Origin of the sequence: Actinopolyspora alba (assembly GCF_900112765.1) — a bacterium.
GTDB classification, from domain to species: domain Bacteria; phylum Actinomycetota; class Actinomycetes; order Mycobacteriales; family Pseudonocardiaceae; genus Actinopolyspora; species Actinopolyspora alba.
Genome location: NZ_FOMZ01000013.1, coordinates 1 through 115343, shown reverse-complemented (window position 1 = coordinate 115343; position 115343 = coordinate 1). Strand labels below are relative to the sequence as shown.

At 67.6% G+C, this 115343-nt stretch carries 87 protein-coding genes, 2 pseudogenes and 1 riboswitch (1 of these 90 running past the window's edge); of the genes and pseudogenes, 37 read left to right on the top strand and 52 right to left on the bottom strand.

Annotated elements, in window-relative coordinates; translation table 11 throughout:
* Both BM150_RS18895 and BM150_RS18890 read left to right on the top strand, forming a co-directional pair.
* Nucleotides 1-810 carry the final stretch of a helix-turn-helix transcriptional regulator gene (locus BM150_RS18895; protein WP_175496906.1) on the top strand. Its footprint begins 2016 nt before the window's first position, so 810 of the gene's 2826 nt are visible here — the last part of the coding sequence; its start codon lies off the left edge, out of view; it ends in the stop codon at nt 808-810.
* Between the two features lie 110 nt (nt 811-920).
* Nucleotides 921-3344, top strand: coding sequence for a right-handed parallel beta-helix repeat-containing protein (locus BM150_RS18890; protein ID WP_092928652.1), 2424 nt, complete (start codon nt 921-923; stop codon nt 3342-3344).
* A gap of 71 nt (nt 3345-3415) precedes the next feature.
* Here the strand turns inward: BM150_RS18890 and BM150_RS18885 are convergent, their stop codons facing one another.
* A complete protein-coding gene (locus BM150_RS18885; RefSeq protein ID WP_092928651.1) occupies nt 3416-3850 on the bottom strand; it encodes an SRPBCC family protein in 435 nt (144 codons plus the stop codon).
* Between the two features lie 307 nt (nt 3851-4157).
* On the opposite strand from BM150_RS18885, the gene BM150_RS18880 reads away from it, so the two are divergent.
* Nucleotides 4158-4823: a hypothetical protein gene (locus BM150_RS18880; RefSeq protein WP_092928650.1), complete on the top strand. Its 666-nt coding sequence runs from the start codon at nt 4158-4160 to the stop codon at nt 4821-4823.
* Nucleotides 4824-4996: 173 nt separating this feature from the next.
* Here the strand turns inward: BM150_RS18880 and BM150_RS18875 are convergent, their stop codons facing one another.
* From BM150_RS18875 to BM150_RS18830, 10 genes are all read right to left on the bottom strand, one after another.
* Nucleotides 4997-5287, bottom strand: a complete 291-nt coding sequence (locus BM150_RS18875; protein ID WP_217641750.1) for a hypothetical protein — start codon at nt 5285-5287, stop codon at nt 4997-4999.
* Between the two features lie 432 nt (nt 5288-5719).
* Entirely contained in the window at nt 5720-7135 is a 1416-nt protein-coding gene (locus tag BM150_RS18870; protein ID WP_092928649.1) for an NADH-quinone oxidoreductase subunit N, read from the bottom strand.
* The gene (locus BM150_RS18865) at nt 7132-8637 is read right to left on the bottom strand and encodes a complex I subunit 4 family protein (protein ID WP_092928687.1); all 1506 of its coding nucleotides are present in this window, start codon (nt 8635-8637) and stop codon (nt 7132-7134) included. Before BM150_RS18865 ends, BM150_RS18870 begins: the two co-directional genes overlap by 4 nt.
* A 2-nt stretch (nt 8638-8639) precedes the next feature.
* Nucleotides 8640-10508, bottom strand: a complete 1869-nt coding sequence (locus BM150_RS18860) for an NADH-quinone oxidoreductase subunit 5 family protein (RefSeq protein WP_092928648.1) — start codon at nt 10506-10508, stop codon at nt 8640-8642.
* A 4-nt stretch (nt 10509-10512) separates the two neighbouring features.
* Nucleotides 10513-10815, bottom strand: coding sequence for an NADH-quinone oxidoreductase subunit NuoK (locus tag BM150_RS18855; protein WP_092928647.1), 303 nt, complete (start codon nt 10813-10815; stop codon nt 10513-10515).
* Nucleotides 10812-11372 (bottom strand): NADH-quinone oxidoreductase subunit J, encoded by a 561-nt coding sequence (locus tag BM150_RS18850; RefSeq protein ID WP_092928646.1) that lies wholly within the window; start codon nt 11370-11372, stop codon nt 10812-10814. Before BM150_RS18850 ends, BM150_RS18855 begins: the two co-directional genes overlap by 4 nt.
* Nucleotides 11373-11394: 22 nt before the next feature.
* Nucleotides 11395-12321 (bottom strand): complex I subunit 1 family protein, encoded by a 927-nt coding sequence (locus tag BM150_RS18845; RefSeq protein ID WP_092928686.1) that lies wholly within the window; start codon nt 12319-12321, stop codon nt 11395-11397.
* The gene (locus tag BM150_RS18840) at nt 12314-13252 is read right to left on the bottom strand and encodes a hypothetical protein (protein WP_092928645.1); all 939 of its coding nucleotides are present in this window, start codon (nt 13250-13252) and stop codon (nt 12314-12316) included. Before BM150_RS18840 ends, BM150_RS18845 begins: the two co-directional genes overlap by 8 nt.
* Nucleotides 13253-13368: 116 nt before the next feature.
* Entirely contained in the window at nt 13369-13716 is a 348-nt protein-coding gene (locus BM150_RS18835) for an NADH-quinone oxidoreductase subunit A (protein ID WP_092627934.1), read from the bottom strand.
* A gap of 360 nt (nt 13717-14076) precedes the next feature.
* Nucleotides 14077-14562 (bottom strand): nucleoside deaminase, encoded by a 486-nt coding sequence (locus BM150_RS18830; RefSeq protein ID WP_092928644.1) that lies wholly within the window; start codon nt 14560-14562, stop codon nt 14077-14079.
* A 282-nt stretch (nt 14563-14844) separates the two neighbouring features.
* Between BM150_RS18830 and BM150_RS18825 the strand changes: the two genes are divergently transcribed.
* Entirely contained in the window at nt 14845-15666 is an 822-nt protein-coding gene (locus BM150_RS18825; protein WP_092928643.1) for a bifunctional allantoicase/(S)-ureidoglycine aminohydrolase, read from the top strand.
* 285 nt (nt 15667-15951) lie between these two features.
* Here BM150_RS18825 and BM150_RS18820 read toward each other — a convergent pair whose 3' ends face one another.
* The 6 genes from BM150_RS18820 to BM150_RS18795 all read right to left on the bottom strand — a co-directional run bounded on the left by BM150_RS18820 (nt 15952) and on the right by BM150_RS18795 (nt 23716).
* Entirely contained in the window at nt 15952-16221 is a 270-nt protein-coding gene (locus BM150_RS18820) for a barstar family protein (RefSeq protein WP_245755602.1), read from the bottom strand.
* Nucleotides 16222-16410: 189 nt separating this feature from the next.
* On the bottom strand, nt 16411-17454 hold the full coding sequence (locus tag BM150_RS18815; RefSeq protein WP_092928642.1) for a family 2 encapsulin nanocompartment cargo protein polyprenyl transferase: 1044 nt from the start codon (nt 17452-17454) through the stop codon (nt 16411-16413).
* 13 nt (nt 17455-17467) lie between these two features.
* The gene (locus BM150_RS18810; RefSeq protein ID WP_092928641.1) at nt 17468-18880 is read right to left on the bottom strand and encodes a family 2B encapsulin nanocompartment shell protein; all 1413 of its coding nucleotides are present in this window, start codon (nt 18878-18880) and stop codon (nt 17468-17470) included.
* 50 nt (nt 18881-18930) lie between these two features.
* Nucleotides 18931-21276 carry a family 2 encapsulin nanocompartment cargo protein terpene cyclase gene (locus BM150_RS18805; protein ID WP_092928640.1) on the bottom strand — a complete coding sequence of 782 codons (2346 nt, stop codon included), beginning with the start codon at nt 21274-21276 and terminating at the stop codon, nt 18931-18933.
* 4 nt (nt 21277-21280) lie between these two features.
* Nucleotides 21281-22585, bottom strand: a complete 1305-nt coding sequence (locus tag BM150_RS18800) for a family 2B encapsulin nanocompartment shell protein (protein WP_425427432.1) — start codon at nt 22583-22585, stop codon at nt 21281-21283.
* Nucleotides 22586-23149: 564 nt separating this feature from the next.
* Nucleotides 23150-23716, bottom strand: coding sequence for a TetR/AcrR family transcriptional regulator (locus BM150_RS18795; protein ID WP_092928638.1), 567 nt, complete (start codon nt 23714-23716; stop codon nt 23150-23152).
* A gap of 91 nt (nt 23717-23807) precedes the next feature.
* On the opposite strand from BM150_RS18795, the gene BM150_RS18790 reads away from it, so the two are divergent.
* Nucleotides 23808-24269 (top strand): nuclear transport factor 2 family protein, encoded by a 462-nt coding sequence (locus BM150_RS18790; protein WP_092928637.1) that lies wholly within the window; start codon nt 23808-23810, stop codon nt 24267-24269.
* A 113-nt stretch (nt 24270-24382) separates the two neighbouring features.
* Here the strand turns inward: BM150_RS18790 and BM150_RS18785 are convergent, their stop codons facing one another.
* The 5 genes from BM150_RS18785 to BM150_RS18765 all read right to left on the bottom strand — a co-directional run bounded on the left by BM150_RS18785 (nt 24383) and on the right by BM150_RS18765 (nt 29439).
* Entirely contained in the window at nt 24383-24625 is a 243-nt protein-coding gene (locus BM150_RS18785) for a hypothetical protein (protein WP_092928636.1), read from the bottom strand.
* Nucleotides 24626-24999: 374 nt separating this feature from the next.
* A complete protein-coding gene (locus BM150_RS18780) occupies nt 25000-26790 on the bottom strand; it encodes an acyl-CoA dehydrogenase family protein (protein ID WP_092928635.1) in 1791 nt (596 codons plus the stop codon).
* Nucleotides 26787-27539, bottom strand: coding sequence for an AfsA-related hotdog domain-containing protein (locus BM150_RS18775; RefSeq protein ID WP_092928634.1), 753 nt, complete (start codon nt 27537-27539; stop codon nt 26787-26789). The genes BM150_RS18780 and BM150_RS18775 overlap by 4 nt, the downstream gene beginning before the upstream one ends.
* A gap of 32 nt (nt 27540-27571) precedes the next feature.
* A complete protein-coding gene (locus BM150_RS18770) occupies nt 27572-28384 on the bottom strand; it encodes an SDR family NAD(P)-dependent oxidoreductase (protein ID WP_245755600.1) in 813 nt (270 codons plus the stop codon).
* Entirely contained in the window at nt 28381-29439 is a 1059-nt protein-coding gene (locus tag BM150_RS18765) for a 3-oxoacyl-ACP synthase III family protein (RefSeq protein ID WP_092928633.1), read from the bottom strand. The genes BM150_RS18770 and BM150_RS18765 overlap by 4 nt, the downstream gene beginning before the upstream one ends.
* Before the next feature lie 1466 nt (nt 29440-30905).
* Between BM150_RS18765 and BM150_RS18760 the strand changes: the two genes are divergently transcribed.
* A complete protein-coding gene (locus tag BM150_RS18760) occupies nt 30906-31736 on the top strand; it encodes an SAM-dependent methyltransferase (protein WP_092928632.1) in 831 nt (276 codons plus the stop codon).
* Nucleotides 31737-31935: 199 nt separating this feature from the next.
* On the opposite strand, the gene BM150_RS18755 is transcribed toward BM150_RS18760, so the two are convergent.
* From BM150_RS18755 to BM150_RS18745, 3 genes are all read right to left on the bottom strand, one after another.
* A complete protein-coding gene (locus BM150_RS18755; protein WP_092928631.1) occupies nt 31936-32721 on the bottom strand; it encodes a sugar phosphate isomerase/epimerase family protein in 786 nt (261 codons plus the stop codon).
* A 119-nt stretch (nt 32722-32840) separates the two neighbouring features.
* Nucleotides 32841-34310 (bottom strand): RICIN domain-containing protein, encoded by a 1470-nt coding sequence (locus BM150_RS18750; protein WP_092928630.1) that lies wholly within the window; start codon nt 34308-34310, stop codon nt 32841-32843.
* Between the two features lie 173 nt (nt 34311-34483).
* Nucleotides 34484-35677, bottom strand: coding sequence for a glycoside hydrolase family 5 protein (locus BM150_RS18745; RefSeq protein ID WP_092928629.1), 1194 nt, complete (start codon nt 35675-35677; stop codon nt 34484-34486).
* Nucleotides 35678-36341: 664 nt separating this feature from the next.
* Here BM150_RS18745 and BM150_RS18740 point away from each other — a divergent pair.
* The gene (locus BM150_RS18740) at nt 36342-37778 is read left to right on the top strand and encodes a BNR repeat-containing protein (RefSeq protein WP_092928628.1); all 1437 of its coding nucleotides are present in this window, start codon (nt 36342-36344) and stop codon (nt 37776-37778) included.
* A gap of 76 nt (nt 37779-37854) precedes the next feature.
* Here the strand turns inward: BM150_RS18740 and BM150_RS18735 are convergent, their stop codons facing one another.
* From BM150_RS18735 to BM150_RS18710, 6 genes are all read right to left on the bottom strand, one after another.
* Nucleotides 37855-39903 (bottom strand): beta-galactosidase, encoded by a 2049-nt coding sequence (locus BM150_RS18735; RefSeq protein WP_092928627.1) that lies wholly within the window; start codon nt 39901-39903, stop codon nt 37855-37857.
* 63 nt (nt 39904-39966) lie between these two features.
* Complete coding sequence (locus BM150_RS18730) at nt 39967-41940, bottom strand: DUF2264 domain-containing protein (protein WP_092928626.1); 1974 nt, start codon at nt 41938-41940, stop codon at nt 39967-39969.
* Nucleotides 41937-42935 carry a hydroxyacid dehydrogenase gene (locus tag BM150_RS18725; RefSeq protein WP_092928625.1) on the bottom strand — a complete coding sequence of 333 codons (999 nt, stop codon included), beginning with the start codon at nt 42933-42935 and terminating at the stop codon, nt 41937-41939. The genes BM150_RS18730 and BM150_RS18725 overlap by 4 nt, the downstream gene beginning before the upstream one ends.
* A complete protein-coding gene (locus BM150_RS18720) occupies nt 42932-43732 on the bottom strand; it encodes an ABC transporter permease subunit (RefSeq protein ID WP_092928683.1) in 801 nt (266 codons plus the stop codon). The genes BM150_RS18725 and BM150_RS18720 overlap by 4 nt, the downstream gene beginning before the upstream one ends.
* Nucleotides 43733-43824: 92 nt before the next feature.
* Complete coding sequence (locus tag BM150_RS18715; RefSeq protein WP_092928624.1) at nt 43825-44757, bottom strand: carbohydrate ABC transporter permease; 933 nt, start codon at nt 44755-44757, stop codon at nt 43825-43827.
* Nucleotides 44754-46109, bottom strand: coding sequence for an ABC transporter substrate-binding protein (locus tag BM150_RS18710; RefSeq protein ID WP_092928623.1), 1356 nt, complete (start codon nt 46107-46109; stop codon nt 44754-44756). The genes BM150_RS18715 and BM150_RS18710 overlap by 4 nt, the downstream gene beginning before the upstream one ends.
* Before the next feature lie 238 nt (nt 46110-46347).
* On the opposite strand from BM150_RS18710, the gene BM150_RS18705 reads away from it, so the two are divergent.
* The 7 genes from BM150_RS18705 (at nt 46348) to BM150_RS18675 (ending at nt 56183) form a co-directional block, all read left to right on the top strand.
* On the top strand, nt 46348-47481 hold the full coding sequence (locus tag BM150_RS18705) for a substrate-binding domain-containing protein (protein WP_092928622.1): 1134 nt from the start codon (nt 46348-46350) through the stop codon (nt 47479-47481).
* Between the two features lie 9 nt (nt 47482-47490).
* Complete coding sequence (locus BM150_RS18700) at nt 47491-48084, top strand: DNA polymerase ligase N-terminal domain-containing protein (protein ID WP_092928621.1); 594 nt, start codon at nt 47491-47493, stop codon at nt 48082-48084.
* Nucleotides 48081-49079: a non-homologous end-joining DNA ligase gene (ligD, locus tag BM150_RS18695; RefSeq protein WP_092928620.1), complete on the top strand. Its 999-nt coding sequence runs from the start codon at nt 48081-48083 to the stop codon at nt 49077-49079. Before BM150_RS18700 ends, ligD (BM150_RS18695) begins: the two co-directional genes overlap by 4 nt.
* Nucleotides 49076-49987 (top strand): non-homologous end-joining DNA ligase, encoded by a 912-nt coding sequence (ligD, locus tag BM150_RS18690; RefSeq protein ID WP_092928619.1) that lies wholly within the window; start codon nt 49076-49078, stop codon nt 49985-49987. The genes ligD (BM150_RS18695) and ligD (BM150_RS18690) overlap by 4 nt, the downstream gene beginning before the upstream one ends.
* 326 nt (nt 49988-50313) lie before the next feature.
* Nucleotides 50314-52110, top strand: a complete 1797-nt coding sequence (locus BM150_RS18685; protein ID WP_092928618.1) for a thiamine pyrophosphate-requiring protein — start codon at nt 50314-50316, stop codon at nt 52108-52110.
* Nucleotides 52107-53216: an enolase C-terminal domain-like protein gene (locus BM150_RS18680; RefSeq protein ID WP_092928617.1), complete on the top strand. Its 1110-nt coding sequence runs from the start codon at nt 52107-52109 to the stop codon at nt 53214-53216. The genes BM150_RS18685 and BM150_RS18680 overlap by 4 nt, the downstream gene beginning before the upstream one ends.
* Before the next feature lie 36 nt (nt 53217-53252).
* Nucleotides 53253-56183 carry an FAD-binding and (Fe-S)-binding domain-containing protein gene (locus BM150_RS18675; RefSeq protein ID WP_092928616.1) on the top strand — a complete coding sequence of 977 codons (2931 nt, stop codon included), beginning with the start codon at nt 53253-53255 and terminating at the stop codon, nt 56181-56183.
* Nucleotides 56184-56407: 224 nt separating this feature from the next.
* On the opposite strand, the gene BM150_RS18670 is transcribed toward BM150_RS18675, so the two are convergent.
* From BM150_RS18670 to BM150_RS18655, 4 genes and pseudogenes are all read right to left on the bottom strand, one after another.
* On the bottom strand, nt 56408-57403 hold the full coding sequence (locus tag BM150_RS18670; protein WP_092928615.1) for a TIGR03557 family F420-dependent LLM class oxidoreductase: 996 nt from the start codon (nt 57401-57403) through the stop codon (nt 56408-56410).
* A gap of 217 nt (nt 57404-57620) precedes the next feature.
* Nucleotides 57621-58771, bottom strand: a pseudogene (locus BM150_RS18665) (dihydrofolate reductase family protein).
* Nucleotides 58772-58965: 194 nt separating this feature from the next.
* On the bottom strand, nt 58966-59802 hold the full coding sequence (locus BM150_RS18660) for an RNA polymerase sigma factor (RefSeq protein WP_092928614.1): 837 nt from the start codon (nt 59800-59802) through the stop codon (nt 58966-58968).
* A gap of 49 nt (nt 59803-59851) precedes the next feature.
* The gene (locus BM150_RS18655; protein ID WP_092928613.1) at nt 59852-60232 is read right to left on the bottom strand and encodes a YciI family protein; all 381 of its coding nucleotides are present in this window, start codon (nt 60230-60232) and stop codon (nt 59852-59854) included.
* Between the two features lie 409 nt (nt 60233-60641).
* Here BM150_RS18655 and BM150_RS18650 point away from each other — a divergent pair, with 409 nt between their 5' ends.
* The 4 genes from BM150_RS18650 to rhaI all read left to right on the top strand — a co-directional run bounded on the left by BM150_RS18650 (nt 60642) and on the right by rhaI (nt 65360).
* Nucleotides 60642-61835 carry a glycosyltransferase family 87 protein gene (locus BM150_RS18650; RefSeq protein ID WP_092928682.1) on the top strand — a complete coding sequence of 398 codons (1194 nt, stop codon included), beginning with the start codon at nt 60642-60644 and terminating at the stop codon, nt 61833-61835.
* A gap of 653 nt (nt 61836-62488) precedes the next feature.
* On the top strand, nt 62489-63790 hold the full coding sequence (locus BM150_RS18645) for an MFS transporter (protein WP_175496905.1): 1302 nt from the start codon (nt 62489-62491) through the stop codon (nt 63788-63790).
* Nucleotides 63787-64191, top strand: a complete 405-nt coding sequence (locus BM150_RS18640; RefSeq protein ID WP_092928612.1) for an L-rhamnose mutarotase — start codon at nt 63787-63789, stop codon at nt 64189-64191. The genes BM150_RS18645 and BM150_RS18640 overlap by 4 nt, the downstream gene beginning before the upstream one ends.
* A complete protein-coding gene (gene rhaI / locus BM150_RS18635; RefSeq protein WP_092928611.1) occupies nt 64188-65360 on the top strand; it encodes an L-rhamnose isomerase in 1173 nt (390 codons plus the stop codon). The genes BM150_RS18640 and rhaI overlap by 4 nt, the downstream gene beginning before the upstream one ends.
* Nucleotides 65361-65525: 165 nt before the next feature.
* Here the strand turns inward: rhaI and BM150_RS18630 are convergent, their stop codons facing one another.
* The 6 genes from BM150_RS18630 to htpG form a co-directional block, all read right to left on the bottom strand.
* Entirely contained in the window at nt 65526-66146 is a 621-nt protein-coding gene (locus BM150_RS18630) for an acetoacetate decarboxylase family protein (RefSeq protein ID WP_092928610.1), read from the bottom strand.
* A 137-nt stretch (nt 66147-66283) separates the two neighbouring features.
* A complete protein-coding gene (locus BM150_RS18625; protein WP_092928609.1) occupies nt 66284-67489 on the bottom strand; it encodes a metal-dependent hydrolase family protein in 1206 nt (401 codons plus the stop codon).
* Between the two features lie 11 nt (nt 67490-67500).
* Nucleotides 67501-68682, bottom strand: coding sequence for an MAB_1171c family putative transporter (locus tag BM150_RS18620; RefSeq protein WP_139219586.1), 1182 nt, complete (start codon nt 68680-68682; stop codon nt 67501-67503).
* Complete coding sequence (locus tag BM150_RS18615; RefSeq protein WP_092928607.1) at nt 68673-69212, bottom strand: hypothetical protein; 540 nt, start codon at nt 69210-69212, stop codon at nt 68673-68675. Before BM150_RS18615 ends, BM150_RS18620 begins: the two co-directional genes overlap by 10 nt.
* Nucleotides 69213-69281: 69 nt before the next feature.
* Nucleotides 69282-69659, bottom strand: a complete 378-nt coding sequence (locus BM150_RS18610) for a hypothetical protein (RefSeq protein ID WP_092928606.1) — start codon at nt 69657-69659, stop codon at nt 69282-69284.
* Nucleotides 69660-70257: 598 nt separating this feature from the next.
* The gene (gene htpG / locus BM150_RS18605; RefSeq protein ID WP_092928605.1) at nt 70258-72159 is read right to left on the bottom strand and encodes a molecular chaperone HtpG; all 1902 of its coding nucleotides are present in this window, start codon (nt 72157-72159) and stop codon (nt 70258-70260) included.
* A gap of 464 nt (nt 72160-72623) precedes the next feature.
* Here htpG and BM150_RS18600 point away from each other — a divergent pair, with 464 nt between their 5' ends.
* Together BM150_RS18600 and BM150_RS18595 are read left to right on the top strand one after the other, a co-directional pair.
* On the top strand, nt 72624-73484 hold the full coding sequence (locus BM150_RS18600) for a pectate lyase (protein ID WP_092928680.1): 861 nt from the start codon (nt 72624-72626) through the stop codon (nt 73482-73484).
* Nucleotides 73485-73694: 210 nt separating this feature from the next.
* Nucleotides 73695-74393 carry a CHAP domain-containing protein gene (locus BM150_RS18595; protein ID WP_245755598.1) on the top strand — a complete coding sequence of 233 codons (699 nt, stop codon included), beginning with the start codon at nt 73695-73697 and terminating at the stop codon, nt 74391-74393.
* A gap of 64 nt (nt 74394-74457) precedes the next feature.
* Here BM150_RS18595 and BM150_RS18590 read toward each other — a convergent pair whose 3' ends face one another.
* On the bottom strand, nt 74458-76341 hold the full coding sequence (locus tag BM150_RS18590; RefSeq protein ID WP_092928604.1) for a LamG-like jellyroll fold domain-containing protein: 1884 nt from the start codon (nt 76339-76341) through the stop codon (nt 74458-74460).
* Between the two features lie 551 nt (nt 76342-76892).
* Here BM150_RS18590 and BM150_RS18585 point away from each other — a divergent pair.
* From BM150_RS18585 to BM150_RS18565, 5 genes are all read left to right on the top strand, one after another.
* Entirely contained in the window at nt 76893-78866 is a 1974-nt protein-coding gene (locus BM150_RS18585) for a hypothetical protein (protein ID WP_092928603.1), read from the top strand.
* 139 nt (nt 78867-79005) lie between these two features.
* A riboswitch (cobalamin riboswitch) is annotated at nt 79006-79176 on the top strand.
* A 20-nt stretch (nt 79177-79196) separates the two neighbouring features.
* Nucleotides 79197-80234: an ABC transporter substrate-binding protein gene (locus BM150_RS18580; RefSeq protein ID WP_092928602.1), complete on the top strand. Its 1038-nt coding sequence runs from the start codon at nt 79197-79199 to the stop codon at nt 80232-80234.
* An 11-nt stretch (nt 80235-80245) separates the two neighbouring features.
* Complete coding sequence (locus BM150_RS18575; RefSeq protein WP_245755597.1) at nt 80246-81394, top strand: FecCD family ABC transporter permease; 1149 nt, start codon at nt 80246-80248, stop codon at nt 81392-81394.
* Nucleotides 81391-82176: an ABC transporter ATP-binding protein gene (locus BM150_RS18570; RefSeq protein ID WP_092928601.1), complete on the top strand. Its 786-nt coding sequence runs from the start codon at nt 81391-81393 to the stop codon at nt 82174-82176. Before BM150_RS18575 ends, BM150_RS18570 begins: the two co-directional genes overlap by 4 nt.
* A gap of 51 nt (nt 82177-82227) precedes the next feature.
* Entirely contained in the window at nt 82228-82974 is a 747-nt protein-coding gene (locus tag BM150_RS18565) for a (2Fe-2S)-binding protein (RefSeq protein WP_092928600.1), read from the top strand.
* A 313-nt stretch (nt 82975-83287) separates the two neighbouring features.
* Here the strand turns inward: BM150_RS18565 and BM150_RS18560 are convergent, their stop codons facing one another.
* From BM150_RS18560 to BM150_RS18550, 3 genes are all read right to left on the bottom strand, one after another.
* Nucleotides 83288-86248, bottom strand: coding sequence for a glycosyl hydrolase (locus tag BM150_RS18560; RefSeq protein ID WP_092928599.1), 2961 nt, complete (start codon nt 86246-86248; stop codon nt 83288-83290).
* A complete protein-coding gene (locus BM150_RS18555; protein WP_092928598.1) occupies nt 86245-89460 on the bottom strand; it encodes an alpha-L-rhamnosidase in 3216 nt (1071 codons plus the stop codon). The genes BM150_RS18560 and BM150_RS18555 overlap by 4 nt, the downstream gene beginning before the upstream one ends.
* A gap of 1244 nt (nt 89461-90704) precedes the next feature.
* Complete coding sequence (locus BM150_RS18550; protein WP_092928597.1) at nt 90705-91952, bottom strand: MFS transporter; 1248 nt, start codon at nt 91950-91952, stop codon at nt 90705-90707.
* A 226-nt stretch (nt 91953-92178) separates the two neighbouring features.
* On the opposite strand from BM150_RS18550, the gene BM150_RS18545 reads away from it, so the two are divergent.
* Entirely contained in the window at nt 92179-92562 is a 384-nt protein-coding gene (locus tag BM150_RS18545; protein WP_092928596.1) for a winged helix-turn-helix transcriptional regulator, read from the top strand.
* A 719-nt stretch (nt 92563-93281) separates the two neighbouring features.
* Here BM150_RS18545 and BM150_RS18540 read toward each other — a convergent pair.
* The 4 genes and pseudogenes from BM150_RS18540 to BM150_RS18525 all read right to left on the bottom strand — a co-directional run bounded on the left by BM150_RS18540 (nt 93282) and on the right by BM150_RS18525 (nt 95392).
* On the bottom strand, nt 93282-93446 hold the full coding sequence (locus BM150_RS18540; protein ID WP_245755596.1) for a helix-turn-helix domain-containing protein: 165 nt from the start codon (nt 93444-93446) through the stop codon (nt 93282-93284).
* Complete coding sequence (locus BM150_RS18535; RefSeq protein WP_092928595.1) at nt 93443-93997, bottom strand: IS607 family transposase; 555 nt, start codon at nt 93995-93997, stop codon at nt 93443-93445. The genes BM150_RS18540 and BM150_RS18535 overlap by 4 nt, the downstream gene beginning before the upstream one ends.
* A gap of 98 nt (nt 93998-94095) precedes the next feature.
* Entirely contained in the window at nt 94096-94362 is a 267-nt protein-coding gene (locus BM150_RS18530; protein WP_092928594.1) for an antitoxin, read from the bottom strand.
* 242 nt (nt 94363-94604) lie between these two features.
* Nucleotides 94605-95392, bottom strand: a pseudogene (locus BM150_RS18525) (IS5 family transposase).
* A 757-nt stretch (nt 95393-96149) separates the two neighbouring features.
* Between BM150_RS18525 and BM150_RS18520 the strand changes: the two are divergent.
* Genes BM150_RS18520 through BM150_RS18500 form a run of 5 tightly spaced genes read left to right on the top strand, consistent with a single transcriptional unit; the run spans nt 96150 to nt 99470 of the window.
* Nucleotides 96150-97538 carry a sensor histidine kinase gene (locus BM150_RS18520; protein ID WP_175496904.1) on the top strand — a complete coding sequence of 463 codons (1389 nt, stop codon included), beginning with the start codon at nt 96150-96152 and terminating at the stop codon, nt 97536-97538.
* 20 nt (nt 97539-97558) lie between these two features.
* The gene (locus BM150_RS18515; protein WP_092928592.1) at nt 97559-97975 is read left to right on the top strand and encodes a roadblock/LC7 domain-containing protein; all 417 of its coding nucleotides are present in this window, start codon (nt 97559-97561) and stop codon (nt 97973-97975) included.
* Nucleotides 97972-98328, top strand: a complete 357-nt coding sequence (locus BM150_RS18510) for a DUF742 domain-containing protein (protein WP_092928591.1) — start codon at nt 97972-97974, stop codon at nt 98326-98328. Before BM150_RS18515 ends, BM150_RS18510 begins: the two co-directional genes overlap by 4 nt.
* Entirely contained in the window at nt 98306-98893 is a 588-nt protein-coding gene (locus BM150_RS18505; RefSeq protein ID WP_092928590.1) for a GTP-binding protein, read from the top strand. The genes BM150_RS18510 and BM150_RS18505 overlap by 23 nt, the downstream gene beginning before the upstream one ends.
* Before the next feature lie 16 nt (nt 98894-98909).
* On the top strand, nt 98910-99470 hold the full coding sequence (locus BM150_RS18500) for a GAF domain-containing protein (RefSeq protein ID WP_092928589.1): 561 nt from the start codon (nt 98910-98912) through the stop codon (nt 99468-99470).
* A 147-nt stretch (nt 99471-99617) separates the two neighbouring features.
* On the opposite strand, the gene BM150_RS18495 is transcribed toward BM150_RS18500, so the two are convergent.
* Nucleotides 99618-100817, bottom strand: coding sequence for an acyl-CoA dehydrogenase family protein (locus BM150_RS18495; RefSeq protein WP_092928588.1), 1200 nt, complete (start codon nt 100815-100817; stop codon nt 99618-99620).
* Between the two features lie 463 nt (nt 100818-101280).
* Entirely contained in the window at nt 101281-101487 is a 207-nt protein-coding gene (locus tag BM150_RS24230) for a hypothetical protein (RefSeq protein ID WP_092928587.1), read from the bottom strand.
* A 317-nt stretch (nt 101488-101804) separates the two neighbouring features.
* On the opposite strand from BM150_RS24230, the gene BM150_RS18485 reads away from it, so the two are divergent.
* The 5 genes from BM150_RS18485 to BM150_RS18465 are packed head-to-tail and all read left to right on the top strand — an operon-like array spanning nt 101805 to nt 113015.
* The gene (locus BM150_RS18485; protein ID WP_139219585.1) at nt 101805-102536 is read left to right on the top strand and encodes an EF-hand domain-containing protein; all 732 of its coding nucleotides are present in this window, start codon (nt 101805-101807) and stop codon (nt 102534-102536) included.
* Between the two features lie 13 nt (nt 102537-102549).
* A complete protein-coding gene (locus tag BM150_RS18480) occupies nt 102550-104064 on the top strand; it encodes a PfaD family polyunsaturated fatty acid/polyketide biosynthesis protein (RefSeq protein ID WP_092928585.1) in 1515 nt (504 codons plus the stop codon).
* Nucleotides 104065-104081: 17 nt separating this feature from the next.
* Nucleotides 104082-108770, top strand: a complete 4689-nt coding sequence (locus BM150_RS18475; RefSeq protein WP_092928584.1) for a type I polyketide synthase — start codon at nt 104082-104084, stop codon at nt 108768-108770.
* Nucleotides 108763-112014, top strand: coding sequence for a polyketide synthase dehydratase domain-containing protein (locus BM150_RS18470; RefSeq protein WP_092928583.1), 3252 nt, complete (start codon nt 108763-108765; stop codon nt 112012-112014). The genes BM150_RS18475 and BM150_RS18470 overlap by 8 nt, the downstream gene beginning before the upstream one ends.
* Nucleotides 112011-113015, top strand: a complete 1005-nt coding sequence (locus BM150_RS18465) for an SDR family oxidoreductase (protein ID WP_092928582.1) — start codon at nt 112011-112013, stop codon at nt 113013-113015. The genes BM150_RS18470 and BM150_RS18465 overlap by 4 nt, the downstream gene beginning before the upstream one ends.
* Nucleotides 113016-113524: 509 nt before the next feature.
* Here the strand turns inward: BM150_RS18465 and BM150_RS18460 are convergent.
* Nucleotides 113525-114778 carry an MFS transporter gene (locus BM150_RS18460; RefSeq protein ID WP_092928581.1) on the bottom strand — a complete coding sequence of 418 codons (1254 nt, stop codon included), beginning with the start codon at nt 114776-114778 and terminating at the stop codon, nt 113525-113527.
* An 87-nt stretch (nt 114779-114865) separates the two neighbouring features.
* On the opposite strand from BM150_RS18460, the gene BM150_RS18455 reads away from it, so the two are divergent.
* Nucleotides 114866-115343: winged helix-turn-helix transcriptional regulator (locus BM150_RS18455; RefSeq protein WP_092928065.1), on the top strand; the 478-nt coding region annotated here is incomplete at its 3' end.

Genomic DNA, 115343 nt, shown 5'->3' with positions numbered 1-115343 from the left:
GCACTGCACCTGACGAGGGTGGTGGCGGCGGAGATCTGTGCGGCGCGAGGCCACTTCCGACGGGCCGAGAACTGGTTGGCCCGGGTACCGCGCCGGTTCGCCTGCGGCCACCTTCTCGCCTGGGTGCGCTGTGGTCTGCGACACCGCCGCGGTCACACCGCCGAGGCGGTCGCGGAGGGATGGCGGGAATACCTGCACCACCGCGACCGTGGCAGTACGGCAGGCCTGGAACGGCTGCTGGAGCGGTTGATCGACTACAGTGTTCGACTCGGTGACCAGGAGGGCGCCGAGCGGATGCTCGAACAGCTGGAAGCCTTCGAGACCCGCGATCGCACCGCCTCGGCCAGGGAGGCCGCGCTGCTCGCGCGGGGGATGGTGGAGGCGGACCCGACGCGCCTGCGCGACGGAATCGAGTCGGCCAAACGGCGCGGGGACAACCATCGGGTCACCCGTGGCTGCGCCGCGATGGGCAGGCTGCTCGACGAGCCGCGGTCGTGGTTGCACGAGGGCTACGAACTGGTCAAACAGTTCGGTTCCCCGTACGGACGGGGAGTATTCAGCGAGCTGATGCGCAGCCGCGGTATCGCGTTGACGCGCTCACGCGGCCCGCGGGAACCGCTGTCGAGCACCGAGAACCGGATCATCGATCTGGTCAGTGACGGCTACACCAACCGCCAGATCGCGATGGCGGTGCAGGCCAGTGAGAAGACCGTGGAAAGCCACCTGACCAAACTGTTCACCCGAACCGGCTGCCGCTCCCGTGTGGAGCTGGCCACCGCACGGCTGGAGGGCCGACTCATGCCGGCCTGATCGCGGTGCCACGGAAGGAGCCGCCCGGGACACGGGCCGTCGCGGCACGAGAAGGACACCCTCCACCAAAAACCGGTGCGAACACCGGGGCTCAGCCAGCAGGAGAGCTGATGATCATCGTCTCGCCGGGCGCCCCCGGCTGCCACTCGTCGATCGCCGAAGCGTTGGACTCGGCTCCCGGGGGAGCGGCGGTGCACGTCGCACCCGGGAAGTACGAGGAGAGCCTGACGCCGCGCAGACCGGTCACGATCGTCGCCGAGGACGGGCCGGACACCGTCGAGATCAGCTCCGCGCGGGGACCGGTGATCTCGGGCGACGTCGCGACGAAGCTCAGCGGACTGACCCTGCGTTGCACCGATCCGGAAACCCCCGTGGCCGTGGCCGGGTCGGACCGGTTGACCATCACCGAGTGCCGGTTGGAGGCGACCGCCTGGACGGCGGTCCACGGCCACGGTCGGGGCGGCCTGACGATGCGCGACTGCTCGGTGCGCAACTCCGAGGGCGCCGGTGTGGTGGTCACCTCGGCCGTCGGAAGTTCGGTCGAGCGGTGCACCTTCCCCGAACCGGGGACGTCGGGGATCGTGGCCGCCGAACAGGGGGTGCTCACGCTGCGCTCGTGCACGGTCGAGCAGGCGGCGGGCAACGGACTGTGCCTGAACGGCAGCGGGCACATCGACGGCGAGAACATCACGATCATCGGCGCGCGCAAGCCCTCACTGGCCGTGGAGGAGCGGGCATCGGCCACGCTGAGCGGACTGGCGGCGCGCGACAGTCGTGGTCTCGGCTGCTATCTGGCCACCAGCTCGACCGTGGAGCTCACCGATTGTTCCGTCGAGCGATCCGAGGCGGACGGACTGCTGATCGCCTCCACCGGCCACACCGCGCTGGAGCGGTGCACCGTCGAGCACACCAACCACCACGGCGTCCGGATCACCGGTGGCTCGGCCGGAATCCTCCGCGACTGCACGATCACGGGGGTGCGCGGGACCGGAGTCCTCGTCGAGGCGGAGTCCAGCACCGAGTTCGAGCGGCTCACCGTGACCGAGTGCCAGGGGACGGGACTGAGCGCCACGAGCGGCGCCACGCCCTCGGCGCGACGGCTGCGGATCACCGGCTCCACGGGAGCGGCCGTGGAGATCGCCGAGGGGGCGAAGGCCCGGCTGGACAACGTCGAGGTCGAACGGGCCGGTGACGTGGGCGTGCTCGTCGCGGACGACGGTGCGGCGACGGTCAACGGGTGCAGCGTGCTGGACACGAACGGTTCCGGGATCGCGGTGCTGCGTGCCGCGGACGCCACGTTCACCGACTGCGACGTCCATCGTGCCGGTGGCGACGGGGTGCACACCGGGGAACGGGGCGGGATCGTGCTGAACCGCTGCCGGGTCCGTTCCGGTCGGGCGTGCGGAGTGCGGGTGGAGCCCTCCGCCCGTGCCGAGGTGTCCGAATCGGAGCTCGCCGAGAACGAGGCCGACGGTATCAACGTGCGCTCGACGGAGACCGTGGTGCTGCGCGACTGCACGGCCACCGACAACCGGGGTGCGGGCCTGCGGCGCACGGTTCCCTCTGAGACGTTGACGGTGGAGGGCTTCACCAGCTCCGGAAACGGTTTCCCGGACGCGTACGGCCTCGGGAACTCCGACTCCCCCTCCGGCGGGAACCCCGCCGAGGTCGGCGGACCCGAGACCGGCACTGCCGAGGCGGGCACCGAGCAGAGCAGGCCGATGCGGGAGTTGACCTCGCTGGTGGGGCTGGAGGGAGTCAAGCACGACGTCACCACGCTGGTGAACCTGAACAAGATGGCCAAGCGGCGCCAGGAGGCCGGGCTGTCGGCGCCCCCGATGAGCAGGCACCTGGTCTTCGCGGGAGCGCCGGGTACCGGCAAGACCACAGTGGCCCGACTCTACGGCGCGGTGCTGGCCGAGCTGGGGGTGCTCGCCTCCGGGCACCTGGTCGAGGTCTCACGCGCCGATCTGGTCGCCGACATCGTCGGTGGCACCGCGATCAAGGCGACCGAGGAGTTCAACAAGGCGCTGGGCGGAGTGCTCTTCGTCGACGAGGCGTACACCCTGAGCTCCTCCTCCGGTGGCTCCGGCCCGGACTTCGGCAAGGAGGCCGTGGACACCCTGGTCAAGCTGATGGAGGACCATCGGGACGAGGTGGTGGTGATCGCGGCGGGCTACTCCGCGGAGATGCGCGAGTTCATGTCCACCAACCCCGGGCTGGAGTCCCGCTTCAGCCGGACCATCGAGTTCACCAACTACACCGCCGAGGAACTGGTCACGATCGTGCGCCAGCAGTGCGCCGAGCACGACTACCAGCTCGACGAGAGCGCCGCCGAAGCACTGGAGTACTACTTCGAGGCGATGCCCAAGGACGGTACCTTCGGCAACGGCCGGACGGCGCGCAAGACCTTCGAGCGAATGGTCGACCACCAGGCCTCGCGACTGTCGGTCTCGCCGGACACCTCCACCGCCGATCTGACCCGGCTGCTGGCCGAGGACGTCGAGGCCCTCCGGGCAGGTGTGCCGGGGTGAGTCGGGCAAACCGGCCGGGCCACCGAGGTCGCGAGAGCTCGAAGGCCACACCGCCTCGGCCCGGGATCGACTCAGCCCGGGAACAGCTCACCGAGGCGGTGCAACGACTTCTCGATGGCCGCTCTGTTCCGCCGTGGGAACGGGCTCAGCGAGATCAGCAGCGGAATCCGCGCGGTCGACCAGTCGAAGGTTTCGGTCACCTCGGTTCGTCCCTCCACCGGGCGGAGCCGCCAACGCCAGCGGTGGCCGTTGAAGTGCCGCCACGCGATCAGGCGGTCCTGCTCGAACTCCACCACCGTGTTCAGGATCTTGTACGAGGCGCCCATCTTCATGTCCATGCCGAACTTCGAGCCGAGTTCGAGCCGCTCTGGGCCACCCTGCCGCGCCTGTAGCAGCGTGCCCGAACCGTCGAGCAACGAGTGCTGGGTCGGATCGGTGAGCAGCTCGAAGATCCTGTCCGGTGTGGTCGCGACCGTCCTGGTCGCCGACACCTGGCGTCCTACCATTCGGTAACCCTAATTCCCGAGCGACGATCCGGGAATGGCGGGCTTGTCATTTCACTCGGGCTCTTACCCGTGCGTCCTCCTGCGAGCGGAGGAAGACACCCCCTGGGGGCTTGTCGGCCATGTCCGGATCGGGGATTCGCGGGAGGACAAAGAACATAGCAGCCGGACCGTGCGGCTCTCGCGGGCTCGGGAGCCTACACATCTGCGAGAAAACCGGATTCGATAACTGTGGCCGACCGGCTGTTGACTCCGTTCGTTTCACTCGACAAAATCACGTCTTCACCCGTTCGGAGTAACCAGGAGAAACATGCGCACTCGAGTAGCGGCTGCCCAGGTAATAGCCGCACTGGCCAGTATCGGAGCGGCCGCGGTACACGCCACTGTCGCCGTCGATCACTGGAGCTCGTGGTGGGGTTACGGTCTGCAGTTCGTCCTCGCCGCGATCGCGCAGCTCGGGTGGGGAATCACCGCTCTGCTTCGTGACAACCGCGCTCTACTCGGAATAGGCGTGGCAATGCAGGCCGTTCTCATCGGCGCGTGGGTTGTGACGCGTACGCTCGGCCAACCGATAGGTCCCGCGGCGGGCGTGGCGGAGCCGGTAGGTTTGTCCGGCACTCTGACAGTGCTGCTCGAGGTGATCGCCGTCGTGGGCGCTCTCGGCGCGTTGACGGTTAAGCGCGGCACTCCGGGAACTCGTGGTCGCTACATCGGCGGTGTGGGCGCCGGAGGCCTCGTCGTACTCGCGGCTACCTCGGTGGCGGTGCTGACGGCGATGGGCGGTGGCCATCACGGTTCCGGCGGGCACCACGGTTCGGAAACCGGGCACCACCAGGATCCCAAGAACGAAACATCCCATCACGAGACGAGCGAGCATCACGAGCCCGCACCACCCGCTCCCGACACAGGGTCGGCCTCCACCTCCCCCGCACCTTCCACGGCACACGAAGACGACCACTCCCACCAGCACGGTTGACGCCCCGAGGAGCGGTTCCCGCGAACCGGGAACCGGACACAACGGCGAAAGGGTGGCCAGTTTGGCTGCCCGACTCGCCGTGGGGCACAGCCTCGGTGACCAATCACCAGTCGCGGAGAACCACGTACGGCGGGCCGGGCCCAGGATGTTTTCAGGCATCCCGGCCCCCAGTCTCATGCCGGGCGACGTTCCGGGCCGCAGCCGGTCACTGCCGATACGGCATCCCCTGTAAGAAGCATCACCCGAGCTCGTCGCGGCGGCGACGATACTCCTCGTCTATGTCCCCGCGCACGAACCTCATCGAGAATCCTGCGGGCCGAGGGGCGCTCGGACGAGTCCTCGCCACTCCACCTCACCGGCCCACGTCCGATGAACAGCATCGCGAGATAGGCGAACACCAGCAACGCGATCACGAGCAGAACCGGCCAGACCCAGATCCACCCCATCATGCCCCCGTAACCCATCACCGCCCCCTCAAGACCAGGTCGGAACAAACCCCGTCAGCGCTCCACGGCACTTCCATCATGCGCCGAGCGGGACGGGGTCGCACCCCTGTGGGCAAGGATGCCCTCCAGCCGGATCACGAGTAACTGTATGAGGTCTGGCCGACTTTTTAAGGCCCTCGACAGACAGCGGAACGTTACGGTGTGACACCGGACGGGTCCTTCCGGTTCGCCGGACGAGCGACTTGGCGGTTCTCATCCTGGCACCGCAAGCCCCTCCCCTCCGGCCACACCCCAGGGGCAACAACCTCCCGAGCCGGGACATCACCACAGGACGATGACGACAGTGGCGGCTGCGTCGAGCAGTGGCTGCTCGATCACGACGAGGAAACTGTGTCCCCGTTGGTACACGACCAGCGATCCCCGCAGTTCAGCAGGGTTGACCAGTACGGGTCACGGGAGCACCGTTCCGGTCAGCCCGGGCAGAACGAGCCCTCCCCCGAGTCCCAGCCCGAGCGATCCGCACGCGGCCGTGTAGGCGCATGCAGCCGTCCAACGTCCGGCGCGGACCAGAGGAACGTGCTCACCTCCCGGTACCGCGAGGAGGGCGGGAACCATCCACCGCAGATAATAGAAGAGACTGATTACGGTGTTGACTACCGCGAGAACCGCCAACCAAGTGTATCCCCCGTCGACGGCAGCACTGAACACCTCGAGCTTGCCCAGGAAAACGGCCGTCGGAGGAGTACCCACCAACCCCAGCAGGCTCAGCACCAGCACTCCTGCCAATGCGGGATGACTCCTGGCCATACCCCGGTAGTCGGCGATGCGCGTCGCCCCTGGGAATTCGGAGATCACGGCGAACGCGGCGATGTTGGTCACCACGTAACCGCCCGTGTAGAACAGCAACGCAGGCAGCGCCAACTCGCTGCGGGTCGCGACCGTGACGGCCAACATGATGTAGCCGACCTGACTGATAGTCGAATACGCGAGCAACCGCCGGACGGATTCCTGGAAGAACGCCGCCAGATTGCCGAGCGTCATGGACGCGCTCGCCAGAACCGCGATGAGCGAGGGCCAGTTCACAGTGGGAGGAACCACTTCCGACACCAGTCGGTAGACAGCTACCAGGCCGCCGACCTTGGGCACGGTCGTCACGAACGCGGCCACCGGCGCAGCAGCACCTTCGGTGACGTCCGGGACCCAGAAATGCGTGGGTACGGCGCCTATCTTGAACAGCAGACCGGCCAGCAGCAGCACCGTACCGGCAGCGACGATCGAGTGTGGAGCCTCGGACAACGTCCGAACCAGCACCACGTAGCGGGTGGTCCTGCCCACGCCGTACAGCAGGGTCACGCCGGTGAGCATGGTGACCCCCAGCAACGCGCCCAAGAGATAGTACTTCAGGCTCGCCTCCGTCCCCGGCGCGTCCTTGCTGAACCCGGCCAACGCGTACAGCGGGATCGAGGCGAGCAGATAACCGGCGGCGAGCAACAACAGATCGGTCGCACCTGCCAGTACGATCGTTCCCAGCGCGGCGAGCAGCGACAGAACGTAGAACTCAGCTTTCCGGGGGTGGTTTCCCAGCGACTCCCCGGCCAACCAGATGACCAGCACGGTGCCCGACAACACGAGAAGGCGGCTCGTGTGTGTGGTGACATCCAGCGCGTAGCTTCCCCCGAAGACCGTTTCCGGTACGCCTCCCCACGAGGACGCGGTCGCGACGAGTCCCACGACGCAGGCCAACGCAGTGAGCACTCCTACCGACCACTGCTTGGCTCGAGGCAACCAGCTTCCCGCGAGCAGCCCGAGAACGGCGCCCGCGGCGAGTGCGAGTTCCGGGACGAGCGCTGTGAGCTTCGCGTTCATCGACCGATCACTCCGATCACACTGGTCACGGAGGGTTCGACGACGTCGAGCAGGAATCGTGGCAGCAAACCGATCACGACGGCGAGCACGAGCAACGGCAGCACGGAGAAGAGCTCCCGCGATCGCAGGTCCTCGAAGCGCCGGGTACTTCCAGGTGTGTCCGGCAGTCGTTCGGCACCCAGGAACATGCGGTGGAAGGCCCGCAACAGCAGTCCGGCTGTGATCAGAATTCCGAGCAACGCCAGTGCGGTGGGCACCGAGGCCGAAGCGAGACTTCCGGTGAAGATCTGAAACTCCGCGACGAATCCGGACAGCCCGGGCAGTCCCAACGAACCGAAGGCGGCCAGAGCGGTCGCGCCAGCGAGTACCGGGGCGCGTCCGGCCAGCCCGGAGTAGGACCCCATGTCGTAGCTGGCGCGACGATCGAACAGCACGCCGGCGATCAAGAACAGCGCTCCGGTCAACAGACCATGACTGACCATCTGCGTGACCGCCCCGGTCACCGCAAGCGAGCGAGCCTGTTCATCACCCTCGGCGATCAGCCCCGCCGCGCCGACCGCAAGCACGACATAGCCCATGTGATTGACGGAGGTGTAGGCGATCATGCGTTTGAAGTCCTCCTGGGCGAGGGCCACCAACGCTCCGTAGAGGACGGATACCACCCCGACGATCACTACGATCCAGGCGTACTCACGCCAGGACTGCGGCAGCAACGGCATAGCGATGCGGACGAAGCCGTAGGTCCCCATCTTCAGCAGGACACCGGCGAGGATCACCGAGCCCGTGGCCGGGGCATCGGTGTGAGCGGGTGGCAACCAGGTGTGAAACGGCACGGTCGGAGTCTTGATCGCGAATCCGAGCCCGATGGCCAGCAACACGACAGCGCCATAGGTCTCGCGACCGGCCAGCGGATTCGCTCGTGCGAGTTCGACGATGTCGAACGTGTGCGGTTCGGCCGCCAAGTACAGCCCGATGAATCCCAGCAGCAGCACCAAGGAGCCCACGAAGGTGTACAGGAAGAACTTCAGTGCCGACTTTCTCGCGTTTCCGTGCCCCCAGGCCGCGATGACGAAGTACATGCCCACGATCGACAGGTCGAAGTAGACGAAAAACAGGATCAGGTCCAGCGCCGTGAACAGTCCCAGACTCACCGTTTGCAGGCACAGGAAGAGCAGTACGAACGGTTTGGCACTCCGGAGGCGCCGCTGTGAATAGATCGCGCACGCGAGGAACAGAACGGCCGTGACCGCCACCAGTGGCAGGGCAAGGCCATCGATGCCGACGTGGTAGTCGATGCCGACGCTGGGCATCCAACGCAATCGTTGTTCGTAGGAGATCCCGCCGTCGGCGTCGAACCCGATCCACATCGCCACCACCAGGACGAGATCCGCCGCGGCCGCGGCCCCCCAGCTCCAGGTGAACACCCGGTCACCGAGACGAGCGGGCACAAAGGCGAGTGCGGCAGCAGCCACCAACGGCAGGAACACGATCAGAGAGAGCACGTTCACCCCAGGACGACGAGGACAGCCAGCAGTGCGAGCGCAACAGCGGCTTGGACGTAGTACTGGTGCAGCTGACCGGTTTGGGGGCGCCGAGCGAGGGAGCCCAGCAGGCCCACTCCACCGGTCAACGCACCGATCGATCCGTCCAACCACGACTCAACGCGCCGGCCGACCAGCCGAGCGAGCCACAGGGCCGCTACGGGAACGGCCGACACGAGCCGATCGAGCACCCGGTCGTCGAACGCGGCCAGGGTACGTGCCGCCACCAGCACCGGCCGGACCAGCAGTATCCTCACCGCCCCCTCGACACACAACCACTCCTGCCACCCCCGGTATCCGAGGAGCGGCGTAGGAATCCTCCACTCAGCCCACCACCGGACCAATCCCGCGACGAGCAAGGTGGCCACAGTCGAAACCACCAACTGCCACAGTGCGGGGGAGGGATCGGCTTCCGGCCCGAGGAACACGTCCAAGGAGTGCGCCAGCGAGGGGATCCCGAGGACTCCCAGCAGAGCGGCGCCACTAGCCAGCACCCACGAGGCGGATTCGGCGAGCGGCGCCACACGCCGAGTACCGAGTCGCTCACGGTCCAAGGTGACCTCGGCGCGTTCGGGGACAGGGCGCCAAACCAGTAGGGCGGCCTTGACGGTGTAGACGGTGCTGAGCAACGCGGCTACGGTTCCCACCGCGTACAGGGCCGGTGCTTGCGCTAGGGCTGCGGCTAGAACTTCGTCCTTGGCCACCCACAACGACAACGGCGGTATTCCAGCCAGGCTCGCGGCGGCGAGCGTGAACGCGACTCCGAGTCCACGGTATCGGCGAGCGGCACCGCGCAACTCGCGGAGTTCCTTGGTCCCCAGTGCGATCAGCCACGCGCCAGCCACCAGGAACAACGCGGACTTGGTGGCCGCGTGGGCGACCAGTTGGACAGTACCGCCGGTCAGACTGCCGACACCCGCCGCGAGTACGACGAACCCGAGCTGCGCCGAGGTGGACGCGGCCAGCAACTGCTTGAGGTCGCGCTGCGCGACGGCGACCAGCCCGAGCACGAACGCGGTGAACACGCCCGTCCACGCCACGACCGGCTCACCCCATCCGGAGGCCGCCAGCAACGCTTCCGAGCGCAACAGCAGATAGCCGCCCGCCGCGACCATGGTCGCGGAGTGCAGCAACGCCGAAACCGCGCTCGGTCCCGACATCGCGCGGGAGAGCCAGAAGTGGAACGGTAGCTGCGCGGACTTGCCCAGGGCCGCGACCACGATCCCGGCTGTGACCAGTTCCAACCACCCCTGTGAAATGTCCGGCAACGTGCCCAACGCCAGCGAACCGCTTCCACCGGCCAATGCGGCCCCCGCCGCCAGGTACAGCCCGAGGTCAGCGGCGCGGGTGGTCAAGAAGGCGATGTTCGCCGAGACGCTCCTTTCCGAATCACGCCACCAGAAACCGATCAACGCCCAGCTCGCGGCCCCCATGACCTCCCATCCCATCAGCAGGGTGGGGAGGTTGGAGGCGGTGACAGTCGTCAACATCGCTCCGGCGAACAGCAACATCAGCCCGGTGAACCGAGCACGCGATTCCCGGGCACCGAGCTCGGAGACGGCGTACAACAACACCACCGAGGTAATCGCGACTACAGTCACGATGAGAATCGCCGAGAGACCGTCCACCACCAGCGAGAGCCCCATACCGGCGAAAAACGGAAACGATGCTTCGGGCCTGGCGACTACCACGGAAACCCCGATGATCAGGGTAACCGCCATCACGGCTGTCCCCACGGCCGTGGCGTGCCGGTCTCCGCGACTACCGGAACAAGCCAGGAGTCCCCCGGAACCGAGCGGCACGGCGATCAGCGACCACAACAACGGGCTCATGCCACTACTCCCTGAGATCGGCGGCCATATCGGTCATGTCCACGTCCCGAGCCCGGAAGATCGCCGTGACCACCGCGAATCCGACCGCCATCTCCACGGCCATCACCACCATGAGCACGACGATGAGCACCTGCCCCTCGGCCACCGGAGCGACGTAGTACCAGAACGCGGCCGCCGCGACGACGAGCCCGTTGAACATGAGCTCCAAGCCCATCATCAACATCACCACGGACTGCTGCGACAGCGCGCCATACAACCCGATGGCCAGCAGACTCGAGCCGAGCAGCAGGAAAAGCTCCAGGTTCATCGACGCACACCACCCGGCACGGGATCGTCGGGACGCGCGCGCAGATCGTCGCCGAAACGGTCGTAGCGCCCCCGGTTCGTAGCCAGCACAACGGTGGCCACGATGGTGGCGAACAGCACGAGCCCGAGCACCATCATCGTCAGCATCTGCGGTCCCATCAGGGACTCCCCCAGAGACTTCGTCGTATCCGACGGCCGGCTGCCTCGCGACTCGGGCCAGTCGACGAGGAAAGTCCCTGTCGCCAGCACGGCGAACGTACCCAGCGAAACGGACATCGCACCCGGCTTGTTGTGATACATGGCCATCGGCATCAATCCAGCCGGGTTCATCATGTACATGATCATGAACACGGCCATGATCACCATCTCCATGACCATCATGAGCACGATGACCACACCGAGGTAACTCAATCCGAGCAGCAGCACCTCGCAGGCGACGAACACGAACGAAGCGAGCAGGGCGAAGGTCACGCGCGCCATCGAGTCCAAGCGAAACACCAGGAAGCCGAACACGACGGCTGACACTCCGAACAACCAGAACAGCACCGCCGTCAGCATCGTGTTCCCCCCTTGTCCGTAGTCATACGAGCACCACCAGCGCAACGATCAACGCCTGCAGAATGGTCAGTGGCAGTAACACCAACCAGGACACTTCGGTGAACCGTTCCATCCGGACGGTCGGGAAACGACGGCGCGACCAAAGCAGGAAAGTCAAAACCAGCGCGGTCTTGACCAGCGTCCACAGCCATGCGGGCAGCAACGGGCCACGTCCGCCTCCGAGGAAGAGCGGAACCGCCATGCCGGCGGCGACCACGACCAGCAACCAACGTCCCGTCAGCAACACCAACCGGTCCACCCCGGAGAGCTCTGCGACGACGCCACCCGACAAATCCCTGCCCAGCGGTGCGTCGAAAGGTCCCCAGAATGCCATCGCCGCCGCGCTGATGAGGTACACCACGAATCCCACGGGCATCCAGACCACGAACCACAGCTCCGCCTGCGCATCGACGATGCCGCCGACGCGCAGCGTGCCCGCACCGGTTGCGGCCGTGATCAACGCGAACATGTGCGGAAGCTCATAGCACATTCCCTGCGCTACGAAGCGGTAACCGCCTATGAGCGACAACGGCGAGTTCGGTCCCCATCCCGCTGTCCACAGTGCTGCCCATCCCAGGATTTCCATCGCGTTGAACCAAACGATCCCTACACCTGGATCGGCCGCCGCGAAACCGCCCAGCGGCAGCACCAGGGCCGCCAGCAACGCGGCCAGCGGCACGGTGACCACACCGGAACGCCACAGCACACCGTCGGCGGCCACGGTGGTACGCCGCTGCCCCACCAGCAGCCGCGCCACTTCGCGCCACGGGTCGGCCGCAGCGGCGGCGACCGACCTCCGCGCGTGCGCGACTCGAACCTCGACCACGGCATCGGCGGCGAGCGCCAACAGCGCGAACGCCGTGAGCGCGAGCGGCAATACCAGCACCGCCCACCCAGTACCCTCAGTCATCGACGCCACCTGGCGACCCGACTTCGTCCGGGGAACGCCAGGGTTCCAGGCTGGCCACGATCAACCGCGCCGAAGCGAACTCGGTGCCTTCCAGGAGCTCGGGCAGCACCCGCTGCGGGGAAACGGGAACCGACCTATCCCCACTTCCCAGCCCGTCCAACGGCACCGATTCGGTGGAATCGAGGTCGACGACGATCCGTTCCATCTCATTCAGCCACGCCGAACAGCGAGTGCTCACATCACCGACCACCGAATGCCGATGCTCGCCGAGCTCCGCTGTCAGCCACCACCACGTCCTCGACCGACGAACACGGGTGATCAGCCGGAGCAATCGCCTCCTCACCCATGCGGACTCCGCGCCTTCGAGCAGGAAGTCGCGGAGGACGCCCGCCCGCACGGCAACGTCCAGCCAGCCGGCCACCGCGAACAACCTTCCCAGTGCGTCCAGCAACTCGACGAGGCGAATACGAGCCACACCTCCCGAGGTGATCTCCTCGCCCGTCCCCGCAGGCCACCACGGCCACCGCCAGAAATCCTCACCCACTCCCACCTCGTCCGGGGGGTCCACTTGAGCATGCTGGATAACATCTCCCTGCAACGTGGTGTGCACGACCAAACCGGCCGGCCAGTTGGGCAACAACGGCCCCAACGGGACATGCAGCCGATCCAGGGCGAGACCGTCACGATCCGTACCCCGGTCGGCCATCACCAGTCCATTCGGCACTTCCCCACCTCCGTCCTCGTGCTCACCACCGCGGCTGAGGACGACGGAGGCGGTGTCGAGACGGTCACCGACCTCGTGCTCGCGAACCCGGACGAACGCACGGGGACGCGGAACCTGCCGCCAAATCCGTTCCACAGGTTCAGTGAAACGATGGGTCAGGGGGCCTGCCACCACGACGAGGTCGGCGTCGGCTGGATTCAGGGCCATCGGCCATCCACGCCTCCGCGATTCGGCCTCAACGGCCACGCGCGACCGCGTGCCGCCGGGAATCTCCAGGATCAGTACATGCGGTCTGCTCGCCGCAGCGCGTAGCAACCCATCCCTCAAACCCAACGCAGCACCCCTTCGCGCCACGCGTAAACCACCCCGGCGAGCAGAATCGCCAGGAAGACGAACATCTCGATCACAGCACTCGCGCCCTCGTCCGCGACTACCAGCGCCCACGGATACATGAACAGCATCTCCATCTCGAAGGCGAGATAGAGCATCGTCAGCGCGTACCAACGGACGTGGAACCGCGAGAAGGCGTGCTCAACCGACCTGTTGCCGGAGAGGAACGCCTCCACCGATTCCGCGGGTGCCCTCCTCACGGACCAGGCCACGAGGTACACCACACCCAGCAGCCCCAATCCCGACCCGAGCAGCAGCAGGGCAGTGACAAAACCATGCATCGCGAGCATGATCCCCTCGAATCCCACGGTCCGCTCGCCGAAAACGTCACGCGAAAGAGGGAACAAGAGGTACTTTCACTTCACAACGCACCGAATCTCCACAGAGCGCCAATGGTGGACAATCGCATCCCGGTTCTACCCCGGAAAGCCCTCGACCCGCTCGGTGATCACGCGCGTGACTTACCCAGCGGTATTCCTCTATCGATGGAATTTGAGAGCGAGAGCCTCGCGCGACCCTCGGCAGCCGCCGAGCTCACCCCGGTAGGCCGCTACGGAAGCCGGTGAGATCTTCGGCGCCATCGAGCTGACCGGCCCGCGCATCACCAAACGGAGCACTGCGGGGAAGAGCTCGCGGCGGATTCAGCCATGCCCGTTCACGGCACGGCGGTGCAGCTCCCGCACCTCGTCGGCCAGTTCGTCGAACGGCCCCTCCACCACCAGGTCGGGCACGACCTGGGTGATCGGCAACATGCGAACCGGAGAGGCGGCGGCTCCGAACTCGGCGAGCCAACCGGCCAGTTGCGCGGCCGAACTCACGTAAACGATGCGGCCCAGCCCGACCCAACCGTGTGCGGCCGCGCACATCGGACAGTGCTCCCCGGACGTGAACACGGTGGCCGCCGACCGCTCCGCCGGGCTCAGGTTCGTCGCCGCCCACCGCGCCAGGGTGAACTCGGGGTGCAGCGTCGCGTCACCACCGGTGACGACACGGTTGCGGTCCTCGGCGAGAGGGCGCCCGTCGGAGGCCACCAGGACCGACCCGAAGGGCTCATCGCCCGCCCACAACGCCTCCGCCGCCAGCTCCACGCAGCGCCGCAGCCGGTCCGATTCGGCCTCGCCGGTCATGATCCCTCCTCGATCGCACTGACGTCCCGCACACCTGGACCGACGACGCTACCGCCCATGGATCACCCGACGGGACGCGCGTTGACCCGACTGACGAGACTGACTAAACTATCCTTCATGCGGAATCAATATTCCGAATAATGGAAATGACTGCGATGTGGGTCACGATCACCGACGGGCACGACCTCTCCCCGGGTGCCGGGGACATCCGTCATGCCAACGGCGCTCCGCACCGGGGGAGCCGACCGGGCATGCGAAGTTCGACCAGGACAGGAGCGGATCTTGAACGCACCGACGTACCACGCCCCGCGGGGAGGACTCCCGTCACAGGACACGCTGCTCACCGATCGGGCCGTGGTCAAGGAAGCCTACACCGTCATCCCCCGCGGTGTGCTGCGTGACATCGTCACCAGCAACCTGCCCGGCTGGAACCGCACCCGCTGCTGGATCCTGGCCCGGCCCGTGGCCGGGTTCGCCACCACGTTCGCACAGTACGTCGTCGAGGTCTCCCCCGGCGGCGGCAGCGACGAACCGGAACCGGAGCGCGGTGTCGAGTCGGTTCTCTTCCTGCTCTCCGGCGCACTCACCGTCGTGCTCGAGGGCGAGACCCACGTTCTCGCCCCCGGCGGCTACGCCTACCTGCCCGCGGGCGCGAACTGGTCGGTGACCAACGACTCCGAGGAGACGGCCAGCTTCCAGTGGGTCCGCAAGGCTTACGAGCCACTACCTGGACACCCGGTTCCCGAGGGCTTCACCGTGCAGGAGCAGGACGTCACCCCCACTCCGATGCCCGAGACCGACGGCGCGTGGACGACCACCCGATTCGTCGATCCCGACGACCTGTCCCACGACATGCACGTCAACATCGTCACGTTCGACCCCGGCGCCGTGATCCCCTTCGCCGAGACGCACGTGATGGAGCACGGTATCTACGTCCTGGAGGGCAAGGCGGTCTACCGCCTCAACGACGACTGGGTCGAGGTCGAAGCGGGCGACTTCATGTGGTTGCGCGCCTTCTGCCCGCAGGCCTGCTACGCCGGTGGCCCCGGCAAGTTCCGCTACCTGCTCTACAAGGACGTCAACCGTCAGATCAGGCTCACCTGAACCCTCGCAACCGACTTGCGTCGGGGGAGGCTGTGGTTTTCGTTGTTCACCTCCATCGATGCGGATGGGGCTACCGCGAGTGTCGCGAAGCCACTCGGTTTTTGCTGGCGTGCCCGGGAGCCGCAGCGCACCGACAACGACACGAAACGGAACTACCGATGACGGCCACATGCGGTTGAGAATCATCTCCGTGACGCAAGGGGAACCCCGACCGTCCGACCCGGAAAATATCCTGTCGACCTCGGCCGAACCGGAATCAGACTTCGGGGCACCCTCACCGTGGCATCACTCGAACCTTATCACCTTGTGAGAATGATACGGATCCGTTATGTATTCATCGAATACATCACGCATAATTCGAGCATCGTTCGGCAATACTTTTTCGAGATACTCCCAACCCGTAAACGTAATCTCGTCAGGAAGCTCGACCAGCCCTGTTATAGCATCCCAGAAGGCATCCCAATTCATCCCGTACATATCGGGAAAGCCAAAATAAATCTTGAGTTTTCTATGCAATCCAGCGCTGGTACGCACATCCGACAGATCGACGATCACCGAGCACACCACCCGTTTTCTGCTCGTATCCGCCGACGTACTCGACAGTGTTGCAGTATGTGGACGTGATATAAAGCAAATCGTCTTCCGAACATAAAAGCCTCGGGGCGGGCCGCTGGTGGAACTGCGTGTCGAGGTTCCCGGAATAGGGCCGGTTCACGAACCCACCACAAGATCACCGAATATCGGCTAGTGGTCGCGTCGGGTGACGAGGTGCGCGAGCGCGGTCAGTTCGTGGGTTCGGGCGGTTGGAGCGGCCGCGTCGAGGTGGTCCAGCGCTCGGGCGAGCAGCCGGTCGGTCTGGGCGTGACTCCAGGCGCGCCCACCCGCCGCGTCGACGAGATCGGCGATGTCGGTCAACGCGACTTCCGAGGTCGGCGGCTGGTGGTAGTGCGTGGCGAGCCGCTGTCCAGCGGTGGTATCGGAGTTCAGCGCGAACACCACGGGCAGGGTTTTCTTTCGGGCGTGCAGATCCGAATAGGCGGATTTTCCGGTGGTGTCGGGATCGCCCCAGATGCCGAGCAGGTCGTCGACGTGCTGAAAGGCCAGTCCGAGGTCGTGACCGAAGCGACGCAGGTGCTCGACCCGCCGCGGCTCGGCCCCCGCGAACAGCGCACCGAGTTCGCAGGCGGCCGCCAGCAGCGCGGCGGTTTTGGCTTCGGCCATGCGTTGACATCCGTCGACGTCGACATCACCGCGCTGTTCGAAGGCCAGATCCGTGGCCTGACCTTGAACCAGCTCCTGGACAGTGTCGTTGAGCAGTCGCACACCGGCAAGGGCGGCCGGGTTCCCACTGTCGGCGAGCACTCCGGAAGCCAGCGAGAGCAGGGCATCGCCTGCCAGGATCGCCGCCTCCGACCCGAACACGGTCCAGGCCGTGGGGCGGTGACGGCGGGTGGCGTCGGTGTCGATGAGGTCGTCGTGCAGCAGCGAGAAGTTGTGCACGAGCTCGACGGCGACAGCGGCGGGCAGCGCCGCCTCGGCGCCACCACCGACGGCTTCGGCGGCGAGCAGGGCCAGCGCGGGGCGTAGTGCCTTTCCACCCGAAGCATCGCTGGGAAGGCCGTGTTCATCGGTCCAGCCGAACTGGTACCGAGCGATACGACGCATGTCCTCGGGCAGTGTGTCCACCGCGGACCGCAGCGCGGGATCGACTCGGCCGCGCGCGACGGCCAGGGCCTCGTAAGCCTCCGCTGCCGGAACCGCGTGTGGGAACACATCTGGGGTGGCCATGGGAGTGTTCCTTTCAGCGCCCGATCTCGACGTTTTCCAACACGCCGAGCGCGTCGGGGGTGAGCACGGCGGCGGAGTAGTACGCGCTGACCAGGTACGAAGTGACGGCCTTGTCGTTGATGCCCATGAACCGCACGTTGAGGCTGGGTGCGTACTCATCGGGAATACCGGTCTGGTGCAGCCCGACCACCCCCTGGTGCTTCTGCCCGGTTCGCATGACCAGTACCGAGCTGGTGTTGTTCTCGCTGATGGGGATCTTGTCGCAGGGCAGCAGCGGAACGCCGCGCCAGGAGGTCACGCGGGTGCCGTGCACGTCGATGCTGTCCGGGTAGACGCCCTGGCGGCTGCACTCGCGGCCGAACGCGGCGATGGTGCGCGGGTGGGCCAGGAAGAACTCGGACTTACGACGCCGGGACAGCAGCTCGTCGAAATCACCCGGCGTGGGTGGGCCGCCAGCGGTCTGGATGCGTTGGCGCAGGTCGGCGTTGTGCAGCAGCCCGAACTCGCGGTTGTTGACCAGGTCCGATTCCTGCTGCTCACGCAGTTCCTCGACCGTGAGCCGGAGCTGCTGCTCGAGCTGGTTCATCGGTTGGCTGTAGAGATCGTTGACCCGGGTGTGCACGCGCAGGATGGTCTGGGCGACACCGAGTTCGTACTCACGAGGACTGAGATCGTAGTCGACGAAAGTACCGGACAGCTCGGTCTCACCCTCGTGGCCGGACGCCAGGCGCACGGCCGCTTCGCCGTGCTTGTTGTGCTCGGGCAGGGTGTGGCCGCGCACCCGGTCGAGGTGGGAACGCAGCGATTCGGAACGCTCGGTGAGCTCGTCCACGTCGCGGCGGGACAGCCGCAGCACGATGCACGGTGTGAGCGCGGTGACCGTGGCGGGCCAGGTGTCCCGACCGCCGGTGAGGACGTACTCGCCGAGGTAGTCGCCATCGGCGAGCACGTCCCGCGACACCTCGCCACCGTAGGGCCCCGGGGTACTGGTGTTGACCTTGCCGTGGGCGAGCAGTATCAGCTCGTCTGCGGGACCACCGGCGGTGGTGATGCTCTCACCCGGGGCGTAGTGGTGCTGGGTGAACCGCTCCGCCAGTGCTTCGAGCACCGTCTCGTCGTCGAGATCACGCAAGGGGGATATTTCGCGGAGCTCCGGCGGCAGGACGCGAACCCTGTCGCCGGTGTTGGAAAACGTCAGGCGCCCGTCCCCGAGCTCGTAGGTCAGCCGCCGGTTGACCCGGTAGGAACCGCTGTTGGTTTCCACCCACGGCAGCATGCGCAGCAGCCACCGAGGACTGATCGCCCGCATCTGCGGCGGGGTTTTCGTGGTGGTGGCCAGGTTGCGGGCCGCGGCCGTGCCCAGGCTGAGCTGTCCCTGTCCGTCGGATCCCGGTTCGTCGGACGCGCTCGTAGCGATCTCGGTCATGTCTCTCCCCCTCGCGTGTCGGATCGAAAAGCGGGCAGCCGCGGAACCGGTCACCCGGCTTCGGGTGAAGGCCGGTCCGTGGTTCCCCTCGGCGCGGCGATGCGAGCCGCCGTGCCCAGGCCGGTGGGGCCGGCCAGGCGCTGCCGTGTCGTGAGCACCCCCTGCGGCTGTGCGATATCGGGAGCACTGCGGGGCGATGATGTCCCGATCGCGGCAGCCCCCGGCTCGTGACGACGTCGCAGTTCGGCCTCGGTGTAGCGCACGCACCTGCGGTGCCACTCCAGGATTCCGGACATCCAGTCCTGCAGCCCCTCGGCGTGACCGATGAGCACCCGGCGGGCGGACTCGTCGAGTCCGAACTCCTCGAACACCCGGGGTAGCTGCTCGGTGAGAATCCGCTGGAACTGCCGCATCCGGGCGTTCATCACCTCGGCCACCACGTCGCGGGCCTGCCACCGGTCGACGTCGAGGAATCGCTCGACGACCAGGACCAGGTTGTGGACCTCGCCCTCGAACTCGATCTCCTTCTGGTAGGAGAACAAGTCGTTGGTCAGGCAGGCGTAGTCCTGCGCGGCGGTCTCCATCTCCCGGACCACCGTGCTCCGGTACACCTCGGCGGGCACGACGTCGAGATTCGACAGCCGGGACAGGCTCATCGTCATGTCCGAGCCGAACGTCTTGCGACGCATCTCGAGGTAGTCGACCGGGTCCGGCACCCGGTGCTGGGCCTGGTTGTCCAGTTCCCACAACCAGCTGGCGGTCATGTCCTCCACCGCGGTGCGGAACTGACGCCGCGCCGCGGTGGGCATGGGGCCTGCGGTACGTCGCCACAGATCGGCCAGGCCCCGCTCGATCGGGTTGGTCGGTTCCGGTGTGGACTCGCCGTTCACGGGCATGAACGCCGACAACCGGTCGTTGCACGCCCTGGCCGCCGCCAGGTTGCGGGTCGCTCCGAACACCACGGGGAAGTAGTCGTCGCCGTAGGTTCCCCAGGCCAGCCAGTCCGCGGACAGGTTGAGCTGTTCCGAGCCCGCGTCGGCGTGGATCATCGCCGCGCAGTGGGCGAAGTCGAAACCGATGAACCGGCGCTCGTCCCACACACCGTGGGATTCCACCCCGGGCACCGAGTCGAACATGCCCATCCGCCGGGCCCAGTCGACACCGTGCTCACGGGCGTTGTCCAGGTGTGGGCTCATCCGCACCGAGTACGGCATGTACAGCTCAGGCAGCGTCAGATGCCCCACCTGCTGGAACGGGATGTGGGACCGCTGCTGGGCCCGGCGCCGCACACCGGGCCGCAGCCGGGTGAACGCCCGGGCCGCCGAGGTACCCAGCCCGCTCGGACCGGTGAGGTCCGTGGCGGTGGGTGTCGTGGTGACGCCTTCGTTCATGTACCGGCTGGACTGGGTGTGCCACTCGTGACCACCGGCCTGCCAGTCCTGCAGCCCCTTGACGTAGGCCAGCACCCCGGCCCGCTCGTCCGGCCCCAGGGCGTGCTCGTCGCACAGCGCGGGCACCTCGGTCAGCGCGGTGTTGTCGAACTGCTCCAACCGGGAGGTCAGCAGATCGTTGGTGAGCTCGGCGGCCCGTTGCGGACCGGTCCCGAAGAAGGTCTCCATGACCAGCACACCGTTGTTGACCTCGCCTTCCTCCTGGGTCTCACGCTGGTAGGAGAACAGGTCGTTGCGCAGGTGCACCCCGTCGGAGAACGTGTCGGTGAGCACCCGCATCGGCCTGCTCGCGGCGACCGACGCCGGGATCTCGGCGCGAGCGGCGAGCTCGACGAGCCCGGCGGACCAGGGCGCCCCACCCACCTTGCGGCGCATCTCGATGTAGTCGACCGGGTTGGGCACCCGTCCCTGGTTGATGTTGGTCAGCTCCCACACGCAGTCCTCGAGCAGGTTGCGCGTGGCCTCGGCGAACCGGACGAGCCAATCGGCCGACATGATCGAGGTCGTGCGGTTCCACAGGTCGACCAGGCCCCACTCCACCGGATTCGTCGGCTCCGGCGGACGCTCGGCCGGATCGGTCGGCATGAACGCCGACAACCCCGCCAGATACCGCCGTGCCCCGGCGAGGTCGCCGGTGTGCTTGTAGTGCTCCAGGAAGTGGTCGTCGAAGTAGAACACCCACACGTACCAGTCGGTGACCAGATCCAGATCCGCGGCGGTCGCGTCCGGGTGGGTGTAGGCGCACAGCAGCGGGTAGTCGGCCGAGTCGAACGTGGCCTCGTCCCAGGCGAACGCACCGCTGCTGCCCGCCGCGCCACCGGGGGTGACCATCTCCATCCGGCGCGCCCACGCCGTGGAGTGCTCGCGCGCGCTCCCCAGATGTGAGTTCAACCGGGCGGGCCAGGGCAGGTAGAACTCCGGGAGTTCGAACGGTTGGCTCGCCACGGCCTCAGCCTTCCCTGCCGGTCTCGACGTCGTCCAGCACCGCCAGTGCGTCCGGCACGAGCACCGCCGCGGAGTAGTAGGTGGAGACCAGGTACGAGATCAACGCCTTCTCGTTGATACCCATGAACCGCACGGACAGGCCCGGCTCGTACTCGTCGGGCAAACCGGTCTGGTGCAGCCCGACCACGCCCTGGTTGGCCTCGCCGGTGCGCATCAGCATGATCGAGGTGGTCCGGGAGCCGCTCATCGGCAGCTTGTTGCACGGGAACATCGGCACACCCCGCCAGGCGGGCACCTGGTGCCCACCGATGTCCACGCTGGCCGGGTACAGCCCGCGACGAGTGCACTCGCGCCCGAAAGCGGCGATGGCTCGCGGGTGGGCCAGGAAGAATCCGGGGTCCTTCCACACCAGCGACAGCAGCTCGTCCATGTCGTCCGGGGTGGGCGGACCGGTGCGGGTGTGGATGCGCTGGCGCAGGTCGGCATTGGGCAACAACCCGAAATCGGGGTTGGTGACCAGCTCTTTTTCCTGCTCCTCGCGCAGCTCCTGGATGGTCAGCCGCAGCTGCTGCTCGGTCTGGTCCATCGGTTCGTTGTACAGATCCGCGACCCGACTGTGCACGCGCAACACCGTCTGGGCCACGCTGAGCTCGTACTCGCGAGGCTTGAGCTCGTAGTCGACGAACGTGCCGGGCAGATCCGGTTCACCGGCGTGCCCGGAGGCCACAGCGACCTCGGACTCACCATCGGCGTTGTGCGCGCCCTGTGAGGTCGTACGGACCTGTGCGAGGTGGGTGCGCAGGGCGTCGGAGCGGTCCACCACCTCCTGGGCGGACTGTCGGGACAACGTCAGCACCGTGCACGGGGTCACGGCCTTGGCGGTGAACTCCCACGTGGCCTCGCCGTCCGCCAGGAGCTGACCACCGAAGTGCTCCCCACCGGCCAGCACTCCCAGTGTCGTCTGCTCCCCGTAGGGCCCGGTACCGAGTTTGTTCACCTTGCCGTGCGCGATGAGTACGATCTCGTCGGTCGGGCTTCCCGCCTCGGCGATCACCTCGCCCGCGGCGTACTCGCGCTGCTCGAATCGCTCGGCCAAGCCCTCCAGCACCGAGGTGTCGTCGAATCCCCGCAGCGCGGGCAGCTCGCACAACTCGCCCGGGATCACTCGCACCGTCGAGCCGGTGTTGGAAAAGGTCACCAGCCCGTCCCCGAGCTGGTAGGTCAGCCGTCGGTTCACCCGGTAGGCACCACCCGTCGCCTGCACCCAGGGGAGCAGGCGCAGCAACCACCGCGAGGTGATCGACTGCATCTGCGGCGGCGTCTTCGTCGTCGTCGACAGATTCCGCGCGGCCGCCGTGCCGAGACTCAGCGGCGACTGTCCATCATCGTTCTGCTGACCGGAGACCGGCTCCGTACCTGTCACCACACACCACCATTTCGACGCATGTCACACGTTCCTGTCCGCGTCGGATCAGTCAGTGCCCACGCACTGAAATCCCCCAGCGCGGTGCCGAGCACGCTCTTGCCCAGCCGGTGGACGACCACGGCCGATCGCCTGATCAGGCGATCAACAGTCACCCGAACGGGCAAACTAGTTGATCAAAGCGGCGCAACACAAGCAGTGTCCACATAGTCGTAGAAACGAGAGGGGGCTCGACACGGCAGACCGCCGACGTCACGACGAGCAAGTCCTTTTCCGCTCCTCACCGGGAAAACATTCGAAAACGTGTCAGGCGCGGCGGAGACGGATGCGGACAGATCCGAGCCATCACGACTCAGTGATGATGATCACTACGGGAGGCAGTGTTCGTACCTGGTCACTCGAAGGAATGATCCGCCCGGGCAAGCGAACGTGGACGGCCCCACGAGGGAATCACGGCGTGCCGAGCAGCTCGGCCACAGCCGCACGAGCATGACGCGCCGGGGCGGGATCACCACTGATACCCGCCGTGACGACGGCCCCCTCGAACAACAGGAACACCGGTTCGACCACCGCCACACCGGTGGCCCCGACCCACTCCGCGAGCTGATCGTGAAACGCCCGCTTGTGCGACCGGACCTCGGCCAGCACAGCCGCCGACGAGGAACCGAGCTCGCCGTGGGCATTGATCCAGGCACACCCCCGGAAACCGGGCTCGACGAACCACTCGGCGAGCCAGTCGAACACCGCGAGGACCCGCTCGCGCGGATCCGGGACCCGCTCCACGAACGCGGCCAAGCTCTCCCGCCACCGCTGGTCGCGCCGCCGGAGCACCGCCACCACCAGGTCCTCCTTGCCGGGGAAGAACCGGTAGATCCGCTTCAACGGCAGCTCCGAGGCCGTACGCACCTCGTCCATCCCGACCGCCTGGATACCTCGCTCGTAGAACAGCCGCTCCGCCACATCGAGCAGCGCAGCACGGTCCAGGCGATTTCGTTCCTCGGTGGGTGGGGCGGGCATCCATGTCTCCTTGACGTCGAGAACGACCGTTTCCTACTTTAGGGCATCAGCAAGAGAGAACGCACGTTCTCAACATGTGAGGAGATCCGCCATGCCGGAAGCCCGCCCGCCGTACCCACCCTTCACGCGCGAAACGGCCCTGCGGAAGGTCCAGGCCGCCGAGGACGCCTGGAACACCCGCGACCCCCACCGAGTGGCGGCGGCCTACACACCGGACTCGACATGGCGCAACCGGGACACCTTCCTGCGGGGCCGCGAAGAGATCATCACCTTCCTCACCAGGAAGTGGGAACGCGAACTCGACTACGCGCTCCGCAAGAGTCTGTGGGGATTCCACGAGAACCGGATCGCCGTCCGCTTCCAGTACGAGTGCCACGACACGACAGGACAGTGGTGGCGCAGCTACGGCAACGAAATGTGGGAATTCGACGAACACGGCCTCATGCGACGCCGCGAGGCCAGCATCAACGACGTCGCCATCACCGAAACCGACCGACGCATCCACGGCCCCCGCACCGAAGACGAGCACGAAGTCGAGCTTCCCCTCCGATGAGCCCGGCATTACGCCCTCCGGCGCGGACGGGTCCTGCTGTTTCCCGATTGGAGCCCGCCCGTCCCAGCGACACAGCGGACCGACACGTACGCCGTGTTCACCGGTTCGGGCGATTACCGCGCGTCACACCGATCATCACGACCGTCCACGATGGGCAGCACATCGGTGACCTCCTCGTCACCGGCCTCACGCTCTCTGGTGCGTCGCACCCGACGCTGGGCCCGCGTGTTCGGTGACGGCACGGGCTCCGGTTGTCGAGAAGCCCGGCGCTGCCTGCGCCACAGCACCACGACGACGATCGAGACAGGCACGACAAACACCACTACAAGCAGACCGAGCACGATCCAGTAGAGCATCAACCACCTCGAAAACGGATGTCGCGGTGTTGGGCCGGTACCCGGTGACCGCAGTGGCGCGAAGCAACGGAACAACGCACGGCCACATCACGATCATGCCTGCCCCAGCGAGCCGATGCGAGCATCGCCAGGTGGTCGTGCCACCGCGTCGCACGAATCAAAGACCGAACCACCCACTGTCTCCCAACCCGGTCACTGCCGCCGGACGGGGCGGCCGACCCAGCCCGCCGGATCAGTTTCGGTATCCACCCACCGCCTGACTCCGACCGTGTGGCCGTGTTGCAGCGCAGTAGCGTCGACGACGGATTGCCCCGGAGCTGCTCGGAGGTCTCCCGAACTTACGGGAAGGAGAGCTCAGAGGCCTCCCCGAGGTCTTACTCTCCAATCCCGGCCATACTGGTCATGGCCGCCACGTGGTCGTCCGCGGCCAACGGCGCTCCGGTGCCCTCAGTGGTGAGCCCGAGGGTCTCCACCAGCCCGGCTCCGTGCTCGGCGAGCACGTCGCACTGCTCGGTGAACACTGCGTCCACCCGTTGGTGCTGCTCGCGTGACAACCAGCCGGCGCGGTACAGCTCGTCACCGTGCCGCCGTGCGTGATCGAGCCCGTTCAGCAGGCACAATCGGTGCAGGGTGTCCCGCCGCTGCCCCGGAAGGAACGAATCGGCCCAGGCCAGGAACTGCTCCAGCACGATCCGGTGGGCGTGAGCGCCCACCAGTTCGTCGGCCAGCCGGGCGTGCCGATCCCAGCGGTCCGCTTCCGACAGGCAGCGGTCGGCGCCCAGGCGGGCGCACAGCCGAGTGCGCAGCAGGTTCTCCCGCACGCGAGCGAGCACGACCAGCGTGTCCACCTCATCCATCCGGCCGAGACGGGAGGGCACGGGCACCGCTCGGGGATCACCCGTCAGGGAACGAGCCAGATCCATCGTGGTCAGGGTGTTGTCCCCGCCTGCCGAGTGGTAGATCGCCGCCAGTCCCTCATAGGCGTGGATGCGGTTCGCGTTCAGCACACCGTGCGCCCCGAGCAACTTTCGACAGTCACCGGTCACCCGCTCCGCGGTCCAGGTGGCGATCACTTTGGTCAGGGCGAGCTCGGAATGCACCGAGGCCCACGGGGACCAGTCGGCTCCGGCCGCTTGCTGCGGATCACCACCGTCGAGGGTGATGCGCAGCGCACGGTTGACCTGCGCGGTGGCGGCCATGGCAGCGGCCAGCGCGGGAAAGAGGGTACGCCGCACCCGGGCGTGCTCGGCCAGTGTCGCTCCCGGTGCGAGTGCGCCGGAGGTCGTGCGATGGTGCACGTAGCGAGTGGTCAACGCACCGGTGGCCCGCGCCACGGCGGCCAGTCCCACCGCACCGGCGGTGGAGGCGTTGCGTGACACCCGAAGCGAACGCACCAGGCGCTGCCGCGGGGAATCCGCCGGGTCGTGGACAACGCCCTCGTGGTCGATGCGCGCTCCGTCGGAGAGCCACCGCTCGTACGGCACGGTCGCCCCGTCGAACCGCACCAGTGTGTAGTCCAGGTCCACCGCGTCGGAACGAACCGCGCGTCCGATGCGTACACCCTCACCCGTGCGGTGCTCGTCACGCAGTCGCACCAGGAAGGGGAACACCCCGTGGTACTTGCCGCCCACACGCAGCTGGGCGTAGACCATACCCACCTTGGGGACTCCCTCCAAACCTGCGTGGGCCATGAACTTGCACGCCGTTTCATCGGGTGTGGACAGCTCGAAACATCCGGTCTCCGGGTGGTAGTCGGCACGGGTGCGCAGTGCCACGTGGCTGGTGCCGTGTCCGACCTCGGTGATCAGAATGGTGCCGACGGTTCTGGCGGCATCCAGTTCGCCACGGAGGTCGGACAGGTCCGAGTCGGGCTGGGCCATCCCGTCGATCCCGGCCACGCAAACTCCGTAGTGGACCGTGCTGGTCAGGAACAACGCGGGATTGACCACGGCGGCCCACTCCAGCGCGGCGAACAGGTACCGCGGGTCCTGGCGGGAGCTCCGCGGCAGGTCCAGGCTGTGTGTAATGTGGCGTAGCTGCTGATACGTGCGCCGGTGCTGCCCGGACGGTGCCCGATCGTCGCGCGGTGCGAACAGGCCACCACCGAACACGCCCCGCATGTCCGGGTCGAACCCACTTCTCCCGTCCCGCAGGTCACCGCTCATGCCGCGACTCCCGCTAACGGTGCCATGCGCCGCACGGTTTTGGCCGCCTGTCCGGCTTCGACGGTGAACACCGCGTTCGGATCGAAGGCGTTCAACTCGATCTCGCACACGGTGGTCACCCGCTCCGCCTGCTCGATATCGACCCGCGCGGTCAGCGGCACTCGCTCGTCGGTGGATTCGCCATCACGAGTGAGGTGGGCACGCAGCACGGCGGGCAGCGGAAACACGAAGCGGTGAAACTCGGTCCGCAGCTGGTGCATCACCGCGTAACGCGGTGTGCCGTCGGCGATCGGGGGCACCGTCTCACCCACGGCCCAGGTGATGAGCTGGGTGACCGCCTCGATCAACAGCATGCCCGGGATGTGCTGCTGATCGGCGGTGTGATCCCGCAGCATCTCGGTGTCGTTGGGAACCAGCAGCGCCCCCGTGACCTCATTTCCCGAGACGTGCGGCTCACCGATGAGGACGTTGTCCTGCTGCTGTTTCAACACGGTGTGTCGCCCGACCGGTTCGGGCGGGGCACCCTGCGGCAGCACCACCTGATCCAGTCCCGCCCGTGAGATGGTTCGGGCGAGTTCGCGCCACATCGCACGATCCACTCCGAGCGCCGGGTGCAGCACCGCTCCCCGGGCATCCGGCTCGGCGTGTGATCGCACCCACAGCGCCACCTCGGACGTCGTCATCACGTTCTCGTTGCCGGTGAACCGTGCGAAGCAATCTCCGACGACCCACACGTGCGTCTCGCCCATCGGTCCTACCTTTCGTCGGTCGTGTTACGTGCTCAGCTGATAGCGGGGTGAGCCACGAGTCCCCCGTCGATGACCAGAGTTTGGCCCGTCATGAACGACGCGGCCGGGGACGCCAGGAACAGCGCGGGGCCCACCACCTCGCTCGGATCGGCCCACCGATGTTGCGGAACTCCTGCCAGTACTGCCTCGGATGTGTCCTGGTCCTCGTGCACCGAGGAAGTCATGTCGGTGCTCACCCAGCCCGGTGCGAGCGCGTTGACCCGGATTCCGCTCCTTCCCCACGCGGTTCCCAGCGAACGCACCAGCGACATCTGGGCGGCCTTGGCCGCCCCATACGCCTCCATACCGCCCACACCGACGAGCCCGGCCACCGAGGACATGACCGTCACGCTCGGGTCCGGCGAGACGGCGAGAAACGGGTGAGCACCCCGCAACAACCGCACCGCGCCCATCAGGTTCACGTCCAGCACTCCGGCCCACTCGTCGTCGGAAGTCCCCAGCACGGGGCGCAGCTGCATCACCCCTTGCTCGTCAGCCACCGGCCCACCCGCGTTGTGCAGCAGCACGTCCAGTCCGCCCAGGGCGGCGACGGCTTCCTCCACCGCGGTAGTGCAACCGTCGGCAGTGGACAGATCGCCCGGAATCACCACCGCCTCTCCGCCTTCCTCCTCGATGTCGGTGGCCAGCCGCCGCAGCGCGTTCCGCGAGCGGGCGGTGAGCGCGACGCGTGCTCCCGCCGCGGTGAAACCTCGTGCGAGTTGCGCACCGATCCCCCGGGATGCCCCGGTGACCAGCACTCGCCGCCCGGTGAGGTCGAACAAGGCTTGCCCGTACACTTCGATCACTCTCCGCGAATCTCATCGAGCGGGCTGCGAGGCTGCCTGAACGGCGGGGACCAGCGCAGCAGGCAGGCGCCCCAGGTGACTCCCGCCCCGAAGGTCGGAAGCAGCACGTGGTCCCCATCGCCGACCCGCCCCTCCGCGACCGCGTGGGTCAGGGCCACAGGTATGGAAGCGGCACCGACGTTGCCCACCCGATCCCCCGTGATCACCGTTTTCTCCGCCGGGATTCCGGCCTGCTCGGCCAGGTGGCTCAGCAACAGCGGATTGGGCTGGTGCGGCACGATCACGTCCAGGTCGCTCCTGTCGATCCCCGCCGCGCGGCACGACTCCTCCAGGACGCGGGGAAACGCGGTGGTGATGAAGTCGCGCACCGCGCGTCCGTTCATGTGGATCGTGTGCGCACCGCTCGTCAACGACTCGTCGCTGGCAGGAAGACGACTACCCCCTCCCGGGATGAGCACCTGGTCGGCCTGACTCCCGTCCGAACCGGTCGCCAAGTGCAGCACTCCCCGCTCGGACGGGACCTCACCCACCACGGCCGCTCCCGCACCGTCGGCGAACAACACCGCGGTGCCTCGGTCCGCGGGGTCGAGGAACTTCGAGTACAGCTCCACCCCGATCACCAGTGCGTACCGCCCGCGACCTCGTTGGGTCAGCCAGTCGTGCGCGGTCTGCATGCCGAACACGAAGCCCGAACAAGCGGCGTTCACATCGAACGCGACCGCGTTGGTGGCGTTGATCAGGTGCTGCACCCGGCACGCGGTGGCCGGGCCCAACTCGTCCAGAGTGGATGTCCCCAGAACCACCATCGCCACCTGCTCCGGTTCGACACCGGCCGACGACAGGGCTCGCAGGGCCGCTTGCGCCGCCAGGTCCGAAGCCGCCTGACCCGGTCGGGCCGCCCGCCGTTCGAGCACCCCGGTTCGCTGCTCGATCCAATCGGCGGTAACCCCGGCACCGGCGGCCACTTCGCTGTTGCCGCGCACCGTCTCCGGCAGATAAGCGCCCAGCCCGACGATCCCGGTACCGACCCGCGACGACACATCCGCTCGCGTCATACGATCAGTTCCGGGACCGCGCTGTGCTCACCGACAGCGGCGGAACTCCGGCCGCTGCCCCGTACTGAGTCCGCCGCGGCCCTGTACCGTGCGGTTCCAACCGCGAGAGAACCGCCGTACGAGGCCTCGGACTCGCCAGCTGTAGCCGCTGCTCGAACAGCGACTTCGCGTTGTGTCAAACCTCCACTGGATAAAAGATTTTCGGCACGTGCGGTGTCGATCTCCCCGAGAGCCTGTTCGTGCGTGTCGTTCCAGACGGGAAAGATCCGTTTTCGCATAAGCGAATACCTCTCGATCGTTTGAGAGTGCGCAGGGTTCGGTTCTATCCACTTGGACTGACACAGCGCTGACAACGCGTTGACAACAGTCCCGTAATTCGATGTTTTTCCGCGCCGGTCGGCTTCGTCATCCTCGAGTGCCCCTCAGAACAAAGCTGACACTCTCAGTCGGGCTGACTTGTCGAGCACCGCGCGAGACCGTAGTGCGGCCTCGTGCGCCTCCCGGTTCGGGACAATTTCGGAAGTAAAACGCGACCACCAACGATCCGTGCGACCAGCGTAGTGATCGGGCGTGCTCCACGTGTTCAACGCCACCCGCGTGCCGCGGGGGACCACATCCTGGTTGTGCGGATTCGTCGGCTCCGCCACGAAATCCACCGGCTGACCGAAAAACTTCCGCCGTAGATCGTCGATGATCGATTTCCTCGTAGTGGCAAACTTATCCCCGACAGCTCCCACCAATCGTGGAACGCAGCGGATACTGTAGGCCTACCGCGACGCCCGGTCCCCAGCGGGCCGCGTCCGTGTCAACAAATCGCGGAGATCACCGCACCCACGACCAACGCCAATCACGTAGGGATCACCGCGCGGAACCGCCGGGACAAAGGAGAGCCACGTTCTAGCTCACCCAACTGCGCGATGTCCGCCACACGACCGAGGTCGGAGCATTCACGGGTCCGCACATCGTTCTCCCAGCCCTGTGCCTGGCGTACGGCGGCACATTAGCGGTGTGCACGCCGGAGAAGGACGGGCTTCGCTGTAGCTCGCCACCGGAAGCAGACCGGTACTACCGAAAGGTCGCTACACGCGCCGGAGACACTCCGAAAGCCCCACACCGGGAAACCCCGCGCGGGAAAACCACTCAGGAACCCCGAGGAATCGCTGGTCGAACTCGCTTTTCTCGACGCCGGTCCGCCGAGCCGCATCGTTTACTTACCGCGCACACGCCGCGAGGGAACGCCGTTGGTGGACAACACACTCCACAGGGGATAAGTTGTCGATTCCACCGAGTCCCCTACACGCAATTCAGAGCATACGTAAACACAACGAGCACTCCCCTACCGACGTGCACGTCTAATCGACCCTTCTTCCCGCCGGCAAGGGCCTCCCAGCGGCCCGCGGTAATGGACGAATCCAGCCCGAAACGGAAGAAAGCGCTTCCACCGGAACGACGAAAGAGGTAACGCGATGACCTCGGATTCCGCCTCGAACAGCAGCAAGGTCGCGGATGCGTACGACAGGACAGCCACCGTCGTGGCGAAGCTCTGGAACGGCAATCTTCACTACGGCTACTGGGAGGACGAGGACGATCAGAGCTCCTTCGGTGAGGCCACCGACAGAATGACCGAAGAGGTGATCCGCCGACTCGATCCGTCCCCCGGACAACGTATCCTCGACCTCGGGTGCGGCACCGGATCCCCCGCACTGCTGCTCGGCCGGAAACACGAGGTCGATGTCGTCGGCATATCCATCAGCCCACACCAGATCTCCATCGCCACCGAACAGGCACGAGAAGCCGGTCTGGATGACCGGGTTCGCTACGAGGTCGCCGACGCGATGCACCTCCCGTACCCCGACGATTCCTTCGACGGGGTGATGGCGCTGGAATCGATGGTGCACATGCCGGACAAGGTGCACGCTCTACGTGAGATCGTGCGCGTGTTACGCCCGGGCGGGCGGGTGTCGATCGCCGATCCGACCGTGCACGAAGCCTCGACGCAAGAACGCTACAACTCCAGCGAGACCTCTTCGGCAGAGGGCATGTACATCATGTCGAGAACCGACGAGTACGACGAACTCCTCGAACGGGCCGGACTGGGACAAATCGAAACGACGGATGTCGGGAAAAACGCGAGGCATTCGATGCGACACTTCGTGGCGGGAGCACTCTCCTGTCGCGACGAGTACGTGAAAGCGATCGGACCCGAGGAATTCGAGAAGCGGATCGAAGAAGCCCGCAAAATGCGGGACTCGCCGGATTTCGGATACGTGCTGGTATCGGCGAAAAAATCGGAGTGATCATGCTTGATCCACAGCTCGAAGCGTGAGAACACCGCACGAGCGAGTCCTGATTACAGTACGCCGAGGGGGTTCGCGTGATCGTGAAATCACGCGAACACACCCCTGCACGAGGACGAACACCGGACCTCGGACATGTCCTACGGCGACGTGCACCGAAGTACGTGCGCCGTCAGCCAGTCCAGGGTTGCCGTACGACTCACTCCGGGCGATGCCAGCGTTCGAACCAGTCGGCAGCGGCACGCAGCGGCACCGGAACGGGATCGATGTCCGGATACCAGGCACGTTCCCACTCCAGCGAGATCCACCCCGACCACGGCCGCAGCAGGGTCCCGCACTCGGCGAGCGGCACGTCCCCCTCGCCCGGCGGGACCGGTGTCCACGAATCCGCCCGCCGCGCGTCCTTGATCTGGAAATAACCGAGATAGTCGCCCAGCAGCTCCCGGGTCTCCGTCGGGGACTCGCCCATCCGCCACGGGTGCAGCGCGTCCCACAGCACGGCGACGGTCTCGGGGCTACCGAACGGTTCCACCAACCGGCGCGCGAGTCCGCCCGTGGGATGCGAATCGTGGGTCTCGACGAGCAACGTGACACCCTGCCGCTCCAGATCGGGCAGCACGGCACCGATCCGCTCCCGAGCGGGACCGTCCTCGCCGGACTCCCCGCCCGGGAAAACCCGCACCGCGGGCGCCCCGATCAACCCGGCCAGCTCGACGAGGGAACGCAGCTCCGCCACCGGAGACTCGTCCGGACCCGGCGCGCACACCTTGGCGTAGCCCGCCAGACACGCCACCTCGAGTCCCTCGCCCTCGATCAACCTGCGCGTGTCCGCCGCTTTCCGGGACGACATCCCCAACCGGACTTCCTCGTCCGGGTGCACCCGGAGCTCCACACCGTGACAACCGTGCTCACGCGCGACCCGCGCGGCCTGCCGCACCGGTGTGCCCGGCATCCCGAGCGTGCTCACGGCGAACTTCCAGCTCATGGAATCCTTACCTCACTCATTCCGGGTAGCGCCCACGGGCGCGAGAGAAAACGCGCCTGACGAAACCGCGCGCACCCGGCCAGCCGGTCGTCCCGGTGTCCGGGGACACTTCACCACACTCACACCTCGGCGCGCCGGAACTGCTGCCAGGCGACGCCGGAGCAGGTGTACTGGATGAGATCGGCACCGTCCGCGGTGGACTCGTCGGAGACGTCCAGGCACTTGCCGCTGTGCCGGGCGGTGAAGGTGACGTAGCCGTCGCCGGAGTCACTCACCCGCCACTGCTGCTCCTGCCCGAAACCGCACCGCTGCTGGACAACGGCCGCACCGTTCCGTGTGGCAGCCTCCGCCACGGCCAGGCACATCGAACTGTGCCGGGTGACCAGCCGAACGTAGTCACCACCGACGTCCTCCAGCCAGAACCGCTGGTTGCCGCCACCGTTGCAGGGGTACTGCGCCAACTGCTCGCCCGCGAGCTGGGAACGCGCGGGAACGTCCACGCACTTGCCGGAGTGCCGGGCGGTCAGGGTTTCGTAGGGTCCGCCGCTCGTTCCGACGGTGCCCGCCGCTGTGTCGACGGTCAGTTCCGGCGCCCAGTCCATCCGGATGGTGCGGTCGTCGGGGAACCGCAGCGGCAGCCACACGTAGCGCGAGTCGTTGACCGGCCCGCCCCAGGCTCCCGCCCAGCGGTCACCGAGGTAGAGGTAGGAGGTGCTCCCGGTGCCCTGAATCGGCAGCACCCAGGCGGTCTGGGAACCGTAGGCGGTGGAGTCGCCGACGTCCCGCATCTCGCTCCAGCCGCCGTCGAGGCTGGTGGAGGTGGCGTACTGCTGCTGGTTGGGATCCCAACCCGTGGCTCCGGAGGTGAGCATGAAGTAGACCCCGTCGCGCTCGAAGAGGGCCGGGGCCTCGCGGTGACCACCGGGCCACGGGTTGGCCACCAGGCTCTCCACCGCCGTGTAGTCCTCGGTGAGCCGGTAGATGTGCAGATCCAGGTTCTCGTTGGCGGCCGAGACCATGTAACCGGTGCCGTCGTCGTCGACGAAGACCGTGATGTCGCGGGACATGTTGCCCAACGGCCGGAAGCTGCCCTGCCAGCTGTAGTCCCCGTCGACGGTGTCGGAGACGGCGACGGCCGCGCGGGCCTGGCTGTAGTCCTGGTCGTTCTCCTTGTGCACCCACATTACGAACTGGCCGGTCGACTCGTTGTACAACACCTTCGGCCGCTCGATGTTGGCGCTGGCCAGCTCCGGCGCGGAGGAGGCGCTCAGCACGTGGTCGCGGAACTCCCAGTGCTTCAGATCGGTCGAGCGGTACACGGAGACGTACCGGAAGGAGTCGTCCGCGGCGCGGTTCTCCCCGAACCAGTAGTAGTAGCCGTCGACCTCGATGACGCCTCCGCCGTGCGCGTGGATCGGCTCGCCGTTCGGATCGGTGAACTGTGTTCCGTTCCGGACGGTGACGGGATCCGCCTGCGCGGGCGGTACCACGAGTACGGTGGCGCCGAGGCTCAGACACGCGGCCGCCACCAACAACCAGAGGCCGCGTGCCTTCCTTCCGCGCGCTCCGTGCCGTGCTGCCGGGAACATGACGACTCCTTCCGCCGCGGGATCCGTGGTTCCGCCGGACGGTCCGGCGGAACCGGGTGAGACGACCGGGCGGCCGGGGCGATCGCGGGCGCGACCGCCCCGGCCGGGAACACGCGGAAAGCACCCGTTTCGAGCCCGGGCGAGCGATCCGTCGCTCCGTACTCGTCGGCTCCTCACCGGCCCCGGGGCGTCGCCGGAACCGAGGACCGGTGCTCAGCTGCCGCGGGAGCCGCGTGGCCCGCGCCGTCCCAGGCGTAGCGGAGCCGGTCGATCATGCTGTCGTTGCGCACGCGCAACGACAGGTCGGTGCCGCTGCCCTGCAGGGCGTAGAGGGAGTACCAGTCGTAGTCGGGCCGGTAGGTGTGCTTGCCGCCGAGGGCGGGCCAGTAGACCGCACCCATGTCGTGGGAGCGGACGGCGTCGGTGGCCGCGCGGATGTAACGGACGAAGTTGTCCGTGCTGTCGGCCTCGCCGTAGTCCCTGCCGTCGTCCATCGGGGCACCGAACTCGTCCAGCACGGTGCGGGAACCGCAGTCACCGATCCGGGAGTCGAACAGCTCTCGCCACTCCTCGTAGCTCATCGAGTCGAACTGGAACGCGTACAGGTGCAACGACAAGTACGTCCCGGCGAGACGGCCGTCGTCGCACACGGCGGTGACGTCACCGTTGTAGCCGTGACCGCTGACGAAGATCCGATTCCTGGGAACTCCCGGTCGGTCGGCGATCCAGCCTGCGGCGACATCGGCCCACTCGGCGGCGCTGTAGCCGTGGGGCTCGTTCATCGGTTCGAAGTGGACCCGGCTGTCGAAGCGCCAGCGGGAGACCACCGCGTCCCACATCGCGTCGAAGGCCTCCGTGTCGACGATCCGGCCGCCCGAGGACGCCCCGTCCTCCCAGTAGGACAGGATCACCTTGAAGCCGTTCTCCGTAGCGGCGTCGACGGCCCCGGCGTAGGCGTCGCCCCACTCCGTGCCGGGAACGGAATGAGTGTTGATCGGCAGCCGAACGGTGTTCGCCCCGCTCGTCTCCCTGAACTCCTCGTAGACGGCACTCGCCTTGGCCTTGACGGTCCCGTAGTCGTCGGAGACGCTCAGCCCCTCGGGAACGACGGGGCCGTCGACGAAGTTGTCCTTGGGCCTGGCCCAGTTCACCCCCTGGAAATCAGCGGCCGAGTGGGCCCGTTCCACCTTCTGCCCCGCGGACTGGTCCGCGGGGCGATCCGCCGCGGACGCTGAAACGTACGACAGCGCGGAGAACGGCACGGCGAGACACGCGGAGAGCGTGACCGCCAGAACACGGCGACGTGCCCGAGCGGGACCGATGGAACGCCCCCGCTCGGGAGTGCGCTTGGCGAGTAACGGAATCATGGTTTCCCCAAGGTCGATGATGTCCGGGACTGTGCTGCGCGGGCTGATGACCAGTTGGCGGAAAGTCGGTTCACCGGAACGCTCGCGGCACCGTCGCCGGGAAGGTCTCCCGTGAGTGCCAGAACCAGGAGCGCTCGGCGGACCGGGAACGGTCCGGAAACTGTGGACACCTCGCTTCGCCCATGCGGCCTTCCCATTCCGTATCCGAGTGACGACAGTCACTTCACCGCGCGACGCGGTTCCAAGTCAACACAATCGCACCCAAACGATCACAATCGATCAGAAACGAAACCATCCCGCCTGTCGTCCGGCATGGATCCACTCCGAGGCCACGACACGGCCGCCGCGCTCCGGGAGCGCCCGGAAGGGGCACGGCAGCACACGAATTCCCGGCGAACCCGACTATCGCGACGCGGCATCGATAAAACGTTTTATGGCGAGAGTCGTGGTTCGCGGCACGGGCGACACCAACCACCCCACGCGGTACCCCAAGGAAACATCGAAACCTCTCTTCGTGCGAGACCGGCACGTCTTGACGGAACGCTGTGACTCACTTAACTTCAGCGCATCATAAAACGTTTCAACACAGGAGGGGCCATGCGCACGCGCTCGGAAGCCGCCACCGAGTTACCGCACGCAGCACTGCCGGAAAGGTCCGTCTGACATGCGCAGAGCCGTACTCACGACCCTGCTGATCACCGCGGCGCTCGTGCTGCCCAGCAACGCCGCGGCCGATCCACCGGACTTCGCCCAGAATCCAGGAAACACCGAGCCCGACGCGACCCTGCTCTCGGACACGGTGCTCGACCGGTCCGCGCTGTACTTCGTCTCCTACGACGGGCTGGTCAACAACAATTCGTTCCAGCAGGACGCCGTTCGCACCTACGCCGGATATCAGTACGCCGCCTGGTACACGGACAGTCGCAACGCCGTCGTGGCCCGCAGGCCGTTGCACGGCAACGGCGGGTGGGAGACCGCGACCCTGCCGCACGAGCTCAGCGTCGACGACTCGCACAACGTCATCTCCCTCGGAATCTCACCCGAGGACGGCCGCCTGCACGTCGCGATGGACACGCACAACAGCCGGATCCACTACGTCAGGTCCACCGAAGGGCTGGTCTCCCGGCCCGCTGCTCACCCCTGGAACTCCGGGATGTTCGGCGAGGTCCGACGCACGCTGGGCGACGAGGAACTCGGGGCGATGACCTACCCGCGATTCATCGTGACCCCGCGGGGCAAGCTCCAGTTCAGTTACCGCACCGGGGGTTCGGGCGACGGTGTCAACGAACTGGCCGAGTACGCCAACGGCGCCTGGGACAAACTCGGAGGCTGGACATCGGCGACCGGGGCGTGGACCGCCCCGAACGGCGTGGTGTCGAACACCCGGAACATGTACCTGCACGGGTTGACCTACGACGACAACGGGCGGCTGCACGCGACCTTCACGTGGCGCGAGGGCAACCGGTCGGTGCTGTGTGATCCGGGCGGACTGACCAACCACGACACCGGCTACGTATACAGCGACGACCAGGGGCGGACCTGGCGCAACGGTGCGGGCGAGACGGTCGGTGTCACCGGCCGGGAGCCGGTGGCCGTCGACTCCCCGGGCATCGTGGCCGACCCGCTCGGCCCCAACCACGGGCTCATGAACCAGGAAAGCCAGGCGGTCGATTCCACCGACACGCCGCACGCGGTGATCAGCTACGTGCCCGGCCGGTTCACCCAGTGCGTGACGGACTACTCCGAGCAGCGCACCGAACACGGCCGCACGTTCCACCTCGTCCGCGGCGACGACGGCGATTGGACCAAACGGGAGGTTCCCGTCCCGCCGAACTCCACCCAGCGGACACAGCTGGTGTTCGATCAGGACGACAACGCCTATCTCGTCATGCCGAAAGGCAAGATCGTGGCGGCCAGCGCGGCCAGCGACTGGACCGACTGGACCGTGGTGTTCGACCGCCCCGACATGAACGCCTTCGGCGAGGTCAACGTGGACACCTCCCGCCTGGCGGCCGACGGTGTGCTCTCCGTGCTGTACCAGGAGGCGTCGACGGGAACGACCCCGTCGCCCATCCACGTCGCCGACTTCCGACTCGGCTGACGCGCTTCCCGCCGACCGCTCGCGTGTCGCGTGCGGTCGGCGGGAGTTCATGCCGTCACCGGGGGCCGGGTGGTCATTACCGGGGTTTCTCCAGCACGACCACTCCCCTTGCCGGGACCACGGACGCGGCACCGCCTCGTTCCGGACGCGCGCTCCGAGCGATTTCCGTGCCCGCCACCCCAGCCAGCGCCACTTCCCGCTCCGTACGGTTGATCAGGAACCAGTACCGGCGCCGCGCGTCGTGCCGTATCACCAGCTGCACCCGTCCCCGCAGCTCCGCGGGAAGCTCGCTGACCACGCCCGCCCGGTCGAGGACCGTGCGCAGCACGCGCTCCGCCCCAGCCACGCCCAGCCGGGTGGACACGTAGGAGGCCGAACCGCTCCCTCGTGGCCTGCGCGTGATCGCCGGACGGCCCGCGTAGTCACCGGTCCGGTAGGAGGCCAGCACCTCGACGTCCTCACCGATGAGCTCGATCCGGTCGGTCCAGAGCGTGCCGGTCGAACCGTCGTCGAGCTCCACCGATTCCGCCTCGAACAAGGGGCCGAACTCCTCGATACGGATGCCCAGCAGCTCACGCAGCGCCCCGGGATAGCCACCGAGCCAGACGTGGTCGTGTTCGTCGACAGTGCCGGAGAAGTACGTGGTCACGAGATGCCCACCGTCCTCGACGAACCGGTGCAACCGCTCGGACAACTGGTTCGGCACGACGTGCAGCACCGGGGCGATGACCACCTCGTACCGTCCGAGGGGGACATCGGTGGGTATCACGTCGACCACCACCCCCAGCTCGATCAGAGCCGAGTACCAGTCCAGAGCCTCCCGCCGGTAGTCCAGCAGCCAAGTGGGGTGCGAGTCGAGCTCAGCTGCCCACCAAGACTCCCAGTCGAACAGGACGGCCACCCGCGCCGGCGCTCGGAACGAGCCCACCACGGCGGAGATTTCCGCTAGGACCCCGCCGAGCTCCTTGACCGCGCGGAACGTTTCGGTGTCCTCCCCCGCGTGCGGCAGCATCGCCGAGTGGTACTTCTCCGCACCGGCCCGGGACTGCCGCCACTGGAAGAAGCACACCGCGTCGGCACCGTGCGCGACGTGGACCAGCGAGTCGCGGCCCAGTTCGCCCGGCTTCTTGGGTTTGTTCACCGGGCGCCAGTTGACCGCGCCGGTGGCGTGCTCCATGAGGAACCAGGGTTTTCCACCCGCGATCCCGCCGGTCAGACCGGCCGAGAAGGACAGCTCGTCCAGCGCCCGCGGCCCCGGCTCCAGGTAGTGGTCGTTGGACACGAAGTCGACCTCGCCCGCCCAGTCCGCGTAGTTCATCCCCTTGGCGTTGCCCATGATCATGAAATTGGTCGTCACCGGAACCGCCGGGGTGACCGAACGCAGCACGTCCCGCTCGGCGCGGAAGTGGTCCTTGAGCGAGTCCGAGCAGAAACGCCGGAAGTCGAGCCGCTGCGTCGGGTTCGGGAACGCCGCGGCCAGCCGCGGCGGCAGGATCTCCTCCCAGTCGCCGTAGCGCTGCGACCAGAAATCCGTCGCCCACACCTCGTTGAGCCGCTCCACGGTTCCGTAGCGGGAGCGCAACCAGCTCCGAAACGCACGCGCGGCGTCCTCGGAGTAGTCGTAGACGTTGTGGCAACCGAGCTCGTTGGAAACGTGCCAGGCGACCAGGGCCGGGTGATCGCGGTACCGCTCGGCGATCACCCGGACGAGGCGCAACGCGTACTCCCGGAACACCGGGGAGGTGGGCCGCCAGTGCTGGCGCCCGCCCGGCCACAGGGTCCGTCCCTGTCGGTCCACCGGCAGGATCTCCGGGTGGCGAGCGGCCAGCCACGGAGGTGGCGAGGCCGTTGCCGTGGCCAGGTCCACCGCGATCCCGTGCTCGTGCAGCAGGTTCATGACCTCGTCCAGCCACCCGAAATCGTGAACGCCCGGCTCGGGTTCGACACGGGCCCAGGAGAATATCCCCAGCGACACGATGTTCACCCCGGCCTCGTTCATCAGCCGCACGTCCTCGTCCCAGACGGGACGCGACCACTGCTCCGGGTTGTAATCGGCGCCGTAGGCGATCCGTCCCTCCCAGCGGGACCCGGTGAACCAGTTCGCCGAAAACGGTCGGTACGACACGACAACTCCTGTTCGGTTCGGCCGGATAAACGTGCTCGCTCGGCAGGGCGAGCGAAAGCGGACTCACGGAGTTCCGGGCAGCTCGACCGTGGTGCTCACCCCGTCGGGCCATGCCACGGTCACCTCGTGTCCGCCTTCCCCGTCGGGGATCGCCAGCACGGTGGGATCCACCGGTGGCACACCCCCGCGATCGAGGAGGACTCCCCCGGCCAGCACCTCGCCCACCGGAACGTCGTCGGTGGCCAGCCACGGAACGGCCGTCCACGCACCGAGCGGACTCGTGCCGAACTCCGATGCGAGCCCGCCGCCGGTGAAACCACGAATGCCGAACACCAGTGAACGCAGCTCGGAGCTCTCGAACGACACCCGCGTCCGGCTCGTACCTCCCCGAGCCGTGGGTTCGCTGTCGGAGGCGACCGGCCAGCCGCCCATCCGGACGAAACAGCCCGGAACCCGCGCGTCCCATCCGGCGCCGTCCACCCGAACCAACCGCACCTCCACGCCCGCGCGCAGCACCGAAGCGACCGTCAGCACCGGACCTTCGACCACCGCACCGCGCCTGCCGTAGCCGTGGTCGGCCGTCTCGTCCTCCTGCGTGTCGATCCAGCACGCACGGCCACGGCTGGCCGCCGTCAGGACCTCGTCGTCGGCTTCGCGGACGTACAGCCGCTCGAAGCCGGTCCGGTGCGTGGCGTCGCCGACCCCGTCGACGATCGCCACCGTGTTGTCCACGGGATCGTCCACTGTTGCCCCGGTCAGCGGGGGCACCGTCGCCGTGGAGTACCCGATCCTGGCGTACAGCGCGGAATCGGACCTGCGCTCACCGGTCCCGGCGTGGTCGGTGCCGTGGTTGAGCACGATCGCCACACCGTCGGCGCGGCGATGCGAGACCAGCCACCCCGGCGCGGATACCGCCCGAGCGTGGTCGGAACTCTCACTGGGTAGCGGCTCTTCGACCGCGTTCCAGACGGGATGGTGCGCGGGCAGGGCCAGCCCGAGCATCCCCTTGCTCGCCCAGTACGGCGATCCCGCTCCGGAGTAGGCCTGCCGCATTCCCGGCCAGGATCCGTGCCAGCCCGGATTCAGCAAACCGTCCGAATCGGGCACTCCGCGGTCCGCGAAGTGCCGCAGGACACCACTGCACGCCCGCCGCACCAGCCCCGGGGAGAGGCCGCCGTGTCCGGTGACGGCACCCACCCAGAACGGTGCCGCGGCGGCGAAGCGGTAGATCAGGCTGCGCCCCTGCAGCAGCGGCGAGCCGTCGGAACCCACGAGGTGAACGAGGTCGTCCAGGTAACGGGCCAGATCGGCGGTCCACGTTCGGTAGGTTCCGACCGGGCACAACGAGCCGACGACGTCGAACCAGTGCGTCCACAGCATCGGGTACAGGTGCAGCGCCCAGCCGACGTAGTGGTCGAAGGCCCGCTCCTGCCCGTCGCTGTACCAGCCGTCGCCGCGCCGCAGCGAGGCGTGCACGGCGAGGTCCTCCTCGATGTCGGCGGCCGACCAGGGCCCGCCCACCTCACGCAGGAAGGACTCCACCACGACGCGAAACCACACCCAGTTGATGGGCGGGTACGGCTGTCCGACCACCGTGGACAGCCAGTCCACGACCCGTTGCCGCACGCGGTCGTCCAGCTCGTCCCACAACCACCGCCGCGTGATCCGCAGGATCAGCGCGATCGAGGCCGCCTCGACCTTGGCCTGTCCCAACTCGTCCGGCCGGGGCCAGCGTTCCGGGGAAGTCGGATCCGTGCCCGCGGCGAGCCCCTCGGCGTAGCGCTCCAGCAAACCGGTCGGGTCACGTCCCTGCTCTCCGACCACCCGGAAGCCCTGCAACAGGAAGGTGCGGGCGAACCCCTCGAGACCGTCCGAGCGCGACCCGTTCGCGCTGACCGGCCCCGGCAGGTCGAAGCGCGCCCCCGACGGGGACCGATACCGCTGGACCGCGTGCAGCAGCCCGTCGGCCGTGCTCGCCCAGTGCTGCCGCGTCCAGCCCGTGTACGGGCTCAACTCACGGTTCTCCACCGGTGTCACGCCTGAACCTCCAGACTCCGCCGCGTCACGGGGGCCCTCGCCGGAAGCCCCGAGACGTAGCGATGCAGCTCGTCCAGGGCCGCCGCGCTCATGCGCCGGGTCTCCTCGCCCAGCGACCCCGCGACGTGCGGGGTCAGCACCACGTTGGACAAGCCGTGCAACGCGGAATCCTCGGGCAACGGCTCCGGATCGGTGACGTCGAGAATCGCGTAGATGTCCCGACCACGACACGCCCGCTCCAGAGCGGCGGTGTCCACCAGGGCACCCCGGGCCGTGTTGATGAGCACGGCACCGGGCGGAAGTGCCTCCAATTCGGACTCACCGATCATCCCCCGGGTCCGCCGCAGCAGCGGCGCGTGCAGACTCAGCACGTCGGCCCGCGGCAGCGCCTGCTCCAACGTCGCGGGCGACGCACCGGCCGCGGTGATCTCCGCGGGATCGGCCACGGGATCGACCACCAGGATCCTGTTCGAGTCGAACTCCCGAAGCAAGCGGACCACGCGCCTGCCGACCCGCGAGAAACCCACCACCACGACGGTCTGCTCGTCGAGCACGCGCACCTGCCGGTCGCCCTCCCAGGAGTGCGAACGGCCGAACAGGAACGGCACCTTCTTGCCCGACCACAGAACCGCGGCGAGGGTGTAGCGCGCCACCGGCTCCGCGTTGACATCGGCGGCGGTCGTGACCAGCACCTCCCGGTCGAAGACCTCCGCACCGACGTGTCCCCGCACACTGCCCGCCGCGTGCAGCACCGCTCTCAGCTCGGGAGCCGCCGCCATGACGTCCGCGTCCAGCGGGGGACACCCCCAGGAGGTGATCAGCACCTCCACCTCGGCCAGCCGCCGACGCACCTTGGCAGAGCTCAGTTCCGCGCTGCTGACTGGGTCTCCCAGCGAGGCCAGCTCACGCAGGCGATCCATCTCCTGATCGCCGAACTGGGTGAGCAGGGTTTTCCGGTCCATCACCAGCAGCGCTTCCGGGCGCTCCGAACTCATTTCACACTCCCCGCGGTCAAACCGGACCGCCATTGTCGTTGCAGCACCAGGAACGCGACGATTATCGGGAACACGGCGAGCAGTGACCCCGTGATCACCAGGGGGTTGTACTGCGGGAACTGGGACACTCGAGTGCTCCACTGATACAGCCCCAGACTGAGCGGAAAGAGCCTGGGATCGGTCAGCATCACCAGCGGAAGGAAGAAATTGTTCCAGATCTGCACGAACTGGAAGAGGATGATGGTCACGAACCCGGGACGCATCATGGGCAGCGCCACCCTGAAGAAGGTCCTCAGCTCTCCGGAACCGTCGATGCGCGCGGCCTCGAGCGCCTCGTCCGGCACCGCGGCCTCGGCGTAGACCCGCGCCAGGTACACCCCGAACGGATTGGTCAACAGCGGCAGGAACACGGCCCAGAACGTGTCGACCAGCCGGAGTTCGGAGGCCATCAGGTAGAGCGGCAACGCCAGGGCCGTCGTGGGCACCAGCACCCCGGTCAGGGTCACCGCGAACAGCGTGCGCCGTCCCGGGAATTCCAACTTGGCGACCGCGTAGCCGCACGCGGTGCAGATCAACGCTCCGAGCACGGCACCGACACCCGCGTACAGTACGGAATTCCGCGTCCAGGCGAGGAAAACACCGTCCGCCTCGGAGAAAAGTGCCCGCAGATTCGCGGGAAGATTCCAATCCGCGAATTCGAACGCCGAGGTCGTGGAGAATTCCCCGAGCGACTTCGTCGAGGAGGTGACCAGCCACACCAGCGGAAGCACGCTGTAAAGCGCGGCGATTCCCAACATGGCGTGGACAACGGCCCGCGAGGTCCACGGTGAGGGTTCCTTCCGACCGCGCCGACCGTTCCGGCCCGTGCCGTTGACCGTCGTTGCCGCACTCATCGTGACCTCCGGGCGGAAATCCGCATCACCACGGCCGAGAGCACCGCCGAAACCAAACCGAGCAGCACGGAGGCAGCCGCGGCCCGGCCGTAGTCACCGGCGACGAAGGCCGAGTCGTAGACGTAGAGGCTGGGTGTCCAGGTGCTGGTCACCGCCCCGGTGAAACTCCGCAGCACGAGCGGTTCGGTGAACAGCTGCAGCGCACCGATGATCGTGAACACCAGCCCCACGAACAGGGTTGGTCTGATGGAGGGCAGCTTCACCGACAGGGCGGTGCGTATCGGCCCCGCACCGTCCACCCGGGCCGCTTCCAGCAGCTCACGGGGGACCGTCTGCAACGCGGTGTAAAAAATGATCATGTTGTAGCCCATCCACTGCCAAGTGGCGATGTTGACCACCGACGGCAGGATGCCGTTCGCCCCCAGCGGGTCGATCGGAGCGATGGAACTGATCGGACCGATGCCGGGACTGTAGAGATACCCCCAGATCAGCCCGGCGATCACGCCGGGAACCGCGTAGGGCAGGAACACCGCGAGCAACCAGACCTGCTTCAACCGCGCGACCGCTGAGTCGATCAGCAGCGCCACGACCAGCGCACCACCGAGCATCAGCGGCACCTGGATCACCGCGTACAACGCGACGTTGCCGACACCGTGCAGAAAATCGGGGTCGGTGACGACATCGGCGTAGTTGCCGAAGGCGACGAAAACACTACTGGGCCCCGAGAACCCCAATCCGCTCAACCGCTCGGTGAACAGACTCAGGTACAGCGCGTACGTGACCGGTGCCAGCACCGTGCCGAGCAGCAGCAGGGCGAAGGGCGCGCACAACAGCACCGCCGCGCCGCCGAGACGAGACGTCCGCCCCGACGGGCCTCCGTCGAGCACGGCTCTGCCACCGGAACGCGCACCGGGAAGGCTCCGGCTCATGTCGAACCTCCCTCGATGACCGACAGCCCCGAACCGCGCATGGACCGCACCGCGTCGCGCTGCACCCGCTCGATCGCCTCCGGGAGCGTGCTCCCTCCGGTCGCGACCGGGCTGAACCGGTTCTCCAGGGTCGAGAAGAGCCCGAGCGCCGTCGGGCCCCAGGTCCAGTCGGACACCCGCCGCGTGGCCTCGTCCAGCACGTCGTAGATCGGCTCGCCGAGGAAGTAGCCGCCGCGGTAGCTCTCCCGTGCCACGGCACGGTTGGGAACGTAGGCGGGCAGCAGTGTGGTGAACGAGGCGGCGATCCTGGGCACCTCGGGATCGGTGCCGAGCCAGCGCAGGAAGGTCAACGCCGCTTCGGGCACGTCACTGTCGGCCGAGACCGCGAACGCGCTGCCGCCCTGCATGCCGGTCGAGGGAACTCCGTCCCAGGTCGGCAACGTCGTCACCGCCCACCGTCCCGAATCCCGCGGGATGGACTTGTGCAACGTCCCGGCGCTCCACGCCGCCCCCAGCAGGCTCCACAACCTGCCCTCGTGCATCGCCGCGATCCAGTCCTGGGTGCCGGTTCCCTGGCTGCGCACCAGGTCCGCGTCGATCAACTCCTGCCAGTAGCGCGCGGTACGCAGGGTTCCCGCGCCGCCGATGTCGACCTCCCAGCTGTTGTCCCGGATCCGCCACCACGGGTCGCGTGCCTGCCAGGCCATCCCGGCGAAGAACGAACCGTCGTTGAGCGGGAACGTGGTGAGCCGAGCCGCCGGATCGATCCGCCGCACCTCTTCGGCGGTCGTGCGGAACCGTTCCCAGTCACTCGGCACGGCGAGCCCGTGGGCGTCGAACAGGTCCTTGCGGTAGTACAGCACCATCGGGGCCACGTCGAAGGGCACCGCCCAGGTCCGACCGTCCGGCCGGACCGACCGCCACGCCGCGGCGGAGTAATCCGCGGCGAGATCGGACACGTCCTCGGTGATCTCGCGCAGTCCACCGGTCGTCAGAACCTGTGGAAGTCCCTGGTACTCGACGTGCATGATGTCCGGCGCGTTGTGCGCGCGGATGGCGTTGGTCTGTTGGGCGTAGCCACCGGACAGTCCACCCGCGAGCACGTTCAGGTCGACGACCACCTCGCGCTGCGACGCGTTGAAGGCTTCCACGTAGCGGTCCATGCCCGTCAACCAGGACCACATCGTGACCCTCGTGGCTCCGGCGGAGGTCTCACGCGACGCGCATCCGGACAGGGAACCGGCCAACACCGCTCCCGCGCCCGTCGCGCCCGCCGTGCGCAGCAGCGTGCGGCGGGAGACGGTCGCTCGCCGTTCACCGGAACGGGGTTCGCCACCTCTCGCTTCGTCCATGGAACCTCACGCTCTTTCCGTGACTGGGTGATGACAGTCACCCCACCCGGTGGCATAGTTCCGAGTCAACACAATCGCAACCAAGCGTTCACAATCGATCAGAAACGAAACCGCCTGCTGTGTGTTCGTGTTGGATCAACTTGCCCGATTCGGATGAACGGGTACCACCGAAGGGCCGGTCCGGCCCGATCGGACCGACGTTCGAAGCACTCAGCGGTGGTTGGAATCGGAAACGACCATGCCCCTCTCCGCCGAACGGCAGAGACTCATCCTCGCCACCGTTCGTCAGTACGGTTCAGTCCGGATATCCGACCTCGTCGAGCGCTTGGAGGTCACGGCCGTGACCGTCCGCCGCGACGTGAAGGCGCTGGCCGACAGCGGACTTGTCACGCGCGTCCACGGCGGGATCACCCTGCCGCAACGTTCCGAGAGCAACGACCAACCGGGCAACTCGTCAGCCGACTCCACCAGGACCCTGGCCGGCATGGTCACTCCCTCGGTCGAGTACTACTGGCCCGCCGTGATCAAAGGTGCGCAGGCGACGATGGCCTCCTCCAACGGGAGGCTGGTGCTGCGCTCCTCCTCCTACGATTCCACCGAGGACAGAAGACAGGTCGCCAAACTGCTGGAGCACGGCGTCCAAGTGATGCTGGCGGCTCCGACGACCACCGGCCACGAAGGCACCGAGCTGCTCAGGTGGCTCGGCTCGCTACGGGTGCCCGTCGTGTTGCTGGAACGCCTGCCCCCGCCCGAACTGCCCACACTGGCGCTGGACGCGGTCACCTCCGCGCACAACGTGGGAGCGGGACTGGCGATGCGTCACCTGATCACCCTCGGCCACCGGAAACTGGGAATTCTCACCTCCCGGTCCAGCCCCACCAGCAGAATGCTGCGTCGCGGGTGGAAGGAGGCGATCGACTCGCTGGGGGTCCCCGAGACCGACGACCTCGAGGTCGAGGTTCCGACCTACGGCTCAGCGGGGTGGGGCGACGCCTACGACGAGGTGCTGCGCCGCTGCAGCCGGGAGGGCATCACCGGGCTGCTCGTGCATTCCGATCGCGAGGCGGTCGGAGTGGTGGAGCGGGCCCGCGACCTCGGCATCGACGTGCCCGGCGAACTCGCCGTGCTGGCCTACGACGACGAGATCGCGGCGGCCGCGGACCCACCGCTGACGGCGATACGCCCGCCGAAGCACCGCGTCGGAGCGCTCGCGGCCGAACTGGCGCTGACCAGGACCGTGGAGAACGCCGAGCGGCCGGTGCACCGCGTGCAGCTCTGGCCCACCCTGCACGTGCGCGAGACCTGCGGGGCCGCCGAGAACACCGAAGCAGGGGGCCGAACCCACCGTTTGTCACCGCCGCGTGCCGGGTAAACCCGACGTATGCGGGGAAAACTACGGAAGTACCGGAGCAGGCGTGACTTCGGCGGCACCACCGAACCGCACGGTGACACTCGCACGAACGAGGGAAACTCCGGCCCTCGATTCGTCGTGCAGAAGCACGACGCCAGCTCGCTGCACTACGACTTCCGTCTGGAAGCGGAGGGGGTGCTGAAGTCCTGGGCGCTGCCGAAGGGACCGTCCATCGATCCGCGCGACAAGCGACTGGCAATCCGAACGGAGGACCACCCGCTCGATTACGCGGACTTCGAGGGGGTCATCCCCGAAGGGGAGTACGGCACGGGAACCGTCCTGGTGTGGGACAGCGGCTCGTACGGCCTGCGCACCGACCGGGACGAGGACGCCACCCAGCCGCTGGGTCGAGGGCGGATCGACATCTGGCTGGAGGGCCACAAGCTGCGCGGCGGTTTCACGCTGTTGCGCATGAGCAGACGCACCGAGGACCAGTGGTTGTTGGTCAAGATGGCCGACGAGGGGGCCGATCGGCGACGCAAACCACTCAAGAAACAGCCCCGTTCCGTGCGAAGCGGTGCGGATCTGAGCACGATAGCCGCTCACGGAGGGCAGCAGGAATGAACGGGTTCTTCGAGAGGTTGAGTGCCGAGTCCCGTGAGAAGCTCCGGGAACAGCCTTCCCCCGAATGGTCCGAACCCACGCTGGCGACGCTGGTGCACGAGCCGTTCAGCCACTCCGACTGGCTGTTCGAGCCCAAACTGGACGGCGAGCGTTGCCTGATCGTGCGGCACGGTGACCGGGTCGACGTCCTCTCCCGCAACCGCAAGTCGCTGGACCGGACCTACCCGGAGATCGTGGCAGCGGTCCCCCGCCTGGTCGAACCGGATTGCGTGCTGGACGGCGAGGTGGTCGCGTTCGACGGTGAGCTGACCAGTTTCGCCCGGTTGCAACAACGAATGCAGCTCGTCGACGAGGAATCGACACCGTCGGACATCGCGATTCGGTGCTACCTGTTCGACGTGCTGCACCTGGCCGGTCACGACACCACCGGCTTGCCGTTGCGGGAGCGCAAGAAGCTGCTGAGCAGCGCGGTGGAGTTCACCGACCCGCTGCGGTGGACCCCGTACGAGCACACCGACGGCGAGCGGTACCACCAGCGGGCCTGCGCGCGGGGCTGGGAGGGAACGCTGGCCAAGGACGCCACCGCCCCCTACCGGCACGGGCGCTCCCGCGGCTGGTTGAAGTTCAAGTGCGTCGCCAGCCAGGAGCTGGTGATAGGTGGGTTCACCGAACCGACCGGGAGCCGTCCCGATCTCGGCGCGCTGCTGGTCGGCTACTACGAGGAAGACGGCCTCGCCTACGCCGGGAAGGTGGGCACCGGATTCGACGAGGCCACCCTGGAGTACCTGCGCAGACGACTCGACCGGCTGGAGCGGGAGCACAACCCGTTCACGGCTGAAGTGCACGAGCACGGCGCGCACTGGGTGGCACCGGAGCTGGTCGCCCAGATCTCGTTCACCGAGTGGACCCGGGACGGCAAGCTCCGTCACCCCAGCTACCAGGGGCTGCGTCGGGACAAGGATCCTTCCGAAGTCACCAGGGAGCGTGGGACATGAGTGAGCGAACCCCACGTACGGCGGGACACTCGGTAGAGGTGTCCAAGGCCGACAAGGTGTTGTTCCCCGAGGACGGATTCACCAAGGGTGACATCGCCCAGTACTACCGGGAAGTCGGTCACACCATCGTGCGTTACACCAGGGAACGCCCGTTGGCGGCGGAACGCTACCCGGACGGGATAACGGGGCAGCGTATCTTCCAGAAGAACGTCTCCGAGCACGCTCCCGACTGGGTCCGCCGTTTCTCCGTCCCCAAGAAGGAGGGCGGCGTGACGGTGCACGTGGTCTGCGACGAGCCGGCCACTCTCGTCTACCTGAGCGATCAGGCCTGTCTGACACCGCACGTGTGGCCGTCCCGGGTGGACGCGCTGGACTTCCCGGATCGGCTGATCTTCGACCTCGACCCGGAGGGCAACGACCTCGAAACCCTGCGCGAGGCCGCCCGCTCCACCCGTGACCTGCTGGACGAGCTCTCACTGCCCTCCTTCGTCATGACCACCGGTTCCCGGGGCTTCCACGTGTTGACTCCGTTGCGGCGGCACGAGAACTTCGACGAGGCGCGCGACTTCGCCGGACAGGTGGCCGCGGTCCTCGCGGAACGCGAGCCCGCGACGTTGACCGTGCAGCAGCGCAAGGAAAAGCGCGGGAACCGCGTGTTCGTGGACTACCTGCGCAACGCGTACGGACAGACCGCTGTCGCGCCGTACGCCGTACGCGCCCGGCCCGGGGCGCCCGTGGCGACTCCACTGCGGTGGGACGAGCTCGCCGAGGTGAGACCGTGGGAGTTCACCGTGCGTGACATCCCGGCCAGGCTGCGCGAGCACGGTGACCCCTGGTCCGAGCTCGGCAACCGCGCGCACTCCCTGAACCGTGCCCGGAACCTGCTCGAACATCTTCGCTCGGCCTGACCAACGGACTACCCCGCACCCGTGACGGGTTCTCACGAGGCCCGAGAACGCACCGGCCCCGCTCCCGGTTGGTGCTGCACCGCCGTTTACCGAAATCCCCGTCCGGGTAATCCCGAAACGGCACCACCGGTGGTTCCGTGCAGCGCACCGCGGGCACTCACGGGCTCGCCGTCGCGAGCCACGCTCGTTCGGTTCGTCGAAGAGCACGTCGGGACCGCGCCGAACGAGCTGGACGGGGTGGCCCTCAGCGGCACCGTTTGGAACGGACACCGGACGGAAACCCGCCGAGTGGGCCGAACGAAGAACTCGCGAATCGGAGCCCACGCATGGTCGAACTGGTTTCGGATTTTCTGCTGCGACGGTTGCGCGAATGGGACGTGGACCGGATCTTCTCCTACGCCGGGGACGGCATCAACGGAATCCTCTCCGCGTGGCAACGCGCCGACAACGACCCTCGCTTCATCCAGGCCCGCCACGAGGAGCTGGCCGCTTTCGAAGCCGTGGGCTACGCGAAGTTCTCCGGACGGGTCGGGGTGTGCATGGCCACCGGCGGGCCAGGGGCTGTACACCTGCTCAACGGGCTCTACGACGCGAAGCTGGACCACGTTCCGGTAGTGGCGATCGTCGGGCAGCAGGGCAGCACCTCCTTGGGGGGTGCCTACCAGCAGGAGATCGACCTCGGTTCCTTGTACAAGGACGTCGCCAGCGAGTACGTCCAGACGGTGACAACCCCCCAGCAACTGCCGAACGTCCTGGACCGGGCGATCCGCACGGCGTGGACGAAGAGAACCGTGACCGCTCTGATCATCCCGGGGGACGTGCAGGAGTTGGAGTACTCACCGCCGACCCACGCGTTCAAGATGGTGCCCTCCAGTTTGGGCGTATCGGGCTCGGTGCTGATTCCCGCCAGCGACGACATCCAGCGTTCGGCCGACGTCCTCAACGACGGCGAACGCGTGGCGATCATGATCGGCCAGGGAGCACGTGGTGCCGGGACCGAGGTCACGGAGGTCGCGGACACGCTCGGAGCCGGTGTCGCGAAGGCGCTGCTCGGCAAGGACGTGCTCAGCGACGACCTGCCCTACGTGACCGGGGTTTCCGGGTTGATGGGGACTCGGCCCTCCTGGGAGCTGATGCGCGACTGCGACACGCTGCTGATGATCGGCGCCAGTTTCCCCTACAGCCAGTTCCTGCCCGAGTTCGACCAGGCCCGAGGGGTGCAGATCGACATCGATCCGACCATGATCGGGATGCGCTACCCCTTCGAGGTCAACCTCGTCGGGGACGCCCAGGCGACGCTGCGTGAACTGCTGCCTCTCCTGCACCGCAAGGAGGACCGCACGTGGCGTGCGAACGTCGAGCGAACAGTCACCCGCTGGTGGGAGACCATGGAGCGTCGTGCCCGAGTGGAGGCCGACCCTGTCAATCCCGAGTTCGTGTTCCACGAACTCTCCGACGAGTTGCCCGACGACTCGATCGTCACCACCGACGCCGGTTCCGCCGCGAACTGGTACGGAAGGCACCTGCGCATCAGGGGGAACATCCGCGGCTCGCTCTCCGGAACCCTGGCCACGATGGGGCCGGGAATGCCGTACGCCACTGGGGCCAAGTTCGCGCACCCCGACCGCCCCGTCTTCGCGCTGGTCGGGGACGGCGCCATGCAGATGAACGGCATCAACGAGTTGATCACCATGGCGCACTACTGGCCCGAGTGGCAGGATCCACGAGTGGTGATCGGTGTCCTCAACAACTCCGATCTCAACCAGGTGACCTGGGAACTGCGCGCCCTGATCGGCTCACCGCAGTTCTCGCCCTCCCAGGAACTGCCGGAGTTCGGCTACGCGCGCTTCGCCGAGCTGCTCGGACTACGCGGGATGAGGGTCGAGCAACCGGGCGACGTCCGCGGCGCGTGGCAACAGGCCGTCATGGCCGACCGCCCCTGTCTGGTCGAGTTCGTCACCGACCCCGCGGTGCCACCGATCCCGCCGGAGGCCAACTGGGACCAGATGGAAAACGTCGCCGAAGCGATGCTGCGTGGGGACCCCGACGCGTGGTCGGTGGTCAAGGAAGGCGTGAAGGCCAAGGCCCAGGAGTTCGTCCCCCACCGCTCCGGCCGAAAATGACCGGGAACGGCGCGGAGGTAACCGACGTGGGCGCACGAGCCTACCGGGTTCCCACGGAAACTCCGGAGGCCGACGGAACGCTCAGCTGGTCGGATACCACTGTCGTCGTCGTGTTCGTGCACACGGCCGGGCACACCGGCCTGGGGTGGACCTACGCTCATCACGCGATCGTGGATCTCGTGAAATCGGTTCTGCGATCCGCCGTGCTGGGCATCGGTGTCACCGATGTCCCCGCCGCGCGGGAGGCCATGCAGCGAGCGATCCGGAACCACGGGAGACCGGGGTTGATCTCGTGCGCGATGTCGGCAGTTGAGGTCGCGCAGTGGGACGCGGCGGCTCGGCTGCACGAGTTGCCACTGAGCCGGCTGCTCGGACGAGCACACGAATCGGTACCGGTGTACGGCAGCGGTGGATTCACCACTTACGACGACGACCAGCTGCGTACCCAACTGCACCGCTACGCGGGCGAGCACGGCATGTCCGCGGTGAAGATCAAGATCGGCGAGTCCTGGGGAACCAGCACGGAACGCGACCTCAGGCGAGTGAGGTTCGCACAGGAACTCACCGGAACGAACACCGCGCTGTTCGTGGACGCCAACGGCGCGTACTCGATCGGTCAGGCGGTACGGATGGGTGAACTGCTGGACCAGCTCGACGTGCGGTGGTATGAGGAACCCGTCTCCAGCGACGACCGAACCGGTCTCCGCAGGGTGCGCGAAGCCGTCGGAGCCGATGTCGCGGCAGGCGAGTACGGCTACCACCCCTCCTACTTCGCGGGAATGCTGGACGCCGAGGCCGTGGACTGCCCGCAGATCGACCTCACCCGCTGCGGCGGCATCGGCGAGTGGCAGCGGATCGCGGCGCTGGCCGCGGCCCGTAATCTCGACGTCTCCGGGCACTGCGCGCAGAACCTGACAGCGCACGTCGCCGTGTGCACGCCCAACGTCAGACACCTCGAATGGTTCCGCGACCACGAGCGTGTCGAGGAAACGCTCTTCGACGGAACGCTGCGTCCACACGGGGGCGCGGTGCGGCCGGACATGTCGGTGCCGGGGCACGGCATGGCGCTCAAGGAACCCGATTCGGAGCCTTACCGCGTGCGATGAGCACGACACTTACCCAAGGCGGACGAAGGGATCGGAATGGCTGCGGAGACCGGTCTTCCCGGCATTCCCCGGGTGGACACGACAGCGCTGGAACGGGAACTGAGATCGGCCGTGAGCGGTGAGGTCCGGTTCGACGAGGGCTCCCGCGGGGCCTACGCCACGGATTCGTCGAACTACCGCCAGGTACCGATCGCCGTGGTCGTTCCCCGCACTCCGGAGGACGGGGCCACGGCGATACGAACGTGCCGCGAACACGACGCACCCGTACTTTCGCGCGGTGGCGGGACGAGCCTGGGCGGCCAGTGCGCGAACGTGGCCGTGGTGATCGACTGGACGAAGTACTGCGACTCCCTGCTCTCCGTCGACCCGCACGAACGCACCTGCGTGGTCGAGCCGGGGCTCGTGCTGGATGACCTCAACCGGGCGTTGGGCAGGCACGGCCTGCGGTTCGGTCCCCAGCCCTCCACCCACAGCCACTGTTCGATCGGTGGAATGATCGGGAACAACTCCTGCGGGGCCAGCGCGCAGCGGTACGGCAAGACGGTGGACAACATCAGACGTCTGGAAGTGCTCACCTACGGTGGGCTGCGCTGCTGGCTCGGTCCGCTCACCGAGAGCGAACTGGAGTCGACCATCGCCGAGGGCGGCGAAGTCGGGCGGATCCACCAGGAATTGCGCGACCTGCGCGACCGGTATCGTGCTGAGATCCAAGCGAGCTATCCGGACATACCGCGCCGGGTGTCCGGCTACAACCTCGACTCGCTGCTGCGTCCCGACGGCCTCGACGCGGCGGGATTGCTCGTCGGAAGCGAGGGCACCCTGGCGACGGTGCTGCGGGCCGAGCTCGAACTGGTTCCGACGGTGCCGTACAAGGCCCTGGTGGTGCTCGGCTACGACGACATCGTGACGGCCGCTGACGCCGTGCCGGACGTACTGGCTGAGCTCAACCCCCTGATCCTCGAAGCGGTCGGGCCCGAGCTCGTGCACTTCATCCGCGAGGAAGGGCTTTTCGAGGATTCGCTCGAACTCCTGCCGGAGGGCTCCGGGTGGCTGTTCGTCCAGACGGGCGGGGAGAGCGTCGAACAGGCCGACGAAGGTGTCGACCGGCTGTTGTCGGGACTCGGCAAGTCGCGGGAGGAGCACGACGTGGCGGTCTCCGACGACCCGGACCGTGAGGAGCGGATGCTCAAAGCACGCGAGGCCGGGCTCGCGGCGACCGCCGATCCTCCCGACATGCCGGAGAGCTGGCCCGGTTGGGAGGACTCGGCGGTGCCTCCCGACCGGCTGGGTGATTACCTGCGCGATCTGCTCGCTCTGTTCGACGAGTTCGGCTACGAACGCCCCGCGTTGTACGGCCACTTCGGGCACGGCTGCTTGCACGTTCGGATTCCGTTCCGCCTGAAGAGCGGGCCGGGTGTGGCGACATACCGTGGTTTCGTCGAACACGCCGCCGACCTCGTCGCTTCCCACGGAGGATCGCTCTCCGGCGAGCACGGCGACGGACAGGCACGCGGCGAGTTGTTGGTACGCATGTTCGGGACGGAGACGGTGCGTGCCTTCGGCGAGCTCAAGGGGATCTTCGATCCGGACAATCGCATGAACCCCGGAAAGGTCGTCGCACCCTACCGGGCGGACGAGAACCTGCGGCTGGGCTCCGACTACCGACCGTGGCACCCGGAGACCTTCCTGGGATATCCGGACGATCACGCCGATTTTCACCAGGGCGTGATGCGTTGCGTTGGTATCGGCAACTGCCGCAGCTCCACCGGCGGCGTCATGTGTCCTTCCTACCGGGCCACCGGAGAGGAGAAACACTCCACGCGGGGACGCGCCCGGCTGCTGTTCGAGATGATGCGAGGCAACGAGGACTCCCCCATCACCAACGGCTGGCGTTCCGAAGCCGTCATGGAATCGCTTGACCTGTGCCTTTCGTGCAAGGGCTGCAAATCGGACTGCCCCACGGGCGTGGACATGGCGACCTACAAGGCCGAGTTCCTCGCCCAGCACTACCGCCACCGGTTGCGCCCGGCCTCGCACTACTCGCTCGGCTGGATGCCCGTGTTGGCACAGGTGGCCCGGTTCGCCCCCCACCTGGTCAACACCGTGCTGCACGCTCCCGGGATCGCCGGTGTCGGCAAGAGGCTCGCCGGAGTGACACCGCACCGGGAAGCTCCCGAATTCGCTCGCCACGGCTTCCAGGACCAATGGCTACGGCGTGGCTCGGCAGAGCCCTCCCCCGGGGATGACGACGCGGTAGTGCTGTGGCCGGACACCTTCACCAACCACTTCGAACCGCACATCGCACGGGCGGCCGTACGTGTGCTGGAGGCAGCCGGATTTCGGGTGGCGGTACCGACCGAGCCGGTCTGCTGTGGGCTGACCTGGATCTCCACCGGCCAACTCGGCATAGCCGGAAGGGTGTTGCGGCGTACGCTCCGGGTACTGCGCCCCTGGATCGAAGCTGGCACTCCCGTGGTCGGTATCGAGCCGTCGTGCACCGCCGTGTTCCGTTCCGACACCCGTGATCTCTTCCCGCACGACGAGGAGGCCGCGCGGGTCCGTGCCCACTTCCTCACGCTGGCGGAAGCCCTCACCGACCACGCACCGAACGAGCTGAGTCGGAGCGTTCCGGATACCGAGGCGCTCGTGCAGACACACTGCCACCAGCACGCCGTGCTGGGGTTCTCCGCCGACCGGACGATCATGCGGCGAGCGGGGCTACACCCCGAGGTGCTGGATTCGGGATGCTGCGGACTGGCGGGCAACTTCGGTTTCGAACGCGGTCACTACGACGTGTCGATGGCGTGTGCCGAGCACGCCCTGCTGCCCGCGCTGCGGAACACCGATCCCGAAGGGCTCGTGCTGGCCGACGGTTTCAGCTGCCGCACGCAGATAGCGCACGGCAGCAGGCACCGCGCCCGCCATCTGGCCGAGGTGCTCGATCCCGAACGAAAACCACTGCGATGACCCGTCGGACTCCGTGACCGGGAAGCCACACCTCCGGCGATGAATCACGAGTCATCCGGTCACGTGAATCCGCTCGTGGCCGAGGCGAGAAATCGCACGGACCGTGGAAGAGTGGGGAGACCAGCACCCTCTCGTAGCAGGTTGGGAGGCTCCCGTTCGGAGAGCTCCGACGCTCTCATGAGGACGCGCCGTGGAAGTGCTCCCGTCCAGCGGCACCTTCCCGGTCAGGTCGCCAGCGAAACCTGACCGGTTTCCGCGGATCGCAGCGCGGGCAGCAGCTCTGTTCCGGCGAACTCGAAAAAGCCCGTCGGATCGTTGTCCACCCCGATCTGCACCAGCGCCACATCGGTGAATCCCGCCTGCCAAAAGGACGAGACCGCATCCACGATCGGGCCCACTTCCGGACCGCACGGGATCGCCGAGGCCACGTCCTCGGGACGGACGTACTTGGTCGCCGCGGCGAAAGCGTCCGGCACGGGCAGCTCGGCGTTGACCTTCCAGCCACCGGCGAACCAGCTAAACTGCTCGTGCGCGCGCTCCATCGCCGCGTCACGGTCCGGGTCCCAGCAGATCGGCAGCTGCCCGATCTTGCGGTCGCCGGTGGTGTTCGAGGCACGATCCCAGTCCTCGCACAGTCCCGACTCAGGCGTGACGGCGATCATGGCATCGGAGGCCGAGGCGAATCGTCGGACAGATTGCGGCCCCGAAGCAGCCGTCCCGACGGGCACTCTCCTGTCGGGACGGTCCCAGAGCTTCGCTGAGTCCACCCGGTAGTGCCTCCCTACGTAATCGACGTTACCGCCCTCGAACAGCGCGGAAATGATCTCGATGGCCTCGGAGAGCATCTCGTGCCGGACGTTCACAGGGGGCCAGCCGTGGCCGATGACGTGCTCGTTGAGATTCTCGCCCGCGCCGATGCCGAGCAGGAAGCGGTCCCGGGACAGCAGACCGAGCGTCGCCGCCTTCTGTGCCACCACAGCCGGGTGATAACGCATGATCGGAGCCGTCACATAGGTCATCAGCTCGATGTCGCTGGTCACCTGGGTCACCGCGCCCAGTACGCTCCACGCGTACGGCGCGTGACCTTGCGGATGCAACCAGGGAAAGTAGTGATCGCTCATCACCGCGAAATCGAATCCGGTACGTTCGGCCGCCGCCGCGTGCTCGACAAGAGAACGTGGTCCGGACTGCTCGGTCATGAGGGTGTACCCGATACCCATCATTCCGTCATCCCCCGAGTCTGGTACGCGGTCGTATCAAGAACTTCGTCCATATCGCACTCCCGACGATGTGACCGTCCCGGAAGCTACACCGACCATGAGCGAAACACCCGGCGTGATCCGCTTTCGGAGGACCGATTCGCGGGAAAATGCCACTTTCGGGGAACACGCGAGGTGGAGCGCGGCCATCGGTGGGTGACCACCTGTCACGTGGACTTCATCTCGCCCCACGGGCATAGCTCGCGATGACGACACCGGTGGTGGTCGTGTCGGCGAGTTCGAACGCGGTCACGGCGAAACCGTCGGGGAACAACCGCCGTCCGGAGCCCAGGACAAGTGGATGGCTCGAGAGCACGTACCTGTCGACGAGATCGCTCGCCTCGAGCGTCCGGACCAGCTCGCCGCTGCCCATGATGACGAGGTCGCCTCCCGGCTGCTCCCTGAGCCCGGCGATCACGACAGGGACGTCGTCACCGAGCAGCGTCGAATTGGGCCACGGCAGGGGGTCGGTCAACGTGGTGGAGGCGATGTACTTGCGAACGCTGTTGAGCGCCTCGCGGAACGGACTCTCCCGGGCGTTCCAGAAACCGAGGACGTCCTCGTACGTACGGCGCCCCAGCAGGAACCCGCCACTGCCGCTCATCGCTTCACCCCACACCCGCAGCAGGACATCGTCCGTGTTCGCTTCGGCCCACCCGCCGTGGGCGAACCCATCGCGGGTGTCCTCCTCGGCCCTGCCGGGTCCCTGCACGACGCCGTCCAACGTGACGTGGTTGACGACCACGATCCTCGTGACACTCCCGGTGGGTCGATGTTCCGGCGCGAGCCGGGCTGCCGCGGCCGAACGGCAGAAGACCGATCCCCACCAGAACCGCGTCAGCATCGCGCCGCCGATCACCGGGCCGATCACGGCGCCCGCCGAGAAACACGTTCCCCAGAGCCCGATCGCCAGCCCCATCTGCTTGGGATCCCGGAACAGGGTGCGGATCAGCGAGATGGTGGAAGGAGTCAGGATCGCACCGGCCACACCGAGTACGGCGCGGGCTGCGATCAGCATCGCCGGGCTGGTTGAGTACGCGGCGACCACGGAAGCGGCGCCGAACGCAGCGGCGCCGATCAGCAGCAGTTTCTTCCGACCGGTCCGGTCGCCGAGCGTTCCCATGGTGATCAGGAAGCCGGCGAGCAGGAACCCGTAGATGTCGGTGATCCACAGCTTCCCGACCCTGCTCGCGCCCAGGTCTTCGGTCAGCCTGGGAAGGGCGAGGAGGAGAACGTAGACGTCGATGGAGACCAGCAGTGTCGGCAGGGCGGTACCGCGAGCGCGATCCATTCCCGCCACCCGGCCCTCAGCGGGATCGTGTCGTTCATTACAGGTCCTTCCATGCCTTCGCAGATTTCCGGGTCGCCCGCGAACGGGACGATCCGGCTGTCGTGGGAAGCTCGAAATCGCCGAGCGATTCTTGACATCCGGCGCGGAACGAAACGAGAGCGCTGTCGATGACCGGCACTTCGCGAGAAGGCGTACCGAGCGGAGACAGTGGTCGTCGACGGATCGGACGAACCTATGCGAGCCGGTCGGTCCGCCTACGAAGGAAGCGCTGCTCGGGCGGGCCGGGGGCACGGCTGGAGGCGAGCAAGTAGTTCTCTCGCACAGCCGCCGTGTCTCCGACGAGTTCCAGCAGATGAGCGCGCACGGCAGTGAGTCGGTGGTGACGAGCCATCCGCTCATCGCCCTCCAGTTCCGACACCATGGCCAGACCTGCTTCCGGACCGTCGGTCATGGCCACCGCGATCGCGTGGTTGAGCGTGGCCACGGGGTTCGGCGCGATCCGGCGCAGCACCCGGTAGAGGAACCCGATCTGCCGCCAGTCGGTCTCGTTCACGTGGGATGCCCGCACGTGCAGCGAGGCGATCGCCGCTTGCAGCTGGTACGCACCGAGCGGCGAGCTCAGCATCGCATCGGTGATCAGCCGAGTGCCCTCCTCGACCATGTCGCCGTCCCACAGGCTCCTGTCCTGCTCGGCCAGCGGGACCAGTTCACCCTCGGGAGCGGTGCGGGCCGTGCGGCGCGCATGGGTCAGCAACATCAGCGCGAGCAAGCCGGCGACCTCGCCGTCCTCGTGCAGCGAGCGGTGGATGTCGCGGGGGAGCCGAATGGCCTCGTCGGCCAGGTCGGGGCGCTGCAGGTCAGGTCCGGACGTAGCGATGTAGCCCTCGTTGAAGCTCAGGTAGAGCACGTGCAGGACGGCTCCCAACCGCTCGACGTACTCCGTGCCCTCGGGGATGCTCGACGTCGTTCCCGCTGCCCGGATCCGCTGTTTGGCACGACTGATCCGTGCTCCCATCGTGGCCTCGGGCACCAGGAAGGCGTTGGCGATCTCAGTAGTGGGCGGTTTCACCGATCGCTCCTCGTCCGTGTCGCCAGGAGCTCCGTCCTCGCCGAGCCGCTCACGACCCCGAAGCCGCTTCGGGGCCGGCCGCGAAAACCACGGGGCGCACCTCCACACCCAGTCCTGCCACCTTGGCGTCCGGGATCAACGCGGCCAGTTCGAGAGCACGGTCGCGGTTCGCGCATTCGACGAGATAGTAGCCGCCGAGGTACTCCTTCGCCTCGACGTACGGTCCGTCGCTCACCACGGGCACCCCATCCCGGACACGAACGACGACGCTTTCGGGGGGATCGGCCAGCGCGTTCGCGGCGAGCAACTCACCGGATTCCCGGACGGTGGCCATGAACTCGGACTGACCTTCCACCACCTCGTTGCGTTCTTCCTCGGTGAGGGCCTCCCAGATCCGCGGATTCATGTGCATGAGCAACAGGAACTTCATGCCTTTCCCTTTCCAGCAGCGGTCGGGCGGGTGGTGCTACACGCCCGGTCGGTCTCGGAAGGTAGCGGATCTTGAGGCCGTCTCACCGAGGTGAACCGGCCGAGGAAAATCCCGTTGGCAACCCAGCGATGACGTGCTCGCCCGTACAACACCTCCCCGGCGCGCAGTCCCGTTGAATACGTCCCGTCGCATCCGCCGACCGAAGTCCGGGGAATTCGGGCATTGCTCGTGGCGATCCCACTCGATCGAGTAGCACCGTGACCGGATCCGGACCGCCCCTCGATCGCCGCGCGCGGCATTGTGTTCGGATGTCGGAGTGGCAGTTTCGAAACACACATCCACGGAACCAGCGATCGGCCCCGAAACCCCGGCTTCGAGGAACGGTTCGCGGGAACGGTTGAGCGCCCTGGTGACGCGTTACCCGCGTTTCCTCGTTGCCGCTTCGATACCGCTGTTGGCCGTCTCGGTGTGGTTCGTGCTGCTGCCCGCTCTCTTCCGCGGGGAAGGTGGGGAACTCTACCTCCGGGGTGATTTCGAGGTCTACCGCTGGGCCGTACACACCTGGTTGTCCGGCGGCGACATCGTCGAGGACTGGGCCCCACTCCGGGGCGGCAATCTGCTGCCCTGGGTGTATCCCCCGTTCGCGCTGTTGCCGCTGAGCGTGTTCGCCCTGCCGCCGGTCACGGTGGGAGCGTTCCTGATGTGGGCCGCGGACCTGGCTGCCATCGGCATGACGCTCTACCTGATCGTGCGGCACCAGTGGCCCGGTGTGGGACCTCGCGGCGCGTTCGCCGTCGCGGCCCTAGTGCTCCCGTTTCCCCTGTGGTTGGAGCCCGTCTACGCGTGCTTCGCCCAGGGACAGGTCAATCTCCTGCTGATGGGACTGGTCGCCGCGGACTGCCTCGTGCGGAATCCACGATGGCCGCGTGGCCTGCTGGTGGGCATCGCCGCCGCGATCAAGCTCGTGCCCGCGGCTTTCCTGCTGTTCTTCCTGTTCCGCAGGGATTTCCGAGCAGCGGTGACCTGCACGATCACCGCCGTGGTGTGCACGCTGCTCGGCTTCGCGATCGATTTCGAGGCATCGGTGGACTACTGGTTCCGCTATGGTCCGGCCTCCTCCGTTATGGGACATGCGGCCGACACCAACCAGTCGATCATGGGTGTGCTCGCCCGACTGGTATCGCAACCGGTGGTGGAGTACGGAATCTGGGCGGTACTGTGCCTCGCGCTGACCGTCGTGCTCGTACGCACGCTCGGCCGGGTCGAACCGCCGGTGGCGATGACGTTGACGGGGGTGTTCGCGCTGCTGGTGTCACCGACGACCTGGTCGAGTCACTGGGTCTGGGTCATTCCCGGTCTGCTGATCCTGCTCGGCTCCGCGGTGCGGACCCGTAGCATCAGCCGGTTCCTGCTCGCCGTGGCGATCCTCGTCGCGGGCAGGAAGGTAGCGTTCCACGCGCTCGCGGCCGACGTCTCCCCGCTGCTGTATGTGCCGCAGCAGCTCGTCGGCAATGCCTACGTCGTCCTCGCTGCGGTGGCGTTGCTGGTGACGTGTTGGCAGGCGAACCGCTCCCGCGCGTACGAACCGGCCGCGAAGCACTAACCGATCCGGGCGCACCCGCGCCAAGGGACAGCGGGCACGGCGACCAGGTCGAACAGACCGAGGCTGCCGGTGCCCGCACGAGGCACCTACCCGTACTCGGTGGTCGACGACCTCACCGCACCGCGAGCCCGCTCCCACCGCGCGTCTCCTTCGCCGGAACAGTGCCGCTCCCGCCTGCCCCGTCCCGGCCACGGGAGCGAATACCGACGGAACCGATTCACGCACGCACCCCGCTCACCTGAGTGAGCGTTCCCGACACACCAGATTAAAATAAAACGTTTTAAGCTTCTTTGGTCGCCTCGGTCATCCACGCCCGACTCGGCCGTGCCGGAACACGCCCATCTGCCGCGTCTCGGCGCACAACGAGCGAGCAGGCACAACCACCCCACCGATCCAAAACAGCTCCACCCCCGGCGACACGCGAAAGAGCGTAACCGCTACCGCATCCCGGGCGATACCGCCCGCACTCGACACCCGCTCCGCACACGCGCATCCGGTGCGTAACAGTGAGCCGACCCGTCCGCACGAATCTCGCGCACGGTCTTGTTCACAGCCCCGAAGGCCGCTATGGTTCGCATCACTTTGAAACGATTTACCTCTACTGCTTCCGCAGTCGGAGCGTGAGAAACCAGGGGCAACGGATGGGAGGGCCAATGGAGGTCCGTTCCAGAAACAACCGCACGACGGGGTGGCGCGCGACGATCGCCGTGGCCATGTCGAACTACATCGAGGCCGGATCGATCATCGCGATCGCCACGAGCCTCAGCCTGTGGCAGGAACAATTCGGCCTGGACAACCTGGCTGTAGGCCTGCTCGCCTCACTCAGCGCCAACGCGTTCGGCGCCGCGGCGGGCGCGGCCATCGGCGGCCCGCTGTGCGACCGGTACGGCAGGAAGTTCATCTACACCTACGACCTGCTGCTGTACATGCTGGGCGTGCTGCTGGCCGTGTTCGCCACGTCCTACGGGATGCTGCTGACCGCCTTCATACTGACCGGTATCGCCGTCGGCGCCGGGGTGACCGCCTCGTGGACCTACATCGCCGAGGAAGCACCGGCGCACGAACGTGCAGCTCACGTGGGTACCGCCCAGCTGGCCTGGTCGATCGGGCCGATGATCGGCTACCTGCTGGCCGTCGTCGTGGCACCGCTCGACCTGCTCGGCAGTCGACTGATCTTCGCGCACCTGTTCGTCGTCGCCGCCATCACCTGGTGGGTGCGACGCGGCCTGCCGGAATCCGGGCTCTGGCGAGACAAGAAAAACTCCCAGAACGAGGGCCCCTCCTTCCTGGGCAGCCTGCGCGGCCTGTTCACCAAGAAGGCCAACCTCACCGCGATGCTGTTCCTGTTCGGCGTCTACGCCCTGTGGAACACCGTGGCCGGGCAGTCGGGGATCTTCCAGCCGCGCGTGTACGAGGCGGCCGGCGTTACGTCCGTGACCGAGCAGTACCTGCTGCAGGTGCTCATGTGGGGCTGCACCAGCGCGGCGACCTACCTCGGGTTCATGCGGCTCGCCGACCGGATGAGCCGCCGGTGGCTGTACTGCTCCAGCGCCCTGCTCGGCGTTCTCGCCTGGGCCGCGCTGATCTACGTCCCACCGGGAATGTTCACCCTGCTCTTCTTCGCGATCGGTTGGGGCGTGTCCATGGGCGTAGGCGCGCAGGCCTTCTACGGCCTGTGGACCAGCGAGTTGTTCGCGACGCAGTACCGCGCCAGCGCACAGGGCGTGCTGTTCCTGGCCGCCCGAGTGCTCGTCGGCGTGCTCAGCGTCTGGTTCCCGATGCTGCTGGCGCAGATCGGGCTGCAGGGACTCGGCCTGCTCATCCTCGGCCTGCTGGCCGCCGCCCTGCTCATCGGAACACTGTGGACACCCAACACCCAGGGCAAGGACCTGAAGCAGATCGAACGGGAGCGCTACGGAACCGCGACAGCGGAGGATCCGGTGATGACCTCGTGACCCGCGTGTGCTTCCAGCTGTGGATCGATCCGAACCGCCTCGACGAGTACCGACGCCGCCACGCGGCCGTGTGGCCCGAGATGCTGCGCGAACTGGAGGCCTCGGGACGGCGCAACTACTCGCTGTTCCTGCGTCCGGACGGACTGCTGATCGGCTACTACGAGACGGACTCCGTGACCGCTTCGGACACCCACCTCGCGGAATCGCGGGTGGCCGCGATCTGGGAGGAGTACATGGCCGATCTCTTCGTCGGCCGGAGCGGACGCGCCGACCAGACCGCGATCACTCTCGAAGAAGTCTTCCATCTCGAGGACCAGCTCGCCGATCTCGACGAGCACCACCAGCACGCGAGCACTACACCGGTACTCGACAACGCCGATCCGAACGAAGGAGAACGATGACCGTACCGCATCGCTTCGACGAGATCACCGAAACGCTCGCCCGCCAGTCCATCGAACTGCCCAGCTGGGCGTTCGGCAACTCCGGCACCCGCTTCAAGGTGTTCGGCACCCCCGGAACCCCGCGCGACACGCACGAGAAGATCGCCGACGCCGCCAAGGTTCACGAGATGACCGGGCTCGCGCCGACCGTGGCGCTGCACATCCCGTGGGACGACGTCGAGGACTTCACCGAGCTCAAGGCCCACGCCGAGAATCTCGGGGTCGAGCTGGGCACGATCAACGCCAACACGTTCCAGGACGAGGACTACAAGTTCGGCAGCCTCACCCACTCCGACCCCGCGATACGGCGCAAGGCCATCGATCACCACTTCCGGTGCATCGACATCATGCACGCCACCGGATCGACCGATCTCAAGATCTGGCTGGCCGACGGGACGAACTACCCCGGTCAGGACTCGCTGCGGGCGCGCCAGGACCGGCTGGCCGCGTCGCTGGCCGAGATCTACGAGCGGCTCGACGCGCACCAGCGGCTCGTGCTGGAGTACAAGTTCTTCGAACCGGCCTTCTACCACACCGACGTCCCCGACTGGGGGACCTCGTACGCGCAGGTCAGCGCGCTCGGCGACCGGGCGTTGACCTGCCTGGACACCGGACACCACGCGCCGGGCACCAACATCGAGTTCATCGTCATGCAGCTGATGCGGCTGGGCAAGCTCGGCTCGTTCGACTTCAACTCGCGTTTCTACGCCGACGACGATCTGATCGTCGGCGCGGCCGACCCGTTCCAGCTGTTCCGCATCCTGTACGAGGTCATCGCGAACGGTGGGCTCGGCGAGGACTCCCCGGTGCGCTTCATGCTCGACCAGTGCCACAACATCGAGGAGAAGATCCCCGGTCAGATCCGCTCGGTGCTCAACGTGCAGGAAATGACCGCACGCGCGCTCCTGGTCGACCGAGCGGCCCTCGACAGAGCCCAGGCCGAGCACGACGTGCTCGGTGCGAACGAGGTGCTGATGGACGCCTTCCAGACCGACGTCCGACCCGCACTGGCGCGGTGGCGCGCCTCGCGCGGGCTGCCCGAGGAGCCGATGCGCGCCTACGCCGAGTCCGGCCACCAGCGGTACCTGGCCGAGCAACGCGTCGGGGGTGCGCAGGCGGGCTGGGGCTGACGGCCACACCGGCCGAGCGCGCCCCCGCGGGACACCGATCAGGTGGGAGCCACTCCTCGGTGGGCGGGAGCGGACACCGCTCCCGCCCACCGAGTGCTGTCGGTCGAGCGGGTGTGACTCTTGTGGCCGGTAGCGGGGACACGCGGTCTCCGCGACCGGGACGCATCACCCCTGGACGGACGAATCCGCTTCCGCCCCGAATCGCATCTCGAAGTCGTGCAACGCGAGGCTGCGGAAAGGCTCACGACCCCGCAACCACCCCAGCGGCCCGTGCGGATCCGGGTGCCACGACGAGGTGCGCACGGCAACGCGACCGCGCGCCCGCACCCGGTTCTCCGCGATTCCGCCCGCCATCGACTGTGCGATCCGGTAGCCCAACGACCACTTCCCCGGCAGTGACACCCGGTCGCGCAGCGACGCCGAGGCGATCCCGTGCGCCTCGATCCGCAACGGCTCCACGGAATCGACCCCGAACGTGGCCCGCTCCTTGGGGATGCCCCACAACTCACGACCGCCTCGCAGGGAGGCCGCACTGTCCACCCAGATGTGGGTGATACACGCACGGAGGCGGGCGCCACGCCGCACGAGCACGGCGGCGAGCAGCTCGTTGTACTCCAGCACGCTCCCGGACCGGTAGAGCACCCAGGCAGTACCGACGATGCCCGTGTCCCCCAGCAGCACCGGTGACAGTCCCTCCGGGACAGCGGGGAGCAGCCGTTTCGGCAGTCGCCACAGCGAAACGGACATCTCACCGCACAGCCACCAGGGTTGTGGCGGATACGTCATGTCCGCTCCGGACTCCCGTGTCGGGTTCGAATCGTGGTTCTTCGACGAGCTCGTGCGCCCGCAGCCTACCCGAACTCGCGCGTGCTCGAACAACGAGGAACGCGCTCACCCGGTCCCCGACGTCGCCCGGCCCCGCTCTACCCGACAGCGACGTCGGGGATGACCGCACGTCCCCGGGCGAGCACGAGCCGCTGCCGGTGCAGCGCGGTCAGGTCGGCGAGCGGATCCCCGTCCACCGCGAGCAGGTCGGCCGTGTTTCCGGGCGCGAGCAGGCCGACCCGGTCCAGGCCGAGCGCGCTGGCCGCCCCGCTCGTGGCCATGTCGATCACGTGTGCGGGGGACCAGCCGACCGCGTCGGCGTAGTAACTCAACGCGCCGACGTAGTTGTCGAACACCGATGTGGGCAGGCCGCTGTCGGTGCCGGGCACGAACCGAACCCCGTGCTTGTCCATCCAGTGGAGCCGGTCGAGGGCGGCCTGCGAACGCTGCTCACCGACCACGACCCGCTGGAAGGTCCTCCAGTCCGGCGGGTAGGCGTGGCACACGACGATCCCCCGCACGGCGATCTCGCGGGCGACCTCGTCCCGCAGGTCCGGACCGGAGTCGTCCGAGCCCTGCCACGAGCAGTGCTCGATGGTGTCCACCCCGGCCTCTGCCGCGGCCGCGATCGCCTCGGTGCCGTGCGCGTGCGCGGCCACGGGGAGTCCGGCCGCGTGGGCTTCCCGCACCACGAGGGCCAGCTCCTCGGCGGAGAACTGGCTCTGCCAGGTGGCCGGCGACTCGGGAGTCATCTCCCCGCCCGAGGCCATCACCTTGATGACGTCGGCACCGAGAGCGACGTTGCCCCGGATGCGATCACGGATCTCCGCCGTATCGGAGACCTCGCCGCCGAAGAACCAGCAGTGCCCCTTCAGCGGAGTCAACGGCGGCCCGGAGCCGAGCAGGCGCGGGCCCACGAGGTCACCACGGTCGATCGCGTCGCGTACCCGCAGCACCAGCCCGTCGCGGTCACCGAGGTCTCGTAGCGTCGTCACCCCCGCCCGCAACGCCTGCTGCGCACGGCCGGCGATGCCGAGCAGCAGTTCCGCGTCGTCGGCCGCCTGGTAGCGCTCGAGCATGCCGAATCCGGCGTCCCACGTCAGGTGGACGTGGGCGTTGACGAGCCCGGGCAGCACGGTGCCGCCCACCGCGGTGTGTCGTCGCGCGTTGTCGGCGTGCGGTTCGACTTCGGCGCGGGGTCCTACGGCGGTGATCGTGTCCCCGTCGACGAGCACCGCGCCGTCGGGGATCCGCTGTCCGGCCGGCCCGGGCACTACCTGGTCGGCGGTGATGAGTTGTTGCATGGGGTCCGCTTTCAGTCGTGAGGGTCGAGGGCTTGGGCGAGCCGGACCAACTGGCTCACCTCGGTGTCCACAGTGGCCGCGGTCGTGGCCGGAGCCGCCACCAGCAGGGGCACCGACGAGGAGGGGGTGTGTCCGGCCGCGCGCAGCTCGAGCGCGCGGCGCACGGCGTCGGCCTGCTCGGCCGGATCCGCCTCTGGGTCGCAGCCGACGTCCCGCATCCAGGGGCTGAGCTTGGAGAGGCCGTCGCGGCATTCGATCGCCCGGCGCCAGAACGCGCGGTGCACCTGTGCGGCGGAGAACCGGTCCCGCCAGAGCTGTCCCGGCTCCCGGCGGGTGTGGTCGAGTGCGTCCTCGGGGAAGGCTTGGTGCATTCGCTCCCACAGGGGTCGCAGGGCCCGGTACTGGCGCCGGTGGTGCAGCCAGACCCGCAACGTGGCCCATCGGGCGGCGATCCCGACCGCGAGCAGTCCGCTGATCCACAGCACCGCGCCGACCTGGATGAGCGAGGTGGCGCCGGTGGCCAGCGCGTCCGGGGCCACCAGGCCGGTTCCGGCGAGAGCGACGTACATCCCGCGCCCGGCCGAGGCGATGCCGAACAGCACCATGCCCGCCGCTGCCAAGCGCAGCCCGAACCGCACGCGGGAGTTGGACTCGCGCCCGTAGCGCATCGCCCAGACCGCGGCAGCGCCGCAGGAATACGTGAAGTAGACGAGGGCCACCGCGTAGAAAGCCACGACTTCGGGGCGGTCGAGGGCGGCATCCCGCAACCGGCCGCTGGCCGGGTAGGAAGCGGCCTGGAGCCACGGCGGAGTGGCCGCCATCGACGAGGCCAGCACCACGCACACCACCACGGCCGTGGCACCGTCCCACCACCCCCGCAGCGGCACTCGCGGCCGTTCCTCCGCGCGACCGGAGGCGTACCGCGTCCCGGATGCCGACAGCAGGAAGAACAGCATCACCGCGTAGAACCCCAGCACCAGCGCGCAGTTCTGGATGAGCTTGCCCATGCCCGCGGTGATCAAGCCGTCACTCAACGCCCGCAGCGCGGCGATCACGAACGCTTCACCGAGCAGCAACAGCACCAGCGCCACCACGATGACCCACAACCCACGATCACGGGGACTGCGGGCGAGGCGATAACCGAACCACCCTGTCATCACCAGTTCGAGCAGCTCGGTCGGTGTCACAGCCATTCGACCTTGTCTCCAAGAGCACGCCGCAACCGGTGGTCACGGGCATCGTTCGACGGCAGGGTGACACCGTCCCGCGCGGCGGCACGGCCGAGCAGCACGGTCGCGATCGTCTCGGCCTCCCGCTCGACGCGGGAGTTGTACGAGGTACGGCGGAGCGTTCCCGTGCTGCCGTTCGGGTCGATCTCGGACAGATCGTTGACCGGATCGAGGGGGTGACCGCCGAGAACGTGCCCCAGTTCGTGCGCCACGACGTGCTGCTGGTGCAACGGGGTCGCCACCCGCTGGTACAGGATGTAGATCGCCTCGTCCCGCGGTTCCGGTGCGTACCGGATGGTCAGCCCGAACGGCCCGTGCGCGGGGAGATCGAACGGTGCTGCCACGATCGGCACCGGCCAGATCGCGCTGAGGCGCTCGCACACTTCGAGCATGTCGGTGGGCTCCGCGATGCCAGCCCGGCGCAGTGTCGAACGCAGCTGCCGCCGCAGCCGGGCCTCCTCCCGGTTCCGTCTCCAGAGCTGCCGTAACGACACAGTCCTCCCTCGATCACCCGAGCCACACTGCCGGCGCGGCAGGCCGCGGTCCCACCAATCACGGGGATCTCACTCACCCGGACCGGCCCGCCCGCGCTTCTGGTGCAGGAACCGGATGAAGTCCGCGACTTCGGCACGCCCGTTCTCGTCCAGCTCCCCCGCCCTGTTCAGCAGGACGGGCAGTTCGTCGTCCGCATCGGCTCGACGCCCCGTGAACGAGTCCGTAGTCGTGCCGAACAGCTCGGCGAGCGCGCGCACCAGGTCCCAGGTGGGTGCGTGCTTCTGGTTGGCCACGCCGTGCAGGTGCTGCCGGGAGATGGGGTGACCACGCTCCGTCAGCGCACGTGCCAGTGCCGGAATCGACCACGGACGCCCGTCGTCCCGGACCTGCTCGGCCATCAGTTCGTACAGCCGGCCGGCGAACGCCTCGCGCCCCTCGTCTGTCACGCCGAGCCTCCAATCGGTCACCCAGCCGCAGTGGGGTCAAACATCTACAACGTCACTGTCGCTGATATTTGACAACTGCTGCCTCCAGCCGTACGTTCCCAAGTAAGTCAAGAATATCTGACACGATGAGCTGCCCAAAACCCACTTCGAGTGCGACGAGGAAGATGACGGGCTTGGTACCGAGGGCGCGCTGAACGAGATCCTTGACCGATCGCCCAGACCAAGGCGTGCGGCCAAGCGCAACCGGTCGCGGGAGCGCTCGTTCGAACCGGCCCACCGGCAGGACTCCACGCGGGTCCGCCGAGGTGAACAGAGCACGCCCGGCTGTCCAGCCCCCCCCACTCGCCCTCGCGGAATCGTCCCCACCGGAGCCGTTCCGGCGAAGCCACGGGGCACTCGTCATCCGAGTACGAGCCCACGAGGCCTCTTCACTGGGGGTAGAGGCCTCGTGCGCTGCTCGCTCCCGGTCGACCGCGGAGAAGACGGCCTGGCGGAAGCAACCGGGGCGAGGACCAACCACCGATCCTCGAACTCGGCCCACCACGCGCCCCTGACGGGGCCGGAGAGCAGTCGGCTCCCGGCCCCGAGAGGTCCATGGTCACAACGTTTGGGCGAGCCTGTTGGCCAGCAGGCTGGTGAACTGCGCGGGTTCGCGGAGCTCACCGCCCTCGGCCAGCAGCGCCATGCCGTGGACGAGTTCGGCCGTCTCCTTCAACTCCTGGCTCTCGCCGTTCTTGTCGTAGGAGTCGCGCATCCCGCTCACGAGGGGGTGGTCGGGGTTGACCTCGAGGATGCGCTTAACCGGCGGCACCTCGTGTCCCATGGCCCGGTACATCTTCTCCAGGGTCGGCCCCATGTCGTTGTTGTCACCGACCACGCAGGCCGGTGAGGTGCTCAGGCGCGAGGACAGCCGCACTTCCTTCACGTCCTCGGCGAGCTTGGTCGACATCCAGGACAGCACGTCGGCGAACTCCTGCTGCCGCTCGTTGTCCTTGCCGTCCTCGTCCTGCTCGTCGAGATCGACCTGGCCCTTGGCGATCGACTGGAACCGCTTGCCGTCGAACTCCGGGACCGACTCCACCCACATCTCGTCGACCGGGTCGGTCAGCAGCAGCACCTCCATGCCCTTGTCCCGGAAGGCCTCGATGTGCGGGGAGTTCTCGACCTTGGACCGCGAACCGCCGGTGATGTAGTAGATGCTGTCCTGACCCTCCTTCATCCGCTCGATGTACTCACGCAGCGTCGTCTTGTTCTCCGCATCGTGCGTGGACTCGAAGGAGGCGATCTCGAGGATCTGCTCGCGGTTGTCGACGTCGTTGAGCAGCCCCTCCTTGACGGCCTGGCCGAACTGGTCCCAGAACTTCGCGTAGCGCTCCGGGTCCTGGCTCATCATGTCCTTGACCGTGGACAGGACCTTCTTGACCAGTCGCTTGCGCATCATCTGGATCTGGCGATCCTGCTGCAGGATCTCCCGCGACACGTTGAGGGAGAGGTCCTGCGCGTCCACCACGCCCTTGACGAAGCGCAGGTACTCCGGCAGGAGCTCCTCGCAGTCGTCCATGATGAACACGCGCTTGACGTAGAGCTGGACGCCGCGCTTGTGGTCCCGGGTGAACAGGTCGAAAGGCGCGACCGAGGGGATGAACAGCAGCGCCTGGTACTCGATCGTGCCCTCGGCCCGCAGGTGGATCGTCTCGAGCGGGTCGTTCCAGTCGTGGCTGACGTGCTTGTAGAACTCGCGGTACTCCTCCTCGGCGACCTCCTCCTTGGGACGCGCCCAGAGCGCCTTCATCGAGTTGATCGTCTCGATCTGCCGCGTGGTCTCGCCCTCGGAGTCGGTGTGCTCGACCTCCATGCGGATGGGCCACGAGATGAAGTCGGAATAACGCTTGATTATGCCGGTGATCGTCGTGCTGTCGGTGTAGTCGAGCAGGCTGTCTTCCTGGTCCTCGGCCTTCAGGTGCAGCGTCACCGCCGTCCCCTGCGGAGCCTCCTCGACCGTCTCGATGGTGTAGGTGCCCTCACCGGTCGAGTCCCAGCGGGTGCCGGTGCTCTCGCCCGCCCGACGGGTCAGCAGCGTCACCCGGTCGGCGACCATGAAGCTGGCGTAGAACCCGAGCCCGAACTGGCCGATCAGCTCCTGCGCGGCAGCGCCGTCCTGCGTCTCCTTCAGCTGCTGCAGCAGCTCCGCCGTGCCCGACTTCGCGATCGTGCCGATGAGGTCCTGGACCTCGTCCCGCGACATGCCGATACCGTTGTCGCGCACCGTCAGCGTGCGGTGCTCCTTGTCGGCCTCGATCAGGATGTGCGGGTCGGAGGTGTCCACCTCCAGGTCCTTGTCGCGGAAGGACTCCAGCCGCACCTTGTCGAGCGCGTCCGAGGCGTTGGAAACGAGCTCGCGCAGGAACGTGTCCTTGTTCGAATATATGGCGTGAACCATCAACTGCAACAATTTGCGGGATTCCGCCTGGAATTCGAACGTTTCCGCCTGTGTACTCACTGATCCCCTTTCCCGAAATCACGGTTCCCGCGCGTCGCTTCGAACGGCGACACGGGTACGACCCGGATTATAGGAGCTCGCGCGACCGCCACGGACATCCCGCCGCGAGGTCGGCTACATCCCATCACAGCCGGTCACGACAGTCACAGCGGAACCGCCGGAACACTCCGAGTCGCCCCGGAACCCCACTCGCACACAGCCGATCACGCCTGGTTCGCTGGTGCCGAAGGCCCGCCCCCGCTGGCTCTTCCCGCCTCTACCCGTGGGCCACTCAGTGGGAGTCGCGGCGGACGCCGTTGACGGTGCTGTGCGAGACGCGACGAAGCGAAAGCACCGACGCGCTGCGCGAAAAGACCCACGGCATCGCGACGTCTCACCAACCGGGAGAGATGCGCCGTTCGGGCACGACCCCACTGGACCGGCTCGCCCAGTCAACGGGGAAGAACAGCCGCTTGGTTCTACTGATGACGCACCGTAACTTCGAGGAAAACGTTTTCCCCGCCGGAAAAGGAGAACCGTTGTTACCCCGCATTTCCTCCCGTGCCAGAAAAGGCCTGTACTCGGCGGCGCTGAGCGCGCTGACCGTGCTGGGCATGGCCGTGGCCGCTCCTGTCGGCCACGCCGAAAACCCCGCCACCGGGGCCGTCCCCATTCCCGAGGCACGGGGTGAGCAGGCCGTCGACTCCACGATCACGGTCGAGGGAACGATGGACGGTGAGCTCACCCGCTACTACGGGAAGGGCGACCTCGGCGGAGGAGGCCAAGCCGAGGATCAGCCCCCGGTCTTCGAGCTCGAGGACGGTGCGACGCTGCGAAACGTGATCATCGGCGCACCGGCTTCCGACGGTATCCACTGCCTCGGCTCCTGCACCCTGCGGAACGTGTGGTGGGAGGACGTCGGCGAGGACGCCGCGACACTGGCGGCCGGTTCCCCCTCGGACCTGATGGTGATCGACGGTGGTGGTGCGCGGGCAGCCGAGGACAAGGTTTTCCAGCACAACGGCCCGGGAACCATGCTGATCAACGATTTCCGGGTCGAGGACTTCGGCACGCTCTACCTGTCCTGCGGCAACTGCACCGCGCAGTACGAGCGCCACGCGATCATCAACGACGTCACGGCCACCGCACCCGGTGGGAAACTGACCGGAGTCAATGTCAATTACGGCGACAGCGTCGCATTGTCCGACATCACGGTCGTCGGTGACTCCGAGATGGACATCTGCGTCTCGTACGAAGGCAACGAAACCGGGGCCGAACCCGAGCGGATCGGCAGTGGCCCCAGTAAGAATTGCCGCTACGCCCCGTGGGACATCGACTTCGAATGACACCCGGTTTCGTCGAGCACAGCTTCGGCGAACGGGAGGACGAACGCACCCTGGGACCGTCCTGTGGAACCGCATCGCGATTTAGCCGCTCACCGGAAGGGTGCCGCGGGACGGTCCGGGGGCTCCCATCCCGGGTGACGCGCCCGGAGGTGGGCTCCGCCGGGGTAGCTTGCCGGAACGGAACGGTAAAATGGGGGACTCAGGAACGTTTTGACACGTTTCCTGAACGGTATATCGGGTGGTGAACTCGTCAACGCCGAGCGGGAGGTGCTGGGCGTGACTCACCGAGATGACCGCAACGGAGAACCGGCCGCACGCCGGCCTCGCAGGAGCGTGGCGGTGCTGGGAGTCGTGACGAGCCTGTCGGCGGCGGCCGCGATCACGGCTGCCGTGCTCATGCCTTCCACCCCCGAAGGACCGCCCGAACCCCCGAGCGGAGACACGGCAGCGCCGGTGGTCACGGCCGACCCGGGCACCGAGCGGGAGGAGATCGTCACGGCGGCACAGGCCGAGCTCGGCACCGAAGAGACCGGCAAGAACTGCCACGAGTACTCCGAGCAGTGCGTGCCATGGTGCGCGCTGTTCGCCATGTCGACCTGGGAAAGGGCGGGGGTGGACGTCGAGAACGAGGAATTCGCCTTCACCGGCGACGTCTACACGGCCGGACAGACCGAGGGCACGGCCTACGGCAGCGCGCAGCTGGAGCGAGCCAGACCGGGCGACGTACTGCTGTTCGGCACCGGCCCGGCGACCCCCGACTCCAGCCACCACATCGGGGTGGTCGAGAAGCTCCAGGGCGAGCAGGTCACCCTGATCGAGGGCAACACCGGTGACCACCCCGACAGGGTAATGCGCAAGACGCACGAGCTCGGCGAGAACACCTTCTACGGCGGCGTGCGTCCCTGGTGAAGACCGCTGCGGCCTCCGACTCAGCCGCGATCGTGGCCCGTCCGCGCCTCGGTCCTCGTACCGATCAACGCCCCCGCCCGTGGTCCGAGCCCACCGCACTGAGGAACTCCTCGGGCCGCAGCGCGCGAGCGGTGATCCGGGTATCACCCAACCAGCCGTAGAAGCCCTGGCCGTAGCGCCCAGCGCTCTGCTTGCCCCCGAGCGCGAACGGCTCACCGAGCGTGGTGATCCCCTTCGACCGGGCGGCGGCATTGCGCGCGATCTTCGACCGGTCCACGTACACGGTGGTGTGTCGACCGTCGTTGACCACGGCCACGTGCACCCACTGCCCGACGGGCAGGGCGTGGCTCCAGCACGTGGGGTCGTCGTCGCGGTTGTGCGGATAGACCACGTACTGCAGGAACCGCTCGCCGGACAGCGCGAGGCCGCACGGCGCGTCGTCGGTCGAGTAACCGCCGTCCTTGCCCGCGTCCCCCGCGCGGCCCTCCCATCCGAGGATGCCCATCCAGGCGTGCGAACCCCGGAACGGCTCGGGCAGTTTGAGGAACGTCTCGATCGTGTATCCCCCGGTGAACCCCGCACTGTTGATCGGCGAGTCCCGCTTCGCCCGCAGCACCGCTCCCCTGTTCGGATCCTGGCCGCCGTCGAACCGCAGACTCGCGTGGGCGGGTGCGGCGTCGTGGTGTTCGCCGGAGAAGGTCAGCACCTCCGGCGGCCCGCCGTGCAGGCGTTCCACGATCAGGTCGTTGCCGTTGCCGCTGAGATCCCGCGCCATCGCTCCCGCCGCCACAGGGGAACCGTCGTTACCGGCGACGAACCCCGAGCGGTCGAACCGCCAGTAAGCGACGGTGTCGCGGTGCACCACTTCCGAGGCGGGGCGCTGCGGCGACGAGATCGGTGGGGCGAATCCCGCGAACCGCTGTTCGAAGTCGATCTCGACGCCGAACCGGTCCGCGTTCGTGGTGAGTTCCACGTTCTCGGCTTCCAGCGGCGAGCGCCGTGCGGTGTGCTGCTCACGTAGCCACGGCGAGAACGTCGCCACGTCGATCATGCCGCGCACCGGATCGAACGAGTACAGCCGGATCATCCCGGCACCGCCGTAGTAGTAGTCCTGGTAGTTGGCGAGGTGCAGGTGCACGGCGTTGCCCGCGTCGTTGGTCAGCGTGGTGCGGCCGCACGGCCAGTAGTGGCCGCCGATCGCCAGGAAGACTTGGTCGTTGCCGCGGATGAGCCCGTTCCACAGCCGTTGCCCGTGGTCGGAGAGGTGAGCGAGCCCGTCGCCGTCGGCCCACACCAGGTCGTGGGTGGTCAGGATCGTCGGCAGCTCGGGATGCTCGTCCAGGACACCCTGCGCCCACCGCACGCCGCGTTCGGAGACCCGCCAGTCCAGCGCGAGCAGCAACCAGCGCCTGCCACCGCCCTCGAAGACGTGGTAGCTGTTGTAACCGTCCGGCGAGGAGCCGCCGTAGGTGTCCATCCGGGCGAATCGGTCAGGTCCGAACGTCCGCAGATAGGGCGTGTCGCCGCGCTGGTCGTCGCCCGACACGTCGTGATTGCCGCCCAGCACGCTGTAGGGCATCCGGTGTCCGATGCCGCGGAACGCCCGATCGGCGATCCGCATCTCCCGCTCGGTACCGTGTTCGCTGACATCGCCGAGATGGGCGAGAAAGGCGATGTCCTGCTTTCGACGATTTTCCGCCACCCACCGCAGACCCTCGCGCACCGGCTCGGGATCCGAACCTCCCTCGTCGATCAGGTACTGCGTGTCGGGCATCACCGCCAGGGTGAAACAAGAGTCGGTGTGGGAATGGCCGTGCCACGAGTTCCGCGAGTCGGCCGAGGCAACGGTCGCGGTGGCCGACGACGCGGCTATCGCTACTGATGTGCCCGCGGCGGCGCGGAACAGCCCGCGACGGGTGACGTCACGGCGTTCGGAATCGGACTCCACAGTGTTCTCCCAACGGGATCTCCTGGCTGGTCGTGGTCGCTGCCAGCCTGGTCACCACGATTGGCGTGGCGGTAACGCACGACCGAACCCCGCGCCACGAACGGATGAGCGCGAGCCGTCGTTCGCCCCGCCGACACCTCGTGAACACGACGGGTGGACACGTCCTCTCCGGCTGTATCGGAAGGCGCGTCGCTGCCCGGTGAGCCGCGCCCCGTGAGCATCGCTATCCGACGAACGCTGTCTCGCGATGGGGGCGCCAGCTTGAACGATGCCACCTGTCAGGCCGGGAATCCCCGCAACGCACAGGAGCATCGTGACCGGGCCGGCCGAGATCGGCGCCTTCGTGTGGCTCGATGTCGGCAAGAGCGAACACCACGCCCCCACCGTCACTTCAGCGGTACTCCACCAACGGCGCGGGCGGGCCAACGGCGCGGGCGGTTCCGTTCGCGATGTGGTCACGGACGTAACGCGGCCGCGAACCACGGGACACGACCACAGCGCTAGCCTCGTTACGAGGCATGAACCAGACCACGAAAAGAGCCTCCGGCTGAATGCGCACACATTACGATCCCACCGAGAACGACGAGTTCGAGGTCGCCAAGAATCTACTGGTGCGCAGGTGCGCCGAGTGGGCCGACCGGCAACAATTGACCGCCGACCCGTTCGTACTCGCCGCCGCACTGGATTTCCGACACACAGGTATCGACGGACGCCTGGCGTTCTGGACCAAGGAACTCGCCGGAAAGTTCCTGCTGATCTGGATGCCTCGCACGATCTCGGCACGCGCGGAGGAAGTCTCCTCAGCACCAAACTCGCTGCGCACGTTGATCCGCTACCTGCACCACACCGAGTTGATCGAGGCAGGAAGCGACCACCTGACCGACATCGAAGCCGCGATCACCGACGCGGCCACCGAGTTCCCCCAAGCCATGTCGGACAACGGCAACTTCGGTCTCGCGAAGTTCTGGGCGATGACGGCGATCGACTCGGGTGTGGATCCCACCGACCACGCCGCGATGGACCGTTTCGTCGAGCGGGTCCACGAGGACACGGTCGAGTACGACAGCGCCGCTCTCCAGCGCGTCACGGCTCGGCACATCGACGGTGACCACGTGAGTCCCGGGCAGGCACCGATGGTGCCTCCGGTGTCACTGCCACCGGAGGACGAGCTCGCCGAGACCACCGAGAACAGCCCGCTCGTATGGCGTCTGCGTGAGCTCGTCGAATGGCTGGGCCGCGACGGTCGCGCACTGACCGATACCGGCCGGCTCAAGCTCGCCGACGCGCGGGAACTGGTGACACGACTGAACACCGGCGACACGATCGACCCCGTCATCGGCGACCGGACGTATCGTACCCAAAGCAGCGCCGAGCTAACCGAACTCGGACTGATCGTCGCCTGGGCCAAAAAGACCCGTGTAGTGCGTGTGGTCAAGAATCGGCTGGTGCCGATCGCGAAGGCGAGGCCACTGCTGCGCGACAGCAGGGGGCTGTGGAACAAGGCGTTCGACGCGATCGTCGAACTGGGCGACGAGATCCTCGAACCACCTCGATACGGCCCGGCGATGCCCGACATGTTCTTTCGCGAGATCGTCCCGGACATCCTGCGCAGTCTTTTCGGCATGCCGGAAGCCTTTCCCGTCGTTCGCCTGCAGGAAAACGTATGGCTGTCCTGTGGCTTCGACGATCTCGACGAGTCGCGGCGAGGACTGGTGCGGAGACTGACCGACAACGAGGTGTGGCGCATTCTCCGGGCACTGGACCTCCTCGGCGCCGTGGAGCTGACCACCGGCATCGCTGAGCCGACCTTCCTCGCCGACCTTGCCGAGGATCCAGCCGTCGACGACGGCATCGGCGCCCTGCAGGCAGCGGAGCGAGGAAACCTCAGCACTACTCCGGACTCCGGGGCCGGTCCGGTCGATCTCGTCCGACTGACCCCGCCCGCGACCGCGCGTGTGCGCATCTGGTTGCTCGACGAAGGTCGATACGCCCCTCTGGTGGGCGAGCTGACCGAGGCAACACCGGCGCAGTTGCTCGGAACGATCGCCGAACGGCATCCACCCGAGGCGGCCCGCGAGGAAATCGATCGCTGGCTCTCGGTCCACGACAGCGACGGCCCGGAGCGGTTGATCGACGCGGTCCGGCGGTGTTCGTTCCGTAGCAGGGGCGCCGCCATGCTCGAAGTGCTGGCCACGAACTCAAACGAGGGCACGACTCTGCTGCGGCGGCTGCGTTCGGATCACGTGCTCGGGCCGCTCGCGGTCCAGAACCTGGTGAACAACGGCGCGCTCGATCAAAATGACCTGACCGAACAGGAACAGGCGCTGAGCCTGGCCGAACAGCTGATCCAGGCCCTCGAGACGAGCGGCCCGGAAGCGGTTCTGGAGATGCTGCTCGCGAGTCCACCCCCGAGCGGGGCCATGGAAGTGCTCAGTGTCGCATTGAACTCCGGACACCCTGCCACCATCGGCCTGGAGGAACTACACATCATCGTCGAACCGCTCGAACGGGCAACCGAGAAGTAGTGACCAGCGTGACCCCGGTCGACGAGGTGTGGCGATGATCGTCGCTCGTTGTCATCGAGGTGAGCTCCGACGCGGCGACCGACGATGAGCGCGAGTGGGGTTCGTCATGCGAAGGTCCAATATCGCGCTTCGAACGTGTAGCTTCGGCTTTCGCCGCAGTGCACGGGAAGCCGGTGAGAGTCCGGCGTGGTCCTCGCCACTGTGACCGGGGAGCGTCCCGCACCACGACGCCACTGGCCGAAACGCCGGGAAGGCAGCGCGGACGTGACGATCCGGAAGCCAGGAGACCGGCTGCGGCGCAGGTATCGCTCGACGATGGATTGAGGACCGATGCGCCACCCGGCGAGATGTATCTTCGCCCGGCCCCACGCCGGACGCGACCGACCACGACGCGCCGCCACGGTGCTGGCCGCACTGACACTGACCGCGCTGATCTCCGGATGTGGCACCACCGGCGCGCGAACGAACGCCGGTGCGCAGGAAGATTCCCCGTCCGGGTTCCCCGTCACGGTCACCAACTGCGGAGAGACCACGACCTACCAACGGCCACCGAGACGCGCGGTGACGCTGAACCAGCACACCACCGAGATCATGCTCGCGCTCGGTCTGGCCGACCGCATGGTCGGTACCGCCTATCTGGACGATCGCATCCTCGCGGAGTATCGCGAGGAGTACCGGCGGATCCCGGTGCTGGCAGAGCGGTACCCCTCCTACGAGGCGTTGCTGCGGCAGGCACCCGACTTCGTCTACGGCGGTTACTCCTCCGCCTTCGGCCAGCAGGACGGGCGCTCGCGTAAACGACTGCGCGAGGCGGGAATCAGGACTCACCTCAACATCGCCAATTGCACCGACGGCCCGGTGGGTACCTCCGAGATTCACGAGGAGATCCGCACGATCGCGAGGATCTTCGACGTACCGGAACGGGCGCGGGATCTCATCGACCGTATGAACGCGACGCGGTCGGAAGCTCGGCGCGAGCTGGGCGACGTGAAACCGGTGAGCGTGTTCGTCTACGACAGCGGCACGAAGTCGGCCTACACCGCGGGCGGTGACGGGATCGCCGACGCCATCGTCCGGATGTCCGGCGGTCGCAACATCTTCGCCGATCAGCACGAGGGCTTCGTCGACGTCTCCTGGGAGCAGGTGATCAAGCGGCGACCCGAACGGATCGTGATCCTGGACTACGGATCGACCACGGTCGAGCAGAAGAAACGCCTGCTGCTGCACAAGCCGGCGCTGGCGAGCGTTCCCGCCATCGAGCACCGAAGGTTCGCGGTGCTGCCGCTATCCAGCGCGGTGGCCGGAGTGCGTGTCCCCCGCGCCGTAGCGGACCTGAGTGAACAACTACATCCGGGACGGTTCCGTTGAGCGGTGGCAACGTGCGGAGCTCCGTCGACGCCTTCTCGGAGGACACGAACCAGGCAGTCGAATCGAACCCGGCAGCGGACTCGGCGCGCCCCGCCCCGGAGCGCGTTTCGCCCCGCGAACGCAGGGTTTCCTACCCGGTGGTGCTGGTCCTGCTCGGCGCCGCACTGATGGTGGCCGTCGTCGTCGGCCTCGCCGTCGGGTCGGTCTCGCTACCTTTGACGGACGTGGTCGCCATCCTCGGTCAGCAGGTGTTCCCGGGATGGATCGATCCCGGGTGGCCGGCCACCTACGACACGATCCTGCTGGACGTGCGGCTTCCCAGAGTGCTGCTGGCCGGGATCGTCGGTGCCGGACTCTCGGCCGTGGGGACCGCACTGCAGGCACTGGTTCGCAACCCGCTCGCCGATCCCTTCCTGCTCGGGATCTCGTCGGGAGCATCCCTGGGCGCAGTGACGTTACTGGTCACCGGCGCCACGGTTCTCGGGACGCTCGCCACTCCGATGGTGGCCGCGTTCGCCGGTTCGATGGTCACCCTGGCGGCGGTCTACGCCCTCGCGAGCTCGGGTGGACGGATGACCACCACCCGCCTCGTCCTCGCCGGTGTGGCGTTGTCCTACGTGCTCTCCGCGCTGACCGATCTGTTGCTGAGCACCGCCTCCGATCCGCACCTGATGGCCTCGATCCGGTTCTGGAGGTTGGGCAGCGTCGCCGGAACGGAGTGGCGGACGCTGCCGATACCGGCGATCGTGGTGCTGGTCGGTCTGGCTGTGCTGCTGTGGCAGTCCGGGTCGCTGAACCTGCTGCTCGCGGGCGAGGAGTCGGCAGGAACCCTGGGGCTGGACGTGCACCGGTTCCGCACCGGAATGTTCGTGCTGGTGTCGCTGATGACCGGTGTGATGGTGGCGGTCAGCGGTGCCATCGGGTTCGTCGGCCTGATGGTGCCGCACGCGGTGCGCATGCTGGTCGGGGCGGACCACCGGCGCGTACTGCCGACCGCGACACTGCTGGGGGCGACGTTTCTGATCCTCGCCGACCTCGCCGCCCGAACCGTGGCCGCGCCGCAGGAGATCCAGCTCGGGGTACTCACGGCGCTGTGCGGTGGCCCGTTCTTCGTGTGGCTGCTGCGTCGCCAGACGCGCCGGGAAAAGACGGACCGATGAGTCACCACGAAGTGCGACCGGCCGAGTTGGACATCCGGGACGTTTCCTGCAATGCAGGGGGCCGGGAAGTCGTCTCGGGGGTGTCGCTGACGGCGGAACCGGGTGAAGTGGTCGGTGTGGTCGGCCCCAACGGTGCCGGAAAGTCGACGCTGCTGCGCACGGCATACCGGCAACTGCGGCCCACCGAGGGGCGGGTACTGCTCGACGGAGCAGACGTGTTCCGGATGCCACGCCGATCGTTGGCACGTCGGCTGGCCGCCCTGCCGCAGGAGACTCCCGCCGAGTTCGAGTTGACCGCCCACGACGTGGCCGCGATGGGACGCGCGCCGCACCGACGGAGGATCGGCGGGGATCGCCTCGGCGACGAGCGGATCGTGACCGTGTCGCTGGAGATGGTCGAGATGGCCGAACTGGCCCACCGTCAGTTCGCCCAGCTCTCCGGCGGGGAGAAGCAGCGGGTGCTCATCGCGCGGGCACTGGTACAGGAACCGGGGATGCTGGTGCTCGACGAGCCCACCAACCACCTGGACATGCGGCATCAGTTCGATGTGCTGGCACTCGTGCGCCGACTGAACGTGACGACCCTCGCAGCGCTGCACGACCTGAACCTGGCCGCCCGCTTCTGCGACCGGTTGTGCGTGCTGGCGGCGGGCGAAGCGGTGGCGATCGGCACCCCCGTCGAGGTGCTCACCGAATCGCTGTTGTCCGAGGTGTACGGCGTGCACATCGAGGTCGGCACTCATCCCCGTACGGGTGCTCCGACGGTCCTCTTCGGAGACTGACCAGCCTGTTACCGCGCGGACCGCGATCCGCCGTTGTCGCCAAGGAGACAGATGAGCACGCGCGCAGACCAACTGCTCACCCGCACGCTGGACGGGATGAACCCCACCGAGCACGCTCGACTGCTTCCCGACGAGACCTGCGGGCGGGTTCCCGCGTCTCTCATCGAGAATCCCGACTGGATGGCCGAGCAGCTGCGGTTGCGCGGCCGGATCTGGCACACCGACGACGCGCGCGTCCTGGCCACCCTGTGGTGGTTCTCGACGTCGAGCAGACTGATCGCGCCATCGGTCGCCTCGTTCGTCGTCACCGGTGAGGCGCTGTCGCCCCGGCTGGACGATCTGCGGCTGCACTGGCAACCGGACAGCAGGCTGTCCGGGGTCACCTCGGTGAGCGTGCTCTCCGGCAGCGACCGGCTGGAACCACTGGCCGAAGCGCTGCGGCGAACCCTCGAACGGAGCATCGCCTCGGTGGCCGCCACCGCCGGGATACGACAACGCCCCCTCTGGGCGATCGCGACCGACGCCATCGCCGGGTGCCTGCTCTGGGCCGGCCGCGCACGAGGTGCGCCGGGGCGGGCCACCGCCCTGGCCGAACCGCTGGTCGCGGCCATGGACGCCCCGATGCCCGCACCGCGCTACACCGAGATCGACTCGCGGGAGAACGCATCCCGGTTGTTCACCAAGCGAACCTCGTGCTGCCTGCTCTACCGGGCGCCCGGCGAGGACAAGTGCTCATCCTGCCCCGGCCGCCCTCCCGAGCAACGACGCGCCCTGCTCCGCGAGAACACCCCGCACTGACAGGCTGATCAACCAGCACTCGCACAGACCTGAACCGAGTTCGCCGACCTCCTCGAGTACCGGGGCACTTCGACAGGCCGCATCAGGTGCGGTCTGCCAAGCTGAACTCGGACGGCCAGATCACTGGTCGCGGACGACCGCGGCTTCCTCGATCTGATCACCAGCCTCATCTGCCGAAGCAGACTTCGAACAGAACACGCCAGGAGATCTGAGCGGACCTGTTCACGCCGGTTCCGCCGTATCCGTGGAAGGGCGGAACCGGCGTGAGTTCCGGAAACCACGCGAGGCGTCGTCGCGCACGCGGCCAGGTCGGCTACTTCAGGCGGGCCTGGCCGTACGGGACGAGACGAACCGGACCGGCGAGGCCGTAACGGGAACGGTCGACCGTCCCGTACACGTCCGGGCGGAAGACGCGCATCCGGTTGAGCAGCGTCGATGCCGTCTCGATCTCGATCGTGTTGCGCCCCTCGCGGAGAAAACCGCCCACATCGACGACCCCGGCCTGCTGATCGGCGGGCGGCAGCTCGTTTCCGTTCACCGAGACGCGGAACGTGTCGGAGACCTCCCCGAGACGCAGGTACGCGCCGTGCCCACCCGTCCAGGCGGGTCCGAGATGGACCGTGGCCGAATAACGCCCCACCCCGGAAACATCCGCCAGACCGGGCAGTTCCGTCCACGGCACCGGGGAGTCGAGTGCCCTCTCGTGTCTACGGATGTCCGTCTCGGCAGGCGAAGCGCCGGGACGCCAGTCCTCGACGGTCAACGTCCAGTCCGTGAGGGGGATCTCGTCCGGCACCGAGGCGATCCGGGTCGACACGGTCCGGCCGTTCGCCAACGTCGAGCGGTAGGTCCCGCCCGACGCGGCGCGCACCACCACCCGATCGTCGATCTCCTTCACCGAGTCCGCATCGGTGGACCGCACGCGGCGTCCCGCCGCGACACCGTCACCGAGCCAGTTCGGTCGGGCCAGCACGATCACGGTGGCGGCTCCGGGTTCGAGGCGGACCCGCAACCGGACGGTGCCGCGTTCGGACTCGTGGACCAAAGCCCGCTCGACGCTACCGTTCCACAGGTCGAGACGATACGGGATCACCGGCCACACGGTGGTGTCAAAGGTGACGTCGTGATTCACCACTTCGTCGTCGGAGCCGTTGACGAAGTAGTAGTACTCGGCGTCATCGTCGTGGCGTCGGGCGTGCAGCAGTGGGGAGGACTCGGCGTAGCGCACGTCCGGCCGCAGGCCCAGCGTGGCCACGCCGTCCGGGATCCCCGCGCGGCTGTCGACGCGGTGCACCGACGGCTGCGCGAGCAGCCGCGCCATGACCTCGGTGAGCTTTTCGTTCTCGCCGGGTTCGGGAGCCCCCGGAACCGTGGGCGCGTCCCAACCACCGACCGCGAGGATCGGCAGGCCCTCACGGGCGAACTCGAGCAACCGCCGCGCCGTGGCCAGTGGCATCGTCTCCACCCGCCCGTTGAAGGCGTCCCCCTCGAACACGAGCATCTTGTACCCGGGGCCGTCCGGTGCCAGCCTGCCGCCTGCCACTCGCGCCGACGGAAGTTCGAGCAGGCGCGGGCTGAGGAACTGGTGCGTCCAGCCGAGCGGGATCCCCTCGGGGGTGAACCACGCCGCACCGAAACCGGTGCCGGCGTAGCCCTTCTGGCGGAGGAAGGCCACGTCGACTCGCGACGTCCCGCTCTGCAGCACGAACTGCGAACGTGCCATGAACCCCGCGATGTCGGGGGCGTGGCGCCAGATCGGATGCCGCGGCCCCCACGACTCGCTGTAGCCGACACCGCCGTCGTAGGGGGTGAACGCGGCGAAGCCGGGCCACCGGGCTCCCGGTGCGTCGGCGTAGGAGAACCCGTGCAGCACCGCCTGGTTGACGCCCGCGGCGTATTCACGGGAAACCGTGCGCACGACGTGGTCCCACGTCGTGTTGTAGGAGCCGCCGTAGACAGCGGCGGCCTCGCTGGAGAGCAGCTTGTTGCCGCCCATGTCGCGGCCACCCGCCAGCGAGCGGAAGTCGTCGAGGTTGTTGAACCCCAGCGACTCGCCCTCGGGCGTGTCCATGATGGCGGCGCTCGCCAACGCGTCGGTTTCCAGACCGTACGGCTGGATGCGCAGCTCGAGTCCGATTCCGTGCAACCATTCCCGCAGCGGGCGCAGGTGGTGCTCGATGTAGAGCTCGGAGCGGACGTCGTTGAGATCGTCGGACACCCGACGGTCGGTCACGCCGTCGTAGGAGAACACACCGTCCTCGTGCATCCGCAGCACGACCGGCAGGTACGGCAACAGGTCGTATCCCTTGCGCCGCCGGAACTCGTCGAGCATGGCCGGTGTCCACAGCGTCGCTTCGGTTTCCAGTTCGATGGAGTCCTCGAACATCGATCCGCCGGTACGGCGGATCAGTTCCCGGAGCCGCGGATTGAGTATCTCCGTTTCCCAGAAATCGATCACGGCTTGGGTGCCCGCCGCGCTGAAGTGGTCGACGACGTAGGACGCCGGCTCGGTGTGCGGACCGGCTTCCGGGCGCTGTCCCGAGCCGCGCAACCAGGTGGCGATGATCAGCCAGGTGCCGTCGTCCGGGGCGGTGAACCTGAGGCGCCCGTCGCGCACGGAGGCGGTGAGGTCGGTGACGCTCGCCCCGTCCAGGTGGTACGGCTTCTCCACGGCGGCGCCGTCGGCGAGCCGTGCGGCCTGCACCGTGTGCAGCCTGCGTTCGGTGACACCGGAGGCGGGTGCGACCGCCGGGCCGGGAACCTCACCGTCGTAACCGCCGCCGTCGACCTTCACGAGCCCGTGCGCCAACTCGCTCACGGCTGCCGTGCTCTGCGGAGTCACGGTGGGCAGTGCGGCGGGCCACGACGGCCCGATCGTGATGTCGACGGTCACGTCGCGCTCGGCCGCCCTGCCCAGCGCCGCCTCCACCGCCGCGACCCACGGTCGGGTGCCCCAGCCGTGCCCGGCAGGGTCCAACGGCTCCTCGACACTGTGGTGCACGTCCGCGATCTCGACACCGCCGAACCCGGCGTCGGCGATCTGGTCGATCTCCCGAGCGATCTCCGTCGGATCGACCAAGCCGTGTGGCCACCACCAGCGGAACCTGCCCTGCACCGAACGAGGAGGGACTGCGAACGCCTCGGCGAAGGCACCCGCGTGGGACCCCTGCGCCGTGGCCGCCTTGCCGCCTCCCGGAAGGCTCCACGGCAGGGCGGCGGCGACGCCCGCCCCGGCCGTCGCCGCGAGAATGGTTCGTCTGGATACCTCGTTCATCGGTGACCTCCACCCTGGTGCGGTTGTGAGCTGAAGCCGTAGCTACCCGGTCCGACCGAGTAGACGGCACAGCCGTCCGTATAGGACTCGAACTTCACTTCCTTGGAAGCGCGGACATGACGGCCGTTGAGCCACACCGCCTGCGGGCGGATCGTCGGAACGTGGATCTCGCCGACCGAGTTGGCCGGGATGACGACGTCCAGCTCGAAATCCCGACTGCCCTGGCCTTTCAGGCGCCAGGAGCTGCTGATCCGGCCACGCGGGCCGTCGTAGTGCCCCTCGACGTGAGTGAGCGGGTGCTCGTCGGTGCCGACGAGCCGAGGTTTGACGACAACCTTTCCGTAGGCGACGGAGCCGGGTGCGCGCCGGATCCCGGCCAAGCCCGTGCTGAACCACTCGTCGATCTGCAGCAGGATCATGTGGTTCAGCGACGAACTGTTCTCCGGGGCGTGCCAGTGCTCCGGAACGGTGGTCATGCCGTGGGGGTTCATTTCACTGGGCCGCAGGAAAGCCCCGTAGCTCGGCCTGGTGGTCTCGTGCAGCACGTCCCAGACGACGTCGGCGCGCCCGCCGTCGGTCAGCGCGCGGAAAGTGGGGCCGAGCGAGATCGTTCCGCCGCTGAGGTGCGGTCCCCCACCGGAAGGGTGGTAGGTGTGGATCCGCCGGACCAGGTCGTCGAGAACGTGCTTTTCCTGCCCGTCCGGGACCAGCCCCGCGTCCAGCGCCAGCGCGTCGTCGGCCTGGGTGCCGACCGTGCCACCGTTGCCCTCGTTGGTGTAGGCCCGGAGCGTGTCGTTGAAGAAGCGGGCGTTGAACTCGGCCTTGATGTCCGCGGCGAGGTCGCTGTAACGCCGCGCGTCGGCATTCTTGCCGAGCGCGGCGGCCATCCGCGCCAGCTTGTCGGTCATCCGGTAGTAGGCGTAGGTGCCGGTCAGCAACTTGGGAGTGCGGTCGTCCGCGGCCACCCAGTCACCCAGCCCGCCACGGACGAGGTTCGTACCGCCGTCAGCACCGGCCTGCACCGTGCGGACGAAATCGTGGTAGCCGACCATGTCCGGGTAGTACTCGGCCATCGTCGCGGTGTCACCGTGGTGCTGCCACAGCCACCACGGCAAGACGATCACCGAACTGCCCCAGTTGATGTCGTCGCGGTAGCCACCGCCGAACACCGGGAATTCCGGGGCGTGTGCGGGAACCATACCCGCGCTGGGCCCCGAGGCGAGCTGGGCTTCACGCATCACCCGCTGCATGTGCGGCAGATAGGCCGACATCTCGAAGTTGCGGTCGATGGCCTGGATCGAATGCAGCACGTCGGCCAGCCAGCCCAGTTTCTCGCGGTTGGGACAGTCGGTGAAGATCGACTGCGTGTTGCTGGCGATCGAGTAGGTGCTCATCCGGTGGATCCGGTTGACCATGTCGCTGGATGTGGACACGTCGCCGGCGACGTCCATCGACGCGCGGATCGGCAGCGCGGTCAGCATCCCGCTCGTCGCCCGGTGCCCCGAGGGAAGTCCGGTGAGCTGGACGTACTGGAAGCCGTGGTACACGAACTGCGGGCGCCACCTCTCACCCTGCGATGCACCAGCGGTGGTGTAGGTGTCGTAGATGTGCTCGTCGCTGCCCATGCTGGACGCGTCGACGGTGCCGTCGCCGTGCAGCGACTCGGCGGGCCGCATCTTGATCACGGTTCCCGCCGGTACCGAAGCGTCGAGACGGAGGTCGAACAGTGCGGAGAAGTTCTGTCCGAAGTCGAACACCCAGGTTCCGGGTTTCGGCTCGGTGACGGCCACCGGAGCGACGGTGTCGACGATCTCGACCGGATCGCCCTGCCGCCAGGCGAGATCGGTCGCCAGGTTGGGCGGCGGGGCGATGCCCGCGGCGATCCAGCCGGTCGGTTCCCCGTTCCTGCGCGTGGCCGCGGCCGACAGGTCGGCACCCGGCCGGTCCCAACCGGGCTGTTCGCGGCGCGCGTCGTAGTCGGTGCCCGCGTACCAGCTGTCGGTGACCGACGGCCCGAGAGCGGTGCGCCACTGCCGATCGGTGACGACCGTGTCGATGGATCCGTCCGCGTAGCCGACTTCCAGACGCGCCAGCAGGCGCGGGCTGATCGCGGTGCGGGTCTCGTTGGCGGTGCCGGAGTGGGTGACGGTGCCACCCGCATCGTGTCCGTGGGCGAGGGGCTCGGTGAAACCGATGCCGCTGCCGTCCGCACCGGCGGTGCCCACCTTCGTGATGACACGGCTTTCGAGGAGGGTGCCACCATTGCCGGTGTCGATGTTGACCGTGGCCCCGACGTCGAAACCGTCGACATCGGCCACCTTGATGCTCGTGTCACCGGCTCCGGCCGCCGTGGCGAGCGTCGTCGGCCGCACGATCTCACTGGTGAACTTGTTGTAGGCCTCGGTTCGGCCCACGGCCGGATTGGTGACCTCGACGGCGTTGAAGATGCCGTTGCCGAGTTGAACGCCGAGGACGTTCGGGCCGCTTTCCAGCAGCTCGGTGACGTCGTAGGTTCCCGCCTCGACCGACCGCTGCGGGTTGGAGTCGCCGGGCAGGTGTACCGCGTCGGTGACTCGCCGACCGTTCAGGGTGGCGTCATAGGCACCGAGTCCGGCCAGGTAGAGCCGTGCCCGATCCACGGTCCTGCCGTCGTCGACGGTGAAACCACGAGCGAAGACGGGCAGTGGATCGATGTTCTCGCGGTCGGGATGCTCGATCCAAACAGCGGGTGACCAGTCGGACCGGTCCAGCAGTCCGAGCTCCCACGCCGACGGAGCGCTCCACTCCGAGACCGTGCCGTGAGCGTCGGTGATCCGCACCTGCCAGACGACCTGCTGCCGCGCGCCGAGGGGCTTACCGGCATAGGCGACTCCGGTCGAAGTGCCGGACCGCACCCAGCCGGTGTCCCACAGATCCGGATCGGGCAGCTTCGCCGTGCTGCTCGCGGCGCGAATCCGGTAAGCGTGCTGGGTTCCCCGTTCCAGCCGCCAGGCGAGCAGCGGCGTGCGGTTGTCCACACCCAGCGGGTGGTCGAACCGTCCCGCGACCGACAAGCCGCGGACCGCCCCTCGGCCCGCGGCAGCGGCCTCCGCCACTTCGACCCCGAGACCGACCGTTGTGCCGCTGACCGCCAGACCGGCCGCACCGGCGGCCGTGACCTGGAGAAATTTCCTGCGGGACACACCGTCCGAGTCGGACGACATCTCAGCCATGAGCACGGTTTCCTTCCCGCTCGTCACTTCTTACGGATAGCCCCGGAAACCGGCCACCATCACGAATCTCGACCCGAACAGCCGAAGTGAAACGTTCAAATACAACTCGCATCGCCACCACCTCGAATGATCCGGACAACCACAGGCACTACGAGGATCACGCACAGGACAGTTGACGAGGGGTTCCGCGGAAAACAGAAACCGGAAGAACCACCCGCGCAGCGAGTTGCCACTGGGCACCGAAGGCGGCTTCAACGGAAAGTCACATCTCGCTCAGACGCGCACACCCGCATGATCCTCTGCGCAATACGGGAATGAAAAACTCAGCGTGCTGATGCCGCGTGAACAAACGCGGCCACGGGGCCGAATATCTTCCCGTACATCAAGTCATCGGACAGTTGAAAAGATCTGCTTAGGTTCTTTTCCCGCGTCCGTGTGGCCTGCGGCGAATCGCCGGACAAGCGCCGAGCCGCGCCGCACCACTGTCGACGGCCCGTGAAGGTGCTCTCGACAACCGACAGCCCGGGGAACGGGACGGACTCTCCTGGCAAACCACCACGATTCCGACGGCGTTCGATTCCACGGTGGAGCCGAAGGCCGCCCCGCACCGAGCCGACCTCGACGCGCGACGAGCCCGAGCAGAGCCACACCCCCTCCCGAACCGCCAGGAGACGCCATGTAGCGCGAGAGCCGCTTCGGCTGCCACCGGTACTGACATCGGACCCTCCATCTATGAAACGTTTCACGGACTATGACAGCGATCACCCCTCGAAGCAAGACCCCAGTTCGACGAAGTATCGAAATACCTGACAAAAGGGGGATATTGAGAACTCTCAGTCTCAGACGAGGTCGATCCGACTGTTATGACGTTTCATTACTGAGTGTCCTGACAACAACGCGCTTCGACAGCGACAACGGCCGTCCGATCAACGTGCGCCCCTTTGCCCGTTCTCGTGGCCCGTTCCTCCACCCCGGTCGGAGAACCCTGCCGGGGCATCGAATTCGCACTGCTCCCCTGCCGCGAAAAAGCGATCCAGTACCGATCAAGACCAGCACAGTGACTCCGCCGCGAAATGTGGATCAGTGCGGGTCGATAGGCGGTCACCGCGAACGACGGCGGTTCCGCTCCGTCGAACTCCACACCGCAGAAAACCCGAGGTCATCCAGGTCTACGCGGCTGATCCGCAAGCGTTCCACCACCTGGTGAGATCGACGCCTCGGCCGCACTCGGACGACACCGCTAATCAGGACGAACAGCGTCGCGGTGACTCGCCGTTGCTCCCGGCTCGGGTTGATAACGAGGTCGTGGGTGCCCGGCTCCCCTGCCGGTGCGCCCATTCGGACAGTGACAGGGCGAGGATGGCGATGCCGGCGGCGAGATAGCTCAGGTGGCTCTTGCCGATGATTTCGATCCCCACCGCGCCGATCACACCGGACAGTGCGATGGCGAGATACAGGAACGCCGCGTTGAGTGAGACCACCAACGCGGCCGACGAGGGAGTGAGAGTGATGAGTCGGTGCTGCTGCGGTGCGGTGACCGCCCACGCGGCGAGCCCGTAAACGACGATCACGACGAGAGCGGAGATGTAGGTGCCGGTGGTCCAGGGCAGGATCAGGAAGCTGATCGCCAGTACCGCCACCGCTGTGGACACGACCCGCCGGGCACCGACCCGGTCGGACCAGGCCCCGGCCGCGAGGTTGCCGAAGGTGCCCACCGTTCCCCAGACGAACATCAACACGGCCAACCGGGTTCCGCTTCCGCCGGTGGCGGGTTCGAAGACGACGCTGATGTAGGTGTAGACGATGTAGACGGCGGTGAAAGTGGCCAGCGTCGTTCCCAGGACGGTGAGGATCCGGCGGTCGGTCAGCGGCGCCAGTCGTTGCCGCACGCTGGTGGGCGACATTCCCTCCAGCGCGGGAATCCAGGCCGCGAGACAGCCTAGGGCGAGCACGGCCAGGGCGGCGACGAACCATATGGTGGCGCGCCAGCCGAACAGGGTCCCCACCACGGTGCCGATCGGTGCGCCGAGCGCGGTCGCCGAGGTGAGCCCGATGGTGACCGCGGCGATGGCGCGTCCCCGCGACGACGGGGGTACCAGCGCGGAGGCGGTCACGCTGGCGGTCGGGATGAACAGTCCTGCACCGGCGGCCGCGACGGCCATCCCCAGCAGCACGACCGCGAAGCTCGGTGCGAGCGCGGTGAGCAGGACTCCGGCGAGGTACAGGCCGATCGCCAGCAGCAACGCCGCGCGGCGGTGCCACGTCGCGGTGGTGGCGGCCAACAGCGGGGCGAGCACCGCGCAGGTCACCGCGAACACCGTGACGGTCTGCCCGGCCGCACCGACCGACACCCCCAACGACCGGCTGAACTCGGGCAGTACACCGGCGAGCACGAACTCCAACGTTCCCACGGCGAACGTGGCGAAGGTCAGCACCGCGACCCGAAACCACGCCCCGCGGTCGACCGCGGTGCCGACATCGGCGGTAGACATCGAACCTCTTCAGCTGCGAGCTGATCGGAACTGGATCGGCGGGTCAGCGCCGGACGGCTTGAAACCGTTCCACTGAGGGTAGGGCTCGGCGAGCCGTCGTGGTCGCAATCCGAGGCGTCGTAGCTTCACGTAGTTCCGTGGACACGGAAGTACGATCCAACAGCGGAGTCGCAGTAACAAGTACTGACTCGAATGTGCCGTAGGGTCACGTTGTATACCGTGCGAGGTGAGCGCCGTGCAGCTCCGGGAACGAGTCGAAGAGATGGCCGACTACTGCGACGTCGAAGTCGCGCTGGTCGTCGTCGGCGGGAAGTGGAAACTTCTCATCCTCAAGCATCTCCTGGCCGGCACGCAGCGGTTCGGCCAGCTCAAGCGCGCGATGCCCAATATCACCCAGCGGATGCTCACTCGCCAGCTCCGCGAGCTCGAAGAACACGGCCTCGTACGACGCACCGTCCACGCCGAGGTCCCGCCGCGTACCGAGTACTGCCTGACCGAGCTCGGCACCAGCCTGCGGGAACTCATCCACCGTCTCGACGACTGGGGAAAGAAGTACCGCGAGCACCTCGAAAACCCGGACACAATCACACCGCCCACATCCCCGGAGTGAACCCTTCCCCCGCCCCACGGCTCCCCCGAGCCCGGCAGTCGAGCGCGGCATGAGCACGGAAGACGATGGGGGCAGAAACGCCTTGCCGGATGAACCGCCCCGGGGTGTCCAGTACCGAGCTCGGTGCCCGGCCTCGACGACGCTCACGTCCGCGGTATCGACCTCGTCGGCGTGCGCAGGGGCGCGATCACGGACATGCTCGGATTGGAAAGTCGCGCACGCTCGAGCGCTGTTTTCTCACCTGGCCACACCGACACCACTTGATGACTCGTGGAAATTAGCTGTGCACTCGCAGTGAGAACGTGACGCAAAACTCCCAGGTGTTAATCCATTCAGAGCAGTTATTGATCACCCATTCGCGCAATCATGGGCGTGTTTGTGATCACATCACCCCGAATGAGAGGTCCATGGATGACCAGGCTGCTGGTTGCGGTCGCCTCACTGTGCTTGGCCGCGGCACTGAGCATCGGTGTGCTGTCGGTGGCCGATACCTCGGCCTCTAAGGGGTCTGGCTCCGCGTTTACCCCGGTCGCGATGCACGAGAAGCGAGCCTTTCCACCGCCGGAATCGCGCGTCGATTCGCCCCCGAGGGGCGGTCGCCGTCCGCGTCGGCCTCCGAGACCGACCCGCACGCGGCACGCGGCACGCGGCACACCAGCCGCTTCGCCCCAACCGGCCAAGAATTCCCTCGACATCGAGTACCAGCCACGGAAGACGAGTTACTGGTGCGGACCGGCCGCTGCCCGCTGGTCCAGCACCGCCTTGACCTGCGCGAGCGCCCAGTTGTAGGCGAACCGGGACGCACCGCAATGCGACGACAACATGTCCTGCTGCTGCTCGGTCGGGTCAAGCGCGAACTGGTACGCCTGCAACACCGTGCTCATCGCGGCGGCACCTCGACGGCCTTCATGGCTGCTTTGGCGCGCTTGGCCACCGACCGGCGCCCGTACAACCGGGCACACATCGAGGTCAGCACCTCGGTCACATCGCGCGCCAGGTCATCGGTGACCTCGGTGTCATCGAGTACGACAACCCGGCGGGACTGGGCGGACAGCGCGGCTTCCAGGTGTTGCACCCCGAATCGGGCCAACCGGTCACGATGCTCCACCACGATCGTGGACACGGTTGGATCAGCCAGCAGCTTCGCCAGCTTGCACCGGTTTACGTTCAGACCCGAAACGATCTCGGTGACCGTGGCATCCAGTGTGAGACCACGGCGAGCGCACTCCTGGGCCACTCGACCCGCTTGCCGGTCGAGATCGTCGCGCTGATCGGCACTAGATACCCGGCAGTACGCCACCACCCGTCCGGTGTCGGCGGTGGGCGGTTCGACCAGGATCGTGCCGGTAGGCAACTGGCGAGCGGGCACGGGCAGGATACCCGCGTGGAACCAGTTCAACGCGGTCCGGTACGAAACCCCTGCTCCTGCACCCACTCCTTCAGCCTCACGGGGACATTTCAACACAGATCAACACGAAATCACACAGACACCGGAACTGTTGTTTGCCCCGCCCAGTTCTTCCGCGAAACCCGTTACTGGCGGGACGGGCCGCTTTGGGACTGGTCGCCACCCTGATCGGGTCCCTGCTGCCCGGGGCTTTGCCGACCCTCCTGGTCGCCCTGGGACCGCGTCCCCTGCTTGTCGACGAAATTCCGGACCTGCTCAGAGCCCTTACTGATCTTGTCGTGGTACTTGCCGCCGGTCTTCTCGTCCGCGAAGGTCGACGCCTTGTCGATACCCTGCTTGACCTTGTCCGGGCTCTTGCCGGCGAGCCCCTTCAGCTTGTCCATCATGCTCATGTCGGCCTCTCCTTCGCCGAATCGGTACACGGACCACTGAAGGCCCTCAGGCGTGTCATCGCTTTACCCTGATTGCGGCTCGGGTAAACTTCGCCAGGCCCTCTTTTTCCATGACCAGCCGCGATTACGCCTCGTTATGTCAACGATCCGCGTGGGCACGGTGTTCCCGAGGCCCCGAAGGAACACAGGTCGGGGTTTGAAGGCGGTGCGGGAACGGATCGAACTAGAGCGTGACTGGTGGATCAGGTGCGGAGCCAGAGGAGGATGCTGGCTAGGGTCAGGGTGGCGTGGAAGTAGTGGGCTTTCTTGTGGAAGCGGGTGGCGATGCCGCGCCATTGCTTGAGGCGGTTGATGCTGCGTTCGACGATGTTGCGCTGCCGGTAGACAGTGGGCTCGAAGGCGGGTGGGCGGCCTCCCGCCGAGCCTCGCCTGTGGCGGTGTCCGGCCTGGTCGGCTGGTTCCGGGATGGTGGCGGCGATGCCGCGACGCCGTAGGTGGGCCCGGATTGCTCGTGAGGAGTAGGCCTTGTCGGCAATGATGCGCACCGGTCTGGTGCGCGGGTGCCCACGCCCCGGGCGGGGAACTCGGATGGCCGCCAACAACGGCAGACACTGCGGAGCATCACCGGCTTGTCCCGGCGTGATCAGCAGACTCAGCGGACGGCCTCGTCCGTCGACAGCGAGGTGAATCTTGGTGCTCAGCCCTCCTCGGGACCGGCCTAGTGCTTGCGGGTGCCCCCTTTTGCTCCGGCGGCGTGCTGGTGGGCGCGCACCACGGTGGAATCCACACTGACCGTCCAGTCCACCTCACTGGCGGCATCGGCGGCCCGCTGCAGCTCGGTCAGGATCCGATCCCAGGTGCCGTCCTCGGCCCACCGGTAGAAACGAGACTGCACCGTCTGCCACGGACCGAACCGCTCCGGCAGGTCCCGCCACGGGCAGCTGGTGCGGTCTTTGAAGATCATGCCCTCGACCACCTGCCGATGCTCCCGCCACCGACCACCCCGCTGCGGCGTGACCTGCGGCAACATCGGCTCCAACCGCTCCCACTCCCGATCGGACAACTCGCCATACGACACACCTGACCAACGACCACAAGATCCACCAGTCACGCCCTAACCGCGGCCGGGCCCTTCGACTGGTCGTGGACGCTCGCGGATTCCGCACAATTCCAGACCAAAAAGTGGTGCTCCGGACAGCGCCAAGGCCGGTGTATCGGGAAAAACGGACACGAGCACCCCCGATCACCAATGGCGCGGGCTCTCCCGTGACAGGGGATCCTCACCGGGAACAACAGCAACGACATCGCCCGGCTTCTGCCGCCCGCGCCGCTGCCCTCACCCGCTACGAAAAACTCACCAAATGAGACACTGCCTTAGGTAACTACACCGGGTGAATCCTCTTCCCTCGGATGTGCACCCTGTCCTACCTGGTCACAGGTTCGTGATTGCTCCTCGCGGAGGATCCGAGTACGTACACCTGGCTGAGGTACGATCTGCTTTCGCAAGATCACACAGGATAATCCATGCAATGGAGCTGCGAGGAGTGGCGGACATGGTCGGTGGCACCGTGTGCGGATACGTGGAACAGGGTGAGCCGGAGATGCCACGTTCATCGATTCAAATATGAGGCCGTACCACCCGTCCGTTGTACATCGCTGCTTAGAGGACCTTGATGTCTGCACTGTTACCTACTGCCGGCTGTCTTGAGGACGATGGCCCCGAGGGCTGTTCGGATCAAGCTGCCGCGGATCTACGGAACCGCATCCTGTGGCTTACCCTGCTGCCGGTGGTGCCGTCGCTCCTCGTGCTGGGGGCTGTCACGGCTATGCTGGTGACCGTCGATCGTTCGTTCCTGGGAGCCGCACTCGCCCTTTGTGCTTTGGCGATCGCGTCAGCCGGGCTGGTCGGTTTCATCGCGGTCAAGCGGACCAGAAACGGTCTCCGACAACTCCGACGAAAGCACGAGGCGGTCAGAGTTGACGCTGCCGCCGCTGCTGACACGGGCTCCGCAGCCGACGGGCTCTCCTCCCCCTCCTACGGCAACGACGCGCTCCAAGCCGCGTTCGCCAAGTTGGCACGGGGCCTGGAGGCCATGGCCGACCGAGCGATCACCGAAATCGACGAAGCCGAACACCAGGTGGAAGACCCCGATCTTCTCGCGCGCCTGTTCCGCGTGGACCACCTCGTCAACCTGTCTCGCCGACAGGCGGAAAGTCTGGCCATACTCGGTGGTAAAGCGCCGCAGCGACAAACACAGGAGGACGTGAGCCTCCAGACAGTGTTGCGCTCCGCCGTGGCTGAGATCGAGCACTACTCCCGAGTGAAGATGACCGCGGTGGAGGGAATGCTGAAAGGGCCCGCCACCGCTGAGGTGATTCACCTGTTGGCGGAGCTGCTGGAAAACGCCACCCAATTCTCCAGCAACAACACTCCTGTGGTGGTGCGGACCGAAACCGTCACGGCCGGCGTGGCCATCGAGATCCAGGACCGTGGTCTTGGTATGACTAGCGAGGAGATCCACCGGTACAACCGCCTGCTCGAGGACGCCGATCGGGTCGACCTCGACGAGCTCCTCGCGGACGGACGGATCGGGTTGTCGGTGGTCCGAGTCCTCGCGCAGCGCTACAACATCAGGGTCCGCCTGCAGAGCAGCATCTACGGAGGGATGGAAGCGGTCGTCCTGCTGCCGGACAGCTTGCTCACCACCTCACCCTCGGAACCCGCGCAGCCCGGTCCCGCTGCCCAAGAGCTGACGCCCACGCCGCCGCCACCTTCCGGCGGGCCACCACCGCCGGTTTCCCGTTCTCACTCTCCCAGTCGGATGCAATGGACCGGCGACGTAGCAGCGCCCGCTGCCGAACCTTCGCCCGAAAGACACACACCGGCACCACCCACTTCTGAACCGGCGTCGACGTCACCGCCGGCGTGGACCGCTCCCCCATCGGCGGAGACGACGAGCTCACCCACGGGCGGGGAGCGCCGTCGAGGTGACGCGTCACAGCTTCCGCAACGCAGGCCCGGCACGGACAACCTTCCGGAACAGTTGCGGACACGGCAGGAGAGCGTCACCCCGATCCCCGGCCACAACACGGGGTTGTTGAGCGCCTTCAGCCAGTCCGAGTCCGACCAGTCAGCTTCGTCAGAAGATCGGCGAAACCCTTCGACGTCCGCCTGAAACGCCCCAAGGAGTCGACCGTGACCCAGCCACAGGATCTGACCTGGCTACTCGCGAACCTGGTCAACCAGGTTCCCCACACCCGAAGCGCCCTCTTACTGTCCACCGATGCGATTCCGCGGTTCTACTACGGTCTGGAGCGCGATGACGCGGACCGGCTGGCTTCCCTTGCCAGCCCCTTGTGCTCGCTGGTCCAGGAAGTGGGCAAATGCTTCGGGGGTGGACACGGGATGCGCCAAGCCAATGCCGAACTCGGTGACGGCAGTATCCTGGCGATCACGGCCGCCAGTGCCGGCAGTATCCTCGCTGTCCTGGCCGACAGCACGGTCAACGCCGGGGTTCTCAGCTACGAGATGCAGCAGCTCGGCAGGAAAGTGCCCAGCAGTCTGGCCACGCCGTCACGACGTTCCCCGGCGGAGGAGAGTCGGCCGGTATGAGCGCATTCGACGGTCACCCACCACGCGAGCAGGGGATACGGCCCTACCTGGTCACCAACGGGCGCACCCACCCCAGCGCGACACTGGACCTGCTGTCCATGGTGCGCAGCACGGGGCAGGTGTCTCACGACGTGCTGGGACCCGAGCACTCCCAGACGTTGCGGCTGTGCCGCTCCCCGACCACAGTCGCCGAGGTAGCAGGACACTTGCGGCAACCCGCGGTGGTCGTCAAAATTCTGCTTTCCGATCTCATCGGCACCGGTGCGGTAACCACTCACGATCCAACCGCGACCGCTGACGTCACCCCGGACCTGATCGAGAAGGTACTCCATGGGCTTAGAAGCCGACTCTGACGCATTCCCCTGGCAGCTCAAAATTCTCATCGCGGGCGGATTCGGCGCCGGGAAAACCACCTTCGTCGGCGCGTCCAGTGAGATCGAGCCGCTGAACACCGAGGAGCACCTCACCACGGCCAGTGTCGACACGGACAGTCTGGCTGGTGTGGAAGGAAAGTCCACCACCACGGTGGCCATGGATTTCGGCCGCATCACCTTCCCCGACGACAACATCGCGTTGTATCTGTTCGGCACTCCGGGCCAGGATCGCTTCTGGTTCATGTGGGACGAGCTGTCCCGCGGCACCGTCGGTGCCATAGTGCTGGCCGACACGCGTCGACTTCAGGACTGTTTCGGAGCGATCGAATTCTTCGAGCAACGAGGGATCTACTTCCTGGTCGCCGTCAACGAATTCGACAACGCGATGTACTACACCCCCGACGAGGTGCGGAACGCTCTCGCGCTGCCCCTGAGCGTTCCGCTGGTGATGTGCGATGCCCGCGACTCCCACGCCGCGACGCGAACACTCATCACGCTGCTCGAACACGTATCGACGACGTCCTCACCGCAACCCATCGGCTGACCCCAGGGAGAACATGATGTCCACCAGCAATATGCGCCTCGTAGGCACCCCACCGGATCCGAACGTGCAGCACCGGATGGAACGGTTGCGAGAACTCGGCATCCGGGAAGAACCCGACCCGCAGTTCGATGCCCTCGCGCGCAGGCTCGCCGACGCGGCGGGCGCCCCCTACGCGATGGTGAACATCATCAGCGGCCAGCGGCAGTACTTCACCGGGCTGTACACGCGAGCCGAGTCCCAGACCAGTGCCGCGATGGAAGCGGCACAAACGGCCGTGTCACCGGGACGGGAGATGCCGAAAGATCACGGGTTCTGCCCGCACGTGGTGGCCCGCGGACTGCCACTCGTCCTCGGCGATGTCTGCTCCTACCCACGGTTCACCAGCAATCCCGTGGTGGATCAGATCGGGATCCGGTCCTACATGGGAGCCCCGCTCATCGACCACACCGGCCTCACACTGGGCACGGTCTGCACCGTCGCACCGGAGACCCACTCATGGGGCCGCCGCGAACTGGAGACGATCAAAGGCTTCGCGACCGAGGTGATGGAGCTGGTGCACAGCCGCGAACGCCCGTGACGACCGGGGAGCACACAACGTAACGCTCATGCGGGCGTGCAGGGTCCCGCTCCGCGACGCTCCGGCCGACACCTCGCCCGTTGCGGGCCCGTGTCCGCCGCGGTAGGCGCATACCGGCGGGCACGGGCCGCCCCGGCCGCGGCGGCGTCAGCTCGAACGTGGAAAGACACCGAGCTGGGGTGCCAGTCGCTCCGACCACGGGGTACGCGAGTTCCCCAGGGCCGTTTCGGCCAGCCGCAACCGTTGGATGTCGGAGGTGCCGGCGGGAGCGAAGATGTGGTGCGCGTCGCGGAGGTAACGTTCCACCGGGCTGTCGGTGCCGAGCCCGTACGCGGCGTGCACCTCCATCGCGGTTCGTGCCGAGTCGAGCGCGTACTCCACGTTGACGAGTTTGGCGTTGATCAGCTCCGCATCACACGGCATGGCGTTGTCCAGCGAGTGCGCGGCGTGATAAGCAGCCAGCCTGGCCGTCATCAGCTGGGACTGCATCTGCCCCAGTTTCTGCTGCACCGTCGGCAGCTGGGACAACGGTTGTCCGTAGCGATACTGCCGCCCCGCGAAGTCGACGGTTTCCTCCACCAAGGCGCGGTGGATCCCCAGCGCGACAGCGGTCAGGTTGGGCCGCCCGTAGAGGATGCTGGAGCTGTAGGCCACCGCCAGGCCCTGTCCTTCATCGCCGAGCCGGTTCTCGGCCGGGATGCGGCACTCGTCGAAGACGAGTTCGCCGTAGCTGAACCCGTGCAGCCCCATCGACGCCTGGTGCTCCCCGAGGGAGAATCCGGGCCGGTCCGGTTCCACCAGAAACGCCGACAATCCCCGGGATCCCTCCCCGGTGCGGGCCACCACACCGTGCACGTCGCCCACGTGGCTGTTGCCCACGAAGACCTTGTGCCCGTTGAGCACGTACTCGTCACCCTCACGACGTGCGGCCGCCGTCATGCCGAGTACATGACCGCCGGAATCGGGCTCGGTGACGGCGATGGTCGGTAAGCAGTGTCCCGCGCTGATCTCCGGAAGCCACCGGTGCTGTTGATCCGCGTTCCCGAAGTGCAGGATCTTCGCCACCCCCAACTGGGAAGCCTGCACCATCGCGCCCATCGCTCCGCTGACCCGCGAGAGCTCTTCGATGATGATGGACTTCGCCAGATGCCCCAGGCCCATGCCACCGTGCTCGGGCCCGATCGTCACCCCGAGCCAGCCCTGTTCGGCGATCAGACGGGAGAGCTTGTACTGGACCGACCGAGACTGCTCCATGTCAGGAATTTGTGGACGCACTTCGGTCTCGGCGAAGTGACGCACCTCGTCACGAAGGCGATCGTGGCTCGCAGTGGTGAACAGGCCGTCCATCTGGACTGCAACGCTCATACTTCTCCAATCCCCGATCCGGTCTCCGTCGCTGCCCGCCATCCGGGGTGCACGGATGATCAACAGGCTCGCACGGGTGCTCCAGTCGAGGTACCACCTTCATGGGGATTGACCCGAGAACTCGCACCGCGCGACACGCGATCTCCGCGCTTCTCAGCGCGGCACGAGGTGCTGTGCTCCTCCGACATCACGCCGCCGTTGGGGCGCCGGCGGCACGGCTCACGATTCCGGCTCCCCGTCAAGAGTCGGTCTCAAGTGGACCGCCCATACAATCCATAACAGCACTTCGCGTAGTTGGCCGGGTAGCCGTCATGTGAGTCAGCGCCTTGCCAGCGTTGAAGGGCACCTCGAGCAGCAGCCCTCCGACATCGGCCACGGCGGCTGCGGAGCAGTCCGCGGCAGGTGCGCGAAGACTGTTCCACACCATCGGAGGTGACGAGGTCGATCAGCCCCGCCACCGATTTTCCCTCGTAAACCGGGTCGAGGATGACACCTCGAGCATGCCGGTCAGCCGGATCGCGGATGCCTCCCACGCGGGGCACCCCAACCGTTGCCCCGTCAACAGCGCACTGCGCAACTCGTCGTGGCCGTAGCCCTCGTCGGCGCGCAGCCTGCCGGGTTCACCTCGCCGTGCTCCGTGCTGGAAGCGCACCCCTCGGAATCACTCCGCCCCGCCTCCACATCACCCGGGCACCCACCGACCGCGATCACACCAGCCCGCCGATCATCCATGTGCGACAGAGTCCGAAAGGACGAGGTTCGACGATTTCGACACGACGCCGGTGCACGCGTATCCCACGAACGCCTCTCGGTACCAAACACATCAACCCCTCGCAAGAGTTTTCATTTTCACATGGCCGGATCGAGAATTTTCAAGATCAATAGCGCGCAGAGCTGCTAGCGTCCCGGACGCAAGATCACGAACGACGTTTCCGACAGCGATCACGTCGTGAATTCGAAGGGCTCGGGGTGGCTGAAGCACCGAAGGACGACGAAACGACAGAGGTGACGCGCGGGTCGGCACTGCGCGATACCGCGGAGGTGGCGGCCGGGGCCATGTCCGGAATGGCCACGGCGGGCGAGGCAACCACCGAGTCCAAACCGGACGCGGCGACCACCATCGCCGCGGCGGAGCGACTGGCCGCGAACCAGGACTCGTACCTGCGGCGCAAGCAGCTGTGGATGTTCGACGTGCTGGACGACGACGGCGACGGCGCGGTGACGCCCGCCGACACGATGCAGTTCGCGCACCGCCTCGCACGGCTGACCGGCCACACCGAGGACTCACCGCGGGCGCAGCAGCTGGAAGCCACGGTGAACCGGATCTGGCACGCGCTGGTGGTCAAACCCGCGTGGGTACCGGACCCGGAACGGCTGGCCAGGGAGCAGTTCGTCACGGTGATGGCGAACAGCGTGGCGGAGACGCCGGACAAGACGCTGCAGTACATCGGCGTGGTCACGAACCTGGCTTTCGCGATGGCCGACGAGGACAACGACGGACGGGTCACCCGGGACGACGGACTCCGGCTCGTCACGGAGGTGCTGCGCGTGAAGCGGGAGCACGCCGAGCACGCGTGGTCGGTGATGGACTCCGACGAGAACGGCTACCTCGGCTACCCCGAGATCCTGATGGCGGTCACCGACTTCATCATCAGCATCGACCCGCAGGCACCGGGCAACCTGGCGCTCGGGCGCATCTGACGCCGTGACAGGAGTGTTCGACGGCGCCGGCCTCGTCGAACTCGCCCAGCGGGTGACGAAGCCGGCGCACTTGGTGGCACACGAGCGGGACGGCGCACTGGGACTCTCGGAGCGGCCGATTCCGGGAGCCGTCGGCACGGTGCCGGCCTTGTACCCGGAGTGGCTGGGCGACCAGAGCTTCACCGAGACGCACGACGTGCGGTTCCCCTACGTCGCGGGCGAGATGGCGCACGGCATCACCGGCGTCGAACTGGTCGAGCCCATGGCGCGGGCGGAGATGCTGGCCTTCTTCGGGGCGGCAGGGCTCGGCCTCGAACGGCTCGACCGGGAACTGGAACGACTGCGGACCCGTCTCGCCGGGCGACGGAACTGGGGCGTCAACCTCATCCACCACCCCGACGACGCGGCCATGGAGGACGCGGTCGCGGCGCGCCTGTTACGCGCCGGAGTGCCGAAGATCTCCCTGTCGGCGTTCCTGGACATCACTCCCGCGGTGGTGCGCTGCGCGGCCTCCGGACTGCGCACCGACGCGACGGGCCGGATCATTCGGAAGACCGCGCTGTTCGCCAAGGTCTCACGCCCGGAGACGGCCGAGCTGTTCATGTCGCCGCCCCCTCCCGGGCTGGTTCGTCGGCTCGTGGACACCGGCGAGATCACCGAGGAGGAGGGCCGTCTGGTCAGCCGGATACCGGTGGCGGACGACATCACCGTCGAGGCGGACAGCGGTGGGCACACCGACGGAAGACCGCTGGTGTCGATCCTGCCCGCGGTCCTGTCCCTGGCGCGTCGGAAGAGCCCGGGAGTGCGGGTGGGCGCGGCGGGCGGACTCGGCGACCCGGCCGCGGTGTCCGCGGCGTTCGCCCTCGGCGCGGCCTACGTGCTCACCGGCTCGGTGAACCAGATGTCGCACGAGGCCGCGGTCAGCGACGAGGCGAAGGCCATGCTCGCGCAGGCCGGGGTGGCGGACGTGGCGATGGCGCCGGCGGGTGACATGTTCGAGCTCGGAGCCAAGGTCCAGGTGCTGCGCCGCGGCACCATGTTCGCCGGCCGGGCGGCCCGGCTGTACCAGCTTTACCTCGAACACCCGTCGCTGGACTCGCTCCCCGCCGAGGCCAGGGACTCGTTGGAGCGCGAGGTCCTCGGGGCCGGCCTGGACGAGGTGTGGCAACGCACCGAGGAGTACTGGGCGCAGCGCTGCCCGAGCGAGATCACCCGGGCGCAGGCGGACCCCAGGCACAGGATGGCGCTGGTCTTCCGCTGGTACCTGGGTAATTCGGTCACCTGGGCGGTCGACGGCACGCCCGGCCGCCGCAGCGACTACCAGCTGTGGTGCGGCCCCGCAGCCGGAGCGTTCAACACCTGGACCGCGGGCAGCTTCCTGGCCGAACCCGGTGGACGCACGGTCACGCAGATCGCCCGCAACCTGCTCCGGGGAGCCGCCGTGCTCACCCGCGTGCACCAGCTGCGCGCCCTCGGGGTCCGCCTCCCCTCCGATGCCTTCGACTTCCGCCCCCGCCCACTGGTTTGAGAAACGGCAGAACGAACATGGACCACCGGATCGCGATCGTCGGCGTCAGCGCGATCATGCCGGGCGCGCCGGACGTGGACGCCTTCTGGCGCAACGTCCTCGAAGGACGCGACCTCATGACCGACGTGCCGGCCGACCGCTGGCTGATCGAGGACTTCTACGACCCCGACCCGGACGCGCAGGACAAGACCTACGCCCGCCGCGGGGCCTTCCTGCCCGAGGTCGAGTTCGACCCGATGGCCCTGGGGGTGCCGCCCCGCAACCTGCCCGCCACCGACACCGCCCAACTGCTGGCCCTGGTCGCCGCGGAACGCCTGCTGACCGGGCTCTCCGACGCCGGGCTCGGCCGGATCGACGGCGAACGGGTCAGCGTGTTCCTCGGCTGCGCCTCCCTGCAGCTGCTCGGCGAGATGGCGATGCGGTCCGGACGCCCGCAGTGGCGCCGGACACTGCTGGACAGCGGACTGTCCGAAGCGGACGCCGACGCCGTCTGCGACCGGATCCTCGAGTACTCGCCACCGTGGCAGGAAGCGACGTTCCCCGGCATGCTGAGCAACGTGGTCGCCGGGCGGATCGCGAACCGCTTCGACCTGCACGGCACCAACTTCACCGTCGACTCCGCCTGCGCGAGCTCGCTGGCCGCCCTGTCGGTCTCGGTCGACGACCTGCTGCTCGGCCGCTCCGACATGGTGATCACCGGCGGGGTCGACACGCTCAACGACGCGATGACCTTCCAGTGCTTCAGCAAGACCCCGGCCCTGTCGCCCACCGGCGACTGCCGCCCGTTCGACGAGCACGCGGACGGCACCATGCTGGGCGAGGGGCTCGGTCTGTTCGCCCTGAAACGACTCGCCGACGCCGAACGCGACGGTGACCGGGTACACGCCGTCATCCGCGGCATCGGTTCCTCCTCGGACGGCAGCGGCACCTCGGTGTACGCACCGCTGGACACCGGGCAGGCGCGGGCGCTGCGCCGGGCGTACGAGACCGCAGGCTACGGACCGGACACGGTCGGTCTGGTCGAGGCGCACGGCACCGGCACCGCCCCCGGCGACGCCACCGAAACAGCCGCCCTGCACTCGGTGTTCGAGGCGAGCGGGCGGACGGACCGCCAGTGGTGCGCGCTCGGGTCCGTCAAATCCCAGATCGGACACACCAAGGCCGCCGCCGGCGCCGCGGGCCTGCTCAAGGCCGCCCTGGCGCTGCGGCACAAGGTGCTACCGCCGACGATCAAGGTCGACCGTCCGAACCCCGCGCTGAACCTGGAGAACAGCCCTCTCTACCTCAACACGCGGGCACGGCCGTGGATCAACACGACCGAGCACCCCAGGCGGGCCTCGGTGTCCAGCTTCGGCTTCGGCGGCTCGAACTTCCACGTCACGCTGGAGGAGTACACCGACGAAACGGCGGGAGCCCGCCCCGCGGTGCGCTGCGAAGCACGGCCGGGAGAACTGGTGGTGCTGTCCGCCGCGACGCCGCGGGAGCTGTTCTCACTCGACCTGTCGGGAAGCCTCACGGCGGTCGCGCGGCGCTCCCAGAACGCCTTCCAGCACACGCGGGAGCACCGGCTGGCGGTGGTCGCCTCGTCCGCGGAGGACCTCGAGCAGAAGCTGGAGCAGGCCCGGGGACTGGTCGGCACGAAGCCGTTCTCGACGCCCTCCGGTCTGCACTACGGTGTCGGGCGCACTCCGGGTCGGATAGCGTTCCTCTTCCCCGGCCAGGGAGCCCAGTACGTCGGCATGGGGGCCGACCTGGCGATGCACTTCCCCCAGGCCCACGCGGTGTGGGACCGGCACGAGATCTCCCCGCTGGTCTTCCCGCCACCGGTGTTCACCGACGCCGAGCGGCAGGCGCAGCAGCACGCGCTCACCGACACCGGCGTCGCGCAACCCGCCATCGCCGCGCACAGCCTCGCGCTGCTGAACGTGCTGGAAACCGCGGGGGTGCGGCCGGACTGCGTGGCCGGGCACAGCTTCGGCGAGCTGGTGGGGCTGCACGCGGCACGCGCGTTCGACGAGGACACGTTGATGCGGCTCGCCGCCCGGCGGGGCGAGCTGATGCGGGAGGGCTCCGGCGTCATGATCGCCCTGGACGCGGGCGTGGACGAGGTGACCAGCCTCCTCGAGCAGCAGAACCTCGAGCAAGCCTGGATCGCCAACCACAACGGCCCGCGCCAGGTCGTGGTGGCCGCGACCGCCGAGGCGGGCGCGCTGGTGCGCAAGCACGCCACCGCGGCCGGAATGACCGCACGGACGCTCGACACCTCGGCTGCCTTCCACAGCCCCCTCGTCGCCCCCGCGACCGAACCGCTGCGGGACTTCCTGTCCGCGGAGACGGTGCGCGCACCGCTGCTGAACGTGTACGGCAACGCCGCGGCAGCCGTGCACCCGGTGCGGCCGACCGAGATCCGACAGGCGATCGCCGACCACGTCGCCTCACCGGTCCGGTTCGCGGACATGGTGCACGCGATGCACGCCGACGGGGTGCGGATCTTCCTGGAAGTGGGCCCGGGAGGCGCGTTGACCAGCCTGGTCAAGGAGAACCTCTCCGACGGCCATGCGATCTCCCTGGACCGCGCGAGCTCCAACGGGGTGACCGGGCTGCTCGACGCGCTCGGACAGCTCACCGCGCTCGGCGTCCCGCTCGACTTCGCCGGGCTGTGGCACGGCCCGGAGGAGCCCGAGCCCGCACGACCGGCGATGCCCATCATGATCAACGGAGGCAATCACGGCGGGTCCTACCCGCCGACCTCGGAATCCGCTCCGAGCACACCGGCCCCTGCGCTGTCCGGGACCGGATCCGGCAGCCAGGACGATGGGACGCTGCGCGCGGTCGCCGAAGCCCAGCAGGAGGTCGCCCGCGCCCACGCGGCGTACCTGAGCATGGCCGAGAAGTCGATCGACGCGCTCACCTCGCTGGACCCGGCCTCGGGCCACGGCCTCGGACAGCCCTCCGCTCCCTCGCCGACCTTCCGGACCACCACCCCACCACCCGCACCGGCCGAGCCACCCGCTTCCCCCGGACCCCCTGCGACCTCCGAATCACCCGCCGTCTCCGTCGCCCCGGTGCCCGCCACGGCCCCGGAACCCGTGCCGTCACGCGGCATCGAGGAACTGGAACCCCAGGTGCTGGCCGCCGTGGCCGAGAAGACCGGCTACCCGGTGGAGATCCTGGAACCGCACATGGAGCTGGAGGCCGACCTCGGCCTGGACTCGATCACCCGCGCCCAGGTTCTCTCGGCCCTGCGCCCGATGTTCCCGCAGCTGGAGGGAATGGAGCGGGAACGGCTCACCCCGCTGTTGACGCTGCGCACCCTCGGTGAGATCGCCGACCGCTTACGCGAGCTGCTGAACACACCCGCCCACCCCGGCACCACCGCCCCAGACCGTACGATCCACCGGCACGTGCCGACGCTGCGGCGCGCGCCCGCACCGGGCAGCGCCATGCAAGGGCTCGGAACCGTCCTGGTCACCGACGACGGAACCGGAGTCGCCGAGGAGACCGCACGACTGCTCACCGAGCGCGGCGTCCACGCGCGGGTCGGCACCGCGGCCGACATCACCACGCTGGAGGCCGACGGCCTGGTATTGCTCGGCGGACTGGCCGAGACCGCGTCCGCGGACGAGGCCCTGGCCATTCAACGGGACGCCTTCCGAGCCGCACAGGAGATCGCGCCCCGGCTGCGCGCCGTGGGCGGTGTATTCGTCACCGTGCAGGACACCGGAGGCGGATTCGGCCACCGCGACGCGCAACGGCCCTGGATCGGCGGTCTGGCCGCACTCGCCCGCACCGTCCGCTGGGAATGGCCGCTCGCAGCGGTCAAGGCCATCGACTGCCAGCGTGCGAACCGCTCGGCGACCGAGACCGCCACCGCCCTCGTCGACGAACTGCTCACCGGAGGCCCGGACCTCGACGTCGCGCTCGCCGCGGACGGCACCCGGTGGACGCTCGACACCACCGAGGCCCCGGAAAAGGCCGCGTCCGGTGAATGGGCCGGTGATTGGGAAGCCGACCCGGTGATCGTCGTGTCCGGCGGTACCGGGGCCGTCACGGCGGCGGCCCTGCGAGAGCTCGGATCCCGGCACCGCGCACGCTTCGTCCTGCTCGGCCGCGGCTCCGACCGCGAGGTGGACGGGCTGGACCAGGCCCGCTACATGCGCGTCGACGTCCGGGACGAAAACGCCGTACGGACGGCGCTCGCCGACGTCCGGCAGCAGTGGGGACCGATCACCGGCGTCGTCCACGCGGCCGGGGTGCTGAACGACCAGCGGGTGGAGGACAAGACCGAGGGCCAGTTCGAGGCCGTGTTCAGCACCAAGGTCGACGGCCTGCGAGCACTGCTGGACGCCACCCGCGAGGACCCGCTGCGACTGCTGTGCGTGTTCTCCTCGGTCGTCGCCGCGACCGGCAACGCCGGGCAGTGCGACTACGCGATGGCCAACGAAACCCTCAACCACGTGCTCGCCACCGAACAGAACGCTCGGCCGGACGCGGTGGTTCGCTCGCTGCTGTGGGGACCGTGGGAAGGCGGCATGGTCACCCCCGAACTGGCCGAGGTGTTCCGCCTCGGCGGCGTCGACCTGATCCCCCTGCGAGACGGAGCGCGCGTCTTCGCCCGGGAACTGAGCGCCCCTGCCGACGACCCGCGCGTGCTGCTCACCGCCGGCCGCACGCTGACGCGACTCGGGGAGGCCACCAATGGATGACCAGGACTTCGAGGTCATGCCCCGACCTCCGCGGTCCCACCAGCCGACACCGGCCCCGAGGAGCGTCGCGGCGCTGATCTCCGAACAGTTGCGGCAGGCCACCGAGCTCCACGAGCGCTTCCTGGCCACGCAGGCGAGCTTTCACCCGCCCACCACCGGGACGGCCGTCGAGCCCACCACCGAACCGGCCCGCACGGCCCGGGCCACCGTCGAGCTCGACGGCTGGTACCTCGACCGGGCCGGCCGCATGACGGGCGGAGCCGTACTGGACGAACTGCTGGCGCTGTGGCCGCAGCGCGACGGCGCGCTCGACGGCGAACTCACCTTCCACCACGCCCTGCCCGCACCGGGTGATCAGCTGCTCAGCTCGCTGACCGTCACCGGAGCGGTGCTGCGGGGCGGGGTCGACGGCCACCTGTCGTTGCGCGGCAGCCTCTCGGACGGCTTGGACGTGCCCCTGCCGACGGAGCACCCGGGTGCCGCGTTCGACACCGACGCGGTCACGGCGTTCGCCGAGGGCCGCCCGGCCGACTGCTTCACCGGCCCCGAGTGGGAGCTCACGCGCGCCCACGTCCGAAGCCCCGGAATCGGCTCACGACGCACCCTCCTGCTGCGCGAGGTCACCGCGTTCGATCCCGACCGCGGGCTCACCGCGACCGGCCGCACCTCGCCGACCACGTGGCACTCGCCCGCCACGCTGCTCGAAGGCGGCCTCCAAGCGATGGCGTTCCACCTCGTCGCGACCGGGAGCACGATCCACCGCGACGGCTGGCGCTTCGAACCACTGCCGGAGGCGTCCACCCGCCTGCGGGTCCTGCTCAACGCTCCGAGCGGAACACCCCGGTACCACCTCACCCCGCGCTCGCTCACCGGCACGACCGCGCACGCGGACGTGGTCGTCACGATCGACGAGCAGGTGGTGCTGTGCGCCGAAGGGCTCGCCGTTCACCTCGTCGCCGACACCCCCCTGCCGCACTGGAAGCTTCTAGGCCCACCCGCGGTCCAGCGCACCGGCGATCCGGTCCCGCTCAGCGCACTGGCAGGCCTGCGCGGCCACGATGATCCGGCCGCAGCGAGCACGGACCGAATCCGCTACGACCACGCCACGATGCTCACCGCCGCCTGGGGGCCGCGCGCCGAGATCCTCCCCGGCGCCAGCGACGACGCGTTGCGGCTGCCCGGACCGCCGTACCTGTTCCTCACCCGCGTCACCGAGTTGTCCGTCACCCACGGGGACTTCTGCCCCGGCAGCAGCCTGGTCGCCGAGTACGACGTGCCCCGGCACGTGTGGTTCCGCGAGCAGAGCGGGACGGTGCCGGTCGCCGTGCTGCTGGAGATCGCGCTACAGCCCTGCGGCTTCCTGACCGCCCTGATGAACGGCGGCACGGCCGACGAGCAGCTGCGGATCCGCAACCTCGACGGTCGACTCTCGACGGTGCGCGAGGTGCCCCCCGACGTCGGCTCGTTGCGCACCACGGTCGAGCTCACCGACATCGAGCACTGGGACGGCACGACGATCGAAACGTTCCGGGTCCACTGCGAAGCCGACGGCGTCACCGCCCTGGAGGGCACCACGGTCTTCGCCCTGACCTCGGCGGAGCAGTTGACGGCCCAGACCGGTCTGCCGGTGACCGACCACGACCGCTCCCGCCTCACCCAGCCCTGCGAACACCCCGTTGTCGACCTGCGATCCCGCCCCGCCCGCTTCTTCGGGCGCTCCGCCCGCCTGCCCGGTCAGATGCTGCTGGTGCTCGACCGGCTCACCGGCTACTGGCCCGACGGCGGCCCGGCCGGACTCGGACGGCTACGCGCCGAGTGCGAGGTGCGGGCCGAGGCCTGGTACTTCAAAGCGCACTTCTTCAACGACCCGGTGCAGCCCGGTTCCCTCGGTGTCGAGGCGATGTGCCAGCTCCTGTCCTGCTACCTGATCCAGCGTGGTGTCGACGACGGGTTCCGCCTCGAGCCCGTCGTGCCCGACTCGTGGAAGTACCGCGGCCAGGTCCTGCCCTCCGACGCGCTCGTCACCGTCGAACTGGACGTGCTGGACGTCGAACTGAGCTCCGACGGCGGGTACGCAACGGCCGAGGGCTGGCTGTGGGTGGACGGTCGCAAGATCTACCACGTGCCCTGCCTGCGGGTGCACGTGGTGCCCGGCGCACCGGACTCGCCCTCCACGGTCGACACCGTACTCGACCCCAGGGCGGACACGTGGCTGGCGGACCACTGCCCCACCTGGACGGTCCCCGCCGTGCCGCTGATGTCGACCGCCGAGCTCCTCGCCCGGTCCGCCGGGGACCGCGCCGGACGCCCGGTGCGGGTGCTGCGCGACCTGAGCATGCAGCGCTGGCTGCCCGTCGCCGACCCGGTCCGGCTTCGTGCCACCTGCACCGACGAGCAGACGCGGCTCGCGGTGTGGCACGAGGCCGGCTCGCTCTCCAGATTCGTCCCGGTGGCCACCGCGACGGTCGGTTTCGAACCCCCACCCCGGCCGGCTCGCTTCACCCCGCTGGCGGACCTCGCGGACGCGCCGGACCCGTACGAGAACGCGAACCTCTTCCACGGACCGAGCTTCCAGTACCTGACGAGGCTGCGGATGGGCTCCACCGGGGCCAGCGGCGTCCTCGACGCCGAACGCGGGTCGGTACCCCGCGGCGCGCTGCACCAAGGGTTGCTGGACGCCGCGCTGCACACCATCCCGCACGACGCGCTGCACCGGTGGGACCCGGCGATCGGCTCCGACCGACTGGCGTTCCCGCACCGGCTCAGCCACCTCACCGTGTACGAGCCCCTGCCCGACCACGGCGAGATCGAGGTCGAGGCCCGTTTCGCCGGCACGCTGCCGGACGACCTCGTCGCGATCGACATCCAGATGTGCCGCGGGGAGCACGTGCTGGTCGCCTTCCGGACCGTGGTCATGCACATCCCGATCGGAGCCCTGACCGCGGTTTCCGGCCCGGAACGACGCGCCTACCTGCGCGACGCCACGCCCGACTCCCGCCTCCTGCTGACCGGCTCGGACGGAGTGCTGCGCAGGCGCGACGTGGAGCGGGCCGACACGGTGCCGGGCACCGTCAACGCCGTCTACGGCCTGCCCGCGGACACCCGCGCCGCGGAGTGGCTGGCCCACATCGCCGTCAAGGACCACGTCGCCCGAACCGTCGATGTCCACCCGAGCACGGTCGAGGTGACCACCCTCGACGACGTCAGCTGGGACGAGGACTCCGCCACCGTGAGGACCCCATGATTCTGATCACCGGAGCCTCCGGGGCCGTCGGCTCCGCCCTGCTGCGCGAGCTGGACGGCACCGAGGAGGTCATCGCGCTCACCCACCACAAACCGGTCGGCACCACGTCCGTGCGCGGCGACGTGACCCGCCCCTGGCTCGGCCTCCACCCGGCCGAGTACCGCGAGCTCGCGGCCAAGGTCGACGTGGTCGTGCACTGCGCGGCTGCCGTGAACTTCTCGGCCTCGCACGAGCACCTGCACCGGGTCAACGTCGTCGGCACCGGCCACGTGCTGCGGTTCGTCGCGGACGCGGGCGCCCGCCTCGTGCACGGCTCCACGGCGTTCGTCGCCCGCGCGGGCGACGGCACCCCCTTCGACGCGTACGCCGCCACCAAGGCCACGGGCGAGACCCTGGTCCGCGAATCCGGCCTGCCCGCCTGCATCGCCCGCATCTCCACCGTGATCGGCGACGTCCCGCGGCTCCAGGCGTTCCACTACCTGCTCGGCTTCGCGCTGTCCGGCCAGCTCCCCTTCCTGCCCTGCACGCCCGGCACCCGTGTCGACCTCGTTCCCCGGGACGCCGTCGCCGCCGCGCTGGCCGCCCTCGCCCACGACCACGACGCGCGCGGTGACCACTGGCTCACCGCCGGCCCGGCCGCCCTGCCGATGGAACGCGTCATCGAGATCGCCATCGACGCCGCTGCCGCCCGCGCCCAGGACGACGAAGAACTGCGCGACATCGACCAGACGATCTTCCACACCCGGCTGATCGACCCCGCGGTGGCCTCCACGGTGCTCACCGCCGTCCTCTCCCGCTCCTCCAGCTCCGCGGCGCCCAGCGTCATCGAGCGTGCCGCCAACCTCATGGCCGCCTACGACAACGCCGAGCCGTTCCCCACCTCCCTGGGCCGGATTCCCTCCGGCCCACCCGCTCCCACCGTCGAATCGAGTGAAACCGCCCTGCGCCACCTGACCGACTACCTCACCGGACTGCCCCGGCAGACCTGGGAACTGTCCTAGACGGACGCTATGCCGCAGACACGTCGGGAAGTCGCCACTTTCGTTCGAAGGTCACCGCGCGGGCGCTGAGAACGAATTCCACGCGGCCCGAGAACGGAAGTGAACCCATTACCTTCTGGGTGGTCCCGCGATGGAGTTCCCGGCTTGTGAGTCCGGCCGGACTTGTCCCCCTGTCATGCATGATCCGGGGGTGTTACCGGGTTCACTAGTGCCGGCTGTGCTGGAACCAGGCCCGTGTCCTGCTCGACGGTCACACCGCGCTATGCGGTCCTGGTACCGGTTGGAACCCTGCACGAATTTCGCCACTCCGCACTGCCCCGCCTCGATAAGCAGGGCGCTAGCCTGTGGTTGCTGATAGCGAAATCCCGGCACGAGAAGCCGAAGAACGTCCGCCGCTACTTCAAGCCCTCCGAACGAGCGTTTGTCGAAGTCACCAGCTTGCTGGCACCCGATAACCGCCAGCGCCGAAGCTACGGCGGCGAGTTCATCAACGTATGGTCACTCTTCGATCACTGCTTACCTTCGGCCGACGCCGACACGGGGGCACGCTCGACACCGGGGCGCGTTGAACGGTCGGGCACGACTCGGTCGATGAGCCAGATCCCCAGCGCGGCACCGGCGAAGCAGGCACCCGCGACCGAAGCAGCCGTCCACCCCATGCTGTCGTAGAAGCTCGACGCTGTGACGGCACCCAGGGCTGATCCCAGAGAGTAAAAGATCATGTAGGCGCCGATGATCCTGCTGCTCGAGTCCGGATCCCGGGCGACGATGAGGTTCTGGTTGGTGACGTGCACGGCTTGGACGGCGAAGTCGAGCAGCACCGCGCCCAGAACCACGAGCCACAACGACCATTCGGCCTGCCCGATGAACCACCACGAAGCGATCAGCACGATCAACGACACCACTGTGACCACACCTGAATGCCCGCGATCGGCCCACCGACCGGCCCGTGCCGCACCGAGGGTTCCGGCCAGCCCGGCGAACCCGAACAGACCGATCTGAGCCGGGGAAAGGTGCCATGGCGCGTTGCTCAGCGGCAAGGCCAGTCCGCTCCAGAGCACACCGAAGGAGGCGAACAGGAAGAACGTGATGAGCGAGCGAGTCCGGAACACCCGGTCGGTGGCTCCGAGAACGAGGATCGAGGCGACCGCGGCCCCGTACGAGCGCGGTGCCCGACTTGGTTGATCGTCGGGCAGAGCCGTCCAGATCAGGACGGCCATGATCACGGCCATGACGGCCGCGGCCGCGTAGACGGCGCGCCAACCGGCCACGTCGGCGATGAAACCGGCGACGGTGCGGGCCAGGATGATCCCGACCACCACTCCGGAGGTAACGATCCCGATGTTGCGGCCGCGGTGTTCGGGAGGGGACTTCGCCGCGGTGTAGGCGACCGCGGTTTGAACGACCACGGCGAAGAGACCGGCGATCGCCACTCCGACGTAGAGGACCGCGGCAGTCGTCGAGAGCGCCGCCACGGTGGTGCCCACCGCGATCAGCAGCAGATGCGCCGGAATGAGCATCCGGCGGTTCAGCCAGTCCCCCAGCGGGACGAGCGCGGCGAGGCCGACCAGGTAACCGGCCTGTCCGAGGGCCACCACCCAGCCCACCTGTCCGGTCGAGATCGACAGGTCGGAACCCATGCGTTCGAGCAGGGGCTGTGCGTAGTAGACGTTGGCCACCGACACCCCGCACAACACGGCCAGCAACAGCAGGCGTGGCCGGGTAAGGAGCACGGCGGGCGCGGTAGGAGCCGAGGACGACATCCACCCTCCAATCGGTAGTAGTATGAAACCAATCGGAATGTAGTCATAAAGGTAGCAATATGCAACCGATCTGTTTGGGGGTCTGCCGTGACCACACCACCCGCCGGGTCAGGACACCCAGCCGCGCCCTCCGACGGGTGGTCCGACCCTCCCTGCGCTCTCGCGCGCGCCGTGGACCTCGTCGGGGACAGGTGGAGCCTGCTGATCCTCCGCGACGCCTTAGACGGGACCCGGGCGTTCAGCGACTTCCAGCGCAACCTCGGTGTCGCCAAGAACATCCTGAGCGACCGACTCCGCCGGCTCGTCGCCCACGGCATCCTCGACCGACAGACCGCCGCATCGGGCAAACGGCAGGAATACGTCCTCACCCACTCCGGTGAACAACTGTTCACCGCCATGGTGGCCCTACGGCAATGGGGCGAGTCACACGCTTTCAACACCGGCGAGCCTCACTCGGTACTGCTCGACGACGACACCGGCACACCGGTACCGACACTGCACCTACAACGCCCGGACGGCACCACCCTCACCGCCAACAACACCCACATCGAAAAACTCACTAACG

Coding starts and splice junctions, on each gene's coding strand:
- BM150_RS18890 (WP_092928652.1), top strand. CDS start 921: ATGATCATCGTCTCGCCGGGCGCCCCCGGCTGCCACTCGTCGATCGCC.
- BM150_RS18885 (WP_092928651.1), bottom strand. CDS start 3,850: ATGGTAGGACGCCAGGTGTCGGCGACCAGGACGGTCGCGACCACACCG.
- BM150_RS18880 (WP_092928650.1), top strand. CDS start 4,158: ATGCGCACTCGAGTAGCGGCTGCCCAGGTAATAGCCGCACTGGCCAGT.
- BM150_RS18875 (WP_217641750.1), bottom strand. CDS start 5,287: ATGGGTTACGGGGGCATGATGGGGTGGATCTGGGTCTGGCCGGTTCTG.
- BM150_RS18870 (WP_092928649.1), bottom strand. CDS start 7,135: ATGAACGCGAAGCTCACAGCGCTCGTCCCGGAACTCGCACTCGCCGCG.
- BM150_RS18860 (WP_092928648.1), bottom strand. CDS start 10,508: ATGAGCCCGTTGTTGTGGTCGCTGATCGCCGTGCCGCTCGGTTCCGGG.
- BM150_RS18855 (WP_092928647.1), bottom strand. CDS start 10,815: ATGAACCTGGAGCTTTTCCTGCTGCTCGGCTCGAGTCTGCTGGCCATC.
- BM150_RS18850 (WP_092928646.1), bottom strand. CDS start 11,372: ATGCTGACGGCGGTGCTGTTCTGGTTGTTCGGAGTGTCAGCCGTCGTG.
- BM150_RS18845 (WP_092928686.1), bottom strand. CDS start 12,321: ATGACTGAGGGTACTGGGTGGGCGGTGCTGGTATTGCCGCTCGCGCTC.
- BM150_RS18840 (WP_092928645.1), bottom strand. CDS start 13,252: ATGGCCCTGAATCCAGCCGACGCCGACCTCGTCGTGGTGGCAGGCCCC.
- BM150_RS18835 (WP_092627934.1), bottom strand. CDS start 13,716: ATGCATGGTTTTGTCACTGCCCTGCTGCTGCTCGGGTCGGGATTGGGG.
- BM150_RS18830 (WP_092928644.1), bottom strand. CDS start 14,562: ATGACCGGCGAGGCCGAATCGGACCGGCTGCGGCGCTGCGTGGAGCTG.
- BM150_RS18815 (WP_092928642.1), bottom strand. CDS start 17,454: ATGGCCACCCCAGATGTGTTCCCACACGCGGTTCCGGCAGCGGAGGCT.
- BM150_RS18810 (WP_092928641.1), bottom strand. CDS start 18,880: ATGACCGAGATCGCTACGAGCGCGTCCGACGAACCGGGATCCGACGGA.
- BM150_RS18800 (WP_425427432.1), bottom strand. CDS start 22,585: ATGCAGTCGATCACCTCGCGGTGGTTGCTGCGCCTGCTCCCCTGGGTG.
- BM150_RS18795 (WP_092928638.1), bottom strand. CDS start 23,716: ATGCCCGCCCCACCCACCGAGGAACGAAATCGCCTGGACCGTGCTGCG.
- BM150_RS18790 (WP_092928637.1), top strand. CDS start 23,808: ATGCCGGAAGCCCGCCCGCCGTACCCACCCTTCACGCGCGAAACGGCC.
- BM150_RS18785 (WP_092928636.1), bottom strand. CDS start 24,625: ATGCTCTACTGGATCGTGCTCGGTCTGCTTGTAGTGGTGTTTGTCGTG.
- BM150_RS18780 (WP_092928635.1), bottom strand. CDS start 26,790: ATGAGCGGTGACCTGCGGGACGGGAGAAGTGGGTTCGACCCGGACATG.
- BM150_RS18775 (WP_092928634.1), bottom strand. CDS start 27,539: ATGGGCGAGACGCACGTGTGGGTCGTCGGAGATTGCTTCGCACGGTTC.
- BM150_RS18765 (WP_092928633.1), bottom strand. CDS start 29,439: ATGACGCGAGCGGATGTGTCGTCGCGGGTCGGTACCGGGATCGTCGGG.
- BM150_RS18760 (WP_092928632.1), top strand. CDS start 30,906: ATGACCTCGGATTCCGCCTCGAACAGCAGCAAGGTCGCGGATGCGTAC.
- BM150_RS18755 (WP_092928631.1), bottom strand. CDS start 32,721: ATGAGCTGGAAGTTCGCCGTGAGCACGCTCGGGATGCCGGGCACACCG.
- BM150_RS18750 (WP_092928630.1), bottom strand. CDS start 34,310: ATGTTCCCGGCAGCACGGCACGGAGCGCGCGGAAGGAAGGCACGCGGC.
- BM150_RS18745 (WP_092928629.1), bottom strand. CDS start 35,677: ATGATTCCGTTACTCGCCAAGCGCACTCCCGAGCGGGGGCGTTCCATC.
- BM150_RS18740 (WP_092928628.1), top strand. CDS start 36,342: ATGCGCAGAGCCGTACTCACGACCCTGCTGATCACCGCGGCGCTCGTG.
- BM150_RS18725 (WP_092928625.1), bottom strand. CDS start 42,935: ATGAGTTCGGAGCGCCCGGAAGCGCTGCTGGTGATGGACCGGAAAACC.
- BM150_RS18720 (WP_092928683.1), bottom strand. CDS start 43,732: ATGTTGGGAATCGCCGCGCTTTACAGCGTGCTTCCGCTGGTGTGGCTG.
- BM150_RS18715 (WP_092928624.1), bottom strand. CDS start 44,757: ATGAGCCGGAGCCTTCCCGGTGCGCGTTCCGGTGGCAGAGCCGTGCTC.
- BM150_RS18710 (WP_092928623.1), bottom strand. CDS start 46,109: ATGGACGAAGCGAGAGGTGGCGAACCCCGTTCCGGTGAACGGCGAGCG.
- BM150_RS18705 (WP_092928622.1), top strand. CDS start 46,348: ATGCCCCTCTCCGCCGAACGGCAGAGACTCATCCTCGCCACCGTTCGT.
- BM150_RS18700 (WP_092928621.1), top strand. CDS start 47,491: ATGCGGGGAAAACTACGGAAGTACCGGAGCAGGCGTGACTTCGGCGGC.
- ligD (WP_092928620.1), top strand. CDS start 48,081: ATGAACGGGTTCTTCGAGAGGTTGAGTGCCGAGTCCCGTGAGAAGCTC.
- ligD (WP_092928619.1), top strand. CDS start 49,076: ATGAGTGAGCGAACCCCACGTACGGCGGGACACTCGGTAGAGGTGTCC.
- BM150_RS18685 (WP_092928618.1), top strand. CDS start 50,314: ATGGTCGAACTGGTTTCGGATTTTCTGCTGCGACGGTTGCGCGAATGG.
- BM150_RS18680 (WP_092928617.1), top strand. CDS start 52,107: ATGACCGGGAACGGCGCGGAGGTAACCGACGTGGGCGCACGAGCCTAC.
- BM150_RS18675 (WP_092928616.1), top strand. CDS start 53,253: ATGGCTGCGGAGACCGGTCTTCCCGGCATTCCCCGGGTGGACACGACA.
- BM150_RS18670 (WP_092928615.1), bottom strand. CDS start 57,403: ATGGGTATCGGGTACACCCTCATGACCGAGCAGTCCGGACCACGTTCT.
- BM150_RS18655 (WP_092928613.1), bottom strand. CDS start 60,232: ATGAAGTTCCTGTTGCTCATGCACATGAATCCGCGGATCTGGGAGGCC.
- BM150_RS18645 (WP_175496905.1), top strand. CDS start 62,489: ATGGAGGTCCGTTCCAGAAACAACCGCACGACGGGGTGGCGCGCGACG.
- rhaI (WP_092928611.1), top strand. CDS start 64,188: ATGACCGTACCGCATCGCTTCGACGAGATCACCGAAACGCTCGCCCGC.
- BM150_RS18630 (WP_092928610.1), bottom strand. CDS start 66,146: ATGACGTATCCGCCACAACCCTGGTGGCTGTGCGGTGAGATGTCCGTT.
- BM150_RS18625 (WP_092928609.1), bottom strand. CDS start 67,489: ATGCAACAACTCATCACCGCCGACCAGGTAGTGCCCGGGCCGGCCGGA.
- BM150_RS18620 (WP_139219586.1), bottom strand. CDS start 68,682: ATGGCTGTGACACCGACCGAGCTGCTCGAACTGGTGATGACAGGGTGG.
- BM150_RS18600 (WP_092928680.1), top strand. CDS start 72,624: ATGACGCACCGTAACTTCGAGGAAAACGTTTTCCCCGCCGGAAAAGGA.
- BM150_RS18585 (WP_092928603.1), top strand. CDS start 76,893: ATGCGCACACATTACGATCCCACCGAGAACGACGAGTTCGAGGTCGCC.
- BM150_RS18580 (WP_092928602.1), top strand. CDS start 79,197: ATGCGCCACCCGGCGAGATGTATCTTCGCCCGGCCCCACGCCGGACGC.
- BM150_RS18570 (WP_092928601.1), top strand. CDS start 81,391: ATGAGTCACCACGAAGTGCGACCGGCCGAGTTGGACATCCGGGACGTT.
- BM150_RS18565 (WP_092928600.1), top strand. CDS start 82,228: ATGAGCACGCGCGCAGACCAACTGCTCACCCGCACGCTGGACGGGATG.
- BM150_RS18560 (WP_092928599.1), bottom strand. CDS start 86,248: ATGAACGAGGTATCCAGACGAACCATTCTCGCGGCGACGGCCGGGGCG.
- BM150_RS18555 (WP_092928598.1), bottom strand. CDS start 89,460: ATGGCTGAGATGTCGTCCGACTCGGACGGTGTGTCCCGCAGGAAATTT.
- BM150_RS18550 (WP_092928597.1), bottom strand. CDS start 91,952: ATGTCTACCGCCGATGTCGGCACCGCGGTCGACCGCGGGGCGTGGTTT.
- BM150_RS18540 (WP_245755596.1), bottom strand. CDS start 93,446: ATGAGCACGGTGTTGCAGGCGTACCAGTTCGCGCTTGACCCGACCGAG.
- BM150_RS18530 (WP_092928594.1), bottom strand. CDS start 94,362: ATGAGCATGATGGACAAGCTGAAGGGGCTCGCCGGCAAGAGCCCGGAC.
- BM150_RS18510 (WP_092928591.1), top strand. CDS start 97,972: ATGAGCGCATTCGACGGTCACCCACCACGCGAGCAGGGGATACGGCCC.
- BM150_RS18505 (WP_092928590.1), top strand. CDS start 98,306: ATGGGCTTAGAAGCCGACTCTGACGCATTCCCCTGGCAGCTCAAAATT.
- BM150_RS18500 (WP_092928589.1), top strand. CDS start 98,910: ATGTCCACCAGCAATATGCGCCTCGTAGGCACCCCACCGGATCCGAAC.
- BM150_RS18495 (WP_092928588.1), bottom strand. CDS start 100,817: ATGGACGGCCTGTTCACCACTGCGAGCCACGATCGCCTTCGTGACGAG.
- BM150_RS18475 (WP_092928584.1), top strand. CDS start 104,082: ATGGACCACCGGATCGCGATCGTCGGCGTCAGCGCGATCATGCCGGGC.
- BM150_RS18470 (WP_092928583.1), top strand. CDS start 108,763: ATGGATGACCAGGACTTCGAGGTCATGCCCCGACCTCCGCGGTCCCAC.
- BM150_RS18465 (WP_092928582.1), top strand. CDS start 112,011: ATGATTCTGATCACCGGAGCCTCCGGGGCCGTCGGCTCCGCCCTGCTG.
- BM150_RS18460 (WP_092928581.1), bottom strand. CDS start 114,778: ATGTCGTCCTCGGCTCCTACCGCGCCCGCCGTGCTCCTTACCCGGCCA.